Raw genomic sequence first — 115343 nt, 5'->3', positions numbered from 1 at the left:
AGCCGAGTATGGTCACTGGCATTGCTGATATCGGTCATGCTGCAGGCACCCTGAAATTGCCCGTTGGCATCCACCAAATAAATGGCGACGTGTTTGTTACTACGAGTGCTTAAACGTTGTTTAATGCGTTCTACCGTAGAATTTGGTCGGGCACGTAAAATGTGGGTATCTACATAGCGGCCAACTTGTTCGTCGTCGTAGCTTAATGCGTCTTGCAGCTGTGCGGCGGTGAGTTCATCTTGTTGTTCAAGATAAATATCCACCATCGACTCTGGAAGAATATCGGCAAATTCAACAATTTCGGTATCACTAACGAAATGCTGTAAATCGTTGAGTTGTTGTTGGCTAAATTGGCTAAGTAGGTGCTTAACCGTTTCATACTGCATTAAGTGCAGTATGTCCCAGTAGCGCTCGGCGCTGCATTGCGGCCAAATGTGTTGGCGGTAACCGTCGGGCAGTGATTCGATAAGGTTAGCTAATATCGCGTTGTCGTATTGGCTAATAAAGCTGAGATCGGCCGGCTGTTGTTCTTGGTCAAGCGCATCCAAAACGCGGCGTAGTGCCGCGTCATGGTGACCATCAAAGGTTTGTTGGTTGGAGCTTGTCTTTGCTTCGCTGGTCATTGTGGCTGTCCTTATTGGTGGTTAGTGATCTATTCCTCGATGCTGCAAATGGGCGGTACCCCTTAGGTATTCACCAAAAAGCTTTTCGAAGGATCGACCAACACATTGTCACCCATGCCTTCACGGCCTAATAACATTAGATAAGTCATATCTTTACGGTTACTTAGTGTTATTTCAATAGGCCAAACATGTTCGCCCAATTGAAATCGAGTTTGAATAACATAACGTTGTTCAACATCGCCATTAGATGACTTTATTTTCCGCGTATCAAATACTGGCGCACTGCAACGGCTCACCTGATCCAAGTTATAAATGTCTGGATGTAAATCAAAGCTAATATGTGGCTTACCGTTTACTTTGGTTCGCTCTAAGTTATCTACATGCAGGGCCGAGGTTTTTGCGCCAGTGTCTACACGCACCTGTAAATCACTAATCCCTAAGTCGGGCAGGTGGCCAGTTTCTAAGTTACCTATGATTAATTTAGCCATTATTATCTTCTTCAGGCTCTGCCGCTGCTGGGGTTTTCTTTTCAACGGCTCTAGTGGGTTGGTGTTCGCCAATGACGACCGCTTTTTGAAATACCATGGCATTAGGAAAAGTGAGCTTAGCGCCATTGTCTGCCAGCAAAATCACGTGGAACAGGGTGATTTCTTCTAAACGCCCTTCAATAGAGTTGTCGCCGTCGAGTATTTTTACTCGGTTACCGACTCGGTAAGGGAAAAAGAAAAATACAATAACACTGGCAGTTACGTTGCTTAAAATAGACCACTGGGCAAATAGCGCGACACCTAATACTGCAAATACAGAAGAGAGAAATATGCCAAAGTCGTTGAAGCCAACATCACTCATCACGCTAACAACCATGACGAATAGCAGCACTAAAACACTACGCAATACCCAGCTGACGTAATGAATCCGTGTTTTGGCGATATTGCGCTCTTCACCGTAGCTAAGCACCACTTGATTAAGTTTGCTTTGAGCAACAAAGAAGGCAGTAAAAGCGACTGCGATCAGGAAAATGGTAGTAATACTCATTGTTTTACCTTGTTCTGTTAAGGGCCGGTCGAAGGGTTAATCGACTCTTGCCAATTTTCTATTTGTTCGGCGACTTCATCTTGCTCTGCGCCAAAAAATGCTAAGTGGTACATGGCGTCACCCTCTTGCACCAAGGGTATGTTCTGCTTACCTATTACTATGCCAGAACGTTTTGCGCGTACTTGATTAATTAACTCGCCAAAAGGGCTGTTAATGTCGGCCATGATGTCACCGGCATCCACCAAATCACCTAGCTGTGCATATTCAGTCACAATACCGCTGGCGGATGCGCGTAACCAAGCACTGCTATAGGCTACGTATGGCGACGCTTTTTTACTGCTGCGGCGCTTTTTAATCATACCTAAATGCGACAGAACTTTTAGTATGCCTTTTACCCCACTTTGTATCGATAGCTCATCAAAGCGTAGTGCTTCACCCGCTTCGTAAAGCAGTATTTTTGTGTCGTTATCTACCGCCGCTTCTCGTAACGAACCATCTCGTAAATCAGCATTTAGCAATACTGGCACGCCAAAAGCTTCCGCCAGTTGTTGGGTTTCTGGGTCTTTCAAGTTGGCTCTAATTTGCGGCAAATTAGAGCGATGAATCGCGCCCGTATGTAAATCAATGCCGTAGTCACAATGCGCCACAATCTCGGTGAGAAATATATGTGCCAGTCGACCGGCTAAAGAGCCTTTTTCTGAGCCTGGAAAGCAGCGATTTAAATCGCGCCTATCGGGCATGTAACGGCTCTGATTTAGCACCCCATAAATATTAACCATCGGCACTGCAATTAAGCAGCCCTTGGTAATTTTAAAGTTAGATGAGCGAGTTAAACGGCGAATAATTTCAATGCCGTTTAGCTCGTCACCATGTACCGCCGCGCTAATAAATACCGTTGGCCCCGCGCGCTTGGCGCGGGTGATATGCACCGGAATAGAAATGTCGGTGTCGGTATAGAGCTTGGCCACCGGAATTTGTAGTTGCTTTTGCTCACCTGGCTTAATCTCTGTTCCAGCAATAATCATGGCTTATCTCTACCCTTTGCCGCGTGTTTTGGTGGCAAAGGGCTTGGCGTTCTTCTCGATAAACTCGAATACCATAGCGGCGACATCTTTACCGGTGGCGCTTTCAATGCCCTCTAAGCCCGGAGAAGAGTTAACCTCCATCACCACTGGGCCGTTATTTGATTGCAATATGTCTACACCACATAGGTTCAAACCCATGGCCTTAGCAGCATTAATCGCAGTGGCGCGTTCTTCTTTGCTTAGGCGCACCAACTGTGCGGCGCCGCCACGGTGTAGGTTGGAACGAAACTCGCCTTCGGCCGCTTGGCGTTTCATGGCTGCCACCACTTTTCCGCCTACCACCAAGCAGCGAATATCGGCCCCACCGGCTTCTTTAATAAACTCTTGCACCAAAATATTAGCTTTTAAGCCCATAAACGCTTCAATCACACTTTCGGCGGCTTTGTTGGTTTCGGCCAATACCACGCCTATGCCTTGAGTGCCTTCTAGCAGTTTGATGACTAACGGAGCTCCGCCAACATTTTTAATCAGATCCTGAATTTTGTCAGGTTTGCTGGCAAAACCGGTACGTGGCAAGCCAATACTTTTGCGAGACAACAACTGTAGTGAACGCAGTTTGTCGCGAGAACGGCTAATTGCTACCGACTCATTGACACAAAAAGTACCCATCATTTCAAATTGGCGCACCACTGCTGTGCCATAAAAGGTAATCGACGAACCAATGCGTGGAATCACCGCATCATATTGCGGCAGTACTTCGCCGTTGTAACGTACCGTAGGCTTGCTACTGGTGATATCCATATAGCAATGCAAGGTGTCAATGATGTCTACTTGGTGTCCACGCGCTTCGCCTGCTTCTTTTAAGCGGCGGGTGGAGTAAAGGTTTTCACCTCGAGATAAAATGGCTACACGCATGATTCGATCCTATTAATTTATGATTAGCTTAAATAAATGGGCTTAGCCATCTTCAGTGACAAATGTTTCATCTTCATTCTCAAGATTATCTACCTGAGATTTAGAGCGACTATTCAAGGTATGAAAACGCCGTCTTGAATAGGCTAGGTCTTTGTATTTAGTCCAAATTTTTTCTAGTTTGGTGTCTGCTTCAAGTTGCTTACTATAGACCAATAAAAAGTGCTGTTCTTGCTGCCCTTCGGGCATCATTTCTCCCGCATCTAGCGCTCTCATTGTTTCGCCATATAAACTGAGCAACTCGGACTCAAGTAGAGTGAAATCACCAGATTTACGAAACCCGTGTTTAAAGCGTTTATCGTCGTAGAAACGTTTGTTGCCAAAGCGAAAATCGATCATCATTGCGGTTACTCCAACTAAGTAGCGAAGCGGCTTTAACAGCCGTGGGTAATTTGGCTGCAAGGTAGAGAATATTTGCTCAAGATGAAAACGAATTGTTTTTATCGTATGAACAAATTTTGTTTGTTAACCTCGAGTTAGCGAGAAAGGGGCTATTGAATGGATGTAAAAGTATTCCGAACGTTTTTGGAGGTGGCCAAAGTTAAGCATTTTGGGCGAGCTTCTGAGAACCTGTATATCACCCAAGCGGCGGTGAGTGCGCGGATTAAACAGCTAGAAAGTTTTTTTGATACTCAATTATTTATTCGAGATCGTAACGCCATAAAACTCACCAGTTCTGGCGAACGTTTAATTGCCTACGCCGAAAACATGGTGCGTACTTTGGAGCAATCTAAAGCCGAATTACTGTTGAGCAAAGCCCACGCTATTCAGCTTGCGTTAGCGGGTACGCCGAATGTGTGGGACGCTTATTTGCAGCATTGTTTATGCGTGATTACTGATACCTTTCAAGGGTATGCGTTTAGCGCCGAGAGTTTAGGCCGTGAGCACATGCATCGAGCGTTGGTAGAACGAACCCTTGATATTGGGGTGGGGCTCGATCAGCTAAAGTCTGATGAATTGGTCTGCAGTAAGGTGGCAGATTTGGAGTTGGTGCTGGTCTCTACTCAGCAGCAGAATCAGCTATCGGCGTTAGCGAAAAGCTATGTGTATGTTGATTGGGGAACACGATTTAGCTCTGAACATGCCTCTCGACACAGCAAAATGCCGCCACCGTTTTTGCGCACCTCTACGGGCCGAATTGCTTTAGATTTTATTCTGGAAAAAGGCGGGGCAAGCTACTTGCCTGCTTCTATGGTTGAACCTTTTATCGACAGCCAGCAATTGTTTAATGTTGAAGAAGCTGAACCTTGGTTACAGCCTGTGTATTTGAGTTACCGTAAAGACTCGGCAGCATTGGACCAGATTAAACAAGTTGAAAAACTGTTGGATAAAACCGAACCTTCTACTGCCTTTATTTTACAGCAGGCGGCTGAGCTACCACCTGCTGATGAAGCCTAACCCACTAGTGGGGCGGCTAATGTAAACTCAATTAAGCTGTCTTTTGGCAGCTCAATGTCGTTGCCTTGGGTGATGATTGATGCACCCACACCTACTTTGGCACCGTTTTTAGCGCCGCTACTGCCATTTACTAAGCCACCAATGGCTGCCGCTCGTGCGGTTTTACCAACTGTGTCGCCTGCGGTATTTGCACCGCTAGAACTAAGTATGTCGGTATGAATGTTCTGCATTTGGTCGTCAATCAATATGCTGGTTAGGGTGATGCTCATGTCAGCTGAGCCGGCAATTCGACCGGCTTTTTTCACTTCACTCAGCTCGCCGTAAACGGTGCTGCCTCGCTTGGCAACGATTGTGTCGCCAGACATTAAGTTAGCCTCTAGTGTGGCAGTAAAACGTTGTCCTGTTTCGTGCTGGCGAGTATTCACGCCTTCGCTCATGCGAATAGTAAGAATAGTGCCTGCTGGTACTTCTACTGGTTCGTTTGAGACTTGAGAGGTAACCGGTTCTTCTGCGACGGGTGCAGGAGTAACGATGTTATTGGTGTCGTTAAAATTAATGCTGGCCACTTGCTCAGTGGGTAATTTAACTTCAATGCCTTGCATGTCTAACACTAATGTTTCGGCATTTTGCGAGACAATGTCGCCTTGCAAAGCGCGGCCGTCTTTTAGCTGAATGTTGGCTGCATGGGCTGTGCTGGAAATCAGGCCTGCAAAGATAAGGGCGTAAACAGAGGTTTTAATGTTCATTAAGTAATACCTGCAATGTGCTCGTTAAGATGGGCACAGTGTAGGCAAACCGTCAGCCGCGAAAAATCCCTCTCGATGCAATGCATTGTTCCAATTTATGAACTAATTAAACTTCGCTTCTAAAAAACGTTGTAGCTTGTCGATAAATATCCTCACCTTGGCTGGCAAGAATTTTCTTGAATGGTAAATGGCATAAATGTAGCCACTCAGTTGCTGCGGCTGGGCGTAAGCTTTTACTAGTTTACCTTGTTGCACTAACTCTTTAGACAACATATGCGGGACCAAGGCGATGCCTTTATCTTGCAAGCATAAATCTAAACCCAGTTCGGGATTTTGCACACTAAAGAAGGGGGAAATAGCTTGCTGAACAATCTCGCCTTGGTAGTCAAAACGCCAAAAGTGAACCGGTGATTGAGATACAGAATTGAAGATAATCTGATGTTTTTCTACATCGCTGGGTTGCTGGAGTAAACCATGTTTAGCGATATAGGCAGGGCTTGCATAGTAATCGTATTCAACAATGGATACACGACGGGCAATCAGCGAAGAATCTTTGGGTTCGTCAACATGAAACATAATGTCGTAGCGGGTGGTGGTTTGATCTTCTTGGCGTCCTTCGCTGCTAAACGCTTCAAATTTTAACTCGGGATAGTCGTTAATCATCTCTATTACCACTGGCCAAAAAACACGTAACAGGGTATTGGGGATAAAGATGCTTAAGGTACCGCTGGGTTCGTCGTTTTGCTGCTGGGTATCTTGCTCTAAACGCTTAGCTTGCTCGATTAAACTCTGGCAACCTTGCAGATAGTTTTCACCCACTTCGGTAAGGCTTAACTTGCGGGTAGTACGGGCCAGCAGTTGCACACCAAGGTGTTTCTCTAGGTTGGTGATGCGTCGACTAATGGTTGATTTTGGAATGTCTGTTGCGTCAGCCGCTTTGGTAAAACTACCGTGTTTAGCTAACTGAACAAATAGATCCATATCTTCTAAATTCACCTGGCGATCCTTGCAAGCTTGATTTGTTCCATTATATGCAACAAAGGGTTTTGATGTCGTGGATTTTTCTCATTGTTCACAAATCCTACACTGGCTGCAGTTTAATGAGTTTATCGAATTGAGGTGTATATGTTATCTAGTGTATTGATTGGTGCAGGCTTGGCGGTGGCGATGTATTACGCCTTCATTATTTTTATGGAATTAGGCGACTTTGGCCAATGGGTGGTGAAGTCTACGCGGAAAAAAACGATGCGGGCCTGGCACAAGCGTAAAACCTTGAGTCGCAATACCTTAATCAGCTTGGCTGTTGCTTGGTTAGGGTGGCTGTTGCTGGCTAGTCACATTTCATTGTTAATGATGCTGGTGGTGAGTGCCATTATCTTAGTGATGTATTTCTCTGGGGCGATTAATCCAGACATTATGATGCGCGCTCGCCAAGAAAATGCGGTATTTTTAAGCCCTGAGCAAGCTGCACAGTTTTATCGTGATGATGAAAGTGTAATTGTTTATGAGCATAACGGACAAGCACGTGCTCATTCAGATAAGCAGCTGGTGCGTCCGCATGTGGTTGGTGACCAAAAACATGGTCAGTCTAATGTTGTTATGACCTATTGTGGTTTAACAAATTTGGGCATGGCGGTAGTGCCAGAGATTAATGGCCAAGCTTTATCGCTACGCCCGGTGCTGCAGTTAGAAAACAATTTGGTAATGGCTGATGCCAATACCGACCAACCCGTACAGCAGCTTTGGGCTCGCAGAGAATGCGATATTAATGCTGGGATTGACGGCGAAATGCAGCAAGTGGCAACGTTTAGAATGCCCTTTGCTAAGTTTAAACAGGCTTACCCAGAAGGCTTGGTATTTGTGAACGACTACCAAGAAAAAGGCATGCGAGTGACCTTTTGGGAAAACCCAGCGGTATTTTTATACGACCGAATGATTGAGCTTATTTTTGGTCTAGCGATTAATGCTCAACACAACTTAGACAAACCGGTTTTTCCTACTATTAAGCATGTTGATAAACGCTTACCTAGCAAGCGTTTGGTATGGGCTTTTAATGTGGGGGAACACTACATTGCCTACACCGAAGAGTTTGTTGTAAGCCAAGGTGGTGTGGTTAACCTGGTGGTTGATGGGCAAAGCATTGTGGTGAACTATGACCAAGAGATGCAAAGTTTAGGGGTGTTTTACAACCCCAGCAAACAGCCCGTTAAACAACTCGATTTTGCCGGCTATTTAGAAAATGGTAAGCAGTTGCAGCGTGTTGAAACGCTAAAAGCAGGGATCTTTTGGATTGTATGGGCAAACTTCTTTCCTCAAACCGAGCTAAACCCCACTAAATAGTGAAGACATTGATCGCTAGGTGGCAATGTAATAAAGGTCAAAGTGCTTTCTTTGACCTTTTTCTCAGTGGCAATGGGCGTTTTATTGGCAATGCTAATAATTTGTCGCTTATTGGTCAGCAAGGCTGCGCATCACTGACTAATTGCGCTACAGTACAATCACGAGTTAATTCGTTGTAACCCTGAGATTTATTACAAGGAATGTTTTAATGTTTAGTTTTTTTGAGCGGCTTACGGTCGCTTTCCCAAAACAAGAGCCTGAGCAACCCCCTAAAGGTTTATACCAGTTTTGTATGCACTATTGCGCAGGTATGGGCAAACCACTGTTAGTGATGTCTGTTGTCTCGGCGTTAATTGCTATTTGCGAAGTCGCCTTATTTGGCTTTATGGGCCAGTTAGTTGATTGGCTGGGCACTAAAGATCCTGCCACCTTCTTAACTGAAGAAGCCAGTAGCTTGTGGTTAATGGGGATTACCTTATTAATTATTATGCCGCTGCTGATTTTGTTGGATTCTTTAGTGATTCATCAGGCCTTGTTGGGCAATTTCCCAATGGCTATTCGCTGGTCAGCTCACCGTTACTTATTGCGTCAAAGCGTGAGCTTTTTTGCTAACGACTTTGCTGGTCGAGTTGCTACTAAAGTGATGCAAACGTCTTTGGCTGTGCGTGAAACCGTAATGAAGCTGTTAGACCTGATGGTTTACATCTTAGTGTACTTTTTCTCAATGCTGGTGCTGGTCGCACAAGCCGATATTAGGCTTATTTGGCCAATGCTGTTGTGGTTGTTGGCCTATATTGCGATTCAATTGGTGTTTGTACCAAGGCTTAAGCGGATCTCTACTGAACAGGCCAATGCCCGCTCCTTAATGAGTGGTCGTATCGTTGATAGCTACACGAACATTGCTACGGTAAAACTGTTCTCGCATAGCCAGCGTGAAGCGGATTATGCTCAAGAGGGCATGAATGGCTTCTTGGTTACTGTTCACAAGCAAATGCGTTTGGTGACAGGGCTTAACTTTTCGGTGCAGTTATCTAACTATTTACTGACCTTTGGTATCTCGGCTTTATCTATTTATTTATGGACCTTAGGCGACGTATCGGTAGGCGCGATTGCAGTGGCGATTGCTTTGGTCTTGCGCCTTAACGGTATGGCGCAGTGGATCATGTGGGAAATCAGTTCACTGTTCGAAAATATTGGTACGGTAGCCGATGGCATGACCACCTTAACCACCGAACAAACCATTACCGATAAAGCGGATGCTAAACCGATTAAAGTGACAGAAAGCCGTATTCATTATCAAGATATTCGCTTCCACTATGGTGAAGAGAGTGGCGTGATTGATAAGCTGAATTTGAGCATTAAAGCCGGTGAGAAAATTGGTTTAGTAGGGCGCTCTGGCGCGGGTAAAACCACCCTTGTAAATTTACTACTGCGTTTTCATGATGTAGAGGGCGGCGCTATTTTGATCGACGATCAAAACATTAGCGAAGTGACCCAAGACAGCTTACGCGCCCAAATCGGCATGGTGACGCAAGATACTTCGCTGCTGCATCGCTCGGTGCGCGACAATATTTTGTATGGGCGACCTGATGCTAGCGAAGAGCAAATGATTACCGCTGCCAAACAGGCCAAGGCGCATGAATTTATTTTAAGTTTGACTGATCAAGATGGTCGTACTGGCTACGATGCACACGTAGGTGAGCGTGGAGTTAAGCTCTCGGGCGGACAGCGCCAGCGAATTGCGATTACCCGTGTTTTGCTTAAAGACGCGCCTATTTTGGTATTAGACGAAGCTACCTCTGCGTTGGATTCAGAAGTGGAAGCGGCGATTCAAACCAGTTTGAATCATTTGATGGAAGGCAAAACCGTGATAGCGATTGCCCACCGTTTATCTACCATTGCCGCGATGGATCGCTTAATTGTGCTCGACCAAGGTGAAATTGTTGAGCAAGGTACTCATGCTGAGTTAATTCAAGGTGATGGTATCTACAGCCAATTATGGTCACATCAAACGGGTGGCTTCTTGGGAGAGTAAGTTGCTTAGAGAATAAGCGAGGCCAGCCAGTGAGCTGGCCTTTTTTATTGCCTAATGTGTCGCTGTTTAAAACGCGGTGTTTTAGGGAGCTCTAAGCGAAGCAGTAATGATTGGTTTTGAGCCGATGTTTGTTCTACTAATTGAGCGGTGACTTTTAAGCTACTGGCTAGCTGATTGAGTTGGCTGGTGGCGGTAATTACTGCCCGGCTGGTGGGGGCCAGCACCGTAAAATAAATGGCCACTAAAGCCACGATAATAATCACTACTAAGGCCGCCAAGATAATCACTACCCAACGCTGAATATTGCCAGATAGTTCATCGGCCAGTTTAATCACCGGCTTGGTGCTTTGGCTCACCGTATTGGGCAGTTGTTTTAAGCTGGTATCTAGTTGAGTGCTGAGCTGTTCAACGGCTAAAAACGCCCGTTCAAACTGTTGCTGTTGTTGCTCGCTCATCTCTGGGTTTGCCGCTAATTGGTCGATGCTAGCAGCAATGTCGCTAAGTGCTTGCGATGCTTGCAGAGCTGCTTGCTCTATACCCACTACTTCTACATTTAACTGCATGTTTAGTTGGGGAGGGGCGAGTTTTGCTGCTTCGGTGTCGTTGTCAGCTGCGCTGAGGGGGAGAATGAAACTTAAACCAATAAACAGCATTGCAGTTTTGATCACAGCTAACACTTTGTGTCCTTACCAAAAGAATCGCCACAGAGTATTTAAATGTAACAGTAGTATTAATTAAGTGATAGTTAAGCGCGCTTATTTGAGTTAGCGCTAGAGCCTGACTACGCTTTAAAGATACTTAGCAATAGTAGGTACTTATGGGTAAGGTTAGTGATATTAGCGCTTATTATGGAATGGTGATTCATCGTAATTTTGTGCCCTTGTTTGCTGACGACCGTTATGCCCAAATGTTTGGATACGAATCCGCTGAGCAAATACTGGCGCTACCTTCACTGCTCGAACTGATTGCTGAAGACGATCAGCAAGAGGCGATTAATGCCTATGAATCGGTTATCAGTGGCAAAGCTAGACCAAAAATCCGCGTCTTTGAAAACACCAAAAAAAATGGGGAGCAGTTTTCGGTGCTCACCATTGACCATGTTACCGAGTGGCAAGGCCAACCCGCTTTGCAAATTACTTTGGTGGATTTTTCTCAGCAGATAGAAGCCGAGAAGAAGTTACATGCTAGTGAACAACGTTATCGTTTGTTACTAGAGTCGTCGCTACAAGGCATTGTGGTACATCGTTTTTTTGAGCCGCTGTATTGTAATCAAGCAATGGCAAATATTTTGGGTTACGACAGCCCGGAAGCGGTGCTCAAGCTAAGTAGCTTGCTGTCGTTAATCCCCGAAGAAAACCAACAAAAAGCGATTCAGCTACATGAGCAATTGATTCAAGGCCGAGTCGAAACTAACAGTGTAGTGACTGAAAATGTCCGTCGAGACGGTACCTCTGCTTGGATACACATCAGTGAGGCGGTAGTCAGTTGGAATGGTAAACCTGCGGTGCAGTCGGTAATGATGGATGTAACACAACAACATCAAGATCAGCGCCGTTTGGAGTTTCAGGCTAATCATGATTCCCTCACTGGTTTAATGAATCGTCGCTCAATGAGTAAAACCTTGATTGAGGAATATGCAGTGAGCAAACGCTCCCTTCAACCGTTATGTTGTATATTGCTCGATATTGATAACTTCAAGCAAATCAACGACCAGTATGGTCATTCGGCGGGTGACGAAGCACTGCGGATTTTTGCCATCGAAAGCCTAAAAGTATTACGCAACGGAGACTATCTAAGTCGCTGGGGCGGCGAAGAATTTTTATTGTTGCTACCTAATACCTTACAAGAGCAAGCGTTGATTATTGCCAATCGAGTACGCGAGCATTTAGCGAGTTTTAAGGTGGAAGCTGAGGCTAGCGTGAAGTTTTCGGCAACCGTAAGCATGGGCTTAGCCATGCTTACGGTTTACGATGTGAGCCCAGAGGCGTTAGTTGCGCGAGCAGATAGTGCCTTATATCTTGCTAAAGAAAAAGGCAAAAACCGCGTGGAATTGGCTCCGCAGGTTTATGAGTTATAAGGCTCAAGCAAGTATGCGATTAGCCTGCAGGTTTATCAGTTATTGGGCTTAAGAAAAAATGTGATTAGCCCACAGGGTTAAGCCACTGGTGACACTACCAAAGTTATCACCACTCACTAACGGCGCTTGATAGCGTTGTGCCAAAAAGTTTTTAATCATCGGTGAGTTAGCACTACCACCGGTTAAAAATATCGCATCGGGTTGGCAAGCAGCTTGGGTAATAACATCATCACTTAACATGGCGATGCTGTTAAGTAAGCGCTCGGCCGCTTGTTGATAAGCTGTTTGCTCAACCGTTACTTCGAGCTGTTCTGCTAAATAACTAAGATCCACTACGCTTTGTTCACTGCTGCTTAAGGCTATTTTGGCTTGTTCTGCAGATGCACTCATTTGGTAGGTTAATCGCTCATCGCTGAGGCGCAGTAAACCTTTAAGGGGCGATAATTGCGGCTCTTTGAGTAAGCGTTGTAATAACAAGCGGGTATCTTTCTCATAAAAGCGAGTTTGCGCTGGAAAATCGTTAATAGCGGCGGCATCCCAAAACGGTTTAATAGGCATGGGTTGGCCACTGGCCAAGTGAAGTTTTGCACCAAGGCTTGGCATTAAGGTTTCAAAGTTGAGGGCAATATCAAAGTCATTACCACCAATTCGCTCGCCGTTGTAACCCAGTACTAGATTGTTATGATCGCGAGTAGCGAGATAATCGGGTCCCATTACTAACATTGATACGTCACTGGTACCGCCACCAATATCAATCACTAGTACGCGTTTTTCTTCGCTTAACTGTTGCTGATAGCTAAGTCCGGCCGCCATGGGTTCGAACAAAAACTCAACTTGCTTAAAACCGGCAAAGCTGGCGGCATTGTTTAAAATAGAAATGGCTTGTTGATTACTCAGATCGCTGTTCAAACCTTGGAAGTTAACCGGACGGCCAATCACCACTTTTTCTAGCTCAGCTTGGCCGGTTTGTTTTACCTGCTCAGCAATGTGCCACATCATAGCGGCGGCAATGTCTTCAAACTGCTGCTGTTGACGTTCGCGAATACCACTTGCGCCTAAAAATGATTTGGGCGAGCGCACGTAATAACAATCGGCGGGGTCGATAAGATATTCTTTAAGTGCTTGTTGGCCAAAGCTTAAATGCTCATCGTAACCATCTAACTTAAGTTCTTTGATTGAACGTAAGCTGGCGCTTAATTGGTTTACGCGGGCTTGTTTGTAACGCTCGGCTTTGCCTTGCTGCTCTAGTTGCTGATAGAGCCAGCCACAAATCATTTCTGATTGGGGGGCAAATAAGGTTGAGGACATGTAGTTACCGTGTTCGGGTAACGCCACCAACTGTGCTTGTTGGTCCTGCATGATGCCTACGGCACAGTTAGATGTTCCAAAGTCGAAACCAGCGATAGATTGACTCAAGGTAGGCGCCTCGTACTGACAAAAAGGCCGCGCAGGGTAGCAAATTTACTGTTGCGGGTACAGCAGCCTAAGCGGCTTTATTGTAGCCGTTTATAAGGCGAGATCTGCATCGACCAGCGTGAGCAGGTAGTTTTCTTTGCTATTGCTACTTATCGTATGTTGCCAGTCTTGGTCTGTGACTTGTTGGTATACCGTGCGCATACCGTCGCCTAAATCAGCTTGAATAGTGAGTTGCTCAAAGCTAGCTGAAGGCGGGTTAGTAGCATTAGCAATATCAACAAACTCTAGCAAGCTGCGGCGTTCGCCGGGGGCGATAGTGCCGCTAAAAGGGCTAGCGCCAAGAGTCATAACTTGCTGATTAAGCGTAATGCTGAGGCTGAAGGGGTAATTACTCAGGTTTTCGATGGAGTAACTACTGTGCAGCGTGTAGTTTTGGTCGGTTAGTGGTTTGTCGCTATTGCAGGCAGTAACACCCAGCAATACTGCTAGCCAAACAATGTTGTTTTTAACGCTAAACATTTAACAGTGCTTCGTATGGTTCAAGACTCGCGGAATATACCTTAAATATGTTTTTTGTCAATTTGATTTATCTCCCTTTTTCCGTGGCATGTTGATGGGCTTTTGATTTAAAAATAGACTATTCCCGGTAACGCTGAGGCGCGGAAAAAGGTAGAATCTATGCTGCTTAATCAAGCTATTGATAAAAATGGAATTTATTTAGTCATGTTGTTGCAACAAGTTTTAGACGTTATCGAGTTTACAGATAGTGACCAGTTGAGTTCGGCCATTGAGCAATTTAACCATCACGGAGTGCTGCGCAGTGATTTATTGCCTTTTATGAGTGTCGTGTTTGAAAAAGCACCAGAGCAACTGGCCAAAAAGCTCAGTGCGGTAGGGTTTAACGGCGACATTCAAGTTGCTCAAGTAGACAACAAGCTCGGCGAGGCAAACTTTTTAGTATTCGACAGCTTACGTTTTGGTTTGTCGACTGCATTAGAGTGGAGCGAAGCCTGCTAGTATGCCTAAGCACTCAGGTGAGTGGCAGAGGTTCCTTGGTTGTTAGCTCAGCAAGCAAGCTGCTAATGCTTTGAGCCTTTCTCCAGTTCCAGTTTTTAGGTAGAGCCACCTTAGGGTGCTGACTTAGTTCAATGGCTAGTTGGCTATTGGAGGTCGCGCTGGCCATGGCAAGTGTATCTAATAATTCAATGTCATGGGTTTTAACGCTGTGATGTAAGTAGTGCGCTTGTAAACCCCAACCACAGTCCCACGCCAATAGTTCCATTTTACTCAGGGCAAAAATGTCTCTGATTACATTGCCCTGTATTATCGGCCAACCCTTAAAACTCAAAATGCCGTGTTGCTCGCTGAGCTGAGGATTTAGGCGGCAGTCTTGCCAAGCTTTTCCGGCAAAAATGAACTGTTCTTGTGGAACATCGAGCGGGTCAAATTGAATATTCAGAATATCTTGTTGAATAAGGTCTAGTTGGGCGTCCACCATCACCCAGCGCTGTTGTGATTGGTGCCAGTATTCGCATATCCAGTGGTCTTCAAATTGGTAGATACCTAGGTAACGCGCAAAGCCGCAACGAGCCCGCGCGGCGATCCCTTGGCTGCGTAGCAGGCTTACCAGCAGTAAACTAAAATCTCGGCAATTTCCCATCATTCGCTGCCGTGGTGCTTTAGGCTGAAGTGCTGGCTTGCTGCTATGACTTAACCAGCGAAGCTTTTGTTCCACGTTCCGTGTTTGCAATTCGTCTAAGCGGGTTTGAAAAGGCATGGTTAGCTGATAGTGCTCAAGCCAGTAGGGGTGAATCAAGTTTTGTTGAACTATGGTTACTAAGCGTTGAATATCAGAGCCGCAATCTTTAGCTCGCGCTAGGTAATGCTTAGGATCGCTGATTGCGCTATGGCTGGTGTAGTAAACAGTGGGCAGATTCATGGATAGATCCCGTTTATAGCGAAGCTTGAATGGGCAAATAGATGTCGGTGTTTAAGGCGTCTGGCTGAAGGTTTTGTGGTTGCTGATCTAGATAAAACTCTAAACACACACTGTCGCGCAACTGGTAGTTGGCTAGAGGCAGCCAATGCAATAACAACACTTGGTAGCTACTCAAAATGTGCTGGTAAGCGCCATGGTGCCTTAATTTTGCATAGGTGCCTGCGGGTAACTGCTGCTGTTGTAAACCTAGCTCTACCAATAAATTCGCTGGCAGAGTGTTGCTTTGGCTTAAGCAAGCGTCAAAGCGAATTTGCTCAGAGTGAGTCACGCTAGGGTCATCGTGAGGCAAACCAATTAACTGGCTATCCTCAATTGCGAGGCCGAGTTGCTCACAGCGCTGAAATAGACCTTGGCAAGCTAGCGGAGCAGCCTCTAAGTAACGGCCACTGGTGCGATAACTGAGCACTGACATGGCAGGGAGTTTTACCACTTCTACCTCAGCAGCCGATAAGGGGGTATGGGAAGAAAGTATTGGCTGCTCTGATTGCGTTGTCACACTGCTCTTTTGTTGCCTTGCCTGATTTGGGCTTTGCGCAAACTGCAATTTAAAGGCTTTGTTATAGGATGATTGGTTTTGATAACCACTGCGGTAAGCTATTTCACTTAGAGCTAAATCGGTGTATTGCAGGTGCTTAATGGAGCGCTCAAGCAATAAGCGTTTTCGATAGGCATAAATGCTCTCGCCAACATAAGCTTGGAATAAACGACAAAAATGAAAGGCTGAGAAACCAGCGAGTGACGCAAGCGTAGCGATATCTAGCGCTTGGTCTAGAGTACTTTCGATATGCAGCTTTACTTGGCGAATGCGCTCACTTTGGCTTGTCATTTTTTGCTCAAGTCATTGATTTGAGATCAGTTTAGCCAGATTCAGACCAAGATTCTTTTCCATTCTTGCGCAATATAGAGATTTTGTCGCAGGGCTATAAATACAGTCGCATTAGTCGCTATTTAAGGCTAGCGCTAGCCAGTTATGCCGCATACACTTGGCGTTTTAGTCGTAAATATTAATGTCTTGATGAAAACACAAACTAAAGCCTATGCCTTTGGCATTTCAGCGGTGCTGATGTGGTCTACCGTAGCCACCGCATTCAAACTTGCGCTGCAATGGCTTACTCCAATTCAATTGGTGTTATTGGCTTCTATTAGCTCTATTTTATTGCTGACTGGCGTATTGCTATGGCAGCGAAAACTACCTTTGGCTTGGGTTTACGCTAAACAGCGGCCGGGCTTTTTTCTGTTGGTAGGAGCCATAAATCCTTTTCTTTATTATCTGGTGTTGTTCAAAGCTTACGACTTACTACCCGCCCAGCAGGCGCAATCACTGAATTACACTTGGGCAATAACCCTGGCCTTATTGGCGGTGCCTTTTTTAAAACAGCAATTACGAAAACAAGATGTAATCGCCATGGCCTTAGGGTATTTGGGCGTACTGGTGATAGCCACGCGAGGAGACATACTCGCCATGCAGTTTGATAGTGTTCCGGGGGTATTACTGGCACTGTTTAGCACCTTATTGTGGGCCGGTTATTGGATCATTAATACTCGAAATAGCGGGGATCCTGTAGCCAGTTTACTGGTAGCCTTTTGTTTTAGTTTGCCAATGGTGTTGCTGTATTGCTGGTGGAGTGATGGGCTACCCACTTGGAATGCCAAAGCCTGGCTGGGGGCCGTATATGTTGGGTTATTTGAAATGGGCATTGCTTTTGTTTGCTGGGTGCTTGCGCTTAAATTTACTCATAACACCGCTCGTATAAGTAACCTGATTTTTATCTCGCCATTTTTGTCCTTGTTTTTTATTGCCTATTTTCTAGGTGAACAGATTGAACCGGCCACTTACATAGGATTGTTGTTAATAATTAGTGGCTTATTGATTCAGCAATGGCGTGGTAAAACCAAGCCCTTAAACGCTGATAAATAGTTGCGTATTTTGTTATTTATTTAAGCTGAGAAAAGCGCCACAAGTTTTGATCTTAGCGCTATTGCCGGTGGATGCATCTGTGTATGCTAAAGCTCAACATTGAGCGATGATCTAGGTGTAATGACTAAACAAACCATAAGCCAACAAGCGCTGATTGATATAGCCAATCAGCTACTTCGCGAACACGAAGACTACATTCCCGGCATTGAAGTGCGCGACATTTCCCAACATGGGGATGTGCTTACTTTTAAAGGCGAAGCCTTTTTAGACGATGACTTACTGCCTACCACAAATAGCCCAAAGGCCTTTAATTTGTATAAGTGGTTATGTCACCGCTTATCCGAGCAATATACTCTTAGCGAGTAAGTCTTTAGCTAGTGCTTAGCGCATAAACTATCGCTTGATAGGGCGCTAAGCGTAGTGCTTCTAAATCACTGACCAATTCATCATTCTGCTGAAGGTTATTTAGCACCACTTTTTCCACCGACAAATTCAATCTAATCTGTTGCTCTTGCTCACTCACATTCGCCACTACTAACAAGCGTTGTTGCTGATGCTGCCGCACATAAGTAAATACCTGTGGGTGTTCTGCTAATAGCAGTGCAAAATCACCGTAGATGAGCGTGTCTGAATATTCCGCTGACTTGCGTAAAGCAATGAGTTGCTGATAGTGGTAAAACACCGAATCCTTTCTATCTAGCGCATTCGCCACGTTGATATCAGAATAGTTAGGGTTAAGTGCTAACCAAGGTTTGCCCTGAGTAAATCCTGCGTTGACACTATTGTCCCACTGCATAGGCGTACGAGCGTTGTCTCTGGCGCTGGTATATACACCCTGCATAAACTGTTGGTGGCTGAGACTTTGTTGTTCTAGCACTTTTTCTTGGTAACTATTTTTTATCTCAATGTCATCGTAGTCATCTAGGTCTTCAAACCGTACATTGGTCATGGCAATCTCTTCACCCTGGTAAATATAGGGCGTGCCTTGCATCCCGTGCAGTAAAGTGGCTAACAACTTAGCGCTGCGCTCTCGGTATTGGCCGTCGTTACCCCATCGGCTAACAATGCGCGGTAAGTCGTGGTTGTTCCAGAAAAGCGCATTCCAACCATCGCCATCAAAACAGGTTTGCCATTTACTCATCACCGCTTTTAATTCAATAAGGTCAAAGGGCTGAACTTGCCATTTACCATGTATTGGGTGCCAATCTATCGAGGCATGTTCAAACTGAAAAACCATCGACAATTCTTGTCGTTGGGGGTTGGAATACAACTTGGCTATTTCTGGGGTGGCGCCCCAGGTTTCACCCACCGTAACGAGTGGTTTGTTGGCAAAACAAGCTTGATGCATTTGCTGCAGAAGTGGATGTAAGCGTGGGCCGTTTTCAGTAATGCCTTGGTCAATTTGTTTGCCAATTAGATCGATGACATCTAAGCGAAACCCAGCAACACCTTGCTCTACCCACCAAGAAATCATTTGCTGTATCTCTGTCGCTACCTTGGGGTTTTCCCAGTTTAGGTCTGGTTGGGCATCGGCAAATAAGTGAAAGTAGTATTGTTTAGTGGTGTTGTCGAACTGCCAAGCGGGGCCGCTAAATATTGAACGAATTTGGTTAGGTTGATCTCGCCAAATGTAATAATCACGATAAGGATTATCGCGGCTTTGTTTGGCTTGCTGAAACCACTGGTGCTGATCAGAGGTATGGTTCAATACCAGATCCATCATGATGCCAATATTATGTTGCTTGGCTGTGTGAATCAGCGTTTGCATGTCGGCCATGCCGCCAAAGCGTGGATCAATGGCTTGGTAGTCGGCAATATCGTAGCCGTTGTCTTTCATTGGCGAAAGGTAAACTGGAGACAGCCAAATTAAATCAATTCCGAGTTTTTCTAAGTAGGGGAGCTTACTGATTATTCCGCGAAGATCGCCGTTGCCATCACCGCTACTATCACAAAAACTACGCGGGTAAATTTGATAAACAACTGCTGAATGCCACCACTGCTTTTCCATTAGATATTCCAACAAACTTGGCTGTAAAGTGCCATTGTAAAGCTTTGTTGTACTTAGACATAGAGAAGAGCAGATAGAAATTAAAATGAAAAAACATAATTAACTATGGGTAAAAACACTTGATTAAGTGTTAAATATGGAAATTATTTACAGTTAAATAAGTTGCTTATCTTACTAATGTTACAAAATATCAGAATAATTGTTTGAAGTTTGATCGCTGTCAAACATCATCTATCGTATTGGTTTTTATTTGTGACTGATTGCTCAATAAATAAGCCGCCCTGCCCTTTGATTGAAAAATGAGCGTAGATTAGTTTTTGAGGTAAATTGACTACGGATAGTTAAGGTTAAGTTTTACTTGTGGTTCTCTCCAACAGTTGGTCTACCGCCTCACCGTAAAAAACACCATAGAGTGGCGGTGATGTATGTCTAAAGAGACGCTCAACGATTACATGGGAAAGTAACAATGAGAAAATTTAGCAAACTCGCCACTAGCGCTCTGCTAGCTGGTGCGGCGCTGGGCTATGCGTCCACCGCCATGGCGGCACCAAGAACCGCCTTTGTACACCTCTTCGAATGGAGTTGGGAAGATGTAGCACAAGAGTGTGAAACCTTCCTTGGCCCTAAAGGCTTCGCCGCTGTGCAAGTCTCTCCACCTAACAAGGTCATCGGCGGTAACGCCTGGTGGACCCGCTACCAACCAGTGAGTTATGCCTTTGAAAGCCGCAGCGGTAATCGCGGTCAATTTCAAGACATGGTGCAGCGTTGTAAAAACGTTGGAGTAGATATTTATGTAGACGCAGTGATTAACCACATGGCGGCCTACGACAGAAACTTCTCTGAAGTGCCTTACGGGCCGAATGATTTTAACTCTTGTACTAGCGATATTGACTACGGCAATCGCTGGCAAGTGCAAAACTGTGATTTAGTGGGTTTGAATGACCTGAAAACTAGCTCTGATTATGTTCGTCAGAAAATTGCAGACTACATGAATGACGCCATCGGTATGGGCGTTGCCGGTTTTAGGATCGACGCTGCTAAACATATTCCAGCCGGTGATATTGATGCCATTAAAGGCAAGCTAAACGGCAATCCTTATATCTTCCAAGAAGTGATTGGTGCTGGCGGCGAGCCGGTTCGTCCTACTGAATATACTTACATTGGTGATGTAACAGAATTTGCTTATGCTCGAGCGATTGGCCCAGCCTTTCGTGATAGCAACATTGCGTGGCTAAGAGACGTGAGTAACCAAATGGAGCTATCGAGTTCTGATGCGGTTACTTTTGTTACTAACCATGATGAAGAGCGTCATAATCCTAATGGCCCTATTTGGCATGGTGTACAAGGTGACGGTTATTTCTTAGCCAATGTGTTCACCTTAGCTTACCCTTATGGTTATCCAAAAATCATGTCGGGTTACTACTTTAACGGCGACTTTGATGCAGGCCCTCCAGGCAGTGGTGTACACACAGGTAACGCTTGTGGATTTAATGGCGGCAACTGGGTATGTGAGCATAAGTGGCGCGGCATTGCCAACATGGTGGCCTTCCGTAACCATACTGCTGGCGAGTGGCGAATCACCAACTGGTGGCAAGGTGGTAACGATCAAATCGCCTTTGGTCGTGGTGGTTTAGGCTTTGTTGTGATTAACAAACGTTATGGTAGCAACATTAACCAAAGCTTTGATACAGGCATGCCTGATGGCCAATACTGTAATATTATTGAGGCTGATTTTGATGAAAGCACCGGCCAATGTAATCAAGCAGCAGGCTCAAGTGGCCAAGCAACCATTACCGTAAGCGGCGGACAAGCTAACTTTACTGTAGGCGGTGATAGCGCGGCAGCTATCCACGTTGGTGCTAAAATTGGTGACGTATGTACTGGAGCAGATTGCCCATGTACCTCTAACTGTAACACCGATCCTAAGCCTGCTACTCCAGTAGCGGCTACATCAATTTGTACTTCTGAAAGCCTATCAACGCTTTATTACTGGGGCGCTCAACCTGCAGGAAGCCTAAGCGATGCAAGCTGGCCTGGTGTGGCAATGCAAACTAATGGTGACTTCAAGTGTCATGACTTGGGTGTAGAGCTTACTAGCGTTAACGCTATCTTTAGTAACAGTGGTGCAAATAAAACAGCAGACTTAAGTGTTGCTGGAGCTGGTTGCTATAAAGGCGGCGCGTGGAGCACTTTAGAGGCCTGTGGCTTTGAAATTACCGGTGGTGTAATCCCTGGTCCTGTTGGTGGCACTGAAGTGTGTTACGACAACCAAGCTGGCTTTAACAATCCAACGCTTTACTACTGGTCTGTTAGTGCAGAAACAGCGGTAGCTAATGCGCAGTGGCCTGGTGTAGCTATGGTGCAAAAAGACGGTTACTACTGTCATGACTTTGGAACCAAGCTAAGTAGCCTAAACATTATCTTTAATGATAGTGGTGCTAACCAAACCGGCGACTTAAATACTACTGGCGATAGTTTGTGTTATGCAGCGGGCAGCTGGGTAGCGTCAACTAACTGTGTAGGCGGAACTAATCCAGATAATGGCGGTGATGAAGTATGGTTCTTCCGTGGAACCGCCAATGCTTGGGGAAAAGCGCAGTTAGATTACGACAGCACGAGTGGCTTGTACTATACGGTTCAAAGCTTTAGTGGCGAAGAAGCACCAGCGCGCTTTAAAATTGATAACGGCAATTGGACAGAGGCTTACCCTACTGCCGATTACCAAGTATCAGACAACACCACTTACCGCATTAACTTTAATAGTGCCAGCAAGGCTATTACGGTAAACGCACAATAAGCATTTTTATGCGTCTCAGCTTTTGCCCGGTTTAATACCGGGCTTTTTTATAGCTGCAAGTTAAGCTTGGTTGGCTAACCAAGTTTTGTACCCACCGCTAAGGTTTTTGGCGGTAAAACCGTTATTAACCAGTTGACGATACGCCACGTTACCGCGTAAACCTACCATGCAATAAATCAATATTTCTTTATCTTTTGGCAGCTCGTTAATACGCTCGCGAAGCTGATCCACTGGAATGTTTATCGCGCCAGGAATCACACCCAGTTTGTCTAATTCGCTAGGGTTGCGCACATCTAGTATTAGCTGTTGTGAAGTGGCTTGGTTGAGCTCTTCACTGTGGCACAGGCGAGTATCCCCTTTAATGCTATTTGCCGCTACAAAACCTGCTTGGTTGACTACGTCTTTTGCGCTGCCAAAGGGTGGGGCATAGGTAAGTTCTAAATCTTGTAAATCAAATATACTTAAGCCCGCGCGCTGAGCTACGGCAATAACATCAATGCGTTTGTCTATGCCGTCTTTGCCTACCGCTTGGGCACCATAAATTGCCCCAGTTTTTGGGTGGAATAGTAACTTGAGGTTAATGGGGTGAGCGCCAGGGTAGTAGCCAGCATGACTGGCTGCATGCACGTACACTTTGTCGTAGTCTAGCCCTTTACGTTGCAAGGTTTTTTCATTTAAACCTGTAGAGGCCACGGCTACATCGAATATCTTACAAATAGCGGTGCCTTGGCTGCGTTTATAGTGTTCGCCCGCACCAAAGATATTGTTGGCTACCATTCTACCTTGGCGGTTGGCTGGCCCAGCTAAGGGAATCAGTGCTGCATCACCGGTAACAAACTCGGGGTCTTCAATGGCGTCGCCTACGGCAAAAATGTCTGGATCTGAGGTTTGCAGCTGGCTATTAACTTTTATGCCGCCTAATTCACCTATCTCAAGCTGCGCTTGTTTGGCCAAGCTCGTTTCAGGTTTAACGCCAATCGCCATAATCAACAACTCGGTTTCCAGTAATTCACCGTTACTAAGTCGCAGTTCTAAGCCGTGTTCGTCTATGGCTGCGAGTTCTTCGGCTGATTGTTGCTGGCTAGGGAATACCGCTTCTAGTGCCACACCTAAACGTAAATCTACGCCGTGGTGTTGCATTTCTTGGTGTAGCGGCGTGGCCATTTCACGATCTACTGGCGCCATTACTTGGGTTGATAGTTCAATTAAGCTGGTGCTAATACCACGTTGAATCAGCGCCTCTGCCATTTCAATGCCGATAAAACCCCCGCCAACCACTGTTGCGTGTTTCGGTTTATTTGCCTCAATATTGGCAATGATTTTGTCCATATCTGGAATGTTTCGTAGCGAGAAGGTCCGAGAGTTTTGAATCCCAGGGATGGGTGGAACAATTGGCGAAGCGCCTGGGCTAAGTACCAGTTTGTCGTAAGACTCTTGGTAGTTTTGTTGGGTCATAAGATCGCGAATGGTGACCGTTTTTTGTTTACGGTTGATGCTAACGACTTCGTTCATTACCCGTACATCTGCGTTAAATCGAGCTTTAAAACTCTCGGGGGTTTGCAGCAACAAGGCGTCACGCTGCTCAATATCGCCGCCTATATGGTAGGGCAAACCACAGTTTGCAAAAGAGATATAGGGGCCACGTTCCAGCATAATGATTTCTGCTTGTTCACTTAATCTACGCGCTCTAGCGGCCGCTGATGCGCCGCCTGCTACGCCGCCTATAATTACAATCTTGGTCATGTTGCTCTCCCACTATTTAAATCAAATAAATGTATAAACAAAGCTAGTGGTGACAGCCTAATCAAAGCCTGAGCGTCCACTGTTGATATAGATCGCTAGTGAGCCATTAGATGGCTCACTAATTTGCAATGACTATATATTAGTTTAATCTAATTCTCAATATTCTAATTAAGTTTTATTTAATTTAGATTTGACTAATCTAATGAGCTTTGTATAATTCCTACTAATTGAGGAGGTTTCAATGCCTGCAAGAAATGAGTTACATGAGCAAGCCAGTATGGTGAGTGAGTACTTAAAAACCATCGCTCATCCTGATCGTTTAGTAGTGCTGTGTTTATTACGAGAGGGTGAAATGAGCGTGGGTGAACTGCGTCAACATAGCCAAAATAGCCAGTCGGCATTTTCGCAGCACTTAAAAGTACTGCGTGAACAAGGTTTGGTGGCAGTGCGTAAGCAAGCGCAAACGGTGTTTTATTGTATAGCCGACCCCAAGGTGAAAACCTTGTTAGCCGGTTTACAGCAACAATTTTGTAGTGAATGAAATGAGCTTGGAGTAAGTAATGACAGATTTTACCCCTTGGAGTGCGCTCGCGGGCGGCATGTTATTAGGCTTGTCGGTCTCTTTATTAATGTTACTTAGTGGTCGTACTGGCGGTATTAGTGGCATTTTAGGGGGTATTTGGGGAGCCTCGCGCAATGAGTGGCCTTGGCGACTTGCCTTTATTGGCGCAATGGCCGCGAGCTTTTTATTTAACCCCTTATTGGGCTTAAGTGAGGCGGCCTTGCCTGATTACTCCTTGGCTTGGTTAATTGCAGGTGGCCTAGCGGTGGGAGTGGGGACTCAATTGGGGAACGGTTGTACCAGTGGTCATGGTATTTGTGGGATTGGCAGATTTTCTTTGCGCTCAATCGTGGCAACGCTAGTGTTTATGGCAAGCGCTGCCTTGGTTGTTTGGTTAACCGGTGGTTTAGGAGTTGCGCATGTTTAAAGTACTGGTGGGTTTATTGACTGGCTTACTATTTGGCCTTGGCATGAACGTGTCGCAAATGGTTAATCCTTACAAAGTGGCTAACTTTTTAGATGTAACTGGGCATTGGGATGCGAGTTTGGCCTTTGTGATTGGTGGTGCGCTATTAGTATTTGTGCCGTTTTATCACTTGCTGATTAAACCGCGCAGCCACGCGGTAAACGGTGAAGCTATTCAGTGCTCAACACAAAAAACACTTACGCCTAAGCTACTCATTGGCGCGGCTATTTTTGGTATTGGTTGGGGCATGGTGGGTATTTGTCCGGGGCCTGCTGTGGCGAGTTTATTACGCGGTGAAGCGGCGATTTACTGGTTTTTATTCAGCATGATGCTAGGCCACTATGCGAGTAAGCGAGTCTTTAAGTAAGTTGAAAGCCAAACTAAAAAAGGGAGCTGAGCTCCCTTTTTTGATTACGCTGCACGTGATTAGTCGGTGTGTTGCTGCATAATGGCAATCATGCCAATGCCGGCCATGTCTTCATCCCAATTGTATTTATCTACCACGTTATCGACATTGTGATAAGGCAATAGATTTTCAGATAGGGTTTTAGTCATCGACTCTTTCATATAGTCAAAGGCACGTACCCCAGGACCTGATATAACAATTTTTTGCGGGTTAAATAGTGCCATTACATTGGCTAAGCCCATGCCTAACACCGTACCAGCTTGAGAGAAGATGTGGCTCATAGCTTGGTGTTCATCTTTGGCTAGCTTATTAAGATCGAACATTTGCTTTTCTGAAGGGTGCAACATGTTGGTAGGAGCTAGGTTGTATACTGCGCTAGCGTCGCGATAAATCGCGTAATCGCCAACGTAGGCTTCAATACATCCGCGTCCTCCGCAGCGACACTGTGGACCATTTAAGCTAAATTTAGTATGGCCAAATTCAGTAGCGGCTGAGCCAGCATCTTGATAAAACTCACCATTTACAATCAAGCCCATGCCAACCCCATAACCCAGCTGAATGGCGACAAGGTTATTTACTTTGCTATAGCGGGGCAGGCTTTTTAAGGCCACAGCTAAGCAGTTTGCGTCGTTGGCTATAAATATTGGTAGCTGTGTTTGTTGCGAGAGTAACTCAACTAATTCAAGTTGCTGGTCTTTAACGGCTGGGCTCCACAATATACCTTTACCGTGGGGTTCTATAACCCCTTGAACGGCTAAACCTAAACCAAGTAACTTACTGCGTTCAACCTTATGCTGCTGAATAAACTCTTCGATAGCTTTGGAGAGTGCGTCTACTAACTGAGATTGATTGAGCGTTACCGTTAACATTGAAAGAGTCGCTTGCGCAATAATAGCGCCAGATGTATCACCCAACATAAAGCGTACTTCGTTAATCGATAGTTTAACCGCTAGGTAAAATGCCGCTTGTTTGTTTAGCTGCAGTTTTACTTTAGGGCGGCCACGACCACTGCTGGGATCCAATACAACATTCTGTTCAACAATAAAGCCTTGCTGCACCAACTCCGAGGTTATTGAGGTAATGGTGGCTGGGCTTAGTTGGGTGAAATTACCTATCTCAACCCTAGCAAGCTCGCCATGTTGACGAAGGGTTTGAATGATTTCCCGGCGATTGGCACTTCTGATTAGCTCTGTATCGGTAATTTTTTTCATGTTTTTGGTTAAGTGACTGCTTCCACATTAAAAATACGCGTTTTGCGGCGAATAAGAATTTGTTTCTCGATGAAGTGTTATTTCTGTCACGCTTATCTAAACTGCATATCAATTAAGCGCTGAAATATCTCACTATGAGGTAAGTGACAATATTGTAAATATTGGCGGGTATCAAGAAAAACCCGCCAACGAGGGCGGGGTTAGGAAACTTAGTCCATAAAGGAAAGGAAATGCTGCGAACAGTGAGTGCAGATAAAGGTAAATCTCACCCACCATTCTCTTGTGCAATGCAGCCCTACAACTCGGCTTTGCTGGAACATTGTTCAAGATGGTTAAAGCTTAATCGCTAAGTTTGTTATATAAAATTATGAAACTTTATTGCACCGTTAATAGAATTTACTAGCGGGATCTAAATCACCTTATGAAAATCTTAGCGCTTTGCAAAAAATTCATTACTCAGCGCTTAAGCGACTAAACTTATGAGGGGAGCTGGATGCTGCATAAGGAAGAGTGTCATTGATGAAACCGCGACTGAAATTCTGCTGCGCTTTATTTGTTGCTTGTCTATTCACCGCTCAGGCGCAACCTTTGCGCTTGGTTACTCACCATTTACCGCCCTATCAAATCGTTGACGGTGATGCCTTAAGCGGCAGAACAGTGAGCATTATGCAATGTGCCATGACAGAAGTTGGGGTTCATTATGAAGTGGATGTTAGGCCAATTGGCCGCGCCGAAAAAGAGCTGAAAGAAGGAAAGTTTGACGGCTTGTTTATTCTTAACCAAACGGCCGAGCGTGATGCTTTTGCTAAAGCAAGCGATCCTTTAGTGGTCACTTATCGCAGTTTGTTTAGTTTGCAAGAGGTTGAGTTTGAGACTAACAGTGCTGAAATGAAAGCCATGAATATAGGTGTATTACATGGCTCTGCAATGCACAAGTGGATGGCTAAACATCAATATACCAACGTACAGTCACGCTACGATTACCATATATTATTTGAGTTGCTACAACTGGGTCGACTAGATGCTGTGATGGCGCCATTTGACACCTATTATGTTGAGCTAGAACATGGCCATATCACTCAAGAAATTGCGGTGAAACACTTACGAGAAGCAAACCTCTCGGCTTATTTTAATTTTAATTGGTTGGAGAAATACCCGCAGTTTTTACCGCAGTTTAACACTGCTTTAGCAGCGTGCCGTTAACACTCTTATTTCACCGATTTATGTACTTTCTGCCTCGAATAAAAAAAGCCCGAGCAATTGCTCGGGCTTTTTAGTCAGCGTTATTGTTTATTTAGCTTGAGTAAACATAGTCACTGCTGAGCCTTCTACCTGGGTATTACCCGATAAGCCACCAGTGTTAGCGGCACCATAGGCATCAGCTACCTTAGTCCAGCTACCTGCCGGTAAACTTACGGTTTGATTATTTCCGCTGTTATACACAATAAACAGGTTATGGCTATCACTTGGGTCGGTGATATGGCCAGTAATAACCTGTCCACCAAATTGGTCTGGGCGGCTCACATTTAAGTACTGAGCCACTTCTTGGCTAGTATTCATGCGTAAACCTGCGTGCTTACGGCGTAATTCAATCAGCTGCTTAAAGTAATTGAATGTGGCGATATTGTCCGCTTTGTTTGACCAACGAATGGCATTGAAACTGTCTGGCGCGTTGTAGGTATTGTGAGTACCGCCGTGAGCCCCGTAATTCCACGCTGAAGGATTACTAATTTGCTGGTTGTTGGTTTTAGTTCGCAGGAACTCATCGCCAGCGTGAATAAAAGGTATCCCTTGGCTAGTGAGTACCATGCCCATGCCAAAATTAACTACCCGCTTGCTGTATGTGAGATCGCCTGGAGGATTAAAGCTAATCACCTGATGCGAGCTGTTTTGCTGCACGTTACTCGAGGTGCTTAAGTACACCTTATCCCACAAACCAAAGTTATCGTGAGCCGAAATGTAGTTAATCGTTTGCTCTGGATCGGCAGCATAATTACGGAACCAAGTGCTGTTTCGGCCGTCGTTTGGATTGTAGGGAGAGCCTTGGAAGCCATCATAAATAGCCCAACCCGATTCAGCCGCATCTACATTATTAAACATGTAGCCAGTGCGAGCATCATCGTTTGAACCTTTTAGTGACTCACGGAACGCGCCATTAAATACACCGATATGTTCATCAGCCATATGATGGGTGGTGCCGTAACGCACTCGTTGCCCTTCTAACGGATCGGTAGCATAGCCGTTCCATGGTTCGCCATAAATTAGCAAGTTGCGGTCGGCGAATTGATTGTTAAGGTGACGACCCCATTTTTCTACTTCTTGGTAAGAAAAAATACCAATCAAGTCGAAGCGGAAACCATCAATGCCGTACTCGTCTACCCAATATTCAAGCGAGTCTTGAATCATTCGGCTAACCATGGGTACGTCGGCATTAATTGAGTTACCGGTGCCCGATAAGTCGGTGGCGGTGTAGTATTGGCCAGAAATGTTTTCAAACATTTCATCGTCAAAGGTGTGGTTGTACACCACATCCATCACCACTCGAATACCGGCTTTATGGAACTCGTTTACCATGGTTTTAAATTCACGGGCACGGGCTTCATAATCAGTGGGTACGCTTGAGTAACGCTCCTCGGGTACATTGAAGTTTCGAGGATCGTAACCCCAGTTGTAACATGGGTCGCTATCGGGTAAACCGTCACAGGTAGCAAAGTCATATACTGGTAATAGCTGTACGTGTGTTACGCCAAGCTCTTTAAGGTGGTCGATGCCGGTTTTCACGCCATTATGGGTGGTGCCTGCTTCTACCATTCCTAAGTATTTACCGTTGTTGCCAGCACTTACGCCAGCGCTTGCATCAATAGTGAAATCACGCACGTGCACTTCGTAAATAATCGCATCTTCGCGCTCAATCAAACTTGGACGCGCTGCCCAGCCTCCTGCTGGTTCGGTGCGGCTCATATCCATTACAATGTTAATGGCTTCATAATCACCGGTACCCGGCTGTACCATCTTTCCGTAAGGGTCGCGAACCTGCACGCCGTTAATCAAAAAGGTATAAGGGCTAAGGTGTAAATCGCCTTCTACGGTGGTTTGGTAAACCTGACTATAACCGGCAAAATCATTCACTGCTTGTAAGTTGTGCTCTACGCCGTTTACGACCACTTTTACATTGCTATGATCTGGTGACCAAATAGAAAACGTTGTGCTGGCCGCTGAGTAGACTGCACCTAAGGTTTCTGTGTCGGTGCCGCAGTTTGATTCACAGCCCTGTTTGTCGGTGGTGACAGCTTTAGATATTGCGTTAAAACAAATCTTGTAGGTAGAGTTTGCATCAACCAATACATCAGCACTTGGGTAGTTTTCTGTCCAATCGCCAAAATGGTCAATCTTGAAGCGTGGATTGTTACTGCCAAAGCTTTGCGTTGTACAGTAATTGTCGTTACCGGCACTCGCCATCAATGTGGTTTGCCAATCGTTCGACGTACCACGGAAGTACCAGCTATCTGTTGGTGCATCGGTAATGATGTAATCAAAGCTGCTTATCGCAGAATTACCTGAGGCATCTACCGCGAAAACCTTGAGGCTTAAATCTACGCCATCAGCCACTACATCGGTAGCGTTAAACGTAAGGCCATTGCATGGGCTAGAATTGGCAGATGGCGTCGAGCCATCAGTGGTGCAGTAAATTGCTGGTGCGCTATCTTGATTATCACTCACGCTTAAACTAATTTGCTGAGCACTGGTGTAGGTGCCTGCCGCGGGATTGGCGCTCACACTAGGAGCTTGAGTATCTTCGCTGTGTACTGGCGTAGCAGTAATGGCTTTTGAGCTGGCGTTAAAGCAAATGTCATAGCTGGCGTTGCCGGTAACGGTAAAGTCTGCCGTTGGGTAAGCTTCGTTCCAATCGCCATAATGATCAATTTTGAAACGTGGCTCGTTATTGGCAAAACTTTGAGTGGTACAGAAGTTAAGGTTGTCGGTACTGGTCATGGCGGTAGCCGCCCAACCATTAGAGGTGCCGCGATAGAACCAGCTGTCTTTTGGAGGTTCTACGTCGCCACAGCTGCTGACTTCAGTGGTGGTTATGTTTTTGCTGTCGCTAAAAAAGCGGATGTCGTAGCTTTTGTTCGCGTCAACGCGCACATCATCACCGGGGTAGGCTTCGTTCCAATCACCAAAGCGATCGATCTTGAAGCGCGGGTCATTGTCGCCAAAGCTTTGGCAAGTTGAAAACTCTGTCGCAGATACGGTTTCTAATGCGCTGGTTGCCCAGCCATTGCTGGTACCGCGATAGAACCAATCAGCTTGTGCTGCGCTACTGGCAGCTAACAAACCGATCAATAATGCTGAATATTTCATAGTGTTAACTCTTCCATAGTTAAACAGGCAGGCCTAAGCGCACTTAGGCCTGCATGAGATATAAACGTTTACTGTTTGTCTAAAACCACAAAACTATTTGCAGGCACGTTAACTGAATGGCTGCCGCCAGATACAGTAACAATTTGCTCGTTATAACTTGCTGCATTAGTGTTTGGAGTGATTAGGCGATAGCTGCCGTTGCTCAGGTTGCTAAAGGTGTAGCTGAACGCACTACCTTTGGTGAGCGCAACATAGGCCACTTCAGAACCGTTATCACGCTTGAAGGCGGCGTGGTCACCATCAAGCAACAAGTCCGTTTGTTGACCTTTCTGAATCGCCTTAGAGGAGCTACGTAGGTTATTAAGCATTTTTAGATGCTTATATAGCGTTGGCTGATTGGTTTTGGCGTAGTTAATTCCTTCTGAGCCCAACATCCAGCGTGCCACTACATCGTCTTTCTCGGTAGTGGTGATGTAATGTGGCCAGCTTGAATACAATACTTCGGTACCGTAAAACACTACGGGTAATCCGCGGAACAGGTACACAAAGTTCAAATTGTTCATGTACTGAGTTTCACTAAGAATACCGTTGGCGCGGGTTACATCATGGTTATCAACAAAGGTGGCTAAATACGTTGGGTCGTAAATCCCCGAAGCATCGCCATCTGCGCCTGCAATGCGGGCATAACCATTACCGTCTTCGAAACCTGCTTCGCCTTTAAAGGCTTTGCCCATCCAACCTGGGAAGTCCATCGATGAACCGTGTAGATCCAGCATGTGGAACTTCTTGCCTTGGCCATTGTAGATAAGATCTACCGCAGATTTACGATCGCCAGTCCATGCTTCACCAGCCATGTAGAAGTTGTCGTTCCCTAAGCTGCGTGCGTGAGCGTCCATCTCAAGGGTAAAGCGCTCCCAAAAATCAGCGGTCATGTAAGACACGGTATCAATTCGGAAGGCGTCTACGCCGTGGTCAATAAAGCGCTTATAAACATTAATTAAGTGCTTAGTGGCATTTTGGTCGTCATCACCGTGTTCATTGAAATCGAGTAAATCAATCAACCAAGTATTGCCGGTGCTGGCATAGCTAAAGAAGCCATTTTTAGCGCCGTCCATGTAAGGGTCGTTGGTTTCCCAGTTCCAGGTTTGACCATCCATTTTAATTTCAAGTGCACGGTCGGCCCACTTACTTTTTGAACCCACTACCGATGAACCTGGCTGACCATGGTTCACCACAATATCTAGCATAATTTTCATGCCGCGTTCATGCAGTGCATTTACCAAGGCGTCAAAACCTGCCCAGCCGTCATTGTCTTTACCAAGAGAATGTAGGTGTGGGTCAATTTTATCGAAGTCGTAACCCCAATAACCATGGAAAGCCGAAGCTTCATAGTCATCACTGGCGTTAAAGCGTCGACCTTCTGGTTGTTTAACTACAGGGGTAATCCAAATGGCGGTAAAGCCCATGTCTTGGATGTAATCTAGGTTGTTGATAATGCCTTGAAAGTCACCACCGTGGTAGTAAGACAATGGTCCGGTCTTACTGGTATTGGTGTTGTACTTATCGGCTTCACCGTTGGGTAAGTACTCATCGCCCCAGATGTTGTTGTTGGTCGTGTCACCGTCGGCAAAGCGGTCAGTCATAATGAAGTAAACATTTTCTTCACGGAAATCGCCACTGGTGGTGATGGTTGGGTCAATGGTGTAATTAAAGGTAGTTATACCTTGGTTACCATTGGCATCTACAGCGAGTACTTTCAGCACTAAATCAATACCGCTTTCCACTACGTCGCTGGCGGTAAAGCTTTGCTGACTACATTCCGCTAAAGCTGCAGTAGGTAGACTATTGTCGGTGGTGCAATAAAGCTTAGGCGCTGGGTCTTGGTTATCCGTCACACTTAAACTAATTTGCTGAGCGGTCGTGTAACTGCCGCCCGATGGATTCGCACTCACCACTGGTGCTTTAGTATCTTCACCCTCAATCTCGCTGGTGGTGATTTGCTTGCTGGTGGCGTTAAAGCAAATATCGTAGGTGGTATCAGGGCTTACTGTTACATCGGCCGTTGGGTAGTTTTCGGTCCAGTCACCAAAGTGGTCGACTTTAAAGCGTGGGTCGTTGTTACCAAAGCTTTGAGTGGTACAGTAAATATTGTTGTCGCTGGTGGTCATCAGTGTAGTTTGCCAGCCATTTGAAGTACCACGGAAGTACCAAGTATCGGCTGGAGCATCGCTAATGGTGTAGTCAAAGCTGCTTACTGCTGAGTTACCGCTAGCATCTACTGCTAATACTTTTAGGCTTAAGTCCACCCCATCTGCCACTACATCACTGGCAGTAAAAGTAGCGCTATTGCATTGGGCTGAGGCTTGAGTGGGGACTGAACCATCGGTGGTGCAGTAAATACTCGGCGCACTGTCTTGGTTGTCTGTCACGCTTAAGCTAATTTGCTGGGCTTCTGTGTAACTGCCCGCAGCTGGATTAGCACTCACCGTTGGCGCTTGGGTATCTTCACTGCTGGTGGGGGTTGCGGTGATTTGTTTTGAACTGGAGTTAAAACAAATCTGATAACTGGCATTTCCGGTTACCGTGAAGTCTGCTGTTGGGTAAGCTTCGTTCCAATCACCGTAGTGGTCAATTTTGAAACGTGGCTCATTGTTGGCAAAACTCTGTGTAGTACAGAAGTTTAGGTTGTCGCTACTGGTCATGGCAGTTGCTGCCCAACCATTTGATGTTCCTCGGTAAAACCAACTATCGGCTTGCTGAATTACATCACCACAAGAGCTCACTTCGCTAGTGGTAATGTTTTTGCTGTCACTAAAAAAGTGAATCTCGTAGCTTTTGTTGGCTGCTACTCGTACATCTCCGTTGGGGTAGGCTTCATTCCAGTCGCCAAAACGGTCGATTTTAAATCGTGGGTCGTTGTCTCCAAAGCTTTGGCAGGTTTTGTATTCGGTTCCTGAAACTACTTCTAGGGGAGTGGCCAACCATTGGTTTGGCGTACCCCTAAAGTTCCATTCGGCTGCCACGGGCGCAGACAGCAACGTCGCCCCCGCGAGAGCGATCGATAACTTGTTCATGGATCCTTTCCTTATACTGTTTTTGCTGTTTTTATAAACACCCTGTTATGGCGAAAATTTTGTAGATCCGCTCAACAAGGGTGAATTGAATATCATTTTTATAGTTGTAAGAGCTCTGAGCAGATCAATCTGCTATTCAGGGCTCTTTAGCATGGTAGAGAAAAAACATTAAGGGAGGGTAAAAAATGTACAGAAGTGTGATGCTTTCATCACAAAGGCATCAGTTATACTTGATGCCTTTGTAAACAAAGCTTAACGGTATGAATAATCTAGGCTATTTCTGTTGATACTGGGCCGCAAGGCTGCGGTAATCTTGGTATTTTTTGATCAGGTCTACTTGCTCAAGGCTGGCATTATCAAACAGTAATGCGCCGTTGTTTTGTAGCTGAAGGTAAACCGTTGCCGCCATGGTAATCACTTTATCGATGCGTTTTAAGGTCATTGGTGTGCAGCTTTTTCCGCTAATGTCATCAGCAATATCTAAGCAGTGCGAACGAAAGCTTTCGGCAACAAACAGGTTCTTTAATGAGCGTTCGTTATCTAAGGCGTACTCCCAACGTTCTATAATGTCAGTTTGCCATTGAATGATGGCTGGCTGAGCATAACGTTGTTTTAGCCAAATCAGCTTTTGAGTATAAACGTCTAGCGCGGCTTCTTTTAGCTCACGATAAATTGCAAGCTGGTCGGCGGCCGTCATTACGTCTTGATAGCGTAACAAATAGCCAAATACATTGCGGGTTTCTAGGCGCTCTGCTGCATGAAAAGCAGGGGCATCAAGGCCGTCGCTATTGTAGTGCTCGAGAGGGTTGTAGGTATACATGTAGCCAAAATCGAACAGGTGTATCTGGCGACCATCGTAAATAATGTTACCTGGCGACAAATCCCATTCCATTAATCCAGCTTGCTCTAAGGCAAATTGAGTGGCGAAAATCTGGCGGAAAATCTCGCGACTAAAGCTGCACAAGGGTTTGCCATCAATCCAAGGTGACAATATAAAACCAAGGCGATAGTTGGCGTAAAGCGTGGTCACCACATGGGTAAATGCTTTAGCAGTAGCCGGTTGATCTTTTAGTGCCTGAATGTCGCGACGGCGTTGAACTTCGTTAAGAAACGAGGTTTCGCCATCAACATTATGCACCAGCGCTTTTGGGCGGCGGCGTTTAAGGTTGTAGTGGCGACCGTTAATACATAAGTGCAGTACAACAGCGGTAAGCCCACCATCAAATACCTCAACTACGTATTCGGAATCTATGTCTAAGGACGCAAGTTGTTCCGGAGGCAAGGGACACGCAGCTGCGTTGCCCACCACGATATTTTGTTCCCCTTGTTGAAAATGCAGTTGCGCCTGCTGGCGTTGTTCAACGAGTGCATTCATCATTGCGCTCCATCCTTGTTTACAGTTTTGTGAGTTTATTCTCATAAATCCTTGGAGTAAGGCGCTTTATTGAGATGAAAACCGTTTCGATCACAAATCTATTGCGCCCATACAAGGTTATTGGCGCAGGATCACATTTAAGACCATTGATTTTAAATGCTGAATAAGATAATTGGATGAATTTTAAGAGTGAATTAAGGCCTAAGGCTATTTTTTCTGGTTGAGGGCTGCACGCAATGCGGCAATACCTATGTTGCCTTTCTCTTGGCGTTCTTCTGCGGTTTCTTTTTTACGGCGCTGTTCCCATACCAAATCATCTTGAGGCAATTCGTATAAAAAACGGCTGGGCTCAGGTTTGATTAACTCGCCAAATTGGCGACGCTCTTTAGTGAGGGTAAAAGTTAACTCTCGTTGAGCACGGGTTATACCCACGTAGGCTAGGCGACGTTCTTCTTCTACGTTATCTTCATCAATACTGCTTTGGTGAGGCAATAAGCCTTCTTCCATACCGATGAGGTAAACGTAAGGAAACTCCAGACCCTTAGACGCATGTAAGGTCATTAGCTGAACTTGATCGCTCTCTTCATCTTCTTCGCCTCGTTCCATCATGTCGCGCAAGATAAGGCGATTAACCACTTGCGGTAACGTCATTGGCTCATTGTCGTTATCACCTTCCAGCATACCACTGACCCAACGAAACAACTCCGAAACGTTTTTCATGCGCATTTCGGCAGCTTTGGGGCTAGGGCTGGTTTCGTAGAGAAAATCTTCGTAATGAATATCGCGGATCATATCGCGCACGGCTTGTAATGCATCACCACGCTCTATGCGCTCCGACAGACTTAAAATCCATTGGCTAAATTGATTAACGGCATTCAGTGCTCGATTAGGCAAAATGCTGGTCATGGCGAAGTGGGTGGTGGCTGCAAACAAACTTATGTGTTGTTCGTTAGCGTAGGTTCCTACTTTTTCCAAGGTTGTTGGGCCAATTTCGCGGCGCGGGGTATTGATGATGCGCAGTAAGGCGTTGTCGTCGTCTTGGTTCACCAGTACGCGCAGGTAAGCCATTATGTCTTTAATTTCTGCGCGCGCAAAAAACGAGGTACCACCGCTAATCTTGTAGGGGATACGGTTGTTCATTAAGGTTTTTTCTAATAAGCGCGACTGGTGATTGCCGCGATACAAAATTGCGTAGTCTTTGTAGCTGGCATTGTTCATAAAGCGATGACCAATTAGCTCGGCCACAACTCGCTCTGATTCTTGCTCTTCGTTCTTAGCAAACAAAATCTTCAAAGCTTCGCCGTAGGCTAGCTCTGAGAACAGCGATTTTTCGAAAATGTGTTCGTTGTTTTCAATCAAGATATTGGCGCATTTTAAAATGCGCTGAGTAGAGCGGTAGTTTTGCTCCAACATAATCACTTGCAGGGCGGGGAAGTCTGTTTGTAACTGCATTAAGTTTTTAGGCTGAGCACCACGCCATGAATAAATGCTTTGGTCGTCGTCTCCCACTACTGTAAAACGAGCTCGCTCCTGGGTAATTAATTTTACCAGTTGATATTGGCTGGTATTGGTATCTTGGTATTCGTCGACCAATAGGTATTGAATGGTATTTTGCCAGCGTGAGCGCACGGCTGCATCGTGGGTCAGCAGCAGGGTAGGCATTAAAATTAAATCGTCAAAATCGAGCGCGTTATAAGCGGTAAGTTGGCGCTGGTAAGCCTCGTATAGTTGAGCAAACAATTGCTCTTGCTCGCTTTGCCCGGTTGCGCGGGCAACCGCTTGCTGCGGCAGAATTAGGTCATTTTTCCAATTAGAAATAGTGCTGATCAGCTGTTTAAGTAAATCTTTGTCACCTTCCAACTGTTTCTCGGTGAGCTCTTTGAGCAAGGCCATTTGGTCTTGGTCGTCAAACAGCGAAAAGTTAGGTTTAAGTTTAAGGCTTTTATATTCCTTACGAATAATGTCTAAACCCAAGGTATGGAAAGTACATACTCTTAACCCGCGAGCTTCTTTGCGCCCCATTGTTTGGCCGACACGCTCTTTCATTTCTCGAGCGGCTTTATTGGTGAAGGTTACCGCTGCGATGTTTTTTGCTTTGTAGCCACAGTTTTGGATGAGGTGAGCAATTTTATTGGTAATTACCCGCGTCTTACCACTGCCTGCACCAGCCAATACTAGGCAAGGGCCAGAAACAAAATTAACGGCTTTATCTTGAGCGGGGTTTAACTTCACGGAGCATTCCTTCTAAACGGGTCGGGCATTTTAGCTGATCGAGAGGGGCTGATCTACGTAAACAGAGACCTTTAATAAAAGTAAATTTTTTAAAAATGAACAATTATTCATTGATTGTTTTTTGATGATGCCTATAATCGCGTTCAACAACTGAATAAACGTTCATTTTATGATTCCCGATAAACACTTACGTATTTTAATGGCAGCCGAACACTTAATTGAACGAGGCGGCATTGACGCTTTGTCGATGCAGCGTGTGGCCAAAGAAGCGAAAGTGGCTGCTGGCACTATCTATTTGTATTTCAAAGATAAAGATGAGCTAATGGCACAGTTGCATGAACGCAATTTGCGTTTGTTTACCGATGCTTTTTTGGCGGGTGTAGACGCGAATGAAGGGTTAAAAGAGCAACATCGCCGTTTGTGGCTTAATGCCCTAAACTATCATTTAGCCCATGTGAACGTGCAGCGTTTATGGGTGCATTTAGAAACCTTACCGAAGAATGCACATCATAAACAATTGATTATGGAATTATTCGAACCGGTAAAACTTTTTTTCTCGAGAGGTGTCGAAGAAGGTTGCTTTAAGGCGCTTCCGGGAGAAATGCTTTATGCCTTGGCATTTGGTCAAATACACGAAATTTGTCGGTTCTCTTTTTTTAGAGACGTAACATTTACAAAGCAAGACATGGATGCTGCGCTTTTAGCTAGCTGGGATGCTATCACCATACACCCTTAGTTTTTGGAGTTGGGAAATGAAAAAATGGATGGCAATCATGCTAGTCCTTACAGTGATTCTGTTTGGTAGTGTGTTTGGTTTTTACTTGTTTAAGCAGAAAATGATTGCCCAGTTTATGGCTAATCGTCCGGTGCCTGAAATGCCTGTAGAGGTGGCCTTGGCCAGTTCACAAGATTGGCAGCCAGCGATTGAGTCAATTGGTTTCATTGAACCTTATCAAGGGGTGAACATCACCAGTTCGGTAGCCGGTTTGGTGAATAAAATTCATTTCTCATCGGGTGACACAGTGCGAGTGGGTGAATTGTTGGTGAGCTTAGAAGCCGATGTAGAAAAAGCCAACTTAGCCAGCGCCACCGCCAAGTTACCTGCGGTTAAACGCCAAATGGAGCGAAATAAATCGCTACTTGAGCGTGGTTCGGTATCGCAAACCCAATTTGATGACTCTGAAGCTAATTACCTAGCCTTGGTAAATGATATTGCGGCCTTAAAAGCCACCATTGAACGTCGTGAAATTCGTGCGCCCTTTAGCGGTGTAATGGGTATTCGCCAAATCAACCTCGGCCAATATGTGCAAGCGGGTGATGATATGGCGCGTCTAGAAAACCTCGACCATATGTTACTGCGCTTTATTGTGCCGCAAAAAGATATCTCATTGATTACCTTAGGCACCGAGATTGAGCTCAACTCTGATGCTTACCCAGAACAGTGGTTTAAAGGTCAAGTTACAACCATTGAGCCGACCGTTGATCCACAAAGTGGTGTGGTTCAGGTGCAAGCCACTATTCCTAATACCGAGGGGCAATTACGCTCAGGCATGTATGCCAGCGTACGTATTTGGCAGCCAGTTCAAGCTAATCAGATTGTGGTTCCTCAGCAGGCTATTTCCTTCTCTTTGTACGGTGAGTCTTTATACGTTGTAGAAAGCCAAACTGCCGAAGATGGCAGTGAAACCTTGACTGCAACGCAGCGTACTATTCAAGTGGGCGAGCGCCGTGGCGATGTAGCTATCATCAAGAAAGGGGTAGCAGCAGACGAGCAAGTTGTGGTTTCTGGTCAAGTTCGCTTACGCAATGGGGCTTTGGTGCGCATTGTTGAAGATAGCTTCTTGAACCGCGACCAAAACCTGCCAAAAGACTAGGAGCTTAGGTCATGAAATTTACCGATGCCTTTATTCGGCGACCCATCTTATCTCTGTCTTTGAGTTTGTTGCTGTTAATTGTTGGTGTTCAATCAATCTTTAAACTGCAAATTCGCGAGTACCCAGAGCTTACCAATACGGTGATTACCGTTAGTACCGCTTATTACGGTGCCCCCGCAGAGGTGATTCAAGGTTTTATCACCCAGCCTTTGCAGCAGTCGATTGCCGAGGCCGATAACTTAGATTTCTTAGAATCTAACTCGTCGATGGGTAGCAGTACCATTACTGCTTATATGAAAACCGGTGCTGACCCAGATGCCGCCTTGTCTGAGGTGATGGCCAAGGTGAACGCGGTGCGTGCCCGTTTGCCTAGCGAAGCTCTGGACCCGAACATTTCGCGCTCAACCGGTTCTAGTACCTCAATTATGTACATCGCCTTTAGCAGTGATGAACTTAAAGCTCCGCAGATTGTAGATTACGTAAACCGTAATGTGCAGCCGCAAATGGTGACCATTACCGGTGTGGCTAAAGCAAACGTTTATGGTCCGCAGCTGTCGATGCGAGTGTGGTTAGATCCGGTTAAATTGGCTAACCATAAATTGACCGCTGCTGAAGTGGTTAGTGCTTTGCAAAACAACAACTTTCGCTCTGCGCCTGGCCAAGCCAAAAGTCGTTTCTTCTTGTATAACGTAGAAGCGGATACCGATTTAAAAACGCGGGCTGAGTTTGAACAGCTAATTGTTGCTCGTAGCGATAACGGTATTGTGCGCTTAAACGACGTCGCTGAAGTTGAGCTGGGTTCTGCCCGCGAAACGGTGCGTGCTAAAGCTGATGCCAAAACAGCGGTAGTAGTAGCGATTGATCCAACGCCTACGGCAAACCCGCTAACGGTTGCGCAGTTAGTGACTGCGATGTTGCCAGATATTGAAGCCAATCTGCCAGACAGCTTAGGTATGAAGGTGCTCTACGATTCGACCGAATATATTGAATCGTCGATTAATGAAGTACTCACCACCATTGTAGAAGCGACCATTATTGTGGTGGTGGTTATCTTCTTGTTTATGGGTAACTTGCGGGCGGTGCTGATACCGGTAATTGCGATTCCGCTGTCGTTGGTGGGTGTGTGTTTAGCTATGCAAGCCTTAGGGTTCTCGCTTAACTTACTGACGCTGTTAGCCATGGTATTAGCCATTGGACTGGTGGTGGACGACGCTATTGTGGTGGTGGAAAACGTTGACCGGCATATTCGCCAAGGCATGAACCCCTTTGATGCTGCGATTGTTGGAACGCGTGAAATCGCCTTGCCGGTGATCTCCATGACCATTACTTTAGCGGCAGTATACTCACCGATTGCCATGGTGGAAGGTTTAACTGGGGTGCTGTTTGCTGAGTTTGCGCTTACCTTAGCGGGCGCGGTAGTGGTATCGGGCTTTGTTGCACTAACTTTGTCGCCGGTAATGTGTTCGGTATTGCTTAAACACAATCCTAACCCTGGCCGTTTTGAAGTAGGTGTTCATAACTTCTTAGACCGCTTAGACAGTGGTTACGACAAAATGGTGGGTGCGCTGCTTAATCGTCGCCCAGTAGTGGTGGTATTTGCGATTATTGTTATGGGGTCTTTATACCCATTACTGCAAATTATCCCCACCGAATTAGCACCTGCAGAAGATAAAGGTGCGGCGATGATTATGGCGAACGGCCCTGCCGGCGCAAACATCGATTACATGGACCAATACACCACTGAAGTAGGCCGTAGAGGTTTGGCTTTAGATGATATTGCTGGTTCATTTACTCTGGCCGGGATCCCAAGTGCTACACAAGGTTTAGGGTTTTTGAATACCACGGTGTGGGATCAACGCACCATGGATCAAGATACCTTGGTTAAAGCGATTCAAGCTGAAACCGCCGACATAGCTGGTGTATCAGTCGCGTCATTCCCGCTGCCGGTGTTACCGGGTGCAAGTGGCGGTTTCCCTGTGCAGTTTGTGCTGCAAGGCACCGGTGATTACCGTACTTTGGTGAGCTTGGCGCAAGAGCTTCAACAAGCGGCCATGCAAAGTGGTTACTTCGTATTTACTGATTTAGATACTAAGTTCCAAACGGCGACCCTCGATATTAAAGTTAACCGCGACAAGGCGGGTGCTTACGGGGTGAAAATGGCCGATATTGCTAGCACCTTGGGGACCTTAATGGGTGATGGTTACATTAACCACATTAACTACGATGGTCGTTCTTATGAGGTGATCCCTCAGGTGAAACGTGAAGATCGCCTAAGCCCTGAGGCTATTGGTCAATTTTACGTGAAAACTGTGGATGGTAGTCCAGTACCATTGGTTAACTTAATTGAGTGGGATTTAACTGGTCAGCCAGATTCACTATTGCAGATGAACCAAACTAACTCGGTCACTTTGAACGGTGCATTAATGCCGGGTCAAACCATGGGTGATGCCTTGAAATTTTTGGAGCAGAAATCAGCGGAGATACTGCCTAAAGGTTATGGCTTCGAGTACAAAGGCGAGTCTCGTCAGTTTGTGCAAGAAGGCTCGGCGCTTTATGCCACTTTTGGTTTAGCCTTAGCGATTATCTTCTTGGTATTGGCTGCGCAGTTTGAAAGCATACGTGATCCACTGGTGATTATGGTGTCGGTACCACTAGCAATTTGTGGTGCCTTGCTAATGATGGGCTGGGGCTTAGCGTCTCTCAATATCTATACCCAGATTGGTATGATCACCCTAGTGGGTTTGATTACCAAACACGGTATCTTGATGTGTGAAGTGGCTAAAGAGCGCCAGATCCTGAAAGGCGAAGATAAAATTACCGCTATTCGTCATGCGGCACGTATTCGTTTACGAGCGATTTTGATGACCACTATCTCAATGGTTGCTGGCCTTATTCCTCTGTTATTAGCAGTTGGTCCGGGCGCTGCAGCGCGTTTCGATATTGGTATGGTAATTTGTGCAGGTCTGTCGATTGGTACTGTGTTTACGCTGTTTGTATTACCGGTAATTTATTCATACTTAGGCGCTAACCATAAAGCGGTGCCAAGTGTTGAACACTTACAAGGTGAAACCGTCGCCGATTAATCTTGGTGATGAATAAACCATAAAAAAGCCCAGCTAATTGCTGGGCTTTTTGTTTCTGTCTATTACTTAGTAAACAAAGCGTTTCAGCTGGCTGGTGAAGTCGTCGGCTAGCTGATTGAGTTGGTCACTGATTTGATTTGACTCATCAACTTGTTGCGAGTTTTGCGCGGCTACATCGGCGATGCGCTCAATTAAGCTGGCTATCTCACCAGCGACGGTTGTTTGCTCTTTAGCGGCTGAGGCAATGTGTAGGTTCATCTCATTGATGCTGCCAATTGAAGTAACAATTTCTGAGAGCAGGCTCTCGGCAGTTTCTACCTGCGTGACCACTTCGTCGGTACGGCTTTGGCTTTGCTCCATAGCCGTTACTGCGTTATTGGCGCCACCTTGGATTTTTTCGAGAATGTTCTGAATCTCACTGGTGCTTTGCTGCGTTTTTTGCGCCAAGGTTCTTACTTCATCGGCTACCACGGCAAAACCTCGGCCTTGTTCGCCAGCACGAGCGGCTTCAATGGCTGCGTTTAATGCCAGCAAGTTAGTTTGTTCGGCAATGCCCTTAATTACGTCTAGCACGGCTCCAACATTGTTAGAGTCAGCTGCCAAATCTTTTACCACCTGCCCAGCATGACTAATATCGGCTACTTGGCTGTTAATACTGGTAATCACTTCTTTCATGGCTTGAGCGCCGTTGTGCGCCGTAAGGTCAGTATTGTGGGTAGTATCTGCGGTATTAGCTGCAGTTTGCGACACTTCGTCAGCTGAGTGGGACATCTCTTGAATAGCAGTGGCCACTAAGTCTGAGCTTTCTCGCTGTTGGTGGGTGCCTTTGGCAAGGTCTTCAGACATGTTGCTTAACATGCTTGAGGAGTTGTGCAGCTGCTCTCCAGATTGGGTTAAATCTGACACCGTTAACAGTAAAAACTGTTGTAGTTTTCGAGTGGCATTGGCCAGTTTACCTAGCTCATCTCCGCGTTCTAGATGAATGGTGACATTGAGCTTTCCGTCGGAGAGTAAATCAATGTCGTCCACCAAGGAGTTAATTGGCTTGATACATTCTCGCTCCATGAAGATGAAGCTAATACAAATCACTAATAAGCTACTGATACCGATAATCATAAACGTTATGGAGCTGACTTGGTGCGCTTGTATGGTGTTTTTTTCAACTAGCTCGGCGGTAACCGCTTTCAGTTTATCGCTTAATTCGGCCATCGACTTTGAAGGCGCTCTATCCATGCCTTTTACGGCTTTATCGCCCACTTTAAAGTCGAAGCCTGCCGCTTCATATTCAGCTTTGCCTTTAGCATAAGCGGAACCTAGTATTTTGTGTGATGCTAGGAAGTCTTTGGCAGTGCGCGCTAATTCCGGGTAGTTGGCTTCTTCAAGTTCACTTACAAGCTTGGTGACTTGCTGCTGAACTTGTTGCTGTTTGTCTTGAAAACGCCCCCAGTATTTTTTGTTTTGCTCGGCATCGTGGCCACGTAGCAGGACGTTTTTCCATTCTTGGATTTGGGTTTTAAATGCAATGTGGGAAAGCAGCGCCACCTCTTCAAGATGAACTTCATTGTGGGTGAGTTTGTCAAAATTGTTGGCGGTTTCTTTTAAATGAAGTGCGGTGTATATGGCCACGGCCATTAATAACACTAGTGATGCGATAAGTACTGATAATATTTTGAAGCGTAGGCTGGATTTATCCCAAGACATCGTAGCTCTCCTTTGCTGATGTTTTAAGCATAGAACAGCATGCTTAAAACACTAGATAAACCTTTTGGCCAATAGTATTTTTCGCGGTTGTTATGCTTAAAATTGATTGTAAGGAGAGCGAATTGAAAACTAATTAATAGTTTCTATTTGTTTGATATTTAGAGGGTTTTTTCCAGTATCAATTTAAGCTGCTAGTTTCTTTAATACCCGAGATACGGCGGCAAAGGCGAAACTTGCAGTAACGTGGGTTACTGCACCAAAACCGCCGCTACAATCCATGCGCATGCTACCGCCTGAATCAGGTTTTGCCATGCAGGTTTCACCATCATTACTCGGGTAAATAAGTTGCTCGGTAGAGTAGACACAATCTACGCCAAATTTACGCTTAGGGTTTTTGCTAAAATTGTAAAAACGGCGCAGTTCGTTACGTACTTTAGCGGCCAATGGGTCTTGGATGGTTTTGGCTAAATCGCTGATTTGAATTTGAGTGGGGTCTATTTGCCCGCCAGCACCACCTACCGTAACCAGTTTGATCTTGTTGCGTTTACAAAAAGCAATTAAGGCTGATTTGGCTTTTACACTGTCGATGGCATCGATCACGTAATCAAAATCTTTGCTGATGTATTCAGCCAAATTGTCTTTAGTGACAAAATCTTCAATCTCACGACAGTCGCAGTCAGGATTAATTTGCAGAATTCGGTCACGCATTACTTCGGTTTTAGATTGACCGATTGTGCCAGTGGTTGCGTGGATCTGCCGATTAGTATTGGTGGTACAAATATCATCGAGGTCGATCAGGGTGATTTTACCTATTCCACTTCTGGCTAGCGCTTCTGCCGCCCAAGAACCCACGCCACCTATGCCAATGACACATACGTGAGCTTGCTGAAATGTAGCAAGGGCTGTTTGGCCATAAAGGCGGGCAATACCGCCAAAGCGTTGTTCGAATTGAGACATGATAAACCACCAATATTTTAACGGCGGCGATTATAACAAAGCGCTGAGCTGCGGTTAAGCATTAGTCATGTAAATAACGGGTAGGGTAAAATTGGCGACTTATGTTAGATTTAATTTAACGAAGTTTGCGCAATTAGCGCTTGGAGTAAACCATGTATCGCTTGTTTATTATTGCTTGTTTATCTTTTACTGCGGCAGCATGCACCATAAAACCTGCTGTTGATTACAACGTAGATCAAGACTTTAGCCAATACAAAGATTTTGCCTTTGCACCGATGCCAGAAGATGCCGTAGCCAGCATTGACGGCCAGCGCATTGAACGTGAACTGGATAGCCAACTGAAAGCTAAAGGCTTGAAGGTAGTAGAGCTTGAACAGGCCGATTTGTTAGTGGATTATCGAATAGATACTGCTACTGAGTTGGAATCTTATGGTGGTTCGTTTTCGGTAGGTGTTGGCCGCAAACACGGGGCGATTGGGGTGAGTTCGCCAGATCGTTATAAGGAACGTAAATACGGTAAGTTGGTGGTGGAGTTTTTAGATCCTGAAACCAAAGCCTTGGTATGGCGCTCTATTTCACAAAGTCAATTACGTGAAACCATGGGCCCAGAAAGCCGTGCTAAGTTCATTAATGAGCAAGTAGCCTTGATGTTAGAGAACTACCCGCCTAAAGCTAAATAATGAGTATTGCCCGCTGCATATTGATGCAGCGGGTCTAAGTGCTTAGCTATTCTGCAATAACACTTCTATTTCTGCCATTTTGCTTGGCTTGGTACATCGCCTTGTCGGCACGGTCTATCAGTAAACTTGCCAGCACTTCATGGGTTTTAATCTGCGCAATACCACAGCTAATGGTCATGGTGATGAAATGGCCGTTAATGTTTAGTTCGTTGTGATTAACCGCTAGGCGGATCTTCTCTGCTACCTCTAAAGCAGCTAAGGCATCACAGTTTGGGAGCAATACAATAAACTCTTCGCCGCCCCAGCGACAGATTACATCGGATTGACGAATATGCTTTTGGGTTAACTCGGACATTTGTTTTAGTGCAATATCGCCAACATTATGGCCGTAGTTATCATTCACTGTTTTAAAGTGGTCAATATCGAAAATAATAATCGAGCAGGGGCTATTGGCTCGGTGTTGAATATCAATCACTTGCTCCAAATGTCCTTCAAAGCTTTGTCGATTAGACATTCCAGTGAGTTTATCGGTAGAGGCCAGCGTTTCTAAATGGCGCTGGTATCGGCCCACAGTGAAGTTAGCGACAATTAAACTACACAGGGTGACCACTAGGCTAATAAACAGATTAATCCAAAGAGTTTGCCGCAACTGAGCAGTAGCAGGTAGGTCTTGCTGCTCAACAATAAGGTACCAATTAAACTCAGGAATGTAGCGCGCATTGAGATAAATCTGCGAACCATTTTCGTTAAAGCTGTATCGGCCTTCTGTGGCGCTTAATATCAAGGTAGCTTGCTCGGCTAAGCCGGCGCGCTGTTTTATATTACGAGGCCCAGTAAAGCCAGAATCGCTCAAGGTGAGGTTGCCTAAGGGATCAATAAAATAAACACTACGCTGGTAGTTTTTTTGATAGTGGCCAATCAGTTTCTTCACCGAGTCTACGCTTAGCCCAACACCGGTAACACCAATCAGTTTTTCATTAAAGTCATAGACTTTGTAGTTTACAAACACAGTAGTACGGCTTGTATCGGCAGTGTCGTAATCTATATTTATTTCATAGTCTTGCGAGGGAGGAAGCTGGCTAACGCGGTAAAACCAAGCGTCATCAGGATCATCAATGGACAGGCTTTTTATCACACCATCAGGGTGGTAATAGCGGCTACTACTGGCCGATACAAAGAAGCTAGTCACAGTTTGATAGCGTTGTTGAATAGTACTTAAGTAACGAATAATTGGCGCAGCGTCTGGATCGGCTTCTAAGGCCCAGTCTCGTAAAAATGTATCTTGGGCCATTAGTGATGAAATAAAAATTGGTCGCAACAAATCTTGTTGAATTTCGGAGTAAACCGTATCACTGGTAAGGGGTAAATGGGTGGTTTCGATTTGCTCTTTTAAAGAGTTATACGCCACTTGATAACTAAGCCAAGAAGTAAAGCAAAATGCGCATAGCAACATAAGTGGTAACAGCAGTAATAACTTACGTTTGTCCTTCCATGAACGGTTAATAGGCACTTGCTCTCCTTGCATTATGGCCTTTATTCAATGTTTTAGTGTAAGGTTAACGTTAGTCTTAGGCAACTCGCTTAGGCTGGCTCTAACCATTAATAATAAAAAGGTTAATGTTTTTATGGCTAACGACCAAGCTGTTCGTCCGTCCTTGTTTTACATTGAATGTTTGCGCTTTATTGCTGCTATTGCCGTGGTGGGAATTCATGTGCTCGGCCCTTATCGAGACATGGTCCCAGACTTAGCGTGGCACGAGTGGCTGCCGGCGATTTCCCTCAACGCAATTAGCCGATGGGCGGTACCTATTTTTATTATGATTAGTGGTGCTTTGTTAATGTCGGATCGGCGGCCCTTTAATGTTGCTCACTATTTGCCGCGTCGTTTAGCCAAAGTATTACTTCCCTTTTTAGCCTGGACAGTGATTTACGCCTTTGTTGGTGGTTACCAAGAAAGTGCTTGGTCTTGGGAGGCAACGGCAACGCTATTAGAAAATGCGCCGAATGAACATACTTGGTATCACCTCTGGTTTTTCTACGATTTTATCCCTCTGTATTTTGTGATTCCGCTCCTCGCTCCTTTGCTATATAAAATGGATAAGCAACGGATTCTGCTGCTGCTAGCGGCTTGGTTATTGCTGACCTTAATGCATTGGCTAAAAGTAGAAACGCCGCTTCGTCAAAATATCATTTTGTACACTGGTTACCTGATTATGGGTTGGTACCTATTTAACAACGACCAACAAGCCCATTTGAAGTTTTGGCTTGCCACTGGCGCGGCAACTCTAGCGTTTAACGTATTCGGTAGCGCCTTTTTCATTTGGCAGCAAGGTGAATACAGCAGTGTATTTATGGGTTACAAAAGCTTGAATACAGCAGTAATCGCTATGAGTTTGTTTGTATTGATTAAAGCTTATGCTGAACGAGTGCCCGACGGTTTTAGGCCGTTGATTAAAACCATTTCAAAATACAGTTTCGGTATCTATTTAGTCCATCCACTTTTTCTGATTCCAGTGCGAAATCCAGATTATGGGATTTACCAATGGTTCGGCCACTCAAGCATTGCCTTGTTGGTAATTACCGTGGTGGCTTTATCTTTAGCGTTTGTCGTTAGCTGGTTGCTAACGCGTTCATCATTAACCCGCTGGTTGGTGCCTTAAAGTGCTAATCGCCTATTTAAGTAGGCGATTAGCTAAAGGTATTAACGCTTTAAGTCAAAAGAATCATAAGAAACACGATTGCTTGTGGTATTGATTGAGCGAGATTCTACTTGCGGCTGTAAAGCTATCCATTGATCAATTAGCTCATGGTATTCACTTTCAAAATCCGAGTAAGTTAACGCACTTCCATCAGGGCGCTTGGCGTAAGCATTAAATGCTTCTCTAAAGTCGGGGTTGGGTTGATTGAGAACATCATAGTTATATTCAGAATTTTGTTTATGGGTAACCACGTGGTACACGCCATTGTCAGCAATGTACTTAAGCACATTAATTATAAATCCCGGAGATGTGGCTTCTAAGTAACCTACTGCGATACCGTAGTGGCTATAAGCGATTGAGCCTAAAGTGCTTTCCCACTTATCATCTAAAGGATAGCGATTGTTATGCGTGGTGGGATCGGGTACGTGCCCCATTGCGTGCTCGGCACTGCCTTCTAAAAACCAGCGATCTACTTGGCTTAAGTAAGTCACATATTGGTGCTGCACGGTATGCATCAGCTCATGCGTGACAATATAAGCCGAAGTCGGTCTGTCATCATCAGTTCTGGCTGTATAGCCAACCAGGTTACCAGTGGCCCAATAATTCGTGTTATTGAATCCGTTATTTAGGCACACAATAGGTTTTTCAGGGAGAGATTGCCCAAAGGAATCCGATAACGAGCTTGGATCTAGTTGCTCTTTTACCATTGTTATCAAATTAGCCATTTGAGATTTGTCTAAATGACGGATCTTCTGGTAAAGGTATTTTTTCTGCAAAGTCTCGTCAATAAGATCGTCGTAGTCTGTTGTTAGCTCTTCCCCGGTGATCTGTAGATATAACTGTTTTCCTTCAAAAGTACTGGCATGCTCTTGGAAAAATGTAGTCGCAACAAGATATGTTTCCAAGCTAAACGGATAGCGTTGTTGTAGCGCCAGTAAATCTGTTCCCATTCGTTGTTGTAAATCTGTTAATCCAAATTCAGTCCAGCTGGCGAAGCGCTCAATTAGTTCAGTAGAAGTATTACTTCCCCCAAAAACCATTACCTTATCAGTTTCATAATAACGATCGTAATTTCTACATATTTTGCTGTCATACATACTTAGGGTATTCGTTGGATAGACAAAGCCGCTAGCTGCTTTTGATTTCATCACTCCGTTTACAGTAGGTAGTTCTGGTGCGGGTTCACTAGTTTGTGAATTGTTAGAGCTTGCTGAGCCTCCCCCCCCACAAGCGACGAGGGTTAGTGATAAACACACAGGGATGAGTAAGTTGGACGGGCGCAATAATTCCATTTATAGCCTCTTGATTGAGCAGTTTTGTATATTGAGATGATTAATTATTTTTTATTCAATATATTGGTTTCTATCGTTTGTTAATAGCTACACATCATTTAATTGTGATTAATGTCAATAGAGTGGTGGCAGTAGCGATTACTGAGGAAGTTTGATGGAACAAATGCTCATGAAAAATGGCTTAGCTGAGCCTGCATTACAGCGTATTTCAAAAGGGATAACCGCAGTTTATCCTCAGTTTGATAATGAGCGTTTTATGTCTTTGGCGCTAGATAGTCTTGAAGCCTTAGAGCTAAAGCAGCGGGTGACTCAAATTATTGAGGTGTTACAGCAAACCTTACCGGCTGACTTTAGTGAGACAGCAAAGGTATTGTCTGAATTACCAAAGTATTGGGATCGCGGTGACCCGGATGACAGTTTGCGTGGTTTTGCTATTTGGCCTGTGACCGATTACGTTGCCGTTGCAGGGATAAATGATCCTCAATGCGCCTTGCCTGTATTAGCCCTATTAACCCCTTTGTTTAGTGCTGAATTTGCCATTCGTCCGTTTATTGAAAAGTATCCTGAGCTAACGTGGTCGCAGTTGCATGATTGGTGTGAAGATGAAGATGAACACATCAGGCGTTTAGCCAGCGAAGGGTGCCGCCCGCGGCTACCTTGGGGGGCGCAATTAAAAGGGTTGATTGGCGATCCCACTCCTATTCTTGCTTTGCTGGATAAGCTTAAAGCAGATGACAGTTTATACGTGCGGCGCTCGGTGGCGAATAACTTAAATGACATCAGCAAAGATCACCCCGAGCAGGTGTTAGCACTTTGCCAACGTTGGCAAAGCAAGGCCAGTGAAGAAGTGGAATGGGTGATAAAACATGCGACTCGTAGCTTGGTGAAACAAGGACACCCTTTAAGTTTCCCTCTGTTGGGTTACACCGCTAAGCCACAGATTGAGTTGGAAGAATTTGCGTTACTTAAGCCACAAGTAAAAATGGGGGATTCACTCACTTTTGCCTTGGCGATTCGGGCTAAGCAAGCCAAGCAAAAGTTTGTGTTAGATTTTGCCGTGCATTTTGTTAAAGCAAATGGGAAAACCGCCGCCAAGGTATTTAAGTTAAAGAACCTTAGCTTAAACAAAGATGAAATGTTTGCGATTGAAAAACAACACTCGTTTAAAGCGATCTCTACCCGCAAATATTATCCCGGTGAACACTTTGTAGCCTTGCACATCAATGGCCAAGAGATTGCGCGTTTGGGCTTTGAATTAACGCAGGACTAAAACCGCAACAAATAAAAAAGCCAAGCATAGCTTGGCTTTTTTGGCGCCATTTTAAGTGCTCGTTATAGTAAGTGTTGAGCGTGAAAGGCTAAGTGTGACTCAATAAAACTCGCAATGAAGAAGTAGCTATGGTCATAACCCGGATGCATGTTTACCTTCAGCGGGTAATTGCTTTGCTTCGCGGCGGCGATTAAGGCCTCAGGTTTTAGTTGCTCGACTAAAAACTTATCTGCTTCTCCTTGGTCAATTAAGGCCGGTACATACTGGCTAGCCTTACGCATTAGCAAACTGGCGTCGTATTGTTCCCAATGTTGTCGGTCTTGACCCAAATATGCCTTGAAGGCTTTTTGTCCCCAAGGTACTGCGCTGGGATTACAAATGGGGCTAAAGGCTGATACGGAGCTATAGCGTTGCGGATTACGCAAAGCGATTGTTAAAGCGCCATGTCCCCCCATTGAGTGGCCTGAAATCGCCCTTTTGTTGCTTACAGGAAAGCGCGACTCAATCAGTGCTGGTAACTCCTTCACAATGTAGTCGTACATTTGATAGTGCGAACTCCACGGCGCTTGGCTAGCGTTGAGGTAAAAACCGGCCCCTTGGCCCAAGTCGTAGCCGCTATCATCGGCCACATCATTGCCTCGTGGACTAGTATCGGGCGCCACAATGGCAATGCCTAACTCTGCAGCTAGACGTTGTGCGCCGGCTTTTTGCATAAAGTTTTCATCGCTACAAGTGAGCCCAGACAACCAATACAGCACTGGGACAGGCTGATTAGCGCTGGCTTGTGGCGGCAAATAAATAGCAAATGTAGCCACGCCATTTAAACTGCTAGCATGGTGGCTGTAGCGTTTGTGCCAGCCGCCAAAGCTTTTGTTTTCACTGATAAGTTCAATGTCTTGCATGCCGTTTTACTCCTATTTGTCGAAGTGAATAACGGTGCGAATGCTCTTACCTTGATGCATTAAGTCAAATGCTTCATTTACTTTGTCTAAGGCCATGGTGTGGGTAATAAAGTCATCAAGCTTAAACTCACCAGCCATGTAGCGCTCTACGTATTCAGGAAGCTCTGAACGGCCTTTTACGCCGCCAAATGCTGAGCCTTTCCATACTCGCCCGGTGACCAACTGAAAAGGTCGTGTTGATATTTCTTGTCCGGCACCGGCTACGCCAATAATCACCGACTCGCCCCAACCTTTATGGCAGCATTCTAGCGCGCTACGCATTAAGTGAACGTTGCCCACACACTCAAATGAGAAGTCCACACCACCGTCAGTCATCTCAACAATCACTTCTTGAATTGGCTTGTCGAAGTTTTTAGGGTTTACGCAATCAGTTGCACCTAGCTTGCGGGCTAAGTCAAACTTGGACTCGTTAATGTCGATGGCAATAATGCGACCCGCTTTGGCCATTTGAGCGCCAATAATGGCTGATAAACCAATGCCGCCTAAGCCAAATACCGCCACGGTATCACCGGGTTGCACGTTGGCAGTGTTGGTTACCGCGCCCATGCCCGTCGTTACCCCACAGCCTAACAAGCACACTTCTTCTAATGGGGCTTCTTGGTTAATTTTAGCCAGTGAAATCTCAGGCAGTACCGTGTATTCACTAAAGGTTGAGCAACCCATGTAGTGATAAATTGGTTCGCCATTGATAGAAAAACGCGTAGTGCCGTCGGGCATTAAACCCTTACCTTGGGTTTCACGAATTTTTTGGCACAGGTTAGTTTTACCTGATTTGCAAAATTTACACTCGCCGCACTCTGGGGTGTATAGCGGAATAACGTGATCACCCACTTTTACACTGGTGACACCTTCGCCAATGGATTCTACAATGCCGCCGCCTTCGTGGCCTAAAATGGCGGGGAAGATCCCTTCAGGATCATCGCCCGATAGCGTAAATGCGTCGGTGTGGCATACGCCAGAGGCGATGATTTTTACGCGAACTTCGCCTGCTTTAGGTGGCGCAACATCCACAATTTCCATTTTTAATGGTTGGCCTGCAGCCCATGCTACAGCTGCTTTTGATTGAATGGTTTGGGCAGTCATTGCTCTTCCTCATTGGTGTTAGTGATCGCCAGGTTGGGCGTATCTAATGCGAACATTATATTTATTTCTGGTTTGGTGATAATCTGGTTTTTTGTTAATTCACTTTTACTGTGTGGTAATAATCATTGATTGAAGTCCTGTGACTTGCTCAAGCGTATTTCCAGCAGTGTTATTTGCTTAGGTGGGTCACTATGTTCCAGTGGGACGGTATTAACGAATTTGTGGCAGTGGTTGAAACGCAGAGCTTTACAGTGGCGGCTCAGCGCTTAGGTATTTCCACAGCCCAAGTTAGTCGACAAATTTCTCAGCTGGAAACTCGCTTGGCCATTAAGCTATTTTATCGCACCACTCGACGGGTCTCGGTGACCGATAGTGGTCAATTATTCTACCAACAGTGTAGGCCATTGATTGAGGGCTTGCAGGATGCTGAACGAAGTTTAAGCCAGTTACAAAACGTGCCTCGTGGCAGCTTTAGCATGACAGCACCAGTGACCTTTGGTGAGCAGCATATCGCGCCAGCAGTGAATGACTTTTGCCTGCAATATCCTGAGTTACAAGTATCGCTACAGCTAACTAATCAAAAAATTGATTTAGTTGATGAAGCTATTGATTTGGCTATACGGCTGGGTGATTTACCTGATTCAAGCATGATGGCCAAACGATTAGGCGAACGCAGCTTACATGTGTGCGCGTCGCCCGCATATTTGGCGCAATATGGTGCGCCCTATAGTGTTAATGAACTTACCAAGCATAATTGTCTTCAGGGAAATGCCGAGTATTGGCGGTTTGCTGAGCAGGGTAAAAGTACTACCTTAAAAGTGAGAGGCCGTTTGCGCTGTAATAGTGGGAACGCCTTGGTAGACGCTAGCTTGAAAGGGCTGGGCATTGTGCAGTTACCCGATAGTTACGTGAAAGAGCATTTGCAATCGGGGGCATTGGTAGAGTTATTGCTGCCTTATCAAAAAGACCCTGAGGGTATTTGGGCGCTCTATCCTCATAATCGTTATTTATCTAATAAAGCCAGTTTAATGCTGTCTCACCTGCAGGCGTATTTCGCGGAAGTATAAATGGTTGATGAGCTTACTTGTGCAGTAGAAGTTTACCGGTGAGTAGTATATTAAAAGTGGGCTAAGTAAGCTTAGCCCACTGAGTGTGGTTTATTGCGCGCTTAGTTCTAGTGAGCGCCAGCGACCACGTGCGTAGTCTGCTTGTCCGTTACTCGAAATCACTTCGCCATTAGAGGTGGAGTTAAATTCAATTTGAATCACATCACCTCGAGTTAACGAAATATCGCTCCAAGTATGTTTACTGGTTTGGTAGTTGTTTGCCGATTTAGGGTTAGTGTATTCACCCACTTGTTGGCCATTGACCACTAAACGATAGTTACTCTCTCCGTCATTTTCAGTAAGCGTTGTGATAGTGATGCTGTAGTCAGCGTTATCACCATTAAAGGTGTAGCGCGCTGCAGCGTACTTATCTTTGTAACTCCCTGCATTTACCGCCAAAGCATTGCGAGCAATGTCTTTATAAGCAGGTACAAAACCATTTACTGTTGAGATATCAAAGCTATTTATATCTAAGACGATTTTACTCATGGGAGGTTGGCTAGGATTATCGCCACCTTGGCCATCTTCACCTAACTCACGATTGGTGATCAGAGCGACCCAATCTTGATTGGTTTCGCTAGGCGGATTGCCAATATTAAGCGTAGTACCGCCGCTTAGGCTTAAACCTTTGCTGAGTGATCTACTGCGTGGGTTGTACCAGTACACTTGATAAAGGTTGTTATTGGCTAAGGTAATGTTAGTGCTGCCACCTTTGCGCAAGTTAATGATGTAGTTGTTTTGCTTATCAGATAACACCCAATCGTTATTGCTTGAAGTGGCTGAGTTATCTACTTCAAGGTTTTGTAGGTTTAAACCTAACTGCGCTTGCAAGACCTCTTTGAAGAAGTAGTGAACGTGACCCGTTTGTTGCCATAACTGATCAAATTCGCGTAAATCTTCTACCGCCAAGTCGTAAGCATGGCCACCGTCATTTTTTAAGTACCAAGAGAAGCCAGCACCGCCCGACATAACACTGGCCCACATCCAATAAACCCGCTGGCGTGCATTAACACCTTGGTAAGGTTTGGGCGCATCACCACCAGACGCTTCGGTATAAGTGACATACCATTGTTTACCCGCTGCAGCCGATTTGTTTAACCAGCTAATGGTTTCCCCATAAACTGAGTTACGTGTTGCCGTTGCGCTAGCGTTTTCTGGAATACCGCCATACTGAATCGTAGGGCCATTAAATGTTGGGTGCCCTAACATGTCGTCGTAACGATCGTGTTGGCCAGGGTAGGTGTGTAAGGTAATACCGTGATCATAGGGGTCGAGTTGACGAATATAATCAGAGTAGGCTTTTAAGGCTGCTGTAGACGTTGCATCTTGCTCTTCACCTAAGTTCCACTGCACTGCGGGGTGGTGGGCAAAGCGTGAGATTAATTCTCGGTAATATAACTTGCGCTCTAAACCTAAACTGGCATTGTTAAGCAATGTTTCGTTTTCGGTTTCTTGAGTCATCATATGCAGCATAATGCCTTGCTGAGTCATATGTGAAAAGGCGCGTTCCCACTGGTCCAATTTACTCACATCAAAGGTGCGTTTGTTATTGCCATTTTCTTGATAAATCAACCAAGGGTGGGCATCACAGCCATCACCTTTTACGGTGTTCAGCATAATGTAAGCGCTATTTACCTGATGCGAACCTAGGTAGTTGATTAAGCCAATTAAGCCTTTGCCTTTTTGTTGAGCGCCAGACCAGCTTGGATCACCGACTTGCCAATCACTTTCGTGCTCAGCAAACTGGTGCAAAATGCCTTTACACGAGCCGCCGCTGCCTTTTACTGTGTTATCAAAGTCAGCATAACCAAAGATGTTCTCTGGGCTACCCATTCCTGCTTCAATAAATACATTGCCGCTGCCGGCAAAGCGCTGATAACGTTCGCCATCTATATGCTGCAATAAACCTTGGCTACGCAAATCTTGGCTATCGGCAGTAGAGGCAGTAACCGTAAAGGTTCCCTTATTTCCATCGAAACCAGCGATTGCTTGGCCTGAGTTCGCTTGGCTATCTACCGCAATGTTAGTGCCTTTACGGAAAGATACTTGGTAATCCCAGTCTCCCGTGTTTGGTGGCATAAAATAGGCGCGCCATACATTACCTTGGCCAGCGCCGCTGTCGGCAGCATCGCCTGAGGCAGCAAAGTGACCCGGTACTACAACACGCTGATTGCCTTGGCTGAAGGTGACATTAAAACGATGGTTAGTGAAGGTGGCTGTATCACTTTCATCAGCAAAGTAACCTTTACAGTTAAGCTCTACTCTATGCCATTGTTGGTTTTGGCCCACTATTTCACAGGTTTTTGCCGTCGCTGTGGCAAGGGTTTCTGGCAGATTTAGATTTTGTGCTTCAGCAGTTCCCACCGAGGTATGGCGGAATACAAAGCGATCTACTTTAAAAAACTTAGAGCGACCAGAAAGGGTAAAGGTATATGGTTCGCCAGCGTTTAAATGATAAATAGCGTTGTGCTTAGCATGGTTTTTATCTAAACGTTTACCAGAAGCCCACACGAATTTTTTATCTGCTCCACCATAGAATTTGGTATCAGAGCTTAAAATGGCTTTAGTGGCATTTCCATCGCCATCAATGGCTTGATAGTTGCCATCTAATCGCACATAACCGTCGTTGGCTACGTCACTGCGGTTATCAATGGTTTCTCTCGCAACGTACATATGTAAGTGATAAGTACCTGTTTGCGCAGCGGTAAAGCTGTACTCCAAAGGAGAGTTAACCGGACCAGATATATAGCTGTTGCCGTTAAACTCTAAATATCCGTTGCCGGTATAGCCGCTTACATCTGATTTACGCTGCCATTCGCCTAAGTCCGATAAGGTATTCTCAGCTTCAATAATGATTAAGCCATTCAGCTCTTGATATTGGGTAGTGACCTCTGGCGCGTTATTGTCACCGCCGTTGTCACCACCGTTATCGCCGCCGTTATCGCCGCCATTGTCACCGCCATTGTCACCGCCATTGTCACCGCCGTCATTTATATCTCGGCATGCTTCGGTTCCGCACTGGCAATAACTTTGCTCACTGCGTGAATTTACGCAGTCATTAGCAGTACTTCCGTGGATGATTTTACATTGAGCGGTAGTGTCACACTCGTCTCCGTAGTCCGGTTCTGGTTCCGGTAGCACAGGGCTTTGAATGTCGGCACATACGCCGTCTTCACACATGCAATAGCTTTGCGAGCTGCGGGAATTAACGCAATCGTAAGCGCTGTTGCCATAAATACTTTTACATTCAGAGGTTAAGTTACATTCATCGCTAGTTACTGCTGCCACTTGGAACGTAGCCGGTTGCGCGTTGAAACTATTAAGTAAGCGGTTTAAATCAATGCTGTCGTTGCTGGTATTCGCATTGGCAAAGAAGGAAAAAGCTAAACAAAGCAGGCTTATAAAACCTCTCGCTTTTCCTAATCGATGTTGATGTTGTTTCACTGTGTTTTTCCTTGTGTTTGTTTGTTCAACAAAGTGCAAAGAAGGCTTATCTTTTTCAGTGATAAGCCAGTCGTCTGGTCTGTAACGTTTGTACTTAGCGTTGAGTATTAAAATTGACTATTTATTATGATTTTTTTGTCAGCAAGGATTTGAGCAATTTATCACTAAGCTGTCCAGTAGTAATTTACTGTTTTTATTGATTTTTTAATGTAGTTTTTAATTTGATAATACTTAAGGGAAGTGTTTTTGGTGTTCACTAGTTTAGAGTCTTATATTTGTCGACTTTTTTTACAAAATATATTATTTCTATGTGTTCATAATAATGCACTAACTTTTAACTGTATGATAAATAAAGGCTATTACTTAGTGGTCTGATTTGTGCTTAGTGATGTGTATTGTTTGATTCACCACTGAAATAGTCGGTGAGTGACGAGTGACAGATTAGCGCGAACCCTGCGCGCCGTGTTAGTAAGATTAGGAATTAAGAAATACATGTTTAGCAGTAAAAAACATCTCATTGTAGTAGCGTCAATGCTAATGTCGGGCTTCGTTCAGGCTACCCCTCTTAGCGATTTCAACCTCATTTTAACTGGCGATTACAATTACCAAGGCGGTGAAGTAGAAGGACGCACCTTATTAGGTGGCAATCTAAATGCGGCCGGGCATTCTCCTACTTTTGCTACGCGCGAAACAACAGTACCTAATAAAGACACCGTAACTATTGTTGGCGATGTAAATGCCGGTAACATTAACCTTAATGCGGGCAGCTTAAGCTATGGTGGCAGCTACAATTTAGCGTGGAATGTTAACCTTAACGGCGGTGGTTCTAGTGTACAAAGTGTGACTGCTGGCAATCAAATTGACATGCAAGCAGCCTTTGATGATGTTGAAACAGAGTTACGTAACGATTCAGCTTATTTCGCTAGCTTGAGCAGTAATGCAGTGTTAAACGGCAGCCAGCTATTATATAGCGGTGCAGATAGCGTGGCTGTATTCGACCTCGATTTTAGTCAAGTATTTGCTCAGAACAACTCATTGTCTTTAGATGCTGGCACTGCGGAAACAGTGGTGATTAACGTATCTGGCAGCGATGTAACTGTAGGTGGCGGGGTAAACCTTACTAACGGTTTTGGCGTTCAAGCGGTCGGTATAAACATTGGTGCGGCCAATATTCTTTGGAACTTTTACGAAGCAGATTCCATTGATTTTAATAACTTAGCCACTGTTGGTTCGGTACTCGCTTTAGATGCTGACATCACTGGCGGAGCAGTATTTGACGGTAGTGTAGCGGCTAAGAGTTATACCGGTGCTCGCGAATTTCATAGCTTTGGTTTTGACTGGACTCCTCCTCAAGTACCTGCAGTGGTAAGTGAAGGTTCAACCACCATGCTATTTGCTTTTGGCTTGGTATTTTTAGCGCTGTCGCGTCGTAAAACCCGCATCTAAAAAGCACTCCAACTGTTTTAAAAGCCTCGAGTTTATGCTCGAGGCTTTTTTGTTTCCGGCTTTTATTAGCGTATTAGTTAACGGGTGTGGCCTGATAAGCGCCAGTTAAGCTATTAAAGGTGATGCGAATAGAGCCCGCGTGGTCTACTTGAATGTTGGCACCGTTTAAGTTGGCAAAGCCATCGTTAGTGTCGTCACCAAAATTACGTGACCAATCATTGTAGATATCAAACTTAAAGTCGGTAGTGCCGTCGAAATACACCACTGTTGACCACGTGTAATCATCAATTAAGCTCATTGGTAATGAGTTCCAGCCGCTCGGTTCGCCACGAAAGTAAACTTGAGGATAGCGTTGCAACAGCTCACCGCGACCGAGACTTTCACCCGTTTTGAACAGTCGATAATTTTTGCCGTAGTAGTTATCAATAAACGTGTTCTGACCATCTTGGTACTCAAGATAAAACTCAAAGCGGCGGTAGTATTCAATGTACTGCTGGCCAGTCCATACACCGCTTAAGCCATTGCCGTCGGCAACAGTATGGCTAAGGGTAAGATTAGTACGGTAGCTATGCTGCCAATTGGTGTCTGAGTACACCATTGTCACTTTGTCTGCATTACCGCTGGCTATGGCGCGGGCGGTTACGGTGATTAATGATGATTCACGGTAGGCATCATCTAAAGCCACTGCTTGGTGGGCTAAATGGGTTTGGGTGGTGGCGTCAAATTGGTAATTTTGTTGCTTGTTATTATCCCAATAAGTATCGCCATTGACTTGGTATTTAATGGCAAATTGAGTCGAAGATACTGAGCCTTGTAGCGGTAAACGAAAGCTAAATGCTTCATAGCCATTGCTGGTGGCGGCTACGTAAAAGGCGGGATGATTTAGCCATTGGCCATCGCTAGTTTGGTAGTGTATCCACACTTGTTTGTTTGGGCCGATGTTTTTCACTTCTACCGCGCCTTCTAGCTCTGCGCTAGCAAAGCCATTCTCAAAATACGGGGTAAATTGGGCGTGCCTTAGCCTGACTTCTTCGGCAGCTTGCGCACCGCTTACGGTGAATGCTAAACCTACTGCGGCGATCTTCATTATTGTTAGTATTTTATTCATATTATCTTCCTTGCTGTATAAACCCACCATCCTTAACGCGGTGAGCAGGTTTGAATATAGCAACGGCCATCAAGCTTGCTGGGTTAATCATCATTGCGGTATGAATTGTTTCGTACTTTAGTACGAGAGGCGTATCGCTTAGCCTCATTTTGTTCAATGAGGGGGTAGGTATTTTTGAAAGCAATTCGTTTTGAGCATTAGCGTTGTTAGCGCTAACAAAATGTTACTTGATTTAACAATAATTGCTATGCGCGAGTGCTTGATCACAAATGGCGCGGCTAAAATTTGCTGGAAAAATGAATCTATATAACCTGCAGAGACGGGTTAAATTATAAGCAATGAATAGGTGCGTAGTTCTGCCAGGCTTAGGTTTTCTCCGTATTCGCCATCTACCGATATTTTATTAAAAGAGAGAAAACCTATGGTTGTTTTATTTAATAACAAGTTCGTTAAAGTGTGTTCTGCATGTGTATTGGCCTTAGCAACATTTGTTAGCGCAGCGGCAAATGCCTCTGTGAAAGTTGAAGCTGAAGATTTCACTAATCAAAAAGGCATTAAAACCGAGTCTAGCTCTGATACTGGCGGAGGTGTAAACATAGGTTACATTGAAAATGGGGACTGGGTTGAATACGCGATTGACGTGCCTGCTGCCGGCAGTTACACACTGACTACTCGCGTTGCGAGTGCTACTGATGGTGGTCGTTTTGTGGTGTTAGCAAATGACAGTGAAAAAGCCACCGTTAAGGTTAAAAGCACCGGCAATTGGCAAGCTTGGAAAACCATTGAGTCTACCGTTATGTTAGATGCTGGCCCGCAAACTTTGCGTTTTAACTTCAAAGGCGGTTCTGGTTACTTATTCAATATGAATTGGTTTGAACTCATCGCCCAATAGTAAGCCTAGGCTAAAGGGTATTTCGCTGTTGCTCTTTGGCCTTAACACTGTGTTTTATTGGTATTTATACACGCTGGTAGGCTGTGGCTAGTGAGCACTCTTGCTAAGTGCTAGGTTTGTTAGCTAAACGCTTAACAAGCTGCGGGATTAACTGGCCAACTCTATTCTCAAGCTATTCTAAACACGCATTTCTTATTTGTCGCATTTCTTATTTGTCGCATTGTTATCGAGTAGCCCCTCGCCAAGCTGTTTTATATTTTTCGTCCTCCCACGGCTGGCTCTATTTGTTGCAACGCCCTCATCGAAGACAAAGATGATTCAGCCTAAGTCCACGTTAGTTTTTCCTCTTAAACCAATCTCTACAAAGGGTTTGCGGTGTTTTTCACCTTTGGTTTATTTATTCGCTGTTCTATTAACTCAATTTAGCAAAATATGATTATTGTTTGCGTTTATCAGTTTTTTTATTGGGTATAATTTCAAAAAACAGCAGTGTAAGCTAATGAAAAATATACTTTTATCAATCCCCTTTTGTTTGTTGCTTAGCGCTTGTGCGTCTGAACCGATTACGGTTTTGCGCACCTCTTACGGAGAGATAATGAGTGAGCAAACTGTGGCTAAGTCAAGCTCTAGCGGTTTAGCCACAATAGGTGGCGCCGCTATCGGTGGACTACTGGGTAACCAAGTGGGTGGTGGGCGTGGTAAAACAGCCGCTACCGTTACTGGGGTAGTGGTAGGGGGCGCAGTTGGTCACCAGGCATCAAAGAGTGAAGAAACTCACTACGAGTATATTGTTCACATGGACCATGGTGAAAAATTTATTCTTGAAACTAACACTCGGCGAAAAGAAATAGGCAGCCAAGTAATCGTAGAAAACTTATCTAATGGCCGAGAGCGGATTAACGTGCTGCCTTAACTATTTGCGCTAGTTATTCGGTATTTTGGGGTGTATGTCGCTTAGTGTATCCAGCCCAATAAACACCACCATAGGTAGTCTAGTGGCATCAACACAACGATGGTGATAACCGCCAGTGGAAAAGTAATTTTAAGCAGTTCCGTGAGTCGTTCGTTTGCCAACTGCATAGCAATAATAAGTGGTGCGACTTGGTAGGGAAAGATCACCGTAGAAAAGCCAATCACTTGAGTCATCAATACCGCGGGTAAGCTAAAACCACTGACTTCGGCAAAGTTCGCCGCCATTGGGCTTAGCACCGTAGGTACTCCAGGAATGGTAGTTACTAAACCGGTAAATGTTGAAATTAATGACAATGACATAAAGTGCAGGAACGAGCTGTTGGTTGATTCTGGCAATAGGCGACTAAAGGTGTGGCCAACATATTCACCAAGACCAGAGCTATTAACTAAGGCCCCCAGCCCAAGTGCTGCAGCGACAAAAACTATGGTGCCGAAATCTACCGAGTTGTTAAAGGATTTGGCTGTTACCACGCCCCATTTAGGCATTAGCAAAATAACCGCAGTGATTAGACCAACCCAAGCAGGGTTAATGCCATGAATCGAGTCTGTCACCCAAAATAACAAGGTGATGGATAACAGTATGGCGACGCGTTTTTGCAGTTTGCTATCAAATTTTTCGTCTTGCTTAGCGGGGGCTATCGACTGTGATGCTGAGAGTTCGGCAGGAAAAACGCGCAGCACCAACATCACAATCAGAATCGATTTAACAATGCCCAAAATAGGAAAGTGCAGCAGTAAATACTCAGTATAGTTAAAGCTAATATCAAACAGCGTTTCGCTAGAACCCGCCAAAATCATATTAGGAATGTTAGCTGGCAGTATGGCAAAGCTCGGCATGTTGCAAGACAGCGCCAGTGCAGTGGCAATACCGATGCGGCCTTTACTGCCTTGAGTAAAACCCATTTGCTCGGCTAAGGCCATTCCAATCGGCACTAGCACTACCGCTCGGCCAACTGAAGAAGGCATTACAAATCCCAGTAGCATTGCACTAAAGACCAAACCTGCAATCAGGTGTGTATAGCTAGCGCTTAAGTGAGGAGAAATCGCTAAGGCCAGCTTCTTACCTAAGCCAGATACCGAGATCGCCGAGCCAATAACAAAACCTGAAATAATCAACCAGACAGCCGTTGAGCCAAAACCCGAAAACAAAATATCACTGGGAATTAGCTTAAACGTGGCCGCTAGTGCAAAAAACAATAATCCGGTTAGAAATGGGGGAATAGCGCCTGTGCTCCATAACGCTAGCGTAATCATTACCAGCGCAGCACTATAAGAAAATAGCGCGGGGTAACCTTGCAGCGGAGATACTACAATCCAACATGCAGCGATAAAGGCGAGTAATAATGCTGACTGTTTAATGCTGAATTTACTGTCCATGTGTTGTTTCCGATTAAAGGCTATGAAATAAAACTTGAACTGAATGTGTTCATGTTTCTAAGATAGCGAAACCTCTCTGTCGTTTTAAGTGCTAAATATGACAAAGCATATTCCTGAGTCGACAATGTGGATGCCTAGCGAAGTGGCCTTTACGCTTGATCCAGATAAACCAGTATTAACTAACGCCAGAAGTATGTTGGCTGAGTCAGGAATGGTGCCGCATTCTCACCCGCGCGGTCAGTTGCTGTGGGCGGCAGAAGGTGTATTACGTGTTGCCAGTGAGCAAGCGGTTTGGGTTGTGCCGTCAAGTCACTCTGTTTGGATCCCTGGCGGCGTAAGCCATCAAGTGAGCTGCGAAATCGCCGCACGAACACGCAACCTATTCATCGACCCTTCATTCCCGGTTCGGCAAAGCGAAAAGAAAGGCGTAATGCTAAGCATGAGCCCTTTAATGCGGGAAATAGTGCTGCGACTCACTCAAGTTCCTCAGCGTATGACCCCGCAAAACATTCAGCGTTTAGGTCTGGTCGCCATCGATGAACTAGAGAATTTGACGCCTTTTGAAGTGAGTCTTCCCTCAGGTAAAGATTCGCGATTAGTTAAGCTAATTAGCTATATGGTGCAACACCCTAATGAAGCACCATCATTGGCTTCTTTAGCTAATATGGCTGGCGCGAGCGTGCGAACCATAGAGCGCTTATTTAAAGCCGAAACAGGGATGACCTTTCGCCAGTGGCGTAGCCGTTTTCGTTTAATGAATTCGCTAGAGCTGTTAAGCAAAGGCGAGAGTAGCACTTCAGTCGCCCATTCCTTGGGGTATAAAAGTGTGAGTAGTTTTGTGAAAGTGTTTCGCCAAGAGTTTGGGAAAACGCCACAGAGTTTTGCGATGGATATATAGGGTCGTAAACTTCAAGTTCTTGTTAATAGTTTTAGTTTCGTCTTGGGCGAAAATTCATCATTCTTGCTTAGCTTTAACTATTTATCTAATTGATAAATAGCTAAATATTGTTAGTATACTTTCTGAGGCTAACACTCGATTTACTGATAATAATTAAGAAACAAGGAAAACAAAAAAGATGACTTTAACAAAGGGAATGTTGAAGGGGCTGTCTATTGCCGCACTTCCAATGCTATTAGCTGCTTGTGTAAACATGACCGGAAAACCTTACACGCCATCCACCACTAATGTCATTAAAATGCAGGAATCAATTGAAACAAAATTGAAACTTGATGCATTCACTGAAAATGCTGATATTCCAGAATTAGTTTGCCGGCTTGGTGCTCCAATTGACGTGACAGCAGGAAAGACTCGCGCGCAGTACATATATGAAGCAATGCAAACAGAGCTGTTTATGGCAGGTGTCTATGATTCGAAAAGTGACACTGTTTTGTCTGGAACTTTGACCTACGTTAGCTTTTCCTCTACATCACCAGCTAGTTGGACGATAACTATGGATGTGGCTTCTAGTAAGTCAGAAGGTTACACTGTTACTACAAACTATCCATTTAAGACTAGTTATGACGGCAAGCAAGCTTGTCAAAATGTAGCTGATGCTTTCGCTCCTGCAGTACAGCGTCTTATTAGAGACGTGATTAGTCACCCAGACTTTTCATCATTAGCCGCTTCTAGTTAAAACGTTGATCTAGTTATAAAATAAAAAGTTTGGCACTAGTATGTAGTGCCAAATTGGCCTGTTTTCTCTTCTATTCTCACCCCTCCATTATCGTTGAGTCGTGCAAGTGGCTAAGTGATGAAGTCGACACTTGTTTGAGCGCAGCGAGTTTTTCGACGCACTTGGATACGAGCAACGGAGGAAGAAGATAATGCAGGGCGAGTTTTCTTTTTGCTTCATTTTTCTTTGCTCGTCAAAGAAAAATGACGGCGCCGGAGGCGAAAGCTTTAAAACGTCCACAAACAAAAAGCCCCAAGCATTGCTGCTTAGGGCTTTTTCATTTCAACATTTAGCCAGTCGTCACTGGCTAAACATCTAAAGATTAACCACCTACGGCGATTTTCTTCATATCAGTCATGTAACCGCGAAGCTTAGTACCAACTACTTCAACAGGGTGGCTACGTAGCGCTTCGTTTACTTCGATTAAGCGAGCGTTATCAACGCCGTTGCTTTGCTCTTCAAAACCTTTACCGATGTACTCTAGGCTGATGTTGTTCACGGTGTCGCGCAATAGTGGCACAGCAGCGTGTGAGAATAGGTAACAACCGTATTCTGCAGTATCAGAGATTACTACGTTCATTTCGTACAAACGCTTACGTGCAATGGTGTTAGCAATAAGTGGCGTTTCGTGTAGTGACTCGTAGTAGGCACTTTCTTCGATGATGCCAGCAGCAACCATAGTTTCAAAGGCTAGCTCTACACCGGCTTTAACCAGTGCCACTAAGATGATGCCTTTGTCGAAGAATTCTTGCTCAGTGATTTCTACGTCAGATACTGGGGCTTTTTCAAAACCGCTTTGGCCAGTCTCTTCACGCCACTTAAGTAAGTTAACGTCGTTGTTTGACCAGTCTGTCATCATAGTGCGTGAGAATTCACCTTCAATGATGTCGTCCATGTGCTTTTCGAACAATGGGCGCATTAGGTCTTTAAGCTCGTCGGCTAGGTCGAAACACTTAATTTTAGCTGGGTTAGATAGGCGATCTACCATGTTGGTAATGCCACCGTGCTTAAGGGCTTCGGTTACTGTTTCCCAACCAAACTGGATAAGTTTAGCGGCGTAACCAGGCTCAATGCCTTCGGCAACCATTTTGTCGTAACCCAAGATAGCGCCAGTTTGTAGCACACCACAAAGGATTGTTTGCTCGCCCATAAGGTCTGATTTAACTTCAGCCACAAATGAAGACTCAAGTACACCTGCGCGGTCACCACCGGTTGCAGAAGCGTAGGCTTTAGCAATTGCAAGGCCGTTGCCTTGTGGGTCGTTTTCTGGGTGAACAGCGATTAGGGTTGGAACACCAAAACCACGTTTGTATTCTTCACGTACTTCAGTACCTGGACACTTAGGTGCAACCATTACTACGGTAATGTCTTCACGTACTTGCATGCCTTCTTCAACAATGTTGAAGCCATGTGAGTAAGCTAGGGTAGAACCTTTCTTCATTAACGGCATTACCGTTTCAACAACATTGCTGTGCTGCTTGTCTGGAGTAAGGTTAAGTACCATATCCGCTTGTGGGATAAGCTCTTGGTAAGTACCAACGGTAAAACCGTTGTCTGATGCTTGAACAAAAGAAGCACGCTTCTCTTGAATCGCAGCGTCACGCAAAGCGTAAGAAATGTTTAGGCCAGAATCACGCATGTTTAAGCCTTGGTTTAGGCCTTGTGCGCCACAACCAACAACTACGATGTTCCAGTCTTTAATAAAGTTACAACCATCAGCAAATTCGCTGCGATCCATAAAACGACATTTACCTAATTGCTCAAGCTTTTGGCGCAAGCTAAGGGTGTTGAAATAATTAGCCATGTTCGACTCCGTAAAAATAGCGTTAATCAAATGATGATGGTGTTGTTGTGTTTACGAGATCCCGATGCACTTCTTTTGTGAGCGCGTTTCTTGTACCTGTCTCGTGATGGCCTCAATATAAACCCAAAGTGTCATTGCGTAAAATGATGTTTTTGGGATATTGTGTTTCATATATTGCAATACAGTTTGGTAAAATGTCTCGATTAAGGCCTCAACAAATAATACTCAATAGGGAGAGCTGCCAGTGGATGTAAGAAGTGTTGAGTTATTTTTGCACTTAAGTCAGAGCCTACATTTTGCTAAAACCAGCCAAGCCATGCATGTAAGTGCATCTACCTTGAGCCGAGTGATACAAAGGCTTGAAGACGAATTAGGCAGCTGTTTATTTACGCGAGACAAACGCAGTGTTCATCTTACTCAAGCGGGGCAGCGCTTTCGTAGCTTTGCTGAGCAATGGTTAGAGCAATGGCGTTTGCTGCAAATGGATTTGTCTTTGCAGTCGAATGCGCTGGCAGGCGAGCTGACGCTTTATTGCTCAGTAACTGCTAGTTATAGCCACTTACCGGACATTTTGGACAAATACCGCTTATCTTGCCCAAATGCCGACATTAAATTGGCCACTGGTGATGTGGCAATGGCAGTAGATAAGGTGGCTAATGGTGAGGTGGATATTGCTATTGCAGCCCGCCCCGATCACCTTCCGCTAAACATTGCTTTTGCCAGTATTAGTAAAATTCCGCTGTCTATTATTGGGCCTACGGTATCGTGTAACGTGCGCAAGCTGTTAGAGCGAAATCCTATTCCTTGGGATCAAGTGCCGTTTATTTTGCCTGAGCATGGGCCAGCAAGAGCGAGGATTGACCATTGGTTTAAAGCCATGCGTATCACGCCGAATGTGCACGCTAAAGTGGCGGGGCATGAAGCCATTGTGAGTATGGTGGCGCTAGGCAGTGGTGTAGGGATCGCTCCCGAAGTAGTGGTAGATAATAGCCCCGTGCGAGAGCGAATTCAAAGTGTGGTGGTGGGTGTAGAGCTAGAGCCTTTTGATTTAGGGATCTGTATGCTATCAAGAAGGCTGCACGAACCGCTTATGCAACGATTTTGGCAAATTGCAGCACGCAATTAAGGTAGTAGAAAAATGACACCCGCAGTAGATCAACTTAAAAAAGCCAAACAAGCCTTTAGCTTGCTTGAATATAAAAGTGACCCACAGCAAGCCAACTTTGGCCAAGATAGCGCCGAAAAGCTTGGCTTGGCAGAAGAGTTAGTTTTTAAAACTTTGGTCGCTTGTGATGAAAGCGATCCGAAAAAAATGGTAGTAGCTGTTGTACCGGTGACTGGCCAGTTAGATTTAAAAGCTCTAGCCAAAGCCGCCAAGATTAAAAAGATGCGGATGGCCGAGGTACCTGTTGCGGAGCGCACTACGGGTTATGTTAAAGGTGGTATTAGCCCCTTTGGTCAAAAGAAGCGTTTACCTACCTTTGTAGATAGCAGTGCAGAGCAACTCGCCGAAATAGTGGTCAGTGCCGGTAAGCGTGGTTTATCGCTGCAGTTATCGGCGACGGTGTTGCAACAGTTGCTTGGGGCGCAGTTTGCTACACTTAGCCATTAATACGCTGTTAAAAAGGATCTTATGAGACTACTTGGGTGTTTGTTTTATTTTTGTTCATTTATCGCTATGGCTGCTCCTTTAGCGCCGGCTAAATTTTCAAGTAGCATGATGAAGCCTTGGGGCTATCAAGACGCAGGGCAACCGGCGCAAGGTTTATTGGTTAACTTTGCTCGCAAGTTGTGCGAAGAAGCCGACATTGCCATGGAAAACAGTTTAAAGCCTTACCCTAGAGTGATTAAAGATATTCAAGCGGGCACTGCCGACTTTGCGGTGATGTTTGCTGGAGCAACTTCAGAAGACATCGCTGTAGATTTAGGCCCTGTGGTCGAATTAAAGGTGATGGCTGTAGCAAAGGCGGGTTCTGCGGCTATTGCTAATATAGATGCGCTTGCTGGTCAGCGAGTGGGAGTCATCCGAGGTTCAATTTATGGGCCGGAAATTGACGACAACCCTTCTATCGACAGGATAAGCTTCAACGATACCGTGCAGGGCATTCAAATGTTGCTGCTTGGCCGTATCGACGTAATGATCGCTACCAACTACTCAATTGATTTTGCCCTTAAACAACTGCACGCAGATATTGAGCGCCTCACACCTATCTATCAATTAGCGACGCGGCAAGGGCATTTGTACTGGTCTAAGCAATCTTTACAGCAAGAGCAGGCGGCGCGTTTACGCAACGCGTTAGAGCGATTACGAGAACAAGGCGTCTTGAGTGAGATATTTAGTATTGATGCTAGCTTAGCCTTAACGCTTTAACTGTTACTGGCTTGAGCCACCATTAGAGCTTCTATACAATGAGGCCAAATTAAGGAGAGTTTAATGATTAACCCGGCCAAAATTGAAGAGATAGCAAAACAAGTAAGTGAACTGGTTCCTCCTGGGCTTAAAAATGTGGGTGATGAATTTGAGCGCAAGGTAAAACAAGTGGTTCAAGCTAAACTGAGTCAACTGGATGTTGTTAATCGCGAAGATTTTGATGTGCAAACTCAAGTTCTGCTGCGTACTCGAGAAAAGTTGACAGCCCTAGAGGCCAAAGTAGCCGAACTCGAAAAAAGGTTAAACCAAGAAAGTTAATTAATAATTGATTAACTTGTTGATAAGGCAGAGCTTATGCTCTGCTTTTTTGTGGCTATTGTTTGTGATTTTGAGTCATGAAATGCTTTTCTTATTGTGAAAAATGACCACATACCTCATTTTTTAGTGTGATTTTTGGTAAACATACTGTGAAATTATAGGCCTATTTTTAGCAGGGTTTTTACTGTTTAAGTGCTGTTGAAATTTCTTTTTTAATCACCCACTTAGCTATCTTTAATTTAAAAAACAATGGTTTAATTTGTGTTATTTATTCTTTTGTTAGTTTTTTTATATTTTACGTTTTTTTAGTGAGCTTTGTCTTTATTGCACTTTCAATTATGTTAGCGCTAACACTGTGATCTTTGTCGTTTCTTTGCCCGGTTACCAAGCCTTAGGATGTTTTCAAAGGCGCATGGACATTGAAGACCTGTTGCCTTCAACATTATTCACAGGGAGAAGAGTATGAGTAAGAACGCAGTTTTTAAAATCACGATGTTAGCCGGTGCAATTGCTTTAGCAGGTTGTACTGATTCAATTGAAGAACCAACAGATCCAGTAGATCCGCCAATAGATCCACCAGTAGGTGAAGTATTCGTGGTTATTGATGACGGTGTAACAGCGAGCGGATTTGGTGTTCTTGCTGGTAGTGACGTTGATTATAGCAAAAATGCCTTAGCAAAAGATGAAAGCTATAGCGTTGCAAATGGTATTGCTGTTAGCCCTAGCGCTAATGGCGATGAGTACTCTTGGAAAGTAGATACTTATGGCGCTGGCGAAGCTTACTTTATTGTAGGTAGCGACACTGCCATGGATATGACTGATTACGCCAACGGTGTACTACTGTTTGATATGTCGGTAACTAATGCCACTGCAAGTGACTCTGCTGGCCACCAAATTGTGATGCAAACTAATGGTGGTGAAAAAGATTACCTTGACCGTAATACTTTCTATTTTGGTCAAAGCCAATTATCTGATCAAGAATCAGCGGGTTGGAAAACTTATGCCGTTAAGGTGAGTTGTTTTGCTGCAGATGATGCAGGTGCATTCGATATCACTAAGGTTAATGAAGTATTCCGCCTAGATATTCGCAAAGAGTCAGTGACTTACGAATTAGGTACCGTGAAGTACGAAAAAGACGCCACCATGATACCTGAAGGTGCTGTTGAATGGACGTGTGCTGAGTAATTAACGAAGCACTCTCCTGCGCACGGTATTGATGCCGTGCGCTATTTAATGAATTAATGGATTTATAGCTTTCAGGGAATATGAAAATGAAAGGTTTTTATGTTTTTTTAATTGCTGTTTCTTCCAGTTTTTTAGTGGCTTGTGCAAGTACTGGAACCTCTGAAAGTGCCAGCGAAGATGACCAATTTGCCATCCCTTTGATGGTGACGTATACCCTTAACGACGGTAAGGGCTGGAACAAGGTAAGTGCCGGCTTGCAAGGATGGGGAGATGGCGTAGCGTCATTTAGCCTAGCCAATGAACAAGCCAATATTAGGATTAAAAAGAAAGCGAGTAATCCTTGGCATATTCAAATTAAACGCCCTGTAGCGTTGGTGGAAGATATGCATTACGAGCTATCTGTTGAGGCTTCTGCAAGTGAGCCAAGCAATATGGTGATTGCTGTTCAACAAAACTACGGTGAGTATATTACTTACTTTTATCGTGCGGAATTAGTTGGTGTTGAAAGCAAACTATATACCTACGAATTCACCATGCCTAGTGACGAAAGGAAAGGAACGTTTTCGATTATGTTCGGTGATGGCGCACCTGGTGTGAGCTATAGCCTAAGCAATATCAAACTAAATTCTACCTACTAGTCTTTTTCAATATTAGTTAGTTTTAGATGTAAGGAATAAACCATGACATTGCTTAAGTCCTTAGCCTTAGCGGCTAGTCTGTTAAGTGTAGCAACAACCTCGGTAGCAGCTAACCTCGATATCAGCTTAGACAGTGGTAAAAGATGGCAGCAAGTTAACGCCGGCGACGACGGTTGGGGCGATGGTTCTGGTAGCTTTAGCTTTAGTGGTGAAACCGCTGAAGTCACTGTAAAAGATGCCGCCAGTAACCCATGGCATATCCAATTAAAACGACCAAAAGTGAAGTTGAATAAAGGTGAAATGTACAAGATCACTGCACAAGTGAGTGCAAGTGCAAAAAGTCCATTAACCATTATTGTGCAAAAAGACTCTGGCGATTACGCCACGTATTACGCTGAAGATCTATCAGTGAGCCCTTCAGCACAAACATTTAATTTGAGTTTTAAAGCCCCTTCTAGTGATAGTAAAGCGGCCTTTGCCTTTTTTGTAGGCGGCGCTGAACCCGGGGTAACGTTTACCTTTAAAGACATACGTTTAGTAAGTGAAAATTAAGCATATTTAACAGTACAGTAGGCACCTTGCTATTAATCCCAAAAGCAAATTCCGACAACCGATTGGTAATAAAGCCTATTAGCTAGCTTTGTTACTTAGCCTACCTTTCTGTTTACTCCTCTCAGCCTTGCTGCGAGGAGTTTTTTTATTTTTAGGGCTGCCCTCAAATTCAAAACGCTTGTTTTTTAAGCAATTGTTTTTTGGTTTTTTTGACTTACTTATTGTTATTTTATGATTCCCCGTGAAAGCCTTTTCAATTTGGTGCTTGTCTATTTTCTATTTTATTTTCCTCGTTAACATAGCTCCCGCTGGCTTATTAGTGAACTCACTAATTGGCCTCTAACAATTTCAAAGGGAAATGAATATGAGTAAAAAAACAGTTTTTAAAGTAGCAATGTTAGCGGGCGCAGTTGCACTAGCTGGTTGTACTGATGCTGTAGAAGAAGCGCCAGTGGCTCCACCTGTTGATGAGACGCCAGTAGATCCACCTGTCAGTGATGCTTTGGTCATTCTTAATGATGGTTCTGCAGCGACTAACTTCACTGTAATGGTTGGCTCAAATTCAGATTCCTATAACCGCCAAGTATTAGCGCGCGGTGAAGGCTACCCTAAAACGGATTCATTACAGGTGACTGCTAAAGAGAGCGATGGCGTAGCAACCTGGCAAGTAGATACCTTCTCTGCTGGTGAAGATGGCCCTGCTGAAGTTTATTTCATTGTGGGTAGTGCAGAAAACCAATTAGATCTTACTGAATACCAAAATGGATTGTTATTGATTGATCTTTCGGTATTGGTGGCAACAACCAGCGAAACCTCCCATCAAATTTTTATGCAAACCAATACTGACGCTGGCGAAGATTACAAAAACCGCCAAGCCTTTTACTTTGGCCAAGCACAACTGGCAGATCTTGAAGCCGACGGTTGGTCAACGGTGGCGGTTCATATGAGCTGTTTCTCGATACAAGATGCTACTGGTGCATTTGATATTGCCAAAGTGAATGACTTAATGAGTTTTGATATTCGCGGTAACGAAAGTGTGAGCTACGAAATTGGAAAAGTAGCTTTTGAGAAAACGACAACGTTGCCAGCTGGCGCGGTTGAGTGGTCTTGTGAGTAATTAATTGTTTGTTAACTACGCCAGTGTGAGCACTGGCGTAGTGTAACGATGAGGAATTTGAAAATGAAAGGTTTCTTTATTTTGGTTGCGAGCGCTTTTTTTTTAGCCGCTTGCGCTAGCACCACCCCGGAGCCAGAGGCGCAGACTTCCCCTCTAGTCATGGTGACATACACCCTTAACGACGGCAAAGATTGGGAGAAGGTTAGTGCTGGGCTGCAAGGTTGGGGCGATGGCGTTGCCGACTTTAGTCTTGCGAATGAACAGGCCAATGTTCGAATAAAGAAACAAGCCAGTAATCTTTGGCATATTCAGCTTAAGCGCCCCTTGTATTTATTTGAAGATATAAAGTATGAAATCTCTGTAGAAGCCTCGGCCAGTGAACCTAGCAAGCTTAGCTTTACGGTGCAGCAAGATGGCGGAGAATACGCAACTTACTTTCAGCGCACTGAATTAGTGGGTGTTGAGAAAAAGCAATTTACTTATGAATTTGTCATGCCAAAGGATGAGAAAAAAGCCGCCTTTGCCATTATGTTTGGCGATGGTCGTCCGGGTGTCAGCTATAGCCTGAACAATATTAAGTTTAACTCAACTTATTAGCGTGTTTGGCGCTCAACTTAAGGAATAGACTGTGAATTTTATGAAGCCTTTAATTTTGGCGTTGAGCTTAGTATTGATAGCTATGCCTAGTTACGCTGCAAACTTAGATATTGCCTTAGATGGAGGCAAGCGTTGGGAACCGATTAACGCAGGCACTGACGGTTGGGGGGATGGCTCTGGTCAATTTAGTTTTAGCGGTGACAAAGCAACCATAACAGTGAAAGAAAAAGCCAGTAATCCATGGCATATTCAATTGAAACGCGCTCGAGTGGCCTTAAGCAAAGGCAAGCGCTATCAAATCACCGCTGAGCTTAGCGCCAGTCAAGAAAGCCCCCTTACTATTATGTTGCAGAAAGATTCTGGTGACTACATGACCTACTTTGCAGAGGACTTAGTGGTGAACCGAGAACCACAACAAGTGGACTTAACATTTGTAGCCACTAATTCTGACAAGAAAGCAGCGTTTGCTTTTTTCGTTGGTGGGGCCGAGTCTGAAGTAACTTATACCCTTAACAACATACGCTTGGTGAGTGAACATTAATAACTTTTAACAATGCTGTAGGCTCTTTGTCATTAATCCAAAGGCAATCGACGATAATCGAACGATAACTGAGCCCTTAGCACTCAAGTTATCTCGTCTACTTTTTTTGTTTACTCCTCCCAGCCTTGCTGTGAGGAGCTTTTTTGTCTGCGGCTATGAATAATATAGTGCGTTTAATTCGCGTGTTAATTACTCACTCGAATGGTGCGACTAAAACTATCGTGATCATTAGACTGGTCGCTAACCCTCAGCGTGACTTGATATGTGCCGGCAGCAAATTGATGGAGCGGATTAGCGAGCTCTGAACTGCTGCCATCCCCAAAGTCCCATTGCCAATCTAGTACTTGGTTTGTACTGCGGCTGTTGTCAGAAAATTGGATTCCAGTATCGCTACTCTCAACAGTGAAGTGGCTTAATACACCTTGATCAAATAGTTTAATTTTTACGCTTTTAAAGGCTTCTATTACGTCTGCTTCTGGTAGGTTGGCAGCAAGGCTTTGTTGACGAATACAGTCTGCTGCGTCTGTTAAGGTTAAATCTGGTAACCAGCAGGATTTTGCTGCGTTTAGATAAACTGAGTACGCAGTGTCTATACCCCACTTATTGGCGAGCAAATAGAAAGGGTAACTCAGCATACCAATGCGTTGATAATAGTTGTTACCTGCGTCGTCGTAATCTAAAAAGCTGGCAATAGCGCCAGCTTCGGTTTGAATTTGATCCAGTTGGCGAGTGTAGCCATTAGATTCCTCGCCATGTATCCAATAATTACCGTCATTGTTAAATTCGTATTTCACCATTACACCGGAAATATCGGCAAAGGCTTCATGTGCGGTTCGTGCATCGAGGCTAATGTTTTCTTTAAAGCCATCTATTTTACCTATTCGGTTCAAAACCCCATGGCCAACTTCGTGCGCAATATGATCGAGCGTGGCGAGATTTTGAAAGAACGGAATACCATCGCTAAAGTTGGCGTACGCACCGTCCCAAAAAGCGCGAATAGACGAGGCTTTGTCGTAGTGAACCCGCAGCCGAATTTTCTGTTCTAGCGGCGGTTCTTTAAGGTGTTTTAAGAAAGCATCGTACACCGCAGTACCGTAATACATGGCATCGTTAATCGCTGAGTACGTCCAAAGGCCGTTGCTATCGTTGGTTTGCTTGTAGGTGTTTATTGGCTGATCGGCACATAAGTACTCGTAGGCTGGATACGCTTGCTCGTCTGCCTCTAAAGCTCCCGCATTTGCATCATGGGCACGCGGATCTATTTGATTCTGCATATCCGTTACACTGACCAAGCCATTATCAAAAATGCATGTTCCACCTTGGTGGTTAATTCTTTGAATGGCGATATGTGGTCGGCTAGTGCCGTAATACCATGGCGTAAGATAGCTTCCGCCGGGACCAGATAACTGCGCGTTCCCGGTAAAATCATGAAACCTCACTAACCGGGCGGTGGCTGCCGGGCCCGCCTGGTTCACTGGCAGCAAGTTTAGCGCTGTAGCATTGGCTGGAATCACGCTTTGCTCGGGAATGGTAATTAAAAACGGCGTATTAGACGGGGTTTTTAACCATGCTTCTCCTAGGTTATTGCCTTGCGTATCGGCCCAGTAGACCCAAATTGATTGTGTTTTTGCCTCTGGCGGAATCGTTTCATTGCTTAAAGTGAGGCTTATTTGTCCTGCTAAGCGATTAGCTTGGCCGTCGGTATCCCGCAAATAAGCACTTTCAATGGTATTACGTGGCAGCGTGAATACCGTTTCGGTGGAGGAGGGTTCTCCGCCACCGCCACATGCCGACAATAATAGTGAAGTAACTAGTGCAGAAAATAGCGGTATCGCAGGCTTAGATGAAAAGTTAAATAGGTGATGCACCATTTTGCGTCCTTGCTGGTGGGAATTGAATAAGAGTGTTTACTCTAAGCTGAATATAGCGAAGGCGCTGGCAATATTGTATGTAAACTTTGTCACCTTAATGTAAGCGCGCGGATCCTTTTATCATGGGCCGCTAAATACTTTATAGCGTGCATAACACGGAGCCTTGAGGTTGGTAAGTGAGAAAAGGAGGTGGTGGTGTCTTGTTTGTTAACTGCTATTGCTTTACGTTTTTTTAGTCTGCTATTTCCTTATGTCATAAAGCATTGGCTTTTTATGACCAAATTCAAATCTTACTGTTTATTTCTTTGAATCGCCTATCTTGCTTGGGTAGATTAACACTGGTGAAAGCGCTTACACTTATTCGCAAGTTGTAGCGCTAACCGTTTTTACCATCGCGTTTGTTATTCCTTAGGAGTTGTTATGGAACAAAATCAGCAGTTTTTTCATGCTCACCACTCACCAATGGGGGCGTTAGCCAGCTTTACTGTCGGCGAGTCTGGCGAGCATGGAGGAATGGGTCTGGAGTTAGGTGCTCCTTTTGCAGGTAACATATTTGTTGGTTATCAAGATGGCGAAGGTGTGGTTAATTCGTTTCCATTTTACAAGGGCGCAAACGACCAAAGCGAACGCTATGTACAAAAAGACGACACTTCTAGCCTTAGCGAGCGAGTGTTTGAAAATGTTGAGCGTGATTACCAATGGGCCAGCGATACATTCTCAGCGCCTGGCATTAGTTTTAACGTTCTCAGCCCATTTTTTGAGATCCCCGATCCGGCATTAGCACAGCATCAAAAGCTCAAGCAAGCCAGCTGCCCTGCGGTATATGTTGAATTAAGTTTTGATAATACCAGCGACCAAGATTGGACCGGTTTTTTTGCCTTACAGGGCGATGACTTACGCTGGAATAAGCTCCTAGACGGCGACAATAACGGGATGCTTGGGGTCACTTGTAGAGACAATATTGGTTTGGCTACCACGTGTAAATCGGCCACAGCATTTAGCCATTTTTCTGTACAAAGTGCGCTGAGTAAAATAGGCAATAACGACTGTTTCATGCTTGGTCCAACAGCCGGTTTTATGGTGGACGTGAAAGCCGGTGAAAAAGTAACGCTACGTTTAGCCTTAGGCTTCTACTTAGGTGGGAATGCAACGTTTAACCGTGCGATGCAATATTACTATACGCAGCATTTTACTGGGCTAAACGATGTGCTTAGTTATGCCTTAGGCCATTTTGATGAATATGCCGCGATTGCAAAACAAGCTGATAAAGAACTGCAAGACAGTGCCTTGAGTGCCCATCAGCAATATCTTCTGGCACATGCTACGCGCAGCTATTACGGCTCGACCCAATGGTTGTTTGACGGTACAGAGTCGGTCTGGGTGGTTAACGAAGGCGAGTATTTGATGATGAATACGCTCGACCTTACCGTAGATATGTTGTTCTTTGAATTAACGAAAAATCCATGGACAGTTAAAAACACACTGAAGCAGTTTTTAAGTCATTACAGCTTTTACGATGAGGTTTTTGACCCTGAACACCCCGAGGTAAATTACCCTGGTGGTTTGTCATTTACTCATGACATGGGGGTATCAAACAATTGGAGCCCTAAGGGAGAAAGCTCCTACGAAGTGGCGGGTTTAGATCGAGTATGTTTTAGCCACATGACTTACGAACAGCTCACTAACTGGGTATTGTGTTGTGGTGTTTATATTAGCAAAACTGCAGACAAGGCCTTTGCTATTGAGCAGCGCGGCACTTTGATTGATTGCTTGCAGTCACTGTTAAACCGCGATAACCCAAACCCAGAGTTACGCGACGGCATTATGGGCTTTGAATCGGCGCGTACTCAGCAGGGTGGGGAAATTACCACCTACGATTCTCTCGACCATAGCTTAGGCCAAGCTCGCGGTAATATTTACTTGGCGGGTAAAAGTTGGGCTGCTTATTTGGCAATTGCCAAAGTATTACAAGATTTAGGGGAAACCGAACAGGTTAAGCTTGCGTTAGGCGCTGCTAAGCGTTGCGCCGATAAATTAAGTGCTAGCTTCGATAAGGAATTAGGGTACATACCGGCGGTACTAGATGGCCACTCAACCAGCGCGATTATTCCGGCAATTGAGGCCTTGGTGTATCCTTATGAGATGGGCTTAAGTGAGGCCGTGTCTGAGCAAGGCCCTTACGGTGAGTACATTAAAGTACTAAAGGCGCATCTAGAGTATGTATTAAACGAAGGGTTCTGTTTGTATCCTGATGGCGCTTGGAAACTATCGTCTACGGCTGACAATTCATGGGTCAGTAAAATTTACCTAAACCAATATGTGGCACGTAAAATTTTAAAAATAGAGCAGGCCAACAGCGTTGAAGCCGATGCGGCGCACTTACGTTGGCAAACGATTGGCGCAAGCAAGCACGCTTGCTGTGATCAGTTCAGCTCAGGTAAGCCTATTGGCAGTTTGTACTACCCGCGCTGTGTGACCAATATCTTATGGTTAGACGAATAATCGACACATAACCACTAATTCTTGGCTTAGTGCTAGCCGCTGAGTCAAGAAAAGGGTACTAATATTGTTATACCAGTGCTAGCGGCTGTTAGTGATTGAAAGGAGCCTCAATGATGCGCAACGGCAACGCAGTATTACTGCTACTGGATGTTAAACATCCTTACGATCGAGAAATACTAAAAGGAATTACCCACAATATCAGCCCCTTATCGCGCTGGATGCAGCCGGAGGTAATGACTATTGCTGAAGCGAATCTGGTTAACTTAGATCGCTTTTGTGGAGTGATCGCTGATTTTGATAAACCCGGTGTGCCGGCGTTCTGTGAAAACCTTTCACTGCCCTTAGTGGCTATTTCTGGTTCACGTTTAAACCTTCCTTCGCAAGCCCATTTAGCGCGGATAGGCCCTGATAGCCAAGGGATTGTAGAGTTAATCGTGCAGTCGTTTTTAGCCAAAGGCATTCGTCGCGTGGCATTTTTTAGCGGAGTACCTGCTTTTACCGCTCCGTGGGTGAAAGAACGCAAAATTGCCTTAGCGAAAATTGCCCTTCAATATCGCCTAGAGCTGGTGGATTTAAGTGTTCCTGACTTAACTCGGCCTGAATCACGAGTAGGGGTGGTTGCAGCCTCAGACACCCAGGCGAGGCAATTCGCTAGCTTGTGTCATGATCAAGGGATTAGCGTACCGAATGATTACACGCTGATTGGTATCGACGCCGACCCTACAGAAAGCGCTTTATCGCCTATCTCTTTGTGCTCTGCGGTATTGCCTATTCAACAAATTGGTGAACAAGCCGTGGCGGTGCTACAAGAGCAAATTGACGGCCTTGCAGCGCGTGAAGTATTAGTGCCAGCTACCGAGATCATCAGTGGTGATTCTGCCGACGAAGCAGTCCCTGCTGACCCTCTTATCACCAAAGCTTTATTCTTTCTAAACAGTAATTTTCACCGAAGAATTAAAGTTGAGCAGGTTGTTGACTACTGTGCGGTATCTCGCAAAACCCTTGAAACACGTTTCAAGCAGGTTCTTGGCAAAACAGTACATCAACAATTGCATCAAGTTCGTATGGAATTCGCCAAGCAACAGCTCACCTCTACCAGCTCTCCGGTTGATGCCATCGCCGATGCGGCTGGGTTCTCTAATCAACACTATTTATATTATTTGTTTCGGCAGGAGATGGAGATGACGCCGAATCAATATAGACAAAAGTTTGCCTAAATCGGCCATGACGCAGTTTTTCACACTGTGAAACCCCTATCATTTACAAATAATTGAGTTTTTGATGGCGGCCTTTTGCTGTCTAAACAGTGGTTTTAGCCAGGAAATATTACGTTTTATAGTTTAATAATTGCTAATTGTCATGATAGTGGCTTTTTTTATGACAGGCCTCAAATCTTAACCTTTATTCGTTTGAAGACCTTATCAGGCTTAGCTAAAGTTTAATCCAAGAAAGCGCTTACACAGAGTTTCAAATAAACTGAATTTGTCGACTCTCTTTAAGGCCTCTCCACATTTAATCTTATGGAAATGAAACATCATGGCAGCAGTTACATTTAACAATTTGAAAAAACGCTTTGGTAAAACAGAAGTCGTTAAAAGCTTCGACTTGCACATTAATGATGGCGAGTTTGTTGTGCTACTTGGTCCTTCTGGTTGTGGCAAATCAACAACGCTAAGAATGCTTGCTGGCTTGGAAGATATTTCGGATGGCGAAATTTTCATCGCTGATGAGCTAGTGAATGACTTACACCCGATGGAACGTAACATCGCCATGGTGTTCCAAAGCTACGCTTTATACCCGCACATGAGTGTGGAACAAAACATTGCCTTCGGTCTTAAAATGACTGGCGTAGCAAAAGACGAGATCGTTAAGCGCGTGAAATACGCAGCCGATATGTTAGAGCTAACCCCGCTACTTGATCGCAAACCTAAAGAGTTATCAGGTGGTCAACGTCAACGTGTGGCAATGGGCCGCGCAATGGTACGTACTCCTGAAGTATTCTTGTTTGATGAGCCACTATCTAACCTTGACGCCAAACTACGTGGCTCAATGCGTGCTGAGATTAAAACTTTGCACGACAAATTAGGCACCACCACCTTATACGTAACCCACGACCAAGTAGAGGCCATGACCTTGGCTGACCGTATCGTGATTCTTAAAGATGGTTACATTGAGCAAGTAGGCACGCCAAAAGAAATCTTTGAAGAGCCAGCCAACAAATTTGTTGCATCGTTCATTGGCGCACCTGAAATGAACATGATTCCAGCAACCATTAAGAAAACTGGCACTGTTTCTAGCTTGGTATTTTCTGACCAGCACATCGACTTACCAGCGGTGTATGCAGAAGATGACTTGCTATGCACTTTGGGTATTCGCCCAAGTGACCTGTATCTACATCAACGTTCTATTGAATCAGAAACCATTGGTAGCGTGAAAGCGGATGTTATCGGCGTCGAGCTTCTTGGTTCTACCTACCACGTACAGTGTGAACTGGATGGTGCTCGTTTTATTGCAGAAGTTGCAATTGCTGATGATGTGAATGCGGATATAGACGATAAAGTGGAGTTGTTCTTCGATATTTCGCGGATCCACTTGTTTAACAATGAAACCGGAAAGGCAATTTTGCCACAAATGAACTAGTTACTCCCAGCGCTTGTAAAAGCGTCGGCGCACTAGCCAATTGCGACACTGAATAATAATAAAATTCATGTACTTAGGAGAATAGGATGTTTAACAAAAAGAAACTTGGAACAGTAGCGTTAGCCCTCGGCACTACGCTGGCGTTAACCGCAACGTCAGCCTGGGCGAAAACTACCCTAACAGTAGCTTCATTCCCTAGCTTTGACCTTGCTGTACAGTCGGCTATTCCACTTTATAAAAAGATTAATCCAGATGTAGAAATTAAGCTCGTATCGTTAGCTTATGGTGATCACCATAATGCGATGACTACTGCGCTAGCAACTGGCGGTAACCTACCTGACGTAATGGGTATTGAATATGGTTACATTGGCCGATTTGCATCATCTGGTGGCTTAGAAGATTTACGCGCTGCTCCGTACAGTGCAGAGCAATATGAAAAACTATTTTCTAAATTTACTGTGCCACTAGCCACTGGCGGTAGCGGTACATTAGCAGCAATTCCAGCAGATATTGGCCCTGGTGCGTTGTTCTTCCGCGAAGATATCTTTACTAAAGCTGGCGTAACTGAAGAAGACCTTATTAAAGACTGGGATTCTTTTATTGCTGCGGGTAAAAAAATCAAAGAAACAACCGGTTCTTACCTTGTTGCCAGTGCTGTAGACATTAAAGACGTTGTGATTCGTAGTGGTCTTAAAGATGGCGAAGGTATCTACTTTGATGCAGAAGGCAACATCACGGTAAACAATGACCGTTTCAAAGAAGCGTTCCGTTTAGCAAAAGCTGTTCGTGAGGCGGGTATTGATGCACAAGTTGGTGCATGGAGCTCAGAGTGGACTGAAGGTTTACGTCGCGGCACTATCGCTTCACAAATGATGGGTGCTTGGTTAGGCGGTCACTTAGCTAACTGGATTGCTCCAGAGAGTAAAGGTCTATGGCGTTCAGCTGCTCTACCAGGCGGTACTTATGCAAGCTGGGGTGGCTCGTTCTACGCTATTCCTAAGAAAGCCAAAAACAAAGCTGAAGCATGGGAATTCATTAAGTTCATGACCATGGATAAAGAGATGCAAATTGCAGCTTTCCGTGATTTAGACGCTTTCCCAGCATTAGTTGAAGCGCAAAATGATGACTTCATTAACCAACCAATTCCTTACCTAGGTGGCCAAGTGGCTCGCGTAGAGTGGAAAAATTCTGCTGACCGCATTCCAGCAATGGATGTACACAAGCATGATCCAGTTGCTGAACAAATCATTAATGATGCACTTGAAGGTGTATTAGAGCGTGATGAAAACATTGATGCAGCGTTAGCTGAAGCTGAAAAGCAAATCAAACGTCGCGCTAGACGTTAATTTTAATATCGAGGGAGCTCGCTCCCTCACTTTTTTTTTTGTCGGGAGTTAAAGATGTCTTCTGTAGAGTCTGCCGTAAGACCACCAGTAGCTAAAATTAAAAAGCGGACCCTAAAGCAGCGACTACATGCAAGTGGCTACAAATGGGCTCCTTACTTATTTATTAGCCCTTTCTTTGCAATATTTACAGTCTTTGGGTTGTTTCCGTTACTTTTCTCTTTATTTTTGTCGTTTCACTATTGGGAGCCAGCCGCGGGATTAAGTGCCATGGAGTGGGTAGGTATTGAAAACTACACATTCGCCTTAACCGATGATTGGTTTCAGACGTCCATATACAATACATTGTGGCTTGCGTTAGCTGCGGGTATCCCCCAGCATGTAATAGCAATCCCTTTAGCTTATTTCTTACATACTAGTTTTAAACGCAGCCGTAACACGGTAATAGGCATGTACTTTATGCCATTTATTACCTCTACTGTTGCTATCTCTTTGGTATTTACGACCCTGTTCTCACGAGATTTCGGCATGATTAACATGCTATTTACCTCGGCGGGTAACTGGACCATTGGTGATATTCAACCTCTAGCTTGGTTATTCCCTACAGAAAATATTGATTGGAATCGACCTGAGTACACCAAAACCATGATTGCTTTTGTTGTGTTCTGGCGCTTCGTTGGCTGGAATACCGTTTTGTATCTTTCTGCGATGCAAACCATTCCTAAAGATTTGTATGAAGCGGCCACGGTTGATGGCGCTAAACGTTGGCAGCAATTCTGGTACATCACGGTACCTATGCTTAAGCCAATGATGTTCTTCGCGGTAACCTTAACCATTATTGGTAACCTGCAATTGTTTGAAGAACCGTTCATTATTACTGGTGGTACTGGTGGTCTTGAGCAAGCGGGTAAAACAGCCGCAATGCATATGTACATTACCGCGTTTGTTGAGGGTGACTTTGGTACTGCATCAGCTATCTCTTGGATTCTGTTTGCGCTGATTGCCTTCCTTACCTGGGGTAACAACAAATTACTCGGTGAGAAGAAGTAGGAGTAAATTATGAATAAACTAACTAAGAGTCATTTAATCGCTTATTTCATTGTAGGTATGGGTTCCATCATTATGTTGGCGCCGTTCTACTTCATGTTTATATTTGCTTCGCATACCAACTCATCGATTTTGTCGGTGCCGCCACCAATGTGGTTCGGTGGCGAATTTATTAATAACGTTGGCATTCTGTTAGATGCACTACCGTACTTTTGGCACAACATTGGTTTAAGTTTTTATGTAGCGTTGATTACTACAATACTTAACTTGTTCTTCTGTTCATTAGCGGGTTATGCATTTGCCTTGTTTGAGTTTAAAGGCCGTAACGTGATGTTCATATTAATTATGGGCACCATGTTATTACCACCGTTCTTAGGCATGATTCCAACTGCTTTGATTATGTCTAAGCTGGAATGGATGAACCAACCTCGTGCGCTGTACATTCCAATGGCTTGTGGGGCAATGGGTATCTTTATGATGCGTCAGTTTATCTCAAGTGCGATTCCAAAAGAGCTAATTGAAGCGGCTCGTATGGATGGCTGTAACGAGTTTGCTATCTACTGGCGTGTAGTGGTTCCACTTATTACACCTGCCTTTGGTACGCTTGGTCTTATTACCTTTATTGGTCAGTGGAACAACTTCATGGGTCCATTGGTTGTAATGAACGATATGAAGATGTTTACCGTGCCGCTAGCACTACGTGCGCTGCAAGGTACAGGTCAGGTACCTTGGGGTGCAATTTGTGCCGGTGCCGCCATTGCGGTAGTGCCATTAATGATCTTGTTTGTGATGACTTCTCGTAAGTTGATTGACGGCCTAACAGCAGGTGCTGTGAAAGGTTAATCAAGTCTTAAGTAATTAAAAAAGCCAGCTTATTAGCTGGCTTTTTTGTTTCATCTTTTGCAGCTTATTTTTTCACAATACTCACGATGTAGAGCAATATAACTGCGCCCACTACAGCGGTAATCAGCGAACCCAACATGCTGGTGCTACCAAAACCCAGTAGTCCAAAGACAAAGCCGCCGATTACCGAGCCAACAATACCCACCACAATATTGCCTAACACGCCAAAGCCGCCGCCTTTCATAATATTGCCAGCAAGCCAACCTGCCACCGCGCCAATAAGTAACCAAATAATAATGCCCATAATTTTTCCCTTTTAGTATGAAACCATAACTGAGTGAATGCTTTTAAGCTCTGAGTCGTTATTGGCTAAGTGTAGTAAACGAAATGAACTTTATTGCTTAATGGTTAGCCATTTTTTCGCTTTCTATTCATTCTGTTGCGTATTAATCTGGCTATTGAAATAACGATGAGTGAGAGTAATGGATGACTAGGCAGCCCTATTTAATTGAATCAGAATTAAGCGCCGGAAATGTGCTGTTGCAGCCCTTGCAGTTAAGCCATAGAGCAGCGCTATTAGCCGCCGAAGCCGATGGGCGCTTAAGTCAGTTGTGGTACACCAGCGTTCCCAATGCAGACTCTATTGATGCTTACTTTGACAGTGCTTTACAAGATAAACAGCAAGGTGTGGCGCTGCCGTTTGTTGTAATAGATAAACCCAGCGGCAACGTTATTGGTGCAACTCGCTACTGCCATGCCGATGTTGTTAACCGCCGTTTAGAGATTGGTTATACCTGGTATGCAAAAAGCTATCAGCGCTCTTCAGTAAATACCCAATGCAAATTGCTATTGCTGAGTTACGCTTTTGAGCAACTCGGTTCTATTGCTGTGGAATTTAGAACCCATTGGCACAATCATGCTTCACGCGCAGCCATAGCCCGTTTAGGCGCTAAACAGGATGGGGTTTTACGCAATCATAGTCTTGATGCTCAAGGTAACTATCGCGATACAGTGGTGTTTTCGATTACTAATCAAGAATGGCCCACGGTGAAACATGCTTTGTTGCATAAGCTGGCCAGCTACGCAGGCAATTAACTGGGAGGGGTAGTGATGAAAGAATTTTCACAGGCTAAGTGGCTCAACCCACCTAAGCAATATGTATTAGACGACCATCAGTTACGCCTGACCACCGATCCGCATACCGATTTTTGGCAGCGCTCGTACTATGGCTTTCGCAACGACAATGCTCCGGCTTTACTCTTAAGTTATCAAGACAACTTTAGCGTTAGTGTGAAGGTGAGTTTTGACTATCAGAAGCAGTTTGACCAAGCGGGAGTGATTATTTATCTCGACAGCGAAAACTGGTTTAAGGCATCCATTGAATTTGAAACAGCAGCTTTGTCACGCTTGGGTTCAGTAGTGACTAACTTGGGTTATTCGGATTGGGCGACCACCGACATCAGCACTCCGCAGCACATTTGGTATCGCTTAAGCCGGCGAGGGCCCGATTTCTTGATTGAGTATTCGCAAGACGGTGAAGCGTATCAGCAAATGCGGGTTTTTCATCTTCACCAACTTGGTGAAACAGCAAGTGTGCAAACCGATCCGCCAGCTGCGGCCAAACAGGCCATTAAGCTAGGGCTATATGCTTGCAGCCCCAGCGATTCATCGTTTACTGCTTGTTTTGAACAGCTCACAATAGCGCCTTGCCGGTGGCGCTCACATCCTAGTTAGTATTAAGCCTTTACTGGGCCAGAGCTTTGCCGTTTAACCAGCTTAGTGTTGAGTAAAACGCGGGGTTCAGATCGTTGTTCACTGTTCATTTTCTGCATTAATAAGGTGACCGCGGTTTCCCCTAGCTCATGACAATTTTGGTCGATAGTAGTGAGTGGCGGGTTGTAAAACTCGCTGTCGTCGTGGTTATCAAACCCCACGACTGAAATATCTTGAGGTACGTTAATGTTGCGTTCATTGAGCGCTCGCAGCACGCCTAAACACATCTCGTCATTGGCCACCAATATGGCTGTAAAGTCCGTTTCAGCGTCTAGCAACTCTAAGGTAGCTTGGTAGCCACTGCGGGCGTTCCAATTACCGTCAATTCGATTCACCGGCGTAACGTTTACTTTGGATAAGGTGTCTAACCAACCGGACTCGCGCCAATGCGCTACACAGGTATTGGCTGCGCCGTTTATAAGTGCAATATTTCGATGACCTAGGTCGATAAGGTGCTGAGCCGCTAGGCTAGCACCGCCCACTTGGTCATGAGATACCTGCAAAGCATCGTTGCTTTTGTCAAAGTCGATAAATACACAAGGGGGCAAATTTCCACGCTCTTGGATCTGTTTAATGGTGGCGTGAGTGATTGAGGTATTAATGATTAAGCCGTCAACTTGCTGACCAAGCAGCTCATCAATCGCTTTGTGACAAGAACCTGGATCCAACTCGTTCATCATTGAAATGGATAAACTGAAACCTTGCTTTAATGCTTCGCGGCGGATCCCATCAGCGATTTTAGCAATGGCGTGCAGAGAAATGTTTATTGATACAAATCCCAAGGTGAGTGACTGCCTGCGTGCCAATTGTTGAGCCATGCGGTTAGGTAAGTAACCAGCGTCAGCAATTGCTTGTTGGACCTTAATTCGCGTTTTTTCAGCGACCTTCGGCGACTTTCTAACCACTCTTGCTACTGTTTGGTGAGAGACTCCGGCGGTTTTGGCTACGTCTTTTAAGGTCACTGATGATTGTTTCATAGGTTTCATAGGGTTAATTAGCTTGTTGATCATAGTAGCAAAATGGCTGCGTTACCCCTAAGGGAAGCCCCTTACATTAGTATAAAAATGTGAATTGATTCAGTTACTTTTTTTTGTTGGGATTTATGTTTTATTGTTGCTATTAAGTGATAAATAATTAGGTAGGTAGAAAAAAACTACAATTAGCGCTTTTCATGTGCTCTAGAATGCCTATTATGGGGGTTTTAGAGCACTCTCGGGAACGCAACATGACGCAATGGACACCCTCAAGCTGGAGAGACAAACCAGTAAAACAATTACCTACTTACCCTGATCAAGAAAAGCTTCAACAAACCGAGAAGTATTTGGCTGATCAGCCACCGCTAGTTTTTGCTGGTGAAGCGCGCGCTTTACGTGAAGACTTAGCTAAAGTAGCCAAGGGTGAAGCCTTTTTACTGCAAGGTGGTGATTGCGCCGAGAGTTTTGACGAATTCCGTACTAGTCATATTCGCGATACGTTTAAAGCATTAATGCAAATGGCGGTGGTACTAACCTTTGGTGGTCAGAAGCCAGTGGTTAAAATTGGCCGTATTGCTGGTCAATTTGCTAAACCTCGTAGCGAAGACATGGAAACGATTAACGGCGAAAGCTGGCCGTCGTACCGCGGTGACATTATTAATGCCATCGACTTTAACGAGAAAAGCCGCGTGCCAGATCCACAACGTATGGTAGACGCTTACAACCAATCTACTTCAACGCTAAACTTGCTACGTGCATTTGCCCAAGGTGGCTTGGCTGATTTAAACCAAGTGCACAAATGGAACTTAGACTTCATTAAGAAAAGCCCATTGGGCGAGCGCTATGAAGCACTAGCGGGTAGCATTGAAGAGTCACTGGCCTTTATGAGCGCTTGTGGTATTAACCCTGCTACTGCACCACAACTTCGCGAAACTAACTTATACACTTCACACGAAGCCTTGTTACTGCCGTATGAGCAAGCTCTGACTCGCTGTGACAGCCTAACGGGCAAGTGGTATGACTGTTCTGCCCACATGTTGTGGATTGGTGACCGTACTCGCCAAATCGACCACGCTCACATCGAGTTTTTACGTGGCGTAGAAAATGCGATTGGCTTGAAAGCTGGCCCAACTACTGATCCAGAAGAGTTGCTGCGCATTATCGATATCATTAACCCTAACAATGAAGCGGGTCGTTTGAACCTTATCGTTCGTATGGGCGCTGATAAAGTGGCTGATCACCTGCCTAACTTAATTAAAGCGGTAGAGCGTGAAGGTAAAAACGTAGTGTGGAGTTCAGACCCTATGCACGGCAATACCATTAAAGCGCCTAACGGTTACAAAACACGTCGCGTAGATGATGTATTGCGTGAAGTGCAGCAGTTCTTCCAGATCCATAAATCTGAAGGGACCTATGCGGGTGGTGTTCACTTTGAAATGACTGGCCGTAACGTGACAGAATGTGTTGGTGGTGCTTTCCAAATCACCGAGCATGATCTGGCTCAGCGTTACCATACTTACTGTGATCCACGCCTAAACGCTGACCAAGCTTTAGAATTAGCGTTCCTGATTGCAGACCATATCAAGGCTGCACGTTAAGACTTAGCACCTGTGATTAAGCCGCCTGCGGGCGGTTTTTTTGTGGCCTTTTTTCGACAGTTTTCATCGATAAAGTCGAAAAAACTGATGTAACTAGACGGCTTGCTTGCTGGCCTGCATAGCACTCCATAAATTGTCGCTTTTTGATTATTTAAGAGCGGCTCTATGTCTTTAATCTCTCCTATCTTTAATGCAAGTTTACTGCTTGGTGCTCTATCTGTAAGTGCGGTAAGTATTGCCGATTCTAAGTCTCATTCTCCGGCGGAAGACACTGAGCAAGAGCTACAAGACATGTCGGATCCGCTAGCTGTGTATACCCAAGCGGGTGTAGGTGTTACTAACAAAGGCTTAAACCTAAAAGTGGGGCAAACCTACGATACGGGTAATGCGAATACCATGGCGATGAACATCATCGAAGTAAAAGGCTTTGCGGGTGAAGCTTTAGGTTGGGATGGCAGCAGCCAGCGCGATGACTCTGTTGATTCCATTCGATTCCGTAACTTCGGTGTAGATCTAAGTAATGGGCGTGGTTCGCAGTTAGACGTAAGTTACGATATCGGCAGTGAGATGGGTAGCGCGTCATATTCATTCATTCAGGCCTTGCCTAAATTTGGCCCTGTCCAGTTTTATCCTTTAGCAGGTGCTGGTGTCGCCTTTGCTAATAATTATGCTGAAGGCACTGCAGACCACGCCGCTGGATACTCGGTACCGGGTACCTTTGCTTTAGTGGGTACTTACTCAAAAATTACCATTACCGATAAAATATGGCTTAACTACAACCCAATGTGGATGAGCAGCCTTTCCGGTTCAGATTTTTACAAAGACAATGCCTTTGGTATCGGCAATAGTGATGTATTCGCTCATGAATTCGCTGCGTCTTACCAAATTAACGCGCGTGCCAATATCCGTTACTTTGCGAACTGGACCGAGTATTCAAACTTTCAAGATGGTGATCATCGAGTAGAGTTTAACTACCAGTTTTAGGCTTGGTCATTAAGTATTCGTTAGCCAAACCAACAATGAATTAGCCGCGGTCACGCGGCTTTTTTATGGCTGAGCAAATATCGGGTCGCTTGTTGTTTAGCTTTGATGCACACTGCTCAAATAAGTAGGATTAAGGACGTACAAAATGGATTTAGCCAGTGTAATTAGGTTGTTACTGCTATCGGCAATATGGGGCAGCTCGTTTTTGTTTATGCGTATCGCTGCGCCTGTATTAGGCCCCGGTATCCTGATTGAGCTTCGGGTAGGCTTTGCTGCTTTGTTTTTAATGCTGGTGGGCTTCGCCATTAAAAAGCAGCTCAAGTGGCGCCAACACTGGCGTCATTACATGATATTGGGCTTGTTTAATTCTGCTTTACCGTTCTTGCTATTGGCCTATGCTGCGCAAACCTTATCGGCGTCTTTACTCTCTATTCTCAATGCCACCGCGCCTATTTGGGGGGCGATTATTTCCGCGCTTTGGTTGCGCCAAGCCATGCCGTTTAAAAAGGTATTAGGTTTGGTGGTGGGTATCGCCGGGGTAGCGATATTGGTTGGAGTAGATAGCGCTGCATTAAGCCTTGATGCCAAGGTGGCCATTAGTGCCTCTATTGGTGCTGCGGTGTGTTACGGCATTGCCAGCACTTATGCGCATTCTGCTAAATCCGTTGAGCCTTTTGCTAATGCCCACGGGGGCATGTGGGCATCCACCCTGTTAGTTGCGCCTGCCATGTTATTTTTCCCCATTGTAGAGACACCTTCGGCTAACTTAATGCTGTCGGTGGTGTTTTTGGGCGTGGTATGCAGTGGTGTAGCGTATTTGCTGTATTACCGATTGATTAGTGATGTGGGGGCGTCCTCTGCGCTCACCGTTACCTTTTTGATTCCGGTGTTTGGTATTCTTTGGGGCAGCGTATTCTTAAATGAAGCAGTGTCTTGGAATACCTTGTTAGGCACCTCGGTGATATCGGTGGGTACCGCTTTAGTTACCGGCTTCTCTCCTCGAGCCGTGTTTGCCGCAAGGCAACAAACCAGTCGTTAGGCTTTGCATCAATAAACAAGCACTTAACTAGCCAAACAGCCAAGCGCTAGCCATACTTAAGTTTTTCTGGGAGGGCTTATGCGCTGGCGTTTTACTCGCACTCAAGTTTTGGTATCGATAGGCTTGCTGTTCAATATTGTGGCAGCGCTAATGACCAACTTTTACATCGACAGTGTCAGTCAAGATGCTCATCAATTAGTGCAACAGCAGCAGGCAAACGACAACCTAATCAAACAAACTTGGCTGCAGATAGAGTCTTTAGAGCGCAAGCGTGAGTTAATTCTGGCTTTAGTGAGTAATGAAGCGCAAACCTCTCAGCCCATCCCGCAAACCGTGCAACAACTGCTGGCTAAAGATCTTAAATATTGGTTAGAAATGGGCGAAGTGCCTAGCATCAATTTGAGTAATTTGGCGGCCTTAGATCGTTTAGTCTCAAAGGTGCAAAACCAATTACGCGAGCGTATAGATAATTGGTATTTGCTGAACATCGATTTAATGGGCGCTTATACCGACCAAATGAGCACTATTTCTAGCCTCCGAAATCTCGCTCTGTTTTTACAAATGATCGGCTTAGCGCTGATTCTAGCCCGAGATTTAAGCCGCCCCGAGTAGTTAAGGACAGACCATTGGCAAATACTGAACACCAAGAACAGCTCGATCTTATCGATACCATTAGTGTGCTATGTTACCGCGTAGGTTGGTTAACGCTAAGCTTTAGCTTTGCATGTGCCTGTTACCACAGTATTGCTGATGGTGCGGTTTGGCAGCCACTTTGGTTGCTTGCAGCTGCCAGTGCATTACTGGCGCACAATCTTCACTTATATAACAAAGCCATTCGTTATCTGGTCCAAAGCGCTGCGTGGAGTGCAGTGTGGCTTAGTATGGCTTACTACTTGTGGCATTGGCCAATTTTAGACATGTTCGCCTTAGCCTGCTTTTATCTGGTTTTTGCCGCTGTAGCCTTTAAAGAGAGTTTTTGTTTTAACTTAGGTTTGCTGCGTTGGCTAGGCGCGGTATTAGCCGTGGACTTCTTAATAAACCTAAGCCCTTGGCCAAACCTGCGTAGTATAAGCTTGCTGATTATCGCCGCTGTATGCCTTTATATTGCTGTTCAAAAATGCCGTCAGCCACTGCATTACGACATTGGTAAAAAGGCCAATTATCAGCTCTAAGCAAACACAAATTTAAGTAAATAAATGGCTAAACCAAACATCATCACGCCAATTAAACTGTCGATAATTTGTTGAGCGCGAGGTTTAGCTAACCACGGTGCTAGCTTGGCGCCCATCAAAGCTAAACCAAAAAACCACAGGAACGAGGCACTAATTCCGCCGGCCACAAACATTGGCCTTTGCTCAACACTAATATTGGCGGCAAAACCACCAAGTATCACAATGGTGTCGATGTAGACATGTGGGTTTAAAAAGGTAAATGCACAACAAGCCAAGATAATGGCTTTAAGCTCATGTTTAGCTTCGCCCTGTTCTAAGCTGCTTTCACCTCGCCAAGCCCGCTGTAAACACTGAAAGCCATACATCATCATAAAGCCTGAGCCTAAAATGCTAATGGTGTATAGCAACCAAGGGTAAGCACTAAATAATTTAGCGCCGCCCCAAACACCGATGCACATAAAAAACACATCGGCCAATGAACATAGGCTAGCGACTAACAAGTGATGACGACGACGAATGCCTTGGTTAAGCACAAAGGCGTTTTGCATGCCAATGGGCATAATTAGCGTGGCCATTAAACTAAGGCCGGTAAAATAGGTACTAAGCATAAAAAACGTCGTTGGCGAAATAATGACAGGACTATACCCAGAGGAACTGCTTTAATATAGCTAATAAATTTAATGCTAAATAAGTTTTTCTAATGAAGCTGGGTGATATTGATTACAAGTTATTGAAAGCCTTGGATGCAGTGCTTAGTGAGCAGAGTTTTGATCGCGCTGCACAACGCTTGCATCTTACTCAGTCGGCCATCTCACAGCGAATTAAGGCACTTGAAAGCCAATTGGGCCAGCCCTTATTGATTCGCTCTCAGCCGCTTATGCCTACTGAGTTAGGCCAGCGCTTACTCGGCCACTATCAGCAGGTTCTGCAGTTAGAAACCGAGTTAGCCAGCCAACTCAATGTTGACGATACTCGCGCTCAAGCTTTGCCTTTAGCGGTGAATGCCGACAGTTTAGCCAGTTGGTTAATTTCGGCACTAAGCCCTACCTTGCAGCAGCAAAGGGTAGAGATGAACTTGTATGTAGAAGATGAGTCTCGTACTTGGCAGCGGATGCGTAGTGGAGAAGTATTAGCTTGTGTGACCAGCCGTGCTGCAGCGGTAGCGGGCAGCGAAAGCCATTTTTTGGGTTACATGGAATATTTGTGTGTTGCTACCCCCGAATTTGCCCAGCGATTTTTCCCCGAGGGAGTTAATCGAGAGAGTTTGAGCTTAGCGCCTGGCATGTCGTTTGATCAGCACGATGATATGCATATTCAGTTTTTGTTAGAACATTTTTCTTTAAGTCCGGGGCAGTATCCTTGCCACACAGTACGCTCTTCTGAAGCCTTTATGGAGCTGGCGTTAGCCAGTGGTGCCTATAGCCTTAACCCGCGTTTACATGTGGCCAAACACCTAACCAATGGCAGCCTATTAAACCTTACACCGGCCCTGCAAGTAAGGGTGCCGCTGTACTGGCATCATTGGCAATTAGCAGGTAAGTTAATGAAACAGTTAAGTGAGCAAATTCGCAGCTACACCAAAAGGTGTTTACCCCAGCACTAGCTCATAGCCTAAGACATTACTGAGAAGGACAGCCGATGAAAATTGTTATTGCGCCTGATTCATTTAAAGAAAGCCTAAGCGCTATGGAAGCGGCCGACATGATCGAACAAGGCTTCCAACAAATTTTCCCTGATGCTGAATATCTAAAGGTGCCCTTGGCCGACGGTGGCGAAGGTACTGTGCAAGCCATGGTTGATGCGACCAAGGGGCAAATTATGCCGGTACTCGTGGCAGGTCCAAGGGGGAATCAGGTAGAAGCGTTTTTTGGCATTCTTGGTGACAAGCAAACCGCTGTTATTGAAATGGCCGCCGCCTCGGGTTTACATTTGGTTGAACCTGCACTGCGTGACCCACGAAAAACCTCAAGTTATGGTACTGGCGAGTTAATTGGTGCTGCTTTAGATGCCGGTGCTAGCAAACTGATTATTGGCTTAGGCGGTAGCGCGACCAATGATGCTGGAGTAGGCATGTTGCAAGCGCTGGGGGCGCAGTTTTACGATAAGTTTAACAAACCACTAAAACGCGGTGGCGGTGAGCTGATTGATTTGGAGTCGATTGATATTTCAGGCTTAGATCCGCGGTTAGCTGAAGTAGAGATTGAAGTTGCTTGTGATGTGGATAACCCTTTATGTGGAGAAAATGGCGCAAGTGCTATATTTGGTCCACAAAAAGGTGCTACACCTGAGATGATCCGTCAGCTTGATGCTGCCCTTGGCCGCTTTGCGGCTGTGGTGTTTAGCCAATTTGGCATCGATATTATGCATGCCGCGGGCAGCGGCGCGGCGGGTGGTTTAGGCGCTGCTTTGTTAGCATTTATGCAGGCCGATTTGCGCCCTGGCGTGCAAATTGTTACCGAAGCGGTAGATTTAGCCAGCAGTGTTGAAGGAGCTGATTTGCTCATCACAGGTGAAGGGCGCATAGACAGTCAAACCATTGCCGGTAAAACCCCCTATGGCGCAGCGCAAATTGCGATGCAGTTTGATGTACCGGTGATTGCATTAGCGGGGGCGATGTTACCTGGTTACGAAGTGGTGCATGAACATGGCATAGACGCGGTGTTCTCGGTGGTGCCTGGGCCTTGCGATTTAGCCCATGCTCTAACTGAAGCTGAGCAAAACCTGTTTGTGAGTGCGCGTAACGTAGCGGCAACCCTCAAACTTAGCCAACAAATATTTAGCTAATAATAAAAATCGGCTACAATGCTGTATAAAATCACAGGTGTTGTAGCCCATTGCGTCTCTATATTGCTGAAAAACCAAGCCTTGCACGCGCCATTGCTGCGGTGCTGCCAAAGCCTCAACAAAAACAAAATGGTTATATTCAGTTAGCCAATGGTGACTGTGTAACTTGGTGCATAGGCCATTTGCTGGAACAGGCCGAGCCTGAGCATTACGACAGCCGTTTTAAACAATGGCGTTTCGAACATCTGCCCATTTTGCCCGAACAGTGGCAATGGAAAGCGAAATCTAAAACCGCTTCTCAGTTAAAAGTGATTAAGAGCTTAATCAAACAAGCAAATAGCTTGGTGCACGCAGGGGACCCCGACAGAGAAGGGCAACTGCTGGTGGATTTGGTGATTGACCATTGCAAAGCGAAAGTGGCACTAAAGCAGCAATGTCAGCGAGTGTTACTTAGTGATTTAAACCCTGCTGCTGTATCTCGTGCCTTAACGCAATTAAAGTCTAATCAAGAGTTTAGCGCTTTATCTACCTCTGCTCTGGCACGCTCTAGAGCCGATTGGTTATACGGAATTAATCTTACTCGCGCTTACACCTTAAAAGGCCAACAGCAAGGGTATTCAGGCGTATTATCGGTAGGGCGTGTGCAAACCCCTATCTTGGGTTTAGTGGTGCGCAGGGACCAAGAGATTGCCGAATTTGTTAGTCGCCCTTATTTTCAGGTTGAGGCCAAATTGCAAACCGAGCAAGGGGAAATGTTTAGTGCGATGTGGCAACCTAGCGACGCCTGCGAAGCTTATCAAGATGAAGAAGGCCGGGTGCTTAGTCGGCCTTTAGCCGAGCATGTAGCAAAACGAATTACCCAGCAAAGTGCTGAAGTTAGCGCCTTAAAGCAGCAAGACAAACAACAAGCGCCACCTTTACTGTATAACCTGTCTAGCCTGCAAATTGACGCGGCAAAACGCTTTGGCTACAGCGCCAAACAAGTGCTAGATATTTGCCAAGCCTTGTACGAGCGGCATACCTTAATTACCTATCCGCGTTCCGACAGTCGTTATCTTCCTAAGCAACACCATGCTGACGCGCCCAAGGTGTTGGCGGCGATTCAAAGTAATAGCCAAGAGCTTGCTAAGGCCGTTAGTGAGGCTGATGCCAGTAAGCGCAGTAAAGCGTGGAATGATGCCAAGGTAGATGCTCACCACGCCATTATTCCTACCGAAAAGCATTACGCGGTGGCTAAGTTAGGTGAAGCAGAGCGACGCGTATATGAGTTAATCGCCCGCCAATACATTGTTCAGTTTTACCCACATTATCTTTATGCCCATACCGAAGCCAAAATAATCATTCAAGATGGCTTATTTAAAGCCACTGCTAACCAAATCAAACAACTTGGTTGGAAGACTTTGTTTCCGCAAAAGAAAAGTAGTGAAGAAAGCGAAAAAACCTTACCACCACTTGCTAAGGGCCAGCCTTTGCAATGCCTAGAGGGCATAGTGCTTGATAAGCATACTCAGCCGCCTAAGGCCTTTACCGACGCAACGTTACTGGCAGCCATGACCGGCATTGCACGGTTTGTGCAAGATAAGGAACTAAAAGCGGTGTTAAAAGAAACCGATGGTTTAGGCACTGAAGCCACGCGAGCGGGTATTATTGAGTTGCTATTCAAACGTGGATTTTTACTGCGACAAGCCAAACAGATCCATGCCAGCGACAGCGGAAAAGCCTTGGTGAGTGCTTTACCTACCATGTGTACTTGGCCTGACATGACCGCGCATTGGGAAACCCAGTTAAATGCCATTAGCCAGAAAAACCAAAGCTACCAAGGTTTTATGCAAGGTATGCAAGGGCAGTTAAATCAGTTAGTTGAGCAAAGTGCCAGTGTAAACGCCCAAGCCTTTGCTGGGTTGGCGCAACCTCAAACTAAACGGCGCTTTCGTAAAGGCAAAGCTAACACTAAAAGTGGTGGTTCGGCCTATAAGGCCAAAGGTGCTAACAAGGCTAAACCAGCATCTCGAGGGCGAAAAGCCGCTGCGAGCTAGGAGCTAATGATGATAGAAGATGATCGGCAAAGCATCGACCAAGCGGGTATCAGTAAGATAGCCGTTGCAGAGTTGACTCCAGAAATGTTACTGGACGTTAGCGACACTGACAGCATTATTGAGCAGCGTTATTTTACTGCGCTTGAATGGGCGATGGTAGACCAGCCTCATTTGCAGTTTAGGCGGTGCTTGTTTGTAGATTGTGATTTTAGCGAGGCGAATCTGAGTGAAGTAAGCTTTGAGCATTGTCAGCTATATCATTGCGATTTTAGCGGTGCAAACTTAAGTGATAGCCAATTTACTCATTGCAGCTTGTACGACCGTAAGCGCCAACGTGGCTGCGATTTTAGCACTGCCAACCTCAACCAAGCGGTTTTTAAAGGCTGCGATATCTCCACTGCCAACTTTAGCCGCGCTGAGTTATTTGATGTCACTATTGAGAATTGCCATGCTCAGGGCTGTCGTTTTGAATACGCGGACTTTTCAAAGGTAGTGAGCCGAAAAGTGGTGTTTAGTTCTGCCCATTTGGTAGATAGCAACTTCAGTTTGAGTGACTTTGAAGGGGTGAATTTAGCCAAGTGTAATTTGTCGGGCTGTAACCTTAGCGAAGCAGTGCTAAGCCGAGTAAACCTAGAGGGAGCCAACCTAAGCAATACCCAGTTCTCCCCTAGTACTTATCAAGGTTTGCAGTTGTTTCAAGCGGATTTACGCAATGCAGATATTGCGGGTATCGATATTCGTCACTTGGATTTTTCTGGGGTTAAGATTTTTGATTGGCAAATGGCAGCGCTGATGGAAAACTTAGGTTTTGTGGTATTTGCTGACAATTAGTCAAAAGGCTTGGCTCTGAAAGCCAGGTCTTTGCCCACATATTCATTTATTTCATGCCCTTAGCTGATATTCTTTAAGCTCTATTGCTCAACGTTATATTGTTAGCATACCGATGACTTCGTGTTGCTTAGCTCATAAAGTAACCATAATCTGCGTTCTGGCTCTTATTTCTTACCTTTGCCTGCTACTCCTTTAGTCTATTTGATGCTTCTGTTGCATTTATTTTATAAATAATCTCAGCAAAACTTGCCTAAAAATCGATCATTAGCAATATTGTATTACCAAAATTGATTTGCTAATCAATTTGAGCTGCTCGCTCAGCTGTTCCGATGTTTGGATTGCGCGTGCGTACATAATGGACAAAAGGGAGAAGGGACATGAAACAGCTTAATAAAGCGGCTTTATCAGTGAGTTCGCTAGCCTTAGCGTTAGGCCTTTGTTTAGGGGCGCAAGCCACCGAATGGAAGGGGTGGAATATTCACAAAGCGGGCTACCCAAATACAGTTGGCATGGACAAATTTGCTGAGTTGGTGGAGCAGAAGTCAAACGGCGACTTTACCATTAAGATGTACCATGCAGGGGTATTAGGTAATCAACCTGATGCGATTGAACAAGTGCGCATTGGCGGCTTAGAAATTGGTAATTTTAGCTTGGGCCCGATTGGTCCTATTGTTAAAGAAGCGAATGTATTGTCGCTGCCATTTGTGTTTGATGACGTGGCGCATATGCATACCGCAATGGACGGCGAAGTTGGCGACAAAATCAATATGGCCATGGAGCATAAAGGCCTCATTAGTTTGGCTTGGTATGACGCCGGAGCGCGCTCGTTTTATAACTCTAAGAAACCCATAACCACCCCTGCAGATTTAACCGGGATGAAAGTGCGAGTGATGAATAATGACCTGTACTCGGGCATGGTATCGGCTTTGGGTGGCAACCCATCGCCAATAGCTTATGCCGAGGTTTACCAATCATTGAAAACCGGTGTGGTAGATGGCGCTGAAAATGGTTGGCCAGAGTATGAGTCGATGGGCCATTTTGAAGTGGCTGGTTATTACTCCTTGTCGCAGCATTTAATTATTCCCCAGTGTTTGTGTGTTAACGCCGCGGCGTTTCGTAACTTGCCAGAGGCTCAACAGCAGTTGCTAAAAGAAGCGGCGCAAGAATCAGCCAATGTGCAACGAGATTTGTGGGCGCAACGTGAAGCCTTTAGTCGTGATAAAGTGGTTAAAGCAGGCGTTAAGCTGAATGAAATCAGTGAAAAACAACCTTTCCAATTGGCTATGCAGCCGGTTTACGACAAGTATTTAGGCGAAAACCCAGAGCTTAAGCCTTTGGTTATGCTCATCAAAAATACCAAATAAAAGCATTCTCTCTATCGCCCTCGATATTCTATTGAGGGCGATGTTTTTGTTTAGTCGATGTAGAGGTATTTATGGTTCAGCCTCCTGAGCATTTCAAATTATCCAAATATGACCAATTTCTGGAGATCTTGAGTCGCATTAGCATGTGGATTGCAGGTGTTGCCTTAGTGGTGCTCACCGCTACTTTTGGGTGGCTGGTGTTTGGCCGTTACGTGCTTAACTCAACGCCTACTTGGGTAGAGCAGCTGTCTTTGTTGCTGGTGGTATTGATTGCTTTTCTTGGCGCATCGGTTGGCATTCACAAGAATACCCATTTAGGTGTGTCGTTTTTTCGCGATAAAAGTCCGTTTTGGCTGCAGCAGATCTTTCAGCTTATTTCGCAGCTTTCTTTGGCCATTTTCGGCTGCGTAATGATGGTGAACAGTTATCAGCTCATGCAATTTAAATGGGGTTCAAACATCCCTTTGCTGGGGATCCCGGAAGGGGTGAGGGCGATTCCAATTATGCTCTGTGGCGGCTTGGTCTTGCTTTATTCCATTGGGCATTTAATTCACTTATTTCAACAGGTAAAAGCTGCCTTTAAACGCTAGCGGAAACACAAGGATTTGTTCATGGGTTTATTGATTTTAATGGCGGTGTTTGTAGTTGGAGTGATTATTGGCACGCCAGTGGCTTTTGCTTTAGGCATTGCCGCCGTATCGGCTTTTGCCTTTGAAGGGCTCCCCTTGCTGATTGCGTTTCAGCGAATTACCGCAGGCATTAGTGTGTTCTCTTTAATGGCGATTCCGTTTTTTATTTTTGCTGGCGAGCTGATGTTTCATGGCGGTATTGCCATGCGTTTGGTGCGATTTGCATCTTCGGCTGTGGGCGCTGTGCGTGGTGGTTTAGGCGTGGTAAACGTTATGTCGTCGATGCTGTTTGGTGGGATCTCTGGCTCGGCAGTGGCTGATATTTCAGCCTTGGGTTCTATTCTCATTCCTGTGATGAAAAAGAAGGGCTATGACGAAGATTATGCAGTGAATGTAACGGTAACCTCTTCGATTGCCGGCATCATGATCCCACCTAGCCATAATATGATTTTGTATGCGGTAGCAGCAGGCGGTGGTATTTCCATTTCACAGTTATTTCTGGCTGGGGTAGTACCTGGCGTATTGATGTGTATATGTTTGGCAATAACCGCTTATATTGTTGCGGTAAAGCGGGGTTATGCCGCTGAGACGTTCCCTGGCTTTACTGTGTTATTCACCCATTTTGTGGTGGCTTTACCGGGCTTACTCACCGCGGTGATTATTGTTGGCGGGGTGTTATCAGGGGTATTTACCGTGACCGAATCAGGCGCGTTTGGCACTATTTATGCGCTGGTGGTAACGGTGTTGGTATACCGAGAGCTCACTTGGCAGAAGTTTAAAACTGCGGTGGTTAATTCGGTAAAAACCACCTCTATGGTGATGGTATTGATCGCCTGTGCCGCTGCGTTTGCCTATATGCTGACTTACTTCCAAGTGCCAAGCAAAATGATCGACTTTCTTGGCGGTATTTCTGACAACCCCATCGTGATTATCTTGCTGATTAATGTGATGTTGTTATTGCTGGGCATGGTAATGGACATGGCGGCGCTGATTCTGATTTGCACTCCCATCTTCCTACCGGTGGCTCAGTCATTGGGAATTGACCCATTGCAGTTTGGTATGATCTTGATGATGAATCTAGGCTTAGGCTTGTGTACTCCTCCTGTGGGAGCCTGTTTGTTTGTGGGGTGTGCAGTGGGCAAGGTGCCGATGGAGTCTGCGGTTAAATCTATCTGGCCATTCTATATTGCTATTTTGTTTGCCCTAGTGCTGACTACCTTCATTCCAGCTGTATCACTGGCGCTACCGACTTGGCTAGCGGGTTAGCAGCCTTTCGAAAGTAATAAAAAACGCGCCATATAGGCGCGTTTTTTTATTGCAGGCTTAGTTTACATTACTGGTGGGTAAACGTAGCTAGCGCCTAAGCCTAGTGGGAAACCAAGTGCCCAATAAGCCAATAGGAAAATTGTCCAGAAAATCGCTAAGGCGATCGAATACGGCAACATGGTGGCTACCAAGGTACCAATACCAGTGCCTTTAACGTATTTCTGACAGTACACCACTACTAGTGGAAAGTACGGCATTAGCGGGGTAATAATGTTTGAACTCGAATCACCCACGCGGTAAGCCGCTTGTACTAAGTCTGGTGAGATATTCATCTGCATCAGCATCGGTACTAGTACTGGCGATATAAGTGCCCATTTAGCAGAAGAAGAACCCACAAATAAGTTAATTAGCACCACTAAGGCAATCATTCCTACAATGGTGGCTGGTGCTGCCATACCAATAGCTTGTAAGAAGTTAGCACCTTTCACTGCCATTAATACGCCAATATTTGACTGGCCAAAGGCCCATACAAACATTGAACAGAAAAATGCCATTACAATGTAGTGGCCCATGGTTTCCATGGTTTTAGACATGGCGGCAACGATGTCATCGGTGTTTTTAAAGCTGCCATTTAAGTAGCCAAAAACAACGCCCGGAATAACAAAGAAGATGAAGATAAGCGGCACAATGATTTGCATCATCGGTGAGCTAAAACTGGTTAAAGAGCGCGGTTCAGTACTTTCTTGAAGCATTACCTCACCAGCAGCTGTTGTGACCTCTACCATCTCAGCGGGGGCTCGCAGTGGAGAGTCTGCTGGCAGTGCTGTCGCGATAAGTACGCCAATTAACCCAAGCATAACAAGGCTGGCAACTCTAAAAGCAAAGGTCTCTTTTTTGTTGGTGCTGTGCATGTCTGAGGCAATATCTAAATCTTTAGATATTGGGCTGTTTTTTAGCAAGCGAGGCTCAACAATCTTATCGGTGATGTACCAAATGGTTGCCACAATAGGCAAACATGATGCAGAGGCAAAGAACCAGTTATTGAGCGGGTTTACCATCATTTCAGGATCAGATAACTGGGCTGAGCTTTGGGTAAAGCTTTGCAGTAATGGATCTAAACCTGAAGGAATGAAGTTAGCACAAAAGCCGCCTGATACGCCGGCAAAAGCCGCGGTAATACCGGCAATAGGATGACGACCCATCGCATGGAAAATGACACCAGCTAAGGGAATTACCACCACATAACCTGCGTCGGTAGCAACACTCGAAATAACACCAATCATTACCACCGCTGGGGTGATCATTTTGGCAGGTGTTACTTTCAGCATTGCCTTTAAAGCTGCGTTAATATAGCCAGAGCGTTCAGCTACACCTACACCCAGTACTGCTACTAACACCACGCCTAAAGGAGCAAAACCGGTGAAGATTTTCACCATGCTCGTCATCCAAGTGGTAAGCCACTCGGCACTCAATAGGTTGTTAATAACAATCGTTTCGCTACTACGAGGATCTATTTCAGCGAAGCTTAAGTGAGATAGGCCTGCGGACAACAGCCATACAAAAAACATTAATCCTAGGAATAGCATTGCTGGATCAGGCAGTTTGTTACCAACACGCTCAATGGTGTCTAAAAAGCGTGCGATACCGCCTTTTTTGGGGGCGGCTTCATTGGTAGTGGTAGAACTCATATGTACCTCTAGGTTTAGCTAAACTCTCCGGTTTAGTTAGTTTTGTTGTGGTTAATCACCCAAAGTGATCAAAATATAAACTTATCCAATCAGCTTAGTTAATAAGCCTATGGCTTGCTTTGATGTTAGATAATAAAACCTATTTTACATGTTTTATTGGTTTAATGCTTCGATACTGTTTTCAACCCGGTATATTGCTCTTTAATTTAAGTGATTATATCTACGGCGCTATTGTTAACTGACACTTCACTTTGTGTATCTCTGTTTCACTATTCATCGGAGTGTTTAGCCGCTTATCACGAATTACCCCTTCTAATCGCAGAGCGCCAGTGAGTGATTAGCTAGCGTTTATCCTATCAATAATCACCTAGTGTAGGATGCCACAATGAACAATAGCTACTCACCTCAACAATTAAAGCAAATAATTGCCCTAGGTTTACGCCAGCAACAACACCAGCAAAGCAATGTGAATCAACAAGAACTCTATGAGATTGCTGAGCAATCGGGGTTGAATTCCCAGCAAACTGAGGCTGCGATTAAGCAATGGCAAGCTGGGCAGCAATTACAGCGGCGGCATGATAAGCATTTTCTCGCGTTTAAATTACATGCGATAAGTTATTTATCGATAAGCGTATTGCTGTTTATGATTGACTGGGTAACGGGTGGTGTTTGGTGGTTTTTTTGGCCAATACTGGGCATGGGAATGGGCTTATTAGGCCATGCGTTAAAGTTCATGAAATTGTCGCCAATCGGCGACAGAACGCGGCTTGGCGGGTGTTTTCGACACTTTTAATGCACATAAAGTGAGGGCTTACTGTCAAATTTGTAATTATTTTATAAAGATAGGGTGATTTGTGTTCAGTCATTAATCTGTTTCTAGTAAGCTCCAGCATTCAGTTTTCAAAGTTGATAACAAGCTATCAATTTGAAAAGTGTAAAATTGCTAAGGTAGGAGTTGCCTTAGATTGCGATTGGAAGAATTGCTGGAGTCATGGATTGATTGAACAGATAAAAAAGATGGGCTTTATCCAGCCGCATAATGAAGAACAACATAAATTGCTGCAAGATTTGGCTTTTCCGCAAACTAGGCGTCTCACTTACGTGGTGAGTGTTGTCTATTTGCTGGTGAGTATTTCTCATTTTTTCGTACTAAATAACACCGCCGAAAAACTGATTTTGGTGCCTCTCGGCTTGTTTTCATGCTTAGCTATTTTTGCTACTGCCCGTTATTTACCGCGTTATTTGAATCCTGCAACATCTGCGATGCATTTAGTGGTGGTATTGCTGATGCTGTTAAACACTTTGATGCATATGTATTTAAGTGAAAGTTTATGGCAAAGCAGTACCTTGATGTTGGTGGTTGTCGCTTTAGGCGGCTTTATGGTGGAGCGACGTTTGCTGTTGTTATCACTGTTTAGTGGCTTAGTCATTTGGGCCAGCATGGTGATGCATATGCATCAAGAAACAAAAATAGTAGTGCATTTTGCCTTTGGTTTAGGCATGAGTGTGATGGTATCGCTGCTCTTATTTAGCCACCGAGTGGGGGTGTTTAGCCAGTTGGTAGAGCAACGCAAGCAGTTGCAATATATTGCTGATGTTGACCAGCTAAGTTTGTGTTTACGCCGCCATGCCTTTGATGTGCGTGCGGAAAAATTGCTCAGTAGCAGTGATAAACAGGCGTTTTCGGTACTGTATTGCGATTTAGATTATTTTAAATTGCTGAACGATAGTATGGGGCACTCAGTAGGTGATCAAGCCTTACAGCGCTATGGTAAGTTGTTGCTCGACTTAGCTAAGCCCCATAAGTTAGTCGTTGGAAGAATGGGCGGAGAAGAGTTTGTTTTAGCCGGTTGTATTCGCGAAGATCAAGCCGCCCTATTAGCCGAGCAAATTGTTCACAACTTAGAAGAGTTAATGATTGCTCACCCTGAATCATTAAGCTCTATGTACCTTACCTGTAGCATTGGCGTGGCTAGTTCGACAATTGACCATAATTTTTCCTCGTTATGTAAATATGCCGACCGAGCCTTGTACATTGCCAAACACAGCGGTAGAAACCAGCACCAAGTGCATAATCACTACCAACTGCCTGAAGGCATGAAAATGCCCGTGGAAGCTTAGTTGTTAGCGGTATTTGCTATAAATGTCTTAATACTGGCTAACATTTGCTGATAGTAAGGGTTGTAAGTAATCCGCTGTAAGCTTGGATATTGAGCCAAGTTTGCTTCGGTTTTCTCACCTTTAACCACCTTGGTGCCTTGCTTACACTGTTGATAAAGACTCAAATCGCTAAGGTAATGGCTGCAATTGCGGTAGTAACCCCGCTCCCCGTAATGCGGATTACTTGGCGCATTAATAGTGGCGGTGTGGGCCACGTGCTTAACTGCTGAGCAAGAAGCCGTGGTACATTGCGGTACTTCTACCAAAATGGTTTTGGCCAGCCCTGCGTCTAAATTTGATTCATCACCGTAATATACCAAGTGGTCAGTCTGGTTCGGACGGTGCCACTGGCTAAGTATTTGTAAGCTAGCCTGAGTATTAATGGTTTGGTCGTGCTCGCTCACCACTAATAACATAGGCACTTCAGGTAAGTTGTCGGCCTTATTAATACGCTTGCTAACTTGTTTCATCAATGCGTTCACTTGAGCACCTGCGTTATAAGGAAAGGACTCATATTTAGCAAAATCAACATCCCCTTCTTTATCTAACCAAGTGCTAAACCAATTCACATATTTTGCCATCCAAGCTAGGCCGCTGCTGGCTTCAGAAGCGGGCGACCACAGCATCACACCTTGCACTTGTTCTGCACTATTGGGTTCCATAATCAAGTGATTAAGAATTAGTGCGCCGCCTGTAGAAAAGCCTCCTAAATACACTTCTTGGTAATCTTTAAGAGTGCGTTGAATCGCGTAGTCGGCGGCTTGCTGCCATTGCTGGTGCTTTACTTTGACTAAATCAGAAGGCGCAGTGCCGTGACCAGGCAACAATAAGGTTCTTACATCAAAGCCCTGTTGGTAAAACTGTAACGCCAAGTCATGAAAGTGATAGGGGGAGTCGGTTAAACCGTGGATCAGCAGAACGGCTTTGTTGTTCTCGCCATGACGAAGTTCAAACGGCGCGATCAGTTGGATGACTTTAGGTTTGCCTATCCATTGCTGCTGCTTAGCTAACAACTGGTAACTTTGAGTAGAAATAGGGCAGGCCATCATTGCGCGTGGGTTACGTTGGGCGATCAGTTTTTCGGCGTAGTCTAAGTAACGTTGATAGCTTTGATCCACTGAATAGCTAAAAGGTTTGGGTTTGGAGGCCAGCGCTTGGCGATAGGGCGCTTGTTCTATGTATTGCTCTATCAAGGTTTGCTGAGAGTGGATGTTTACGCAGTCTTCTTGATCTATATTTGCATGCGCTAAAGTGCTGGTGAATAAGAGGCTAAGCACTAAACTTGCTTTGCCTAAGCGTTGCTGCAAAAGAGGTATTAAACACTGCATGATTGTTCCTTAAAGTGTTGTCTTTACTCTGCTGAGTAAAGAGAGTGTATGTGTTAAATATGTTTGTGATGCGTTTTACTTAGGTGAGCTTAGTTTCTCTAGCAAGCTTCTCAAATATAGATATTTCCCAAGGGCGCAAGGCCAACAACAAGCCAGTATGACGACGTTTTTCCAGCGGCAATGAGGCATCTTGCTGATTGAGCGCTGCCGCCTCTTTAGTGAGCTGATTAAGTTTACGACGGATGATTTCAATGGAGCTTTGAGAATAGTGGCCACGTAGGTAAAAGCGAAAGCTGTCTTCGCCACTAAATCGTGAATTCATAAACTCGGTAAGAACAATTTTTTCCATAAAACGCTCTAAAGGCCCGTTAGAAATCCACCTGAAATCTTGAGCAATAAGCAGTTTATAGGCGTTATTTGGCAGTAGTTGAATCATATTGAGTTTATCTAAGCGAGCCATTAAGCGAATGCACTCATGCTCGCTGATCTCATAACGCTGGATAATTTCTTTAAAGGTCCATGAGTCTCGTACACATACCGCGACTAAAAACAGCTTGTGGTCGTCTATTAGCTCCTGCTCTTGCTCGTGGCTTAAATGAGTGAGCTTTTCTTTCTCTTGGTCGGCCAGCAAAAATAAATCAATCAGGTTGAGCTCTACAATGTGGCACATCTCTTCCAGTCGCTCTAGCGAAAAGCTATTGGTAGAGAACATTCGCTTAATGTTGGCTTCGCTCATATTAAGTCGTTGGGCTATGTCTTTATAGGTTAAACCTTGCTGGCGAAAAACTTGCTTCAGGGTGTCGCGGATCTGCTTTAACTGGCTCATGGTATACAAATACTATACTTAGTGTTTATTCATAATAAACATAATACAAGGTCGTTTACACCCAAATCCCTGAACTTTATGGTTAATGCGAACTTAACCAAGAGGGAAATATTATGAAATTATGGAAATCACTGTTCATCACATCTCTAGCGCTTTCTAGCATGAATGTAGCTGCGATTGAATCAGGCGAACATGCAAGTCAGGGAGCTAAATATTCCGCTTTAGGTGCTTCAAATGGTGGCCAAGCTTTAGTCGAGGTGGCTGCAACGGCGGTTGCTATTCCAATGACTATAGTTGGTTTACCTGTGGGCTTATCTGTTATAAATGCGGGTTTTAGTGAAGCCGGACTTATATCTGCTGCGAGTGGGATCGGAGTTGTAGGTTCTGTAAATGAAGTATCACCTTTCGTAATTGGCGAAGAAATCATCATTGGTTCATCAAACTAGTTTCTGAAAATAAGCAGGGAGCAACACCATGAAAATATTAAAAGGATTAATCTTCGCGTCTATTACTTTGCTTAGCGCGACTTGTTACGCAGGCAGCGCACCAGCTGAAGAGGCCAAACATCAGCCAGAGGCAATTGCGAAGTTCTCTAAAGATGTAGAAAAATATGCTGCGGCTCAGCGTGCCAATGTATTTATTATTGGCCGCGTAGGGCGGCCACAAAAAGACTTACCTAAAGGGATTCAATTTACCCATACCGCCTTAGCGGTTTACTCAAGCATCACTTTGGATTCGGGTGAAACCACTAATGGTTACGCTATTTACAACCTCTATCAAAACCAAGGTGACTTGGGCCATAGTAGTTTAGTCACCGACCATCCTGTAGATTTTTTCTGGGGAGCGGATAGTTTAAAAGCCGGAATCATTATTCCTAAAAAAGAGGTTCAAGCAGGGCTATTGGCGTTGATTAACAATGGCGGTAATCATGTGGTGCACAATGCCAACTATTCGGTGTTAGCTAACCCATATAATAGCCAATACCAAAATTGTACCGAGCATACTTTAGATATGCTAAATGCGGCAATTTTTGATACTACCGACAAAGAAGAACTGAAATGGTTGGCAAAATCTGACTTTAATTCTCAACCAATTAAGATAAATCGCTTTAAGTTATTTATGGGAGGTTTATTCCTTGATGAAGTGACGACTAAAGACCACACTGGCAAGCCGCACACGGCCACTTTTACTAGCATTGCACGCTACTTAAAAGAGAAAGACCTCATTGAGCACTCGGTAGTGCTATACCAACACGATGCTTATAAACCTTTACTGTAATGTTGTTGATAAAAATTTTAATTAGCCAGTTAAGGAATAGCATATGAAACAATCGTTAAGTGATATAGAGTATATTAATCAGCAAGATAGCGGAACGTTTTACACAAACTTAAGGAATAAGACCGAGATGAAATCAGCACAGTTACCTAAACCAACCTCAGCCTTTGTTGGCGCGTCATGGGCGGCTTTATTCTTAGGCGCAGGGGCTTACCTTATAGGCTTGTGGAATGCCGACATGCAATTAAACGAAAAAGGCTATTATTTCACCTTATTACTATTTGGACTGTTTTCTTCGGTATCGCTACAAAAGTCTGTAAGAGACAAGTTAGAAGGGATCAAAGTAACCGCCATCTACTATGGTTTAAGCTGGTTTTCTTTGGCTGCTTCGGTTGGTTTGTTAGCGATAGGCTTATTTAATGCGACCTTAGCGTTAAGTGAAAAAGGTTTCTATGCTATGGCTTTCAGTTTGTGTTTGTTTGCGGCTATCGCGGTACAAAAGAATACCCGTGATATGGCTTACTTTGAAGATGAAGACAGCGCGCCAAGCTTTGATAGCGAATCGACAGATGAAGCGTAAATAGGTTGCTAGCTAATAAGGTTATTATTGGCTAGCGTTAAACATTGCCATAAGGCTTCAGTAAAAGGATTTTAGCCGATGTCAGTGACCATTGTTAAAGCAGGACTCGAGCAACTGGACGCAGTTGCTGAGCTTTTTAATCAATACCGAATGTTCTACCAGCAAGCCGACGATCTCGTGCTTGCCACGCATTTTATTAAACAGCGCATGCAAGCCCAGCAATCAACTATTTTACTCGCACAGTCTTTACAGCAAGCGTTTGGTTTTACTCAGCTATACCCAAGCTTTTCATCAACCCAAGCGAAGCCGATATTGATACTTAACGATTTGTTTGTGAGTGAATCAGCACGTGGACAAGGTTTTGCTCGGCAATTAATGGATGCAGCCAAGCAACACGCTTTAGAGGTAGGTGTGGTGAGTATCGAGTTAGCCACTGCCCATAACAACCATAAGGCGCAAGCATTGTATGAGAGTTCGGGTTATCAAAGAGACAGTGAATTCCTGCATTATGAGCTGAATGTATAGTTGCTGAAATAGAGAGTGATGATGAAGCAAAGTTTTGAATTAATGGCGCAATATAATCAAATGATGAATCGCCAACTGTACCACTGTGCTGCTCAGCTAAGTGATGAGCAACTAAAACAAGACAGGCAAGCGTTCTTCGGCTCTATATTTGGCACCTTAAATCATATTCTGGTGGGAGATACGCTCTGGTTGCAGCGGTTTGCTGCTCACCCTAGCGGATTTAGTAGCTTGGATAAGGTTAAAGCTCTTGCCACTCCCAAGCTCTTAGATGAGATTATTCATGATAATTTCGCTGCGTTAAGTGAGGCGAGAAATGCCATGGATGCTGCGATAGTAGAATTTAGCACGCAGCTAACAGAACAAGACTTAAGCCAGCCGTTAAGCTACGTAAGCAGTAAAGGTCTCTCTCATCAAAAACACTTTGGCTTGTTAGTGCAGCACTTTTTCAATCACCAAACCCATCACCGTGGTCAGCTGAGCACTTTACTGTCGCAAAGCGGGCTGTATATAGGAATAAGCGATTTGTTAGTGCATATTCCCGAGCTATAAAAAAAGCCCCTTAGCTAAACTTAAGAGGCTTTACATGCTGGTTGTTACGCGCTTATTCCACGCGGAAGTTGGCGCTTAGTAAATCATCTGCTTTAGAAGATGCACCAACAAATACTTTAAACTCGCCCGGTTCTACCACTTTCTCTAACTTGGCATTGATTAAGGCTAAGTCACTATACGGCACGCTAAATTCAACTCGACGAGTCTCACCTGCGGCTAATTCTACGCGTTCAAAACCACGTAACTGCAGCACCGGTACCGTGACCGAAGCAGCGCTATCGTGAATATATAACTGAGCAATCTCTAGCCCAGTACGTTGGCTTACATTACTAATGTTTACCGATACTTTTAGGGCTTCACCTTTGGCTAAGTCATCACTGGCAGGTAGTTGAGGATTAGCTACGCTTAAGTCGCTGTAGCTAAATTCACTATAACTCTTACCTTCGCCAAAGCTAAACAGTGGCAATGCTGGCATATCAATGTAGCGCTCTTGATTGTTGGTTCTTTCAGATAAACGCGCGTGCCAGCCTTCGTATTTGTTGTAGTAAACCGGCGATTGACCAACATGCTCTGGGAAACTAATGGTGAGTTTACCGCTAGGGTTTAGCTCGCCAAACAGTAATTCGCTTAGGGCTTGGCCACCTTTAGCGCCTGGGTTAAAGGCGCAAACTATCGCGTCAGCATGTTGTTTTACCCAGCCAATAGTTAGTGGCTTAGAGGCCATAAATACCACGATTAACGGTTTACCGGTGGCTTTAACGGCTTCCAACATGGCTTGCTGATGACCACTTAAATCTAAGTCCGCGCGGTCGTGGAACTCACCATGTTGACTTAAGGTATCTCCTACACAGGCAACAACTATGTCGCTGTTGCTGGCGGCGTCTGCAGCTGCCAGTATTTCTTCAAAGTCTGGTTCGGCTGGCGCAGCGCCGCGCACATAGTTTAGTTCACAACGGCCGGCGTCAGCTTCAGCTTGTAAGCCTTGGCGCAGGGTAATGGCATCTTTTTGGTGGTAACTGTCATCAGCTGCACCCGCTTGCATAGAACCAAACGACCAATCGCCAAGTTGCGCCACTACGTCGTCGGCATTGGCGCCACACAAAAGAATCTTAGGTTTATTGTCGCTTGATAACGGTAAAACACCCTCATTTTTTAGTAGTGTTAGAGATTGGCGGCTAGCTTCTAATGCTTCGTGCCAGTGAGCTGGATTACCAAGAATTTGGTCTTTCTTGCTGAGATCGGTGTAGCGGTGTTCATCAAACAAACCGAGTTCAAACTTGTACTTGAGAATGCGCGACACGGCGTCGTTGATAAAGGCGATATCTAGTTCACCATCGGCCACTAAATCTATTGCGTGCTGGTAAAACGACGGTGTGGTCATGATCATGTCATTACCCGATTCCACCGCAATTTTGGCGGCGTGGCGTAGGTCAACGGCTACCCGTTGTTTGTCGTGCAATGAGCCAATATTGTCCCAGTCAGTAACAATAAAACCGTCCATGCCCCATTGGTTTTTAGGCACTTCGCGAAGTAGCCAGCTATTGGCGCTACACGGCACACCGTCAATGGCTTGGTAACCCACCATTAACGTAGCAACCTTGGCTTCTTTCACGGCTTTTTCGAAGGGTGGCAAAAATAACGATAGTAACTTACGAGGCGATACTTCCGCTTCATAAGCGTCGCGGCCACCAGTGGCTTCGCCATAGGCAACGTAGTGTTTCGCACAGGCTAAAATGGTGTCGGTTGAGGCCAGTGTATCACCTTGATAACCGTATACTGCAGCGGCGGCGAGCTCGCCAATTAACCATGGATCTTCACCAAAGGTTTCGTTTACTCGGCCCCAGCGGCTATCACGCCCCACACAAAGCACTGGTGAAAAAGTCCAATGTAAACCGCAAGCACGAGTTTCTACGGCAGTAACATGGGCCATGCTTTGGCTTAGTTGTTTGCTCCAAGCACTAGATAAAGCGAGTTGAGTTGGGAATACCGTACCGTTGTTCTCAAAGCAGTGACCATGGATAGCGTCGATACCAAAAATCAGTGGAATACCCAAGCGGGTTTTTTCTGCACGGGCCTGTAACTCTGCCACCACGTTGCCAGTACAGTGCAAATAGCTACCGACATTCCAGTCTTCCAACTTACCCAAGTTCTCCGGCATGTTGGCCGGTAACTGCAGCATTTGCCCTACTTTTTCTTCAACAGTCATTAGAGATAATAAATTCTCGACACGCTCAGCGGTGCTAAGAGACGGGTTAGTATACGGCTGCGACATACTGCAGTTCCTCTGGTTAACGAGTAGTGGAATTAATTGGATGCTAAGTAAGCCACTTTTGCTGGCAACAACTTGCAGTGCAATCTTAATGATATGATGTCTATCTTAGATAAAATTGAGCATGAAATAATTAAAAGTAAGCGGTTTCATGAGAGTTGCTCACACTTTTGCGCTCTAGCTAACGTTCAGGGATAAAAGAGAGTGCTATTTGGTAAAATGAAAAGATCTCGAACATAGTTAAATTAGCAACAGCAAGCTGCTCACACGCTCGTGAATTGGGGACTTAGCAAAGGCTGTTTATCGCTAAGCTACAGGCTGTTTTTGTATTCGAGGTATTACTAAAGGAAACGATTTATCCCCTAACCTTGAGTGGTTCTATCTGCTGAAGATTAACTAATGAATTCATTGGCTTGGCAGTATTCTAGCGTCACTAATTCCATTATTTGTATGATGTTTTGTGTTTGAAGAATATCAAATTAGTTAACTCTTTCTTGTGATCCTATTTCTTAAAGCCCTCGTTTTTAGTGCTGATACCACTACAGAGATACTTAAGGAAAAGAACATGAAACTTACCATAGGTCTACTAATTAGCTCGGCAGTTCTACTCACTGCATGCGGCAGTGACGATGTAACTCCTGGCACCAATGAATCCGACGATACTGCTATGTCATCAGTTAGGGTGACTCATGCTAGCGCCGATGCTCCGATGGTTGAAGTGAAAGCCAACGGTGAAACCTTTGCCGGACTCAGCATGGTCGATTATCGCCAAGGCAGCGCTTGGGTGTCGGTGGCTTCAGGTAGTTATGATATTAGCGTTGACGCCATTTTACCGGGTGATAATGCTGAAGTGATAGCTGCAAATCTGGAGTTTTCACCAGACATGCAATACGACATTATTGCCCTAAACAACGCGGCGTCTTTAGAGCCAGTGGTGTTAAGTCGCAGCCATGAAGCTATTGATTCAGGCAGTGTGCGAATAGATGTATTACATGGTCATCCGGGGGTTGGAGGGGTAGATGTTTACCTTACAACTGCAGCTGAGATCACCAGTGAAGCAGCAGCTATTACTAATCTAGAGTTCAAAGTAGACAGTGCAGACCTACCGGTAACCGTACCTGCTGATACTTACCGCATTCGCATTACTGTAACTGGCGATAAAACCGTGGTGTTCGATAGTGGCGAGGTGGCGCTAGCAGGGGGATCAGACCTGATGTTAACCGCGGTGCCTAATGTTGATACTGGTGCTGCTTCACCGGTGAATCTATTATTGGCCGACGGCTCGGCAGTAAGCGTAGTGCGTGATATGGATGCCACAAGCCATGTACGAGCAGTGCACGCGGTAGATGATGCCCCAATGGTTGATGTACTCGCCAGTGGTACTCCAGTAAGCGGTTTTACCGGGATCTCTTTCAAAGATTTTCAATCGGGTAATCTACCTGCTGACACTTACGACCTAAGTGTTGCAGCCAGCGCTGATAATAGCTTGGTGGTTATCGATGCCCCTGGAGTAATGCTAGAGGCCGGTGCCGAAACCAGTATTTACGCTGTTGGCAAACTTAACGCTATTACCGACAATACTATTGAACCTTTGGTGATTGCCGAAGACTTACGCTCGGTAGCGCTTTACTCAAAAATTCGCGTGGTACATGCGAGCCCTACTGCTGGTGGTTTAGGTTTGGTAGACATTCATGCTTCAACAGACGGCAACTTTAGCGCCGATACGGCGGTATTATCGGGTGTCGACTTTAAAGGCAACGCTGTTTTGAATGTACCAGGCGGTAGTTATACCTTCGCGGTTATTTTAGCTAGCGACATGTCTTACACGCCAGCGGTATCTAGCATGGCGACGGTAGAAAATGGTGCGGTATACTCTGCAGTGGCTACTGATGATTTCTCAGGGTTAGTGTTAAACGTAGATACTATGGCTCCATAAGTAATCCTTGTTCATTTATATAAAGAGGCCTCAGGCCTCTTTTTTTTTGCTGTAAAGGCCTCGCGCTAGTAACTCACCACAATGCATATTAAGCTGGTTTTTTTGTCAAAGGATTGAGTTTAATCATGTCTGAAATAAACCTATATCACGCAAGTGTTCCGGTGTTTATTCGCTATCTAAATCAAATTGAATTGCTGCTGGATAAAGCCAAATGTTTTGCCAAATTACAATCGATGGAAGAAGCGACTTTGTTAGCTGCTGGTTTGGCCGACAATATGTTTCCTTTGGGTCAGCAATTAAGCACCGCCATTGGCTTTTCTCTGAGAGCATGCTGCCCGTTAGCAAGGCAAGACATAAAAAACTATCATCCTGAGAGTGTTAGCTACGATAACTTGCATAAGCAGATTAGAGAGACCCGTTGTTATCTTGAACAATTGCGCCCCGAACAGTTTGAGGGTGCTGAAGCGTTATCGATAGCCACTACGGCCGGGTTTGCTGAGTTAGAATTAACTGCTGGTGAATACTTACAAGCATATATGTTGCCTAACTTCTTTTTTCATTACTCGATGTGTTACGCCATTTTACGAAAAATGGACTGTCCGCTAAGTAAACAAGATTTTGATGGATTTCATCAATATCCGATGGGTTTTAGCTTTTAAAAACAATTACTTTCTCGCTATTTAGTCATTTAAAATAACAAGGCTAATGATAATTTCGACTGTGTAAAAAATCCCAGCTAAAACCTTGTGTTAGCGAGATACAATCGGTAAATTATTTGCAGTAAGCTGTAGTTTAGCAGGGTTGGGGGAGGTAATTTAATGCATCCAGAATATTATATAAGTACTAATAAAGCTGAATTAGATGTAGATCTTATTCACCAAGTACTCTTTCAATCTTATTGGGCAAAAGGCATTCCTAAAGCCACTGTTGAACAATCCATTGAGCACTC

General features: G+C 44.9%; 102 protein-coding genes (2 of these 102 running past the window's edge). 64 read left to right on the top strand and 38 right to left on the bottom strand.

Annotated features, from left to right (window positions below; all coding sequences use genetic code 11):
• The 6 genes from Q4549_RS09945 to maoP all read right to left on the bottom strand — a co-directional run.
• On the bottom strand, window positions 1-623 hold the start of the coding sequence (locus Q4549_RS09945) for a magnesium transporter (protein WP_303553245.1). The gene continues 748 nt to the left of window position 1, outside the view; 623 of the gene's 1371 nt are visible here — the first part of the coding sequence; the start codon lies at window positions 621-623; its stop codon lies off the left edge, out of view.
• Window positions 624-685: 62 nt separating this feature from the next.
• On the bottom strand, window positions 686-1111 hold the full coding sequence (locus tag Q4549_RS09940) for a RimK/LysX family protein (RefSeq protein WP_303553243.1): 426 nt from the start codon (window positions 1109-1111) through the stop codon (window positions 686-688).
• Window positions 1104-1658: a mechanosensitive ion channel domain-containing protein gene (locus Q4549_RS09935; protein WP_303553241.1), complete on the bottom strand. Its 555-nt coding sequence runs from the start codon at window positions 1656-1658 to the stop codon at window positions 1104-1106. The genes Q4549_RS09940 and Q4549_RS09935 overlap by 8 nt, the downstream gene beginning before the upstream one ends.
• A gap of 17 nt (window positions 1659-1675) precedes the next feature.
• Window positions 1676-2683, bottom strand: coding sequence for a succinylglutamate desuccinylase/aspartoacylase family protein (locus Q4549_RS09930; RefSeq protein WP_303553240.1), 1008 nt, complete (start codon window positions 2681-2683; stop codon window positions 1676-1678).
• Window positions 2684-2692: 9 nt separating this feature from the next.
• Window positions 2693-3598: a 30S ribosomal protein S6--L-glutamate ligase gene (gene rimK, locus Q4549_RS09925; RefSeq protein ID WP_303553239.1), complete on the bottom strand. Its 906-nt coding sequence runs from the start codon at window positions 3596-3598 to the stop codon at window positions 2693-2695.
• 42 nt (window positions 3599-3640) lie between these two features.
• Window positions 3641-3997, bottom strand: coding sequence for a DUF413 domain-containing protein (gene maoP / locus Q4549_RS09920; protein ID WP_303553238.1), 357 nt, complete (start codon window positions 3995-3997; stop codon window positions 3641-3643).
• A gap of 156 nt (window positions 3998-4153) precedes the next feature.
• Here maoP and Q4549_RS09915 point away from each other — a divergent pair, with 156 nt between their 5' ends.
• Window positions 4154-5053 carry a LysR family transcriptional regulator gene (locus Q4549_RS09915; RefSeq protein WP_303553237.1) on the top strand — a complete coding sequence of 300 codons (900 nt, stop codon included), beginning with the start codon at window positions 4154-4156 and terminating at the stop codon, window positions 5051-5053.
• Here the strand turns inward: Q4549_RS09915 and Q4549_RS09910 are convergent.
• Both Q4549_RS09910 and Q4549_RS09905 read right to left on the bottom strand, forming a co-directional pair.
• A complete protein-coding gene (locus Q4549_RS09910; protein WP_303553236.1) occupies window positions 5050-5799 on the bottom strand; it encodes a hypothetical protein in 750 nt (249 codons plus the stop codon). The genes Q4549_RS09915 and Q4549_RS09910 overlap by 4 nt on opposite strands.
• 102 nt (window positions 5800-5901) lie before the next feature.
• A complete protein-coding gene (locus Q4549_RS09905) occupies window positions 5902-6795 on the bottom strand; it encodes a LysR family transcriptional regulator (protein WP_303511490.1) in 894 nt (297 codons plus the stop codon).
• A 129-nt stretch (window positions 6796-6924) separates the two neighbouring features.
• On the opposite strand from Q4549_RS09905, the gene Q4549_RS09900 reads away from it, so the two are divergent.
• Window positions 6925-8139, top strand: a complete 1215-nt coding sequence (locus tag Q4549_RS09900) for a DUF3179 domain-containing (seleno)protein (RefSeq protein ID WP_303511492.1) — start codon at window positions 6925-6927, stop codon at window positions 8137-8139.
• 208 nt (window positions 8140-8347) lie between these two features.
• Window positions 8348-10174 carry an ABC transporter ATP-binding protein gene (locus tag Q4549_RS09895; RefSeq protein ID WP_303511493.1) on the top strand — a complete coding sequence of 609 codons (1827 nt, stop codon included), beginning with the start codon at window positions 8348-8350 and terminating at the stop codon, window positions 10172-10174.
• Window positions 10175-10218: 44 nt separating this feature from the next.
• Here Q4549_RS09895 and Q4549_RS09890 read toward each other — a convergent pair whose 3' ends face one another.
• Window positions 10219-10851, bottom strand: coding sequence for a hypothetical protein (locus Q4549_RS09890; protein ID WP_303553235.1), 633 nt, complete (start codon window positions 10849-10851; stop codon window positions 10219-10221).
• A gap of 140 nt (window positions 10852-10991) precedes the next feature.
• Between Q4549_RS09890 and Q4549_RS09885 the strand changes: the two genes are divergently transcribed.
• Window positions 10992-12251, top strand: coding sequence for a sensor domain-containing diguanylate cyclase (locus tag Q4549_RS09885; RefSeq protein WP_303553232.1), 1260 nt, complete (start codon window positions 10992-10994; stop codon window positions 12249-12251).
• Window positions 12252-12299: 48 nt separating this feature from the next.
• Here the strand turns inward: Q4549_RS09885 and yegD are convergent, their stop codons facing one another.
• Both yegD and Q4549_RS09875 read right to left on the bottom strand, forming a co-directional pair.
• Window positions 12300-13667 carry a molecular chaperone gene (gene yegD / locus Q4549_RS09880; protein ID WP_303553231.1) on the bottom strand — a complete coding sequence of 456 codons (1368 nt, stop codon included), beginning with the start codon at window positions 13665-13667 and terminating at the stop codon, window positions 12300-12302.
• 90 nt (window positions 13668-13757) lie between these two features.
• On the bottom strand, window positions 13758-14186 hold the full coding sequence (locus tag Q4549_RS09875; protein WP_303553230.1) for a hypothetical protein: 429 nt from the start codon (window positions 14184-14186) through the stop codon (window positions 13758-13760).
• A 159-nt stretch (window positions 14187-14345) separates the two neighbouring features.
• Here Q4549_RS09875 and Q4549_RS09870 point away from each other — a divergent pair, with 159 nt between their 5' ends.
• Window positions 14346-14684: a hypothetical protein gene (locus Q4549_RS09870; RefSeq protein ID WP_303553229.1), complete on the top strand. Its 339-nt coding sequence runs from the start codon at window positions 14346-14348 to the stop codon at window positions 14682-14684.
• A gap of 13 nt (window positions 14685-14697) precedes the next feature.
• Here Q4549_RS09870 and Q4549_RS09865 read toward each other — a convergent pair whose 3' ends face one another.
• Window positions 14698-15606: a transglutaminase domain-containing protein gene (locus Q4549_RS09865; protein ID WP_303553227.1), complete on the bottom strand. Its 909-nt coding sequence runs from the start codon at window positions 15604-15606 to the stop codon at window positions 14698-14700.
• 13 nt (window positions 15607-15619) lie between these two features.
• Window positions 15620-16492 carry a GyrI-like domain-containing protein gene (locus tag Q4549_RS09860; protein WP_303553226.1) on the bottom strand — a complete coding sequence of 291 codons (873 nt, stop codon included), beginning with the start codon at window positions 16490-16492 and terminating at the stop codon, window positions 15620-15622.
• 189 nt (window positions 16493-16681) lie between these two features.
• On the opposite strand from Q4549_RS09860, the gene Q4549_RS09855 reads away from it, so the two are divergent.
• Entirely contained in the window at window positions 16682-17584 is a 903-nt protein-coding gene (locus Q4549_RS09855) for a DMT family transporter (protein ID WP_303553225.1), read from the top strand.
• Between the two features lie 120 nt (window positions 17585-17704).
• Window positions 17705-17950 (top strand): DUF2498 family protein, encoded by a 246-nt coding sequence (locus Q4549_RS09850; RefSeq protein ID WP_137674062.1) that lies wholly within the window; start codon window positions 17705-17707, stop codon window positions 17948-17950.
• A 4-nt stretch (window positions 17951-17954) separates the two neighbouring features.
• On the opposite strand, the gene Q4549_RS09845 is transcribed toward Q4549_RS09850, so the two are convergent.
• On the bottom strand, window positions 17955-19592 hold the full coding sequence (locus Q4549_RS09845; RefSeq protein WP_303553224.1) for an alpha-glucosidase: 1638 nt from the start codon (window positions 19590-19592) through the stop codon (window positions 17955-17957).
• 466 nt (window positions 19593-20058) lie between these two features.
• Here Q4549_RS09845 and Q4549_RS09840 point away from each other — a divergent pair, with 466 nt between their 5' ends.
• Window positions 20059-22389, top strand: coding sequence for a starch-binding protein (locus Q4549_RS09840; RefSeq protein ID WP_303553223.1), 2331 nt, complete (start codon window positions 20059-20061; stop codon window positions 22387-22389).
• Between the two features lie 60 nt (window positions 22390-22449).
• Here Q4549_RS09840 and Q4549_RS09835 read toward each other — a convergent pair whose 3' ends face one another.
• Window positions 22450-24132 carry an FAD-dependent oxidoreductase gene (locus Q4549_RS09835; RefSeq protein ID WP_303553222.1) on the bottom strand — a complete coding sequence of 561 codons (1683 nt, stop codon included), beginning with the start codon at window positions 24130-24132 and terminating at the stop codon, window positions 22450-22452.
• Window positions 24133-24373: 241 nt separating this feature from the next.
• On the opposite strand from Q4549_RS09835, the gene Q4549_RS09830 reads away from it, so the two are divergent.
• The 3 genes from Q4549_RS09830 to Q4549_RS09820 are packed head-to-tail and all read left to right on the top strand — an operon-like array spanning window position 24374 to window position 25527.
• Window positions 24374-24673 carry a helix-turn-helix transcriptional regulator gene (locus tag Q4549_RS09830; RefSeq protein WP_137674058.1) on the top strand — a complete coding sequence of 100 codons (300 nt, stop codon included), beginning with the start codon at window positions 24374-24376 and terminating at the stop codon, window positions 24671-24673.
• 19 nt (window positions 24674-24692) lie between these two features.
• The gene (locus Q4549_RS09825; protein ID WP_303511512.1) at window positions 24693-25121 is read left to right on the top strand and encodes a YeeE/YedE family protein; all 429 of its coding nucleotides are present in this window, start codon (window positions 24693-24695) and stop codon (window positions 25119-25121) included.
• Window positions 25114-25527, top strand: a complete 414-nt coding sequence (locus Q4549_RS09820; RefSeq protein WP_303553221.1) for a YeeE/YedE family protein — start codon at window positions 25114-25116, stop codon at window positions 25525-25527. Before Q4549_RS09825 ends, Q4549_RS09820 begins: the two co-directional genes overlap by 8 nt.
• Window positions 25528-25586: 59 nt before the next feature.
• On the opposite strand, the gene Q4549_RS09815 is transcribed toward Q4549_RS09820, so the two are convergent.
• On the bottom strand, window positions 25587-26777 hold the full coding sequence (locus tag Q4549_RS09815; RefSeq protein ID WP_303553220.1) for an ROK family transcriptional regulator: 1191 nt from the start codon (window positions 26775-26777) through the stop codon (window positions 25587-25589).
• Window positions 26778-27296: 519 nt separating this feature from the next.
• On the opposite strand from Q4549_RS09815, the gene Q4549_RS09810 reads away from it, so the two are divergent.
• On the top strand, window positions 27297-27980 hold the full coding sequence (locus Q4549_RS09810; protein WP_303511516.1) for an ABC transporter substrate-binding protein: 684 nt from the start codon (window positions 27297-27299) through the stop codon (window positions 27978-27980).
• An 87-nt stretch (window positions 27981-28067) separates the two neighbouring features.
• Here the strand turns inward: Q4549_RS09810 and Q4549_RS09805 are convergent, their stop codons facing one another.
• The 4 genes from Q4549_RS09805 to rep form a co-directional block, all read right to left on the bottom strand.
• Complete coding sequence (locus Q4549_RS09805) at window positions 28068-31139, bottom strand: alpha-amylase family glycosyl hydrolase (protein ID WP_303553219.1); 3072 nt, start codon at window positions 31137-31139, stop codon at window positions 28068-28070.
• A gap of 68 nt (window positions 31140-31207) precedes the next feature.
• Window positions 31208-34213, bottom strand: a complete 3006-nt coding sequence (locus Q4549_RS09800) for an alpha-amylase family glycosyl hydrolase (protein WP_303553218.1) — start codon at window positions 34211-34213, stop codon at window positions 31208-31210.
• 274 nt (window positions 34214-34487) lie between these two features.
• Window positions 34488-35591 (bottom strand): phosphotransferase, encoded by a 1104-nt coding sequence (locus Q4549_RS09795; RefSeq protein WP_303511520.1) that lies wholly within the window; start codon window positions 35589-35591, stop codon window positions 34488-34490.
• Window positions 35592-35795: 204 nt separating this feature from the next.
• Entirely contained in the window at window positions 35796-37820 is a 2025-nt protein-coding gene (gene rep, locus Q4549_RS09790) for a DNA helicase Rep (RefSeq protein WP_303511522.1), read from the bottom strand.
• A 169-nt stretch (window positions 37821-37989) separates the two neighbouring features.
• Between rep and Q4549_RS09785 the strand changes: the two genes are divergently transcribed.
• From Q4549_RS09785 to Q4549_RS09775, 3 genes are read left to right on the top strand one after another with little or no spacing between them, the layout of a single operon-like run.
• Window positions 37990-38556 carry a TetR/AcrR family transcriptional regulator gene (locus Q4549_RS09785; RefSeq protein WP_303511524.1) on the top strand — a complete coding sequence of 189 codons (567 nt, stop codon included), beginning with the start codon at window positions 37990-37992 and terminating at the stop codon, window positions 38554-38556.
• A 16-nt stretch (window positions 38557-38572) separates the two neighbouring features.
• The gene (locus Q4549_RS09780) at window positions 38573-39694 is read left to right on the top strand and encodes an efflux RND transporter periplasmic adaptor subunit (RefSeq protein ID WP_303553217.1); all 1122 of its coding nucleotides are present in this window, start codon (window positions 38573-38575) and stop codon (window positions 39692-39694) included.
• An 11-nt stretch (window positions 39695-39705) separates the two neighbouring features.
• Window positions 39706-42777, top strand: a complete 3072-nt coding sequence (locus Q4549_RS09775) for an efflux RND transporter permease subunit (RefSeq protein ID WP_303553216.1) — start codon at window positions 39706-39708, stop codon at window positions 42775-42777.
• Window positions 42778-42843: 66 nt separating this feature from the next.
• On the opposite strand, the gene Q4549_RS09770 is transcribed toward Q4549_RS09775, so the two are convergent.
• Both Q4549_RS09770 and tcdA read right to left on the bottom strand, forming a co-directional pair.
• Window positions 42844-44478, bottom strand: coding sequence for a methyl-accepting chemotaxis protein (locus Q4549_RS09770; protein WP_303511530.1), 1635 nt, complete (start codon window positions 44476-44478; stop codon window positions 42844-42846).
• Between the two features lie 183 nt (window positions 44479-44661).
• Entirely contained in the window at window positions 44662-45435 is a 774-nt protein-coding gene (gene tcdA / locus Q4549_RS09765) for a tRNA cyclic N6-threonylcarbamoyladenosine(37) synthase TcdA (RefSeq protein WP_303553215.1), read from the bottom strand.
• Window positions 45436-45587: 152 nt separating this feature from the next.
• Here tcdA and Q4549_RS09760 point away from each other — a divergent pair, with 152 nt between their 5' ends.
• Window positions 45588-46115 carry a DUF4136 domain-containing protein gene (locus Q4549_RS09760; protein WP_303553214.1) on the top strand — a complete coding sequence of 176 codons (528 nt, stop codon included), beginning with the start codon at window positions 45588-45590 and terminating at the stop codon, window positions 46113-46115.
• 46 nt (window positions 46116-46161) lie between these two features.
• Here the strand turns inward: Q4549_RS09760 and Q4549_RS09755 are convergent, their stop codons facing one another.
• On the bottom strand, window positions 46162-47640 hold the full coding sequence (locus Q4549_RS09755) for a sensor domain-containing diguanylate cyclase (protein ID WP_303553213.1): 1479 nt from the start codon (window positions 47638-47640) through the stop codon (window positions 46162-46164).
• A 100-nt stretch (window positions 47641-47740) separates the two neighbouring features.
• Here Q4549_RS09755 and Q4549_RS09750 point away from each other — a divergent pair, with 100 nt between their 5' ends.
• A complete protein-coding gene (locus tag Q4549_RS09750; protein WP_303511535.1) occupies window positions 47741-48775 on the top strand; it encodes an acyltransferase in 1035 nt (344 codons plus the stop codon).
• 41 nt (window positions 48776-48816) lie between these two features.
• On the opposite strand, the gene Q4549_RS09745 is transcribed toward Q4549_RS09750, so the two are convergent.
• Window positions 48817-50106 carry a hypothetical protein gene (locus Q4549_RS09745; protein WP_303553212.1) on the bottom strand — a complete coding sequence of 430 codons (1290 nt, stop codon included), beginning with the start codon at window positions 50104-50106 and terminating at the stop codon, window positions 48817-48819.
• A 154-nt stretch (window positions 50107-50260) separates the two neighbouring features.
• Between Q4549_RS09745 and Q4549_RS09740 the strand changes: the two genes are divergently transcribed.
• Window positions 50261-51376 (top strand): DNA alkylation repair protein, encoded by a 1116-nt coding sequence (locus Q4549_RS09740; RefSeq protein WP_303553211.1) that lies wholly within the window; start codon window positions 50261-50263, stop codon window positions 51374-51376.
• Between the two features lie 62 nt (window positions 51377-51438).
• Here the strand turns inward: Q4549_RS09740 and fghA are convergent, their stop codons facing one another.
• Window positions 51439-52278 (bottom strand): S-formylglutathione hydrolase, encoded by an 840-nt coding sequence (fghA, locus tag Q4549_RS09735; protein WP_303553210.1) that lies wholly within the window; start codon window positions 52276-52278, stop codon window positions 51439-51441.
• Window positions 52279-52290: 12 nt separating this feature from the next.
• A complete protein-coding gene (locus Q4549_RS09730; protein WP_137673324.1) occupies window positions 52291-53421 on the bottom strand; it encodes an S-(hydroxymethyl)glutathione dehydrogenase/class III alcohol dehydrogenase in 1131 nt (376 codons plus the stop codon).
• 191 nt (window positions 53422-53612) lie between these two features.
• On the opposite strand from Q4549_RS09730, the gene Q4549_RS09725 reads away from it, so the two are divergent.
• Complete coding sequence (locus Q4549_RS09725) at window positions 53613-54488, top strand: LysR substrate-binding domain-containing protein (RefSeq protein WP_303553209.1); 876 nt, start codon at window positions 53613-53615, stop codon at window positions 54486-54488.
• A gap of 90 nt (window positions 54489-54578) precedes the next feature.
• Here the strand turns inward: Q4549_RS09725 and Q4549_RS09720 are convergent, their stop codons facing one another.
• Window positions 54579-57971, bottom strand: a complete 3393-nt coding sequence (locus Q4549_RS09720) for a DUF5060 domain-containing protein (protein ID WP_303553208.1) — start codon at window positions 57969-57971, stop codon at window positions 54579-54581.
• Between the two features lie 492 nt (window positions 57972-58463).
• On the opposite strand from Q4549_RS09720, the gene Q4549_RS09715 reads away from it, so the two are divergent.
• Window positions 58464-59417 (top strand): choice-of-anchor A family protein, encoded by a 954-nt coding sequence (locus Q4549_RS09715; RefSeq protein WP_303553207.1) that lies wholly within the window; start codon window positions 58464-58466, stop codon window positions 59415-59417.
• Between the two features lie 73 nt (window positions 59418-59490).
• On the opposite strand, the gene Q4549_RS09710 is transcribed toward Q4549_RS09715, so the two are convergent.
• Window positions 59491-60525 carry a carbohydrate-binding protein gene (locus Q4549_RS09710; RefSeq protein WP_303553206.1) on the bottom strand — a complete coding sequence of 345 codons (1035 nt, stop codon included), beginning with the start codon at window positions 60523-60525 and terminating at the stop codon, window positions 59491-59493.
• A 421-nt stretch (window positions 60526-60946) separates the two neighbouring features.
• Between Q4549_RS09710 and Q4549_RS09705 the strand changes: the two genes are divergently transcribed.
• Window positions 60947-61417, top strand: coding sequence for a carbohydrate-binding protein (locus Q4549_RS09705; protein ID WP_303553205.1), 471 nt, complete (start codon window positions 60947-60949; stop codon window positions 61415-61417).
• A gap of 595 nt (window positions 61418-62012) precedes the next feature.
• Complete coding sequence (locus tag Q4549_RS09700) at window positions 62013-62330, top strand: glycine zipper 2TM domain-containing protein (RefSeq protein ID WP_303553204.1); 318 nt, start codon at window positions 62013-62015, stop codon at window positions 62328-62330.
• Window positions 62331-62371: 41 nt separating this feature from the next.
• On the opposite strand, the gene Q4549_RS09695 is transcribed toward Q4549_RS09700, so the two are convergent.
• Window positions 62372-63766, bottom strand: coding sequence for an SLC13 family permease (locus Q4549_RS09695; protein WP_303553203.1), 1395 nt, complete (start codon window positions 63764-63766; stop codon window positions 62372-62374).
• Between the two features lie 97 nt (window positions 63767-63863).
• Between Q4549_RS09695 and Q4549_RS09690 the strand changes: the two genes are divergently transcribed.
• Window positions 63864-64664 carry a helix-turn-helix domain-containing protein gene (locus tag Q4549_RS09690; protein ID WP_303553202.1) on the top strand — a complete coding sequence of 267 codons (801 nt, stop codon included), beginning with the start codon at window positions 63864-63866 and terminating at the stop codon, window positions 64662-64664.
• A gap of 178 nt (window positions 64665-64842) precedes the next feature.
• Window positions 64843-65400, top strand: a complete 558-nt coding sequence (locus Q4549_RS09685) for a hypothetical protein (protein ID WP_303553201.1) — start codon at window positions 64843-64845, stop codon at window positions 65398-65400.
• 361 nt (window positions 65401-65761) lie between these two features.
• Here the strand turns inward: Q4549_RS09685 and ilvC are convergent, their stop codons facing one another.
• Window positions 65762-67243, bottom strand: a complete 1482-nt coding sequence (ilvC, locus tag Q4549_RS09680; protein WP_137673334.1) for a ketol-acid reductoisomerase — start codon at window positions 67241-67243, stop codon at window positions 65762-65764.
• A gap of 244 nt (window positions 67244-67487) precedes the next feature.
• Here ilvC and ilvY point away from each other — a divergent pair, with 244 nt between their 5' ends.
• From ilvY to Q4549_RS09630, 10 genes are all read left to right on the top strand, one after another.
• Window positions 67488-68369, top strand: a complete 882-nt coding sequence (gene ilvY, locus Q4549_RS09675; RefSeq protein WP_303553200.1) for an HTH-type transcriptional activator IlvY — start codon at window positions 67488-67490, stop codon at window positions 68367-68369.
• A gap of 12 nt (window positions 68370-68381) precedes the next feature.
• Window positions 68382-68855: a Cys-tRNA(Pro) deacylase gene (gene ybaK, locus Q4549_RS09670; RefSeq protein ID WP_303553199.1), complete on the top strand. Its 474-nt coding sequence runs from the start codon at window positions 68382-68384 to the stop codon at window positions 68853-68855.
• A gap of 21 nt (window positions 68856-68876) precedes the next feature.
• Window positions 68877-69614, top strand: a complete 738-nt coding sequence (locus tag Q4549_RS09665; RefSeq protein WP_303511563.1) for an ABC transporter substrate-binding protein — start codon at window positions 68877-68879, stop codon at window positions 69612-69614.
• A gap of 63 nt (window positions 69615-69677) precedes the next feature.
• A complete protein-coding gene (locus Q4549_RS09660; RefSeq protein WP_303511564.1) occupies window positions 69678-69932 on the top strand; it encodes an accessory factor UbiK family protein in 255 nt (84 codons plus the stop codon).
• A 462-nt stretch (window positions 69933-70394) separates the two neighbouring features.
• On the top strand, window positions 70395-71117 hold the full coding sequence (locus Q4549_RS09655; RefSeq protein WP_303553198.1) for a hypothetical protein: 723 nt from the start codon (window positions 70395-70397) through the stop codon (window positions 71115-71117).
• Window positions 71118-71203: 86 nt separating this feature from the next.
• Window positions 71204-71755 (top strand): carbohydrate binding domain-containing protein, encoded by a 552-nt coding sequence (locus Q4549_RS09650; protein ID WP_303511567.1) that lies wholly within the window; start codon window positions 71204-71206, stop codon window positions 71753-71755.
• Window positions 71756-71797: 42 nt separating this feature from the next.
• Window positions 71798-72307, top strand: coding sequence for a carbohydrate binding domain-containing protein (locus Q4549_RS09645; RefSeq protein ID WP_303553197.1), 510 nt, complete (start codon window positions 71798-71800; stop codon window positions 72305-72307).
• 364 nt (window positions 72308-72671) lie between these two features.
• Window positions 72672-73424 (top strand): hypothetical protein, encoded by a 753-nt coding sequence (locus Q4549_RS09640; RefSeq protein WP_303553196.1) that lies wholly within the window; start codon window positions 72672-72674, stop codon window positions 73422-73424.
• A 63-nt stretch (window positions 73425-73487) separates the two neighbouring features.
• Entirely contained in the window at window positions 73488-74021 is a 534-nt protein-coding gene (locus tag Q4549_RS09635; protein ID WP_303553195.1) for a carbohydrate binding domain-containing protein, read from the top strand.
• Window positions 74022-74061: 40 nt separating this feature from the next.
• The gene (locus Q4549_RS09630; RefSeq protein ID WP_303553291.1) at window positions 74062-74562 is read left to right on the top strand and encodes a carbohydrate binding domain-containing protein; all 501 of its coding nucleotides are present in this window, start codon (window positions 74062-74064) and stop codon (window positions 74560-74562) included.
• Window positions 74563-74747: 185 nt separating this feature from the next.
• On the opposite strand, the gene Q4549_RS09625 is transcribed toward Q4549_RS09630, so the two are convergent.
• A complete protein-coding gene (locus Q4549_RS09625; RefSeq protein ID WP_303553194.1) occupies window positions 74748-76433 on the bottom strand; it encodes a PKD domain-containing protein in 1686 nt (561 codons plus the stop codon).
• Between the two features lie 420 nt (window positions 76434-76853).
• Between Q4549_RS09625 and Q4549_RS09620 the strand changes: the two genes are divergently transcribed.
• The 6 genes from Q4549_RS09620 to Q4549_RS09595 all read left to right on the top strand — a co-directional run bounded on the left by Q4549_RS09620 (window position 76854) and on the right by Q4549_RS09595 (window position 84808).
• On the top strand, window positions 76854-78935 hold the full coding sequence (locus tag Q4549_RS09620; protein WP_303553193.1) for a glycoside hydrolase family 52 protein: 2082 nt from the start codon (window positions 76854-76856) through the stop codon (window positions 78933-78935).
• 110 nt (window positions 78936-79045) lie between these two features.
• Window positions 79046-80152, top strand: a complete 1107-nt coding sequence (locus tag Q4549_RS09615; protein WP_303553192.1) for a helix-turn-helix domain-containing protein — start codon at window positions 79046-79048, stop codon at window positions 80150-80152.
• 319 nt (window positions 80153-80471) lie between these two features.
• Window positions 80472-81575 carry an ABC transporter ATP-binding protein gene (locus Q4549_RS09610; protein ID WP_303511578.1) on the top strand — a complete coding sequence of 368 codons (1104 nt, stop codon included), beginning with the start codon at window positions 80472-80474 and terminating at the stop codon, window positions 81573-81575.
• Window positions 81576-81661: 86 nt separating this feature from the next.
• Window positions 81662-82921, top strand: coding sequence for an extracellular solute-binding protein (locus Q4549_RS09605; protein ID WP_137673347.1), 1260 nt, complete (start codon window positions 81662-81664; stop codon window positions 82919-82921).
• A 54-nt stretch (window positions 82922-82975) separates the two neighbouring features.
• Window positions 82976-83968 carry a carbohydrate ABC transporter permease gene (locus Q4549_RS09600; protein ID WP_303511581.1) on the top strand — a complete coding sequence of 331 codons (993 nt, stop codon included), beginning with the start codon at window positions 82976-82978 and terminating at the stop codon, window positions 83966-83968.
• Between the two features lie 9 nt (window positions 83969-83977).
• On the top strand, window positions 83978-84808 hold the full coding sequence (locus Q4549_RS09595; protein WP_137673349.1) for a carbohydrate ABC transporter permease: 831 nt from the start codon (window positions 83978-83980) through the stop codon (window positions 84806-84808).
• Between the two features lie 64 nt (window positions 84809-84872).
• Here the strand turns inward: Q4549_RS09595 and Q4549_RS09590 are convergent, their stop codons facing one another.
• Window positions 84873-85112 (bottom strand): GlsB/YeaQ/YmgE family stress response membrane protein, encoded by a 240-nt coding sequence (locus Q4549_RS09590; protein WP_163134203.1) that lies wholly within the window; start codon window positions 85110-85112, stop codon window positions 84873-84875.
• A 182-nt stretch (window positions 85113-85294) separates the two neighbouring features.
• Between Q4549_RS09590 and Q4549_RS09585 the strand changes: the two genes are divergently transcribed.
• Together Q4549_RS09585 and Q4549_RS09580 are read left to right on the top strand one after the other, a co-directional pair.
• Window positions 85295-85903, top strand: coding sequence for a GNAT family N-acetyltransferase (locus Q4549_RS09585; RefSeq protein ID WP_303553191.1), 609 nt, complete (start codon window positions 85295-85297; stop codon window positions 85901-85903).
• A gap of 15 nt (window positions 85904-85918) precedes the next feature.
• The gene (locus tag Q4549_RS09580; protein ID WP_303553190.1) at window positions 85919-86542 is read left to right on the top strand and encodes a DUF1349 domain-containing protein; all 624 of its coding nucleotides are present in this window, start codon (window positions 85919-85921) and stop codon (window positions 86540-86542) included.
• A gap of 2 nt (window positions 86543-86544) precedes the next feature.
• Here Q4549_RS09580 and Q4549_RS09575 read toward each other — a convergent pair whose 3' ends face one another.
• Window positions 86545-87558, bottom strand: a complete 1014-nt coding sequence (locus Q4549_RS09575; protein WP_303553189.1) for a LacI family DNA-binding transcriptional regulator — start codon at window positions 87556-87558, stop codon at window positions 86545-86547.
• 248 nt (window positions 87559-87806) lie between these two features.
• Between Q4549_RS09575 and Q4549_RS09570 the strand changes: the two genes are divergently transcribed.
• The 5 genes from Q4549_RS09570 (at window position 87807) to Q4549_RS09550 (ending at window position 92348) form a co-directional block, all read left to right on the top strand.
• Entirely contained in the window at window positions 87807-89153 is a 1347-nt protein-coding gene (locus tag Q4549_RS09570) for a class II 3-deoxy-7-phosphoheptulonate synthase (protein WP_137673354.1), read from the top strand.
• Between the two features lie 165 nt (window positions 89154-89318).
• Window positions 89319-90137 (top strand): hypothetical protein, encoded by an 819-nt coding sequence (locus tag Q4549_RS09565; RefSeq protein WP_303553188.1) that lies wholly within the window; start codon window positions 89319-89321, stop codon window positions 90135-90137.
• Between the two features lie 145 nt (window positions 90138-90282).
• A complete protein-coding gene (locus Q4549_RS09560; protein ID WP_303553187.1) occupies window positions 90283-91176 on the top strand; it encodes a DMT family transporter in 894 nt (297 codons plus the stop codon).
• Between the two features lie 78 nt (window positions 91177-91254).
• On the top strand, window positions 91255-91788 hold the full coding sequence (locus Q4549_RS09555) for a hypothetical protein (RefSeq protein ID WP_303553186.1): 534 nt from the start codon (window positions 91255-91257) through the stop codon (window positions 91786-91788).
• Window positions 91789-91802: 14 nt separating this feature from the next.
• Window positions 91803-92348, top strand: coding sequence for a DUF2301 domain-containing membrane protein (locus Q4549_RS09550; RefSeq protein ID WP_303553185.1), 546 nt, complete (start codon window positions 91803-91805; stop codon window positions 92346-92348).
• On the opposite strand, the gene Q4549_RS09545 is transcribed toward Q4549_RS09550, so the two are convergent.
• Entirely contained in the window at window positions 92345-92956 is a 612-nt protein-coding gene (locus Q4549_RS09545) for a LysE/ArgO family amino acid transporter (RefSeq protein WP_137673359.1), read from the bottom strand. The two genes, Q4549_RS09550 and Q4549_RS09545, sit on opposite strands and share 4 nt — an antisense overlap.
• Before the next feature lie 92 nt (window positions 92957-93048).
• On the opposite strand from Q4549_RS09545, the gene Q4549_RS09540 reads away from it, so the two are divergent.
• The 7 genes from Q4549_RS09540 (at window position 93049) to Q4549_RS09510 (ending at window position 101258) form a co-directional block, all read left to right on the top strand.
• Window positions 93049-93951 carry a LysR family transcriptional regulator ArgP gene (locus Q4549_RS09540; RefSeq protein ID WP_303553184.1) on the top strand — a complete coding sequence of 301 codons (903 nt, stop codon included), beginning with the start codon at window positions 93049-93051 and terminating at the stop codon, window positions 93949-93951.
• A gap of 35 nt (window positions 93952-93986) precedes the next feature.
• Window positions 93987-95132 (top strand): glycerate kinase, encoded by a 1146-nt coding sequence (locus tag Q4549_RS09535; protein ID WP_303553183.1) that lies wholly within the window; start codon window positions 93987-93989, stop codon window positions 95130-95132.
• A 50-nt stretch (window positions 95133-95182) separates the two neighbouring features.
• Entirely contained in the window at window positions 95183-97168 is a 1986-nt protein-coding gene (locus Q4549_RS09530; protein ID WP_303553182.1) for a DNA topoisomerase III, read from the top strand.
• Window positions 97169-97174: 6 nt separating this feature from the next.
• The gene (locus Q4549_RS09525; protein WP_303553181.1) at window positions 97175-97999 is read left to right on the top strand and encodes a pentapeptide repeat-containing protein; all 825 of its coding nucleotides are present in this window, start codon (window positions 97175-97177) and stop codon (window positions 97997-97999) included.
• 377 nt (window positions 98000-98376) lie between these two features.
• A complete protein-coding gene (locus Q4549_RS09520; protein WP_303553180.1) occupies window positions 98377-99363 on the top strand; it encodes a TRAP transporter substrate-binding protein in 987 nt (328 codons plus the stop codon).
• A gap of 71 nt (window positions 99364-99434) precedes the next feature.
• Entirely contained in the window at window positions 99435-99953 is a 519-nt protein-coding gene (locus tag Q4549_RS09515; protein ID WP_137673364.1) for a TRAP transporter small permease, read from the top strand.
• Window positions 99954-99974: 21 nt separating this feature from the next.
• Entirely contained in the window at window positions 99975-101258 is a 1284-nt protein-coding gene (locus Q4549_RS09510) for a TRAP transporter large permease (protein ID WP_137673365.1), read from the top strand.
• A gap of 62 nt (window positions 101259-101320) precedes the next feature.
• Here the strand turns inward: Q4549_RS09510 and Q4549_RS09505 are convergent, their stop codons facing one another.
• Window positions 101321-102946, bottom strand: coding sequence for an AbgT family transporter (locus tag Q4549_RS09505; protein ID WP_303553179.1), 1626 nt, complete (start codon window positions 102944-102946; stop codon window positions 101321-101323).
• Window positions 102947-103331: 385 nt separating this feature from the next.
• On the opposite strand from Q4549_RS09505, the gene Q4549_RS09500 reads away from it, so the two are divergent.
• Complete coding sequence (locus Q4549_RS09500; protein WP_303553178.1) at window positions 103332-103739, top strand: 2TM domain-containing protein; 408 nt, start codon at window positions 103332-103334, stop codon at window positions 103737-103739.
• 203 nt (window positions 103740-103942) lie between these two features.
• Window positions 103943-105067: a GGDEF domain-containing protein gene (locus Q4549_RS09495; RefSeq protein WP_303553177.1), complete on the top strand. Its 1125-nt coding sequence runs from the start codon at window positions 103943-103945 to the stop codon at window positions 105065-105067.
• Here the strand turns inward: Q4549_RS09495 and Q4549_RS09490 are convergent.
• Complete coding sequence (locus Q4549_RS09490) at window positions 105064-106434, bottom strand: carboxylesterase (RefSeq protein WP_303553176.1); 1371 nt, start codon at window positions 106432-106434, stop codon at window positions 105064-105066. The genes Q4549_RS09495 and Q4549_RS09490 overlap by 4 nt on opposite strands.
• Before the next feature lie 79 nt (window positions 106435-106513).
• Window positions 106514-107260 carry a helix-turn-helix transcriptional regulator gene (locus Q4549_RS09485; RefSeq protein WP_137673370.1) on the bottom strand — a complete coding sequence of 249 codons (747 nt, stop codon included), beginning with the start codon at window positions 107258-107260 and terminating at the stop codon, window positions 106514-106516.
• A 113-nt stretch (window positions 107261-107373) separates the two neighbouring features.
• Here Q4549_RS09485 and Q4549_RS09480 point away from each other — a divergent pair, with 113 nt between their 5' ends.
• From Q4549_RS09480 to Q4549_RS09460, 5 genes are all read left to right on the top strand, one after another.
• Entirely contained in the window at window positions 107374-107706 is a 333-nt protein-coding gene (locus tag Q4549_RS09480) for a hypothetical protein (RefSeq protein ID WP_303553175.1), read from the top strand.
• 28 nt (window positions 107707-107734) lie between these two features.
• On the top strand, window positions 107735-108538 hold the full coding sequence (locus Q4549_RS09475; RefSeq protein ID WP_303511616.1) for a DUF2145 domain-containing protein: 804 nt from the start codon (window positions 107735-107737) through the stop codon (window positions 108536-108538).
• Window positions 108539-108665: 127 nt separating this feature from the next.
• Entirely contained in the window at window positions 108666-109115 is a 450-nt protein-coding gene (yiaA, locus tag Q4549_RS09470) for an inner membrane protein YiaA (protein WP_303511865.1), read from the top strand.
• A 78-nt stretch (window positions 109116-109193) separates the two neighbouring features.
• The gene (locus Q4549_RS09465) at window positions 109194-109640 is read left to right on the top strand and encodes an N-acetyltransferase (RefSeq protein ID WP_303553174.1); all 447 of its coding nucleotides are present in this window, start codon (window positions 109194-109196) and stop codon (window positions 109638-109640) included.
• A gap of 18 nt (window positions 109641-109658) precedes the next feature.
• Window positions 109659-110189, top strand: a complete 531-nt coding sequence (locus tag Q4549_RS09460; RefSeq protein ID WP_303553173.1) for a DinB family protein — start codon at window positions 109659-109661, stop codon at window positions 110187-110189.
• Between the two features lie 52 nt (window positions 110190-110241).
• Here Q4549_RS09460 and Q4549_RS09455 read toward each other — a convergent pair whose 3' ends face one another.
• Complete coding sequence (locus tag Q4549_RS09455; RefSeq protein WP_303553172.1) at window positions 110242-112461, bottom strand: glycoside hydrolase family 3 N-terminal domain-containing protein; 2220 nt, start codon at window positions 112459-112461, stop codon at window positions 110242-110244.
• Between the two features lie 562 nt (window positions 112462-113023).
• Here Q4549_RS09455 and Q4549_RS09450 point away from each other — a divergent pair.
• The 3 genes from Q4549_RS09450 to Q4549_RS09440 form a co-directional block, all read left to right on the top strand.
• Window positions 113024-114394 carry a DUF4397 domain-containing protein gene (locus Q4549_RS09450; protein ID WP_303553171.1) on the top strand — a complete coding sequence of 457 codons (1371 nt, stop codon included), beginning with the start codon at window positions 113024-113026 and terminating at the stop codon, window positions 114392-114394.
• Between the two features lie 125 nt (window positions 114395-114519).
• Window positions 114520-115053: a DUF1993 domain-containing protein gene (locus Q4549_RS09445; RefSeq protein WP_303511624.1), complete on the top strand. Its 534-nt coding sequence runs from the start codon at window positions 114520-114522 to the stop codon at window positions 115051-115053.
• A gap of 159 nt (window positions 115054-115212) precedes the next feature.
• Window positions 115213-115343: the 5' end (the start) of a GNAT family N-acetyltransferase gene (locus tag Q4549_RS09440; RefSeq protein WP_303511626.1), read on the top strand. Its footprint extends 307 nt past the window's final position; 131 of the gene's 438 nt are visible here — the first part of the coding sequence; the start codon lies at window positions 115213-115215; the stop codon falls past the right edge of the window.

Source organism: Agarivorans sp. 2_MG-2023 (assembly GCF_030548085.1).
Taxonomy (GTDB): domain Bacteria; phylum Pseudomonadota; class Gammaproteobacteria; order Enterobacterales; family Celerinatantimonadaceae; genus Agarivorans.
Note: the sequence above shows the minus strand (reverse complement) of the source record. Positions and strands in the feature narration are given on the sequence as shown.

Bases quoted from the DNA above. Each gene is read 5' to 3' on its own strand.
- Q4549_RS09940 (WP_303553243.1), bottom strand. From the start codon at position 1,111: ATGGCTAAATTAATCATAGGTAACTTAGAAACTGGCCACCTGCCCGAC.
- Q4549_RS09935 (WP_303553241.1), bottom strand. From the start codon at position 1,658: ATGAGTATTACTACCATTTTCCTGATCGCAGTCGCTTTTACTGCCTTC.
- Q4549_RS09930 (WP_303553240.1), bottom strand. From the start codon at position 2,683: ATGATTATTGCTGGAACAGAGATTAAGCCAGGTGAGCAAAAGCAACTA.
- rimK (WP_303553239.1), bottom strand. From the start codon at position 3,598: ATGCGTGTAGCCATTTTATCTCGAGGTGAAAACCTTTACTCCACCCGC.
- maoP (WP_303553238.1), bottom strand. From the start codon at position 3,997: ATGATGATCGATTTTCGCTTTGGCAACAAACGTTTCTACGACGATAAA.
- Q4549_RS09915 (WP_303553237.1), top strand. From the start codon at position 4,154: ATGGATGTAAAAGTATTCCGAACGTTTTTGGAGGTGGCCAAAGTTAAG.
- Q4549_RS09910 (WP_303553236.1), bottom strand. From the start codon at position 5,799: ATGAACATTAAAACCTCTGTTTACGCCCTTATCTTTGCAGGCCTGATT.
- Q4549_RS09900 (WP_303511492.1), top strand. From the start codon at position 6,925: ATGTTATCTAGTGTATTGATTGGTGCAGGCTTGGCGGTGGCGATGTAT.
- Q4549_RS09895 (WP_303511493.1), top strand. From the start codon at position 8,348: ATGTTTAGTTTTTTTGAGCGGCTTACGGTCGCTTTCCCAAAACAAGAG.
- Q4549_RS09885 (WP_303553232.1), top strand. From the start codon at position 10,992: ATGGGTAAGGTTAGTGATATTAGCGCTTATTATGGAATGGTGATTCAT.
- Q4549_RS09875 (WP_303553230.1), bottom strand. From the start codon at position 14,186: ATGTTTAGCGTTAAAAACAACATTGTTTGGCTAGCAGTATTGCTGGGT.
- Q4549_RS09870 (WP_303553229.1), top strand. From the start codon at position 14,346: ATGCTGCTTAATCAAGCTATTGATAAAAATGGAATTTATTTAGTCATG.
- Q4549_RS09865 (WP_303553227.1), bottom strand. From the start codon at position 15,606: ATGAATCTGCCCACTGTTTACTACACCAGCCATAGCGCAATCAGCGAT.
- Q4549_RS09860 (WP_303553226.1), bottom strand. From the start codon at position 16,492: ATGACAAGCCAAAGTGAGCGCATTCGCCAAGTAAAGCTGCATATCGAA.
- Q4549_RS09855 (WP_303553225.1), top strand. From the start codon at position 16,682: ATGAAAACACAAACTAAAGCCTATGCCTTTGGCATTTCAGCGGTGCTG.
- Q4549_RS09850 (WP_137674062.1), top strand. From the start codon at position 17,705: ATGACTAAACAAACCATAAGCCAACAAGCGCTGATTGATATAGCCAAT.
- Q4549_RS09845 (WP_303553224.1), bottom strand. From the start codon at position 19,592: ATGGAAAAGCAGTGGTGGCATTCAGCAGTTGTTTATCAAATTTACCCG.
- Q4549_RS09840 (WP_303553223.1), top strand. From the start codon at position 20,059: ATGAGAAAATTTAGCAAACTCGCCACTAGCGCTCTGCTAGCTGGTGCG.
- Q4549_RS09835 (WP_303553222.1), bottom strand. From the start codon at position 24,132: ATGACCAAGATTGTAATTATAGGCGGCGTAGCAGGCGGCGCATCAGCG.
- Q4549_RS09830 (WP_137674058.1), top strand. From the start codon at position 24,374: ATGCCTGCAAGAAATGAGTTACATGAGCAAGCCAGTATGGTGAGTGAG.
- Q4549_RS09825 (WP_303511512.1), top strand. From the start codon at position 24,693: ATGACAGATTTTACCCCTTGGAGTGCGCTCGCGGGCGGCATGTTATTA.
- Q4549_RS09820 (WP_303553221.1), top strand. From the start codon at position 25,114: ATGTTTAAAGTACTGGTGGGTTTATTGACTGGCTTACTATTTGGCCTT.
- Q4549_RS09815 (WP_303553220.1), bottom strand. From the start codon at position 26,777: ATGAAAAAAATTACCGATACAGAGCTAATCAGAAGTGCCAATCGCCGG.
- Q4549_RS09810 (WP_303511516.1), top strand. From the start codon at position 27,297: ATGAAACCGCGACTGAAATTCTGCTGCGCTTTATTTGTTGCTTGTCTA.
- Q4549_RS09805 (WP_303553219.1), bottom strand. From the start codon at position 31,139: ATGAAATATTCAGCATTATTGATCGGTTTGTTAGCTGCCAGTAGCGCA.
- Q4549_RS09800 (WP_303553218.1), bottom strand. From the start codon at position 34,213: ATGAACAAGTTATCGATCGCTCTCGCGGGGGCGACGTTGCTGTCTGCG.
- Q4549_RS09795 (WP_303511520.1), bottom strand. From the start codon at position 35,591: ATGATGAATGCACTCGTTGAACAACGCCAGCAGGCGCAACTGCATTTT.
- Q4549_RS09785 (WP_303511524.1), top strand. From the start codon at position 37,990: ATGATTCCCGATAAACACTTACGTATTTTAATGGCAGCCGAACACTTA.
- Q4549_RS09780 (WP_303553217.1), top strand. From the start codon at position 38,573: ATGAAAAAATGGATGGCAATCATGCTAGTCCTTACAGTGATTCTGTTT.
- Q4549_RS09775 (WP_303553216.1), top strand. From the start codon at position 39,706: ATGAAATTTACCGATGCCTTTATTCGGCGACCCATCTTATCTCTGTCT.
- Q4549_RS09770 (WP_303511530.1), bottom strand. From the start codon at position 44,478: ATGTCTTGGGATAAATCCAGCCTACGCTTCAAAATATTATCAGTACTT.
- tcdA (WP_303553215.1), bottom strand. From the start codon at position 45,435: ATGTCTCAATTCGAACAACGCTTTGGCGGTATTGCCCGCCTTTATGGC.
- Q4549_RS09760 (WP_303553214.1), top strand. From the start codon at position 45,588: ATGTATCGCTTGTTTATTATTGCTTGTTTATCTTTTACTGCGGCAGCA.
- Q4549_RS09755 (WP_303553213.1), bottom strand. From the start codon at position 47,640: ATGCAAGGAGAGCAAGTGCCTATTAACCGTTCATGGAAGGACAAACGT.
- Q4549_RS09750 (WP_303511535.1), top strand. From the start codon at position 47,741: ATGGCTAACGACCAAGCTGTTCGTCCGTCCTTGTTTTACATTGAATGT.
- Q4549_RS09745 (WP_303553212.1), bottom strand. From the start codon at position 50,106: ATGGAATTATTGCGCCCGTCCAACTTACTCATCCCTGTGTGTTTATCA.
- Q4549_RS09740 (WP_303553211.1), top strand. From the start codon at position 50,261: ATGGAACAAATGCTCATGAAAAATGGCTTAGCTGAGCCTGCATTACAG.
- fghA (WP_303553210.1), bottom strand. From the start codon at position 52,278: ATGCAAGACATTGAACTTATCAGTGAAAACAAAAGCTTTGGCGGCTGG.
- Q4549_RS09730 (WP_137673324.1), bottom strand. From the start codon at position 53,421: ATGACTGCCCAAACCATTCAATCAAAAGCAGCTGTAGCATGGGCTGCA.
- Q4549_RS09725 (WP_303553209.1), top strand. From the start codon at position 53,613: ATGTTCCAGTGGGACGGTATTAACGAATTTGTGGCAGTGGTTGAAACG.
- Q4549_RS09715 (WP_303553207.1), top strand. From the start codon at position 58,464: ATGTTTAGCAGTAAAAAACATCTCATTGTAGTAGCGTCAATGCTAATG.
- Q4549_RS09710 (WP_303553206.1), bottom strand. From the start codon at position 60,525: ATGAATAAAATACTAACAATAATGAAGATCGCCGCAGTAGGTTTAGCA.
- Q4549_RS09705 (WP_303553205.1), top strand. From the start codon at position 60,947: ATGGTTGTTTTATTTAATAACAAGTTCGTTAAAGTGTGTTCTGCATGT.
- Q4549_RS09700 (WP_303553204.1), top strand. From the start codon at position 62,013: ATGAGTGAGCAAACTGTGGCTAAGTCAAGCTCTAGCGGTTTAGCCACA.
- Q4549_RS09695 (WP_303553203.1), bottom strand. From the start codon at position 63,766: ATGGACAGTAAATTCAGCATTAAACAGTCAGCATTATTACTCGCCTTT.
- Q4549_RS09690 (WP_303553202.1), top strand. From the start codon at position 63,864: ATGACAAAGCATATTCCTGAGTCGACAATGTGGATGCCTAGCGAAGTG.
- Q4549_RS09685 (WP_303553201.1), top strand. From the start codon at position 64,843: ATGACTTTAACAAAGGGAATGTTGAAGGGGCTGTCTATTGCCGCACTT.
- ilvC (WP_137673334.1), bottom strand. From the start codon at position 67,243: ATGGCTAATTATTTCAACACCCTTAGCTTGCGCCAAAAGCTTGAGCAA.
- ybaK (WP_303553199.1), top strand. From the start codon at position 68,382: ATGACACCCGCAGTAGATCAACTTAAAAAAGCCAAACAAGCCTTTAGC.
- Q4549_RS09665 (WP_303511563.1), top strand. From the start codon at position 68,877: ATGAGACTACTTGGGTGTTTGTTTTATTTTTGTTCATTTATCGCTATG.
- Q4549_RS09660 (WP_303511564.1), top strand. From the start codon at position 69,678: ATGATTAACCCGGCCAAAATTGAAGAGATAGCAAAACAAGTAAGTGAA.
- Q4549_RS09655 (WP_303553198.1), top strand. From the start codon at position 70,395: ATGAGTAAGAACGCAGTTTTTAAAATCACGATGTTAGCCGGTGCAATT.
- Q4549_RS09650 (WP_303511567.1), top strand. From the start codon at position 71,204: ATGAAAGGTTTTTATGTTTTTTTAATTGCTGTTTCTTCCAGTTTTTTA.
- Q4549_RS09645 (WP_303553197.1), top strand. From the start codon at position 71,798: ATGACATTGCTTAAGTCCTTAGCCTTAGCGGCTAGTCTGTTAAGTGTA.
- Q4549_RS09640 (WP_303553196.1), top strand. From the start codon at position 72,672: ATGAGTAAAAAAACAGTTTTTAAAGTAGCAATGTTAGCGGGCGCAGTT.
- Q4549_RS09635 (WP_303553195.1), top strand. From the start codon at position 73,488: ATGAAAGGTTTCTTTATTTTGGTTGCGAGCGCTTTTTTTTTAGCCGCT.
- Q4549_RS09630 (WP_303553291.1), top strand. From the start codon at position 74,062: ATGAAGCCTTTAATTTTGGCGTTGAGCTTAGTATTGATAGCTATGCCT.
- Q4549_RS09625 (WP_303553194.1), bottom strand. From the start codon at position 76,433: ATGGTGCATCACCTATTTAACTTTTCATCTAAGCCTGCGATACCGCTA.
- Q4549_RS09620 (WP_303553193.1), top strand. From the start codon at position 76,854: ATGGAACAAAATCAGCAGTTTTTTCATGCTCACCACTCACCAATGGGG.
- Q4549_RS09615 (WP_303553192.1), top strand. From the start codon at position 79,046: ATGATGCGCAACGGCAACGCAGTATTACTGCTACTGGATGTTAAACAT.
- Q4549_RS09610 (WP_303511578.1), top strand. From the start codon at position 80,472: ATGGCAGCAGTTACATTTAACAATTTGAAAAAACGCTTTGGTAAAACA.
- Q4549_RS09605 (WP_137673347.1), top strand. From the start codon at position 81,662: ATGTTTAACAAAAAGAAACTTGGAACAGTAGCGTTAGCCCTCGGCACT.
- Q4549_RS09600 (WP_303511581.1), top strand. From the start codon at position 82,976: ATGTCTTCTGTAGAGTCTGCCGTAAGACCACCAGTAGCTAAAATTAAA.
- Q4549_RS09595 (WP_137673349.1), top strand. From the start codon at position 83,978: ATGAATAAACTAACTAAGAGTCATTTAATCGCTTATTTCATTGTAGGT.
- Q4549_RS09590 (WP_163134203.1), bottom strand. From the start codon at position 85,112: ATGGGCATTATTATTTGGTTACTTATTGGCGCGGTGGCAGGTTGGCTT.
- Q4549_RS09585 (WP_303553191.1), top strand. From the start codon at position 85,295: ATGACTAGGCAGCCCTATTTAATTGAATCAGAATTAAGCGCCGGAAAT.
- Q4549_RS09580 (WP_303553190.1), top strand. From the start codon at position 85,919: ATGAAAGAATTTTCACAGGCTAAGTGGCTCAACCCACCTAAGCAATAT.
- Q4549_RS09575 (WP_303553189.1), bottom strand. From the start codon at position 87,558: ATGAAACAATCATCAGTGACCTTAAAAGACGTAGCCAAAACCGCCGGA.
- Q4549_RS09570 (WP_137673354.1), top strand. From the start codon at position 87,807: ATGACGCAATGGACACCCTCAAGCTGGAGAGACAAACCAGTAAAACAA.
- Q4549_RS09565 (WP_303553188.1), top strand. From the start codon at position 89,319: ATGTCTTTAATCTCTCCTATCTTTAATGCAAGTTTACTGCTTGGTGCT.
- Q4549_RS09560 (WP_303553187.1), top strand. From the start codon at position 90,283: ATGGATTTAGCCAGTGTAATTAGGTTGTTACTGCTATCGGCAATATGG.
- Q4549_RS09555 (WP_303553186.1), top strand. From the start codon at position 91,255: ATGCGCTGGCGTTTTACTCGCACTCAAGTTTTGGTATCGATAGGCTTG.
- Q4549_RS09545 (WP_137673359.1), bottom strand. From the start codon at position 92,956: ATGCTTAGTACCTATTTTACCGGCCTTAGTTTAATGGCCACGCTAATT.
- Q4549_RS09540 (WP_303553184.1), top strand. From the start codon at position 93,049: ATGAAGCTGGGTGATATTGATTACAAGTTATTGAAAGCCTTGGATGCA.
- Q4549_RS09535 (WP_303553183.1), top strand. From the start codon at position 93,987: ATGAAAATTGTTATTGCGCCTGATTCATTTAAAGAAAGCCTAAGCGCT.
- Q4549_RS09525 (WP_303553181.1), top strand. From the start codon at position 97,175: ATGATGATAGAAGATGATCGGCAAAGCATCGACCAAGCGGGTATCAGT.
- Q4549_RS09520 (WP_303553180.1), top strand. From the start codon at position 98,377: ATGAAACAGCTTAATAAAGCGGCTTTATCAGTGAGTTCGCTAGCCTTA.
- Q4549_RS09515 (WP_137673364.1), top strand. From the start codon at position 99,435: ATGGTTCAGCCTCCTGAGCATTTCAAATTATCCAAATATGACCAATTT.
- Q4549_RS09510 (WP_137673365.1), top strand. From the start codon at position 99,975: ATGGGTTTATTGATTTTAATGGCGGTGTTTGTAGTTGGAGTGATTATT.
- Q4549_RS09505 (WP_303553179.1), bottom strand. From the start codon at position 102,946: ATGAGTTCTACCACTACCAATGAAGCCGCCCCCAAAAAAGGCGGTATC.
- Q4549_RS09500 (WP_303553178.1), top strand. From the start codon at position 103,332: ATGAACAATAGCTACTCACCTCAACAATTAAAGCAAATAATTGCCCTA.
- Q4549_RS09490 (WP_303553176.1), bottom strand. From the start codon at position 106,434: ATGCAGTGTTTAATACCTCTTTTGCAGCAACGCTTAGGCAAAGCAAGT.
- Q4549_RS09485 (WP_137673370.1), bottom strand. From the start codon at position 107,260: ATGAGCCAGTTAAAGCAGATCCGCGACACCCTGAAGCAAGTTTTTCGC.
- Q4549_RS09480 (WP_303553175.1), top strand. From the start codon at position 107,374: ATGAAATTATGGAAATCACTGTTCATCACATCTCTAGCGCTTTCTAGC.
- Q4549_RS09475 (WP_303511616.1), top strand. From the start codon at position 107,735: ATGAAAATATTAAAAGGATTAATCTTCGCGTCTATTACTTTGCTTAGC.
- yiaA (WP_303511865.1), top strand. From the start codon at position 108,666: ATGAAATCAGCACAGTTACCTAAACCAACCTCAGCCTTTGTTGGCGCG.
- Q4549_RS09465 (WP_303553174.1), top strand. From the start codon at position 109,194: ATGTCAGTGACCATTGTTAAAGCAGGACTCGAGCAACTGGACGCAGTT.
- Q4549_RS09460 (WP_303553173.1), top strand. From the start codon at position 109,659: ATGATGAAGCAAAGTTTTGAATTAATGGCGCAATATAATCAAATGATG.
- Q4549_RS09455 (WP_303553172.1), bottom strand. From the start codon at position 112,461: ATGTCGCAGCCGTATACTAACCCGTCTCTTAGCACCGCTGAGCGTGTC.
- Q4549_RS09450 (WP_303553171.1), top strand. From the start codon at position 113,024: ATGAAACTTACCATAGGTCTACTAATTAGCTCGGCAGTTCTACTCACT.
- Q4549_RS09445 (WP_303511624.1), top strand. From the start codon at position 114,520: ATGTCTGAAATAAACCTATATCACGCAAGTGTTCCGGTGTTTATTCGC.